At 62.5% G+C, this 112,548-nt stretch carries 102 protein-coding genes and 1 pseudogene (2 of these 103 only partly in view); 52 read left to right on the top strand and 51 right to left on the bottom strand.

The window, feature by feature from the left end:
• Positions 1 to 435: the start of a TIGR02285 family protein gene (locus C8K61_RS08360; protein WP_108095765.1), read on the bottom strand. Its footprint begins 435 nt before the window's first position; 435 of the gene's 870 nt are visible here — the first part of the coding sequence; the start codon lies at positions 433 to 435; its stop codon lies beyond the left edge, outside the window.
• Between the two features lie 147 nt (positions 436 to 582).
• Positions 583 to 1,804: pseudogene (locus tag C8K61_RS08355) on the bottom strand (CaiB/BaiF CoA transferase family protein).
• Between the two features lie 73 nt (positions 1,805 to 1,877).
• Between C8K61_RS08355 and C8K61_RS08350 the strand changes: the two are divergent.
• Both C8K61_RS08350 and recJ read left to right on the top strand, forming a co-directional pair.
• Positions 1,878 to 2,423: a YaeQ family protein gene (locus C8K61_RS08350; protein ID WP_108095763.1), complete on the top strand. Its 546-nt coding sequence runs from the start codon at positions 1,878 to 1,880 to the stop codon at positions 2,421 to 2,423.
• A gap of 170 nt (positions 2,424 to 2,593) precedes the next feature.
• A complete protein-coding gene (gene recJ / locus C8K61_RS08345; RefSeq protein ID WP_108095762.1) occupies positions 2,594 to 4,309 on the top strand; it encodes a single-stranded-DNA-specific exonuclease RecJ in 1,716 nt (571 codons plus the stop codon).
• An 86-nt stretch (positions 4,310 to 4,395) separates the two neighbouring features.
• Here recJ and C8K61_RS08340 read toward each other — a convergent pair whose 3' ends face one another.
• From C8K61_RS08340 to C8K61_RS08290, 11 genes are all read right to left on the bottom strand, one after another.
• The gene (locus tag C8K61_RS08340) at positions 4,396 to 4,818 is read right to left on the bottom strand and encodes a phosphotransferase system, HPr-related protein (RefSeq protein ID WP_108095761.1); all 423 of its coding nucleotides are present in this window, start codon (positions 4,816 to 4,818) and stop codon (positions 4,396 to 4,398) included.
• 82 nt (positions 4,819 to 4,900) lie between these two features.
• Positions 4,901 to 6,556, bottom strand: a complete 1,656-nt coding sequence (locus C8K61_RS08335) for a GGDEF domain-containing protein (RefSeq protein WP_256589386.1) — start codon at positions 6,554 to 6,556, stop codon at positions 4,901 to 4,903.
• 263 nt (positions 6,557 to 6,819) lie between these two features.
• Positions 6,820 to 8,325, bottom strand: a complete 1,506-nt coding sequence (locus C8K61_RS08330; RefSeq protein WP_108095759.1) for an APC family permease — start codon at positions 8,323 to 8,325, stop codon at positions 6,820 to 6,822.
• 311 nt (positions 8,326 to 8,636) lie between these two features.
• Entirely contained in the window at positions 8,637 to 10,061 is a 1,425-nt protein-coding gene (locus tag C8K61_RS08325) for a gamma-aminobutyraldehyde dehydrogenase (protein ID WP_108095758.1), read from the bottom strand.
• Positions 10,062 to 10,144: 83 nt separating this feature from the next.
• Positions 10,145 to 10,954 carry an ABC transporter permease gene (locus C8K61_RS08320; protein WP_108095757.1) on the bottom strand — a complete coding sequence of 270 codons (810 nt, stop codon included), beginning with the start codon at positions 10,952 to 10,954 and terminating at the stop codon, positions 10,145 to 10,147.
• Entirely contained in the window at positions 10,944 to 11,894 is a 951-nt protein-coding gene (locus tag C8K61_RS08315) for an ABC transporter permease (RefSeq protein ID WP_108095756.1), read from the bottom strand. The genes C8K61_RS08320 and C8K61_RS08315 overlap by 11 nt, the downstream gene beginning before the upstream one ends.
• Before the next feature lies 1 nt (position 11,895).
• Positions 11,896 to 12,936, bottom strand: a complete 1,041-nt coding sequence (locus tag C8K61_RS08310; protein WP_108095755.1) for an ABC transporter ATP-binding protein — start codon at positions 12,934 to 12,936, stop codon at positions 11,896 to 11,898.
• 217 nt (positions 12,937 to 13,153) lie between these two features.
• Complete coding sequence (gene ydcS / locus C8K61_RS08305; RefSeq protein WP_108095754.1) at positions 13,154 to 14,314, bottom strand: putative ABC transporter substrate-binding protein YdcS; 1,161 nt, start codon at positions 14,312 to 14,314, stop codon at positions 13,154 to 13,156.
• A 200-nt stretch (positions 14,315 to 14,514) separates the two neighbouring features.
• On the bottom strand, positions 14,515 to 15,981 hold the full coding sequence (locus C8K61_RS08300; protein WP_108095753.1) for a gamma-aminobutyraldehyde dehydrogenase: 1,467 nt from the start codon (positions 15,979 to 15,981) through the stop codon (positions 14,515 to 14,517).
• A gap of 118 nt (positions 15,982 to 16,099) precedes the next feature.
• Complete coding sequence (locus tag C8K61_RS08295; protein ID WP_108095752.1) at positions 16,100 to 17,011, bottom strand: LysR family transcriptional regulator; 912 nt, start codon at positions 17,009 to 17,011, stop codon at positions 16,100 to 16,102.
• A 394-nt stretch (positions 17,012 to 17,405) separates the two neighbouring features.
• The gene (locus tag C8K61_RS08290; RefSeq protein WP_158272503.1) at positions 17,406 to 19,118 is read right to left on the bottom strand and encodes an autotransporter domain-containing protein; all 1,713 of its coding nucleotides are present in this window, start codon (positions 19,116 to 19,118) and stop codon (positions 17,406 to 17,408) included.
• Positions 19,119 to 19,921: 803 nt separating this feature from the next.
• Here C8K61_RS08290 and C8K61_RS08285 point away from each other — a divergent pair.
• The 16 genes from C8K61_RS08285 (at position 19,922) to C8K61_RS08210 (ending at position 37,219) form a co-directional block, all read left to right on the top strand.
• Positions 19,922 to 21,544, top strand: coding sequence for a methyl-accepting chemotaxis protein (locus tag C8K61_RS08285; RefSeq protein ID WP_108095750.1), 1,623 nt, complete (start codon positions 19,922 to 19,924; stop codon positions 21,542 to 21,544).
• Between the two features lie 8 nt (positions 21,545 to 21,552).
• A complete protein-coding gene (locus C8K61_RS08280) occupies positions 21,553 to 22,056 on the top strand; it encodes a chemotaxis protein CheW (protein WP_108095749.1) in 504 nt (167 codons plus the stop codon).
• The gene (locus tag C8K61_RS08275; RefSeq protein WP_108095748.1) at positions 22,053 to 23,279 is read left to right on the top strand and encodes a protein-glutamate O-methyltransferase CheR; all 1,227 of its coding nucleotides are present in this window, start codon (positions 22,053 to 22,055) and stop codon (positions 23,277 to 23,279) included. The genes C8K61_RS08280 and C8K61_RS08275 overlap by 4 nt, the downstream gene beginning before the upstream one ends.
• A gap of 5 nt (positions 23,280 to 23,284) precedes the next feature.
• Positions 23,285 to 23,971: a chemotaxis protein CheW gene (locus tag C8K61_RS08270; protein WP_108095747.1), complete on the top strand. Its 687-nt coding sequence runs from the start codon at positions 23,285 to 23,287 to the stop codon at positions 23,969 to 23,971.
• The gene (locus C8K61_RS08265) at positions 23,968 to 26,226 is read left to right on the top strand and encodes a hybrid sensor histidine kinase/response regulator (RefSeq protein WP_108095746.1); all 2,259 of its coding nucleotides are present in this window, start codon (positions 23,968 to 23,970) and stop codon (positions 26,224 to 26,226) included. The genes C8K61_RS08270 and C8K61_RS08265 overlap by 4 nt, the downstream gene beginning before the upstream one ends.
• Complete coding sequence (locus tag C8K61_RS08260; RefSeq protein WP_108095745.1) at positions 26,227 to 27,234, top strand: chemotaxis response regulator protein-glutamate methylesterase; 1,008 nt, start codon at positions 26,227 to 26,229, stop codon at positions 27,232 to 27,234. It abuts the gene before it with no gap.
• Between the two features lie 67 nt (positions 27,235 to 27,301).
• The gene (locus C8K61_RS08255; RefSeq protein WP_108095839.1) at positions 27,302 to 28,255 is read left to right on the top strand and encodes a PleD family two-component system response regulator; all 954 of its coding nucleotides are present in this window, start codon (positions 27,302 to 27,304) and stop codon (positions 28,253 to 28,255) included.
• Between the two features lie 117 nt (positions 28,256 to 28,372).
• Positions 28,373 to 29,086 (top strand): tellurite resistance TerB family protein, encoded by a 714-nt coding sequence (locus tag C8K61_RS08250; RefSeq protein ID WP_108095744.1) that lies wholly within the window; start codon positions 28,373 to 28,375, stop codon positions 29,084 to 29,086.
• A gap of 230 nt (positions 29,087 to 29,316) precedes the next feature.
• Positions 29,317 to 30,412 (top strand): peptide chain release factor 2 gene (gene prfB, locus C8K61_RS08245; protein WP_108095743.1). Its coding sequence is split into 2 segments (ribosomal slippage): positions 29,317 to 29,388 and positions 29,390 to 30,412, totalling 1,095 coding nucleotides; the frame shifts between segments, so codons are not numbered across the junction.
• Positions 30,413 to 30,483: 71 nt separating this feature from the next.
• Complete coding sequence (lysS, locus tag C8K61_RS08240) at positions 30,484 to 32,001, top strand: lysine--tRNA ligase (RefSeq protein ID WP_108095742.1); 1,518 nt, start codon at positions 30,484 to 30,486, stop codon at positions 31,999 to 32,001.
• A 198-nt stretch (positions 32,002 to 32,199) separates the two neighbouring features.
• Entirely contained in the window at positions 32,200 to 32,910 is a 711-nt protein-coding gene (locus C8K61_RS08235) for a TetR/AcrR family transcriptional regulator (RefSeq protein ID WP_108095741.1), read from the top strand.
• A 248-nt stretch (positions 32,911 to 33,158) separates the two neighbouring features.
• Positions 33,159 to 33,710, top strand: a complete 552-nt coding sequence (locus C8K61_RS08230) for a hypothetical protein (RefSeq protein WP_108095740.1) — start codon at positions 33,159 to 33,161, stop codon at positions 33,708 to 33,710.
• Positions 33,711 to 33,809: 99 nt separating this feature from the next.
• Positions 33,810 to 35,105, top strand: a complete 1,296-nt coding sequence (locus tag C8K61_RS08225; protein ID WP_108095739.1) for a flavohemoglobin expression-modulating QEGLA motif protein — start codon at positions 33,810 to 33,812, stop codon at positions 35,103 to 35,105.
• Positions 35,106 to 35,253: 148 nt separating this feature from the next.
• Complete coding sequence (locus tag C8K61_RS08220; RefSeq protein ID WP_108095738.1) at positions 35,254 to 36,000, top strand: TIGR00266 family protein; 747 nt, start codon at positions 35,254 to 35,256, stop codon at positions 35,998 to 36,000.
• The gene (locus C8K61_RS08215; RefSeq protein ID WP_256589385.1) at positions 36,000 to 36,896 is read left to right on the top strand and encodes an alpha/beta hydrolase; all 897 of its coding nucleotides are present in this window, start codon (positions 36,000 to 36,002) and stop codon (positions 36,894 to 36,896) included. The genes C8K61_RS08220 and C8K61_RS08215 overlap by 1 nt, the downstream gene beginning before the upstream one ends.
• Positions 36,893 to 37,219 carry a hypothetical protein gene (locus C8K61_RS08210; RefSeq protein ID WP_108095737.1) on the top strand — a complete coding sequence of 109 codons (327 nt, stop codon included), beginning with the start codon at positions 36,893 to 36,895 and terminating at the stop codon, positions 37,217 to 37,219. The genes C8K61_RS08215 and C8K61_RS08210 overlap by 4 nt, the downstream gene beginning before the upstream one ends.
• Positions 37,220 to 37,288: 69 nt before the next feature.
• On the opposite strand, the gene C8K61_RS08205 is transcribed toward C8K61_RS08210, so the two are convergent.
• Positions 37,289 to 39,490, bottom strand: coding sequence for a heavy metal translocating P-type ATPase (locus tag C8K61_RS08205; RefSeq protein ID WP_108095736.1), 2,202 nt, complete (start codon positions 39,488 to 39,490; stop codon positions 37,289 to 37,291).
• 71 nt (positions 39,491 to 39,561) lie between these two features.
• Between C8K61_RS08205 and cadR the strand changes: the two genes are divergently transcribed.
• Positions 39,562 to 40,029 carry a Cd(II)/Pb(II)-responsive transcriptional regulator gene (gene cadR, locus C8K61_RS08200; RefSeq protein ID WP_108095735.1) on the top strand — a complete coding sequence of 156 codons (468 nt, stop codon included), beginning with the start codon at positions 39,562 to 39,564 and terminating at the stop codon, positions 40,027 to 40,029.
• Positions 40,030 to 40,181: 152 nt separating this feature from the next.
• Here the strand turns inward: cadR and C8K61_RS08195 are convergent, their stop codons facing one another.
• The 3 genes from C8K61_RS08195 to C8K61_RS08185 all read right to left on the bottom strand — a co-directional run bounded on the left by C8K61_RS08195 (position 40,182) and on the right by C8K61_RS08185 (position 42,044).
• Positions 40,182 to 40,958: an OmpA family protein gene (locus tag C8K61_RS08195; protein WP_108095734.1), complete on the bottom strand. Its 777-nt coding sequence runs from the start codon at positions 40,956 to 40,958 to the stop codon at positions 40,182 to 40,184.
• Positions 40,959 to 40,994: 36 nt separating this feature from the next.
• Positions 40,995 to 41,405: a DUF4398 domain-containing protein gene (locus tag C8K61_RS08190; protein ID WP_108095733.1), complete on the bottom strand. Its 411-nt coding sequence runs from the start codon at positions 41,403 to 41,405 to the stop codon at positions 40,995 to 40,997.
• Positions 41,406 to 41,699: 294 nt separating this feature from the next.
• Positions 41,700 to 42,044: a pilin assembly protein gene (locus C8K61_RS08185; protein WP_108095732.1), complete on the bottom strand. Its 345-nt coding sequence runs from the start codon at positions 42,042 to 42,044 to the stop codon at positions 41,700 to 41,702.
• A gap of 222 nt (positions 42,045 to 42,266) precedes the next feature.
• Here C8K61_RS08185 and ppc point away from each other — a divergent pair, with 222 nt between their 5' ends.
• From ppc to C8K61_RS08145, 8 genes are all read left to right on the top strand, one after another.
• Complete coding sequence (ppc, locus tag C8K61_RS08180) at positions 42,267 to 44,903, top strand: phosphoenolpyruvate carboxylase (protein ID WP_108095731.1); 2,637 nt, start codon at positions 42,267 to 42,269, stop codon at positions 44,901 to 44,903.
• A 201-nt stretch (positions 44,904 to 45,104) separates the two neighbouring features.
• Entirely contained in the window at positions 45,105 to 45,752 is a 648-nt protein-coding gene (gene adk, locus C8K61_RS08175; protein ID WP_108095730.1) for an adenylate kinase, read from the top strand.
• Positions 45,753 to 45,838: 86 nt separating this feature from the next.
• The gene (gene tsaB / locus C8K61_RS08170; protein ID WP_108095729.1) at positions 45,839 to 46,519 is read left to right on the top strand and encodes a tRNA (adenosine(37)-N6)-threonylcarbamoyltransferase complex dimerization subunit type 1 TsaB; all 681 of its coding nucleotides are present in this window, start codon (positions 45,839 to 45,841) and stop codon (positions 46,517 to 46,519) included.
• A 153-nt stretch (positions 46,520 to 46,672) separates the two neighbouring features.
• The gene (locus C8K61_RS08165; RefSeq protein WP_108095728.1) at positions 46,673 to 47,017 is read left to right on the top strand and encodes a hypothetical protein; all 345 of its coding nucleotides are present in this window, start codon (positions 46,673 to 46,675) and stop codon (positions 47,015 to 47,017) included.
• Positions 47,018 to 47,132: 115 nt separating this feature from the next.
• Positions 47,133 to 47,990 (top strand): DUF72 domain-containing protein, encoded by an 858-nt coding sequence (locus C8K61_RS08160; RefSeq protein ID WP_108095727.1) that lies wholly within the window; start codon positions 47,133 to 47,135, stop codon positions 47,988 to 47,990.
• Between the two features lie 30 nt (positions 47,991 to 48,020).
• A complete protein-coding gene (locus C8K61_RS08155; RefSeq protein WP_108095726.1) occupies positions 48,021 to 48,851 on the top strand; it encodes an oxaloacetate decarboxylase in 831 nt (276 codons plus the stop codon).
• Complete coding sequence (locus C8K61_RS08150) at positions 48,848 to 49,546, top strand: extensin family protein (RefSeq protein ID WP_108095725.1); 699 nt, start codon at positions 48,848 to 48,850, stop codon at positions 49,544 to 49,546. Before C8K61_RS08155 ends, C8K61_RS08150 begins: the two co-directional genes overlap by 4 nt.
• 36 nt (positions 49,547 to 49,582) lie before the next feature.
• Entirely contained in the window at positions 49,583 to 50,362 is a 780-nt protein-coding gene (locus C8K61_RS08145; RefSeq protein WP_108095724.1) for a class I SAM-dependent methyltransferase, read from the top strand.
• Between the two features lie 123 nt (positions 50,363 to 50,485).
• Here the strand turns inward: C8K61_RS08145 and C8K61_RS08140 are convergent, their stop codons facing one another.
• The gene (locus C8K61_RS08140; RefSeq protein ID WP_108095723.1) at positions 50,486 to 51,124 is read right to left on the bottom strand and encodes a TetR/AcrR family transcriptional regulator; all 639 of its coding nucleotides are present in this window, start codon (positions 51,122 to 51,124) and stop codon (positions 50,486 to 50,488) included.
• A gap of 94 nt (positions 51,125 to 51,218) precedes the next feature.
• Here C8K61_RS08140 and C8K61_RS08135 point away from each other — a divergent pair, with 94 nt between their 5' ends.
• Together C8K61_RS08135 and C8K61_RS08130 are read left to right on the top strand one after the other, a co-directional pair.
• Positions 51,219 to 52,322, top strand: coding sequence for an efflux RND transporter periplasmic adaptor subunit (locus C8K61_RS08135; protein WP_108095722.1), 1,104 nt, complete (start codon positions 51,219 to 51,221; stop codon positions 52,320 to 52,322).
• Positions 52,323 to 52,328: 6 nt separating this feature from the next.
• Positions 52,329 to 55,409 carry an efflux RND transporter permease subunit gene (locus C8K61_RS08130; RefSeq protein WP_108095721.1) on the top strand — a complete coding sequence of 1,027 codons (3,081 nt, stop codon included), beginning with the start codon at positions 52,329 to 52,331 and terminating at the stop codon, positions 55,407 to 55,409.
• Positions 55,410 to 55,530: 121 nt separating this feature from the next.
• Here C8K61_RS08130 and C8K61_RS08125 read toward each other — a convergent pair whose 3' ends face one another.
• From C8K61_RS08125 to C8K61_RS08115, 3 genes are all read right to left on the bottom strand, one after another.
• On the bottom strand, positions 55,531 to 56,220 hold the full coding sequence (locus C8K61_RS08125) for a DUF4197 domain-containing protein (protein ID WP_108095720.1): 690 nt from the start codon (positions 56,218 to 56,220) through the stop codon (positions 55,531 to 55,533).
• An 88-nt stretch (positions 56,221 to 56,308) separates the two neighbouring features.
• Positions 56,309 to 56,923 carry a Yip1 family protein gene (locus C8K61_RS08120; protein ID WP_108095719.1) on the bottom strand — a complete coding sequence of 205 codons (615 nt, stop codon included), beginning with the start codon at positions 56,921 to 56,923 and terminating at the stop codon, positions 56,309 to 56,311.
• Between the two features lie 107 nt (positions 56,924 to 57,030).
• Entirely contained in the window at positions 57,031 to 57,348 is a 318-nt protein-coding gene (locus C8K61_RS08115; RefSeq protein ID WP_108095718.1) for a putative quinol monooxygenase, read from the bottom strand.
• A gap of 160 nt (positions 57,349 to 57,508) precedes the next feature.
• On the opposite strand from C8K61_RS08115, the gene C8K61_RS08110 reads away from it, so the two are divergent.
• Complete coding sequence (locus tag C8K61_RS08110) at positions 57,509 to 58,099, top strand: NAD(P)H-dependent oxidoreductase (RefSeq protein ID WP_108095717.1); 591 nt, start codon at positions 57,509 to 57,511, stop codon at positions 58,097 to 58,099.
• Between the two features lie 142 nt (positions 58,100 to 58,241).
• Positions 58,242 to 58,637, top strand: coding sequence for a hypothetical protein (locus tag C8K61_RS08105; RefSeq protein ID WP_108095716.1), 396 nt, complete (start codon positions 58,242 to 58,244; stop codon positions 58,635 to 58,637).
• A gap of 127 nt (positions 58,638 to 58,764) precedes the next feature.
• Here C8K61_RS08105 and C8K61_RS08100 read toward each other — a convergent pair whose 3' ends face one another.
• Together C8K61_RS08100 and plsB are read right to left on the bottom strand one after the other, a co-directional pair.
• Positions 58,765 to 58,959, bottom strand: coding sequence for a hypothetical protein (locus C8K61_RS08100; protein ID WP_108095715.1), 195 nt, complete (start codon positions 58,957 to 58,959; stop codon positions 58,765 to 58,767).
• 3 nt (positions 58,960 to 58,962) lie between these two features.
• Positions 58,963 to 61,446 (bottom strand): glycerol-3-phosphate 1-O-acyltransferase PlsB, encoded by a 2,484-nt coding sequence (plsB, locus tag C8K61_RS08095; protein ID WP_108095714.1) that lies wholly within the window; start codon positions 61,444 to 61,446, stop codon positions 58,963 to 58,965.
• 476 nt (positions 61,447 to 61,922) lie between these two features.
• Between plsB and C8K61_RS08090 the strand changes: the two genes are divergently transcribed.
• A complete protein-coding gene (locus C8K61_RS08090) occupies positions 61,923 to 62,132 on the top strand; it encodes a cold shock domain-containing protein (protein WP_108095713.1) in 210 nt (69 codons plus the stop codon).
• A gap of 179 nt (positions 62,133 to 62,311) precedes the next feature.
• On the opposite strand, the gene C8K61_RS08085 is transcribed toward C8K61_RS08090, so the two are convergent.
• From C8K61_RS08085 to C8K61_RS08060, 6 genes are all read right to left on the bottom strand, one after another.
• Positions 62,312 to 62,695, bottom strand: a complete 384-nt coding sequence (locus tag C8K61_RS08085) for a hypothetical protein (protein WP_108095712.1) — start codon at positions 62,693 to 62,695, stop codon at positions 62,312 to 62,314.
• A 30-nt stretch (positions 62,696 to 62,725) separates the two neighbouring features.
• Entirely contained in the window at positions 62,726 to 63,538 is an 813-nt protein-coding gene (locus tag C8K61_RS08080) for a putative RNA methyltransferase (protein WP_108095711.1), read from the bottom strand.
• The gene (gene dapE, locus C8K61_RS08075; protein ID WP_108095710.1) at positions 63,538 to 64,689 is read right to left on the bottom strand and encodes a succinyl-diaminopimelate desuccinylase; all 1,152 of its coding nucleotides are present in this window, start codon (positions 64,687 to 64,689) and stop codon (positions 63,538 to 63,540) included. Before dapE ends, C8K61_RS08080 begins: the two co-directional genes overlap by 1 nt.
• 231 nt (positions 64,690 to 64,920) lie before the next feature.
• The gene (locus C8K61_RS08070; RefSeq protein ID WP_108095709.1) at positions 64,921 to 65,970 is read right to left on the bottom strand and encodes an alkene reductase; all 1,050 of its coding nucleotides are present in this window, start codon (positions 65,968 to 65,970) and stop codon (positions 64,921 to 64,923) included.
• Between the two features lie 75 nt (positions 65,971 to 66,045).
• Positions 66,046 to 67,221 carry an MFS transporter gene (locus C8K61_RS08065; protein ID WP_108095708.1) on the bottom strand — a complete coding sequence of 392 codons (1,176 nt, stop codon included), beginning with the start codon at positions 67,219 to 67,221 and terminating at the stop codon, positions 66,046 to 66,048.
• Between the two features lie 35 nt (positions 67,222 to 67,256).
• Complete coding sequence (locus C8K61_RS08060) at positions 67,257 to 67,559, bottom strand: helix-turn-helix transcriptional regulator (protein WP_108095707.1); 303 nt, start codon at positions 67,557 to 67,559, stop codon at positions 67,257 to 67,259.
• A 166-nt stretch (positions 67,560 to 67,725) separates the two neighbouring features.
• On the opposite strand from C8K61_RS08060, the gene C8K61_RS08055 reads away from it, so the two are divergent.
• The gene (locus C8K61_RS08055) at positions 67,726 to 68,301 is read left to right on the top strand and encodes an ACP phosphodiesterase (protein ID WP_108095706.1); all 576 of its coding nucleotides are present in this window, start codon (positions 67,726 to 67,728) and stop codon (positions 68,299 to 68,301) included.
• A 125-nt stretch (positions 68,302 to 68,426) separates the two neighbouring features.
• On the opposite strand, the gene C8K61_RS08050 is transcribed toward C8K61_RS08055, so the two are convergent.
• The gene (locus tag C8K61_RS08050; protein WP_108095705.1) at positions 68,427 to 69,221 is read right to left on the bottom strand and encodes a 1-acyl-sn-glycerol-3-phosphate acyltransferase; all 795 of its coding nucleotides are present in this window, start codon (positions 69,219 to 69,221) and stop codon (positions 68,427 to 68,429) included.
• Complete coding sequence (olsB, locus tag C8K61_RS08045; RefSeq protein WP_108095704.1) at positions 69,221 to 69,976, bottom strand: L-ornithine N(alpha)-acyltransferase; 756 nt, start codon at positions 69,974 to 69,976, stop codon at positions 69,221 to 69,223. The genes C8K61_RS08050 and olsB overlap by 1 nt, the downstream gene beginning before the upstream one ends.
• 135 nt (positions 69,977 to 70,111) lie before the next feature.
• Here olsB and C8K61_RS08040 point away from each other — a divergent pair, with 135 nt between their 5' ends.
• The 8 genes from C8K61_RS08040 to C8K61_RS08005 all read left to right on the top strand — a co-directional run bounded on the left by C8K61_RS08040 (position 70,112) and on the right by C8K61_RS08005 (position 76,301).
• Positions 70,112 to 70,996 (top strand): acyl-CoA dehydrogenase, encoded by an 885-nt coding sequence (locus C8K61_RS08040; protein WP_108095703.1) that lies wholly within the window; start codon positions 70,112 to 70,114, stop codon positions 70,994 to 70,996.
• A gap of 219 nt (positions 70,997 to 71,215) precedes the next feature.
• Positions 71,216 to 72,346, top strand: coding sequence for a serine hydrolase (locus C8K61_RS08035; protein ID WP_108095702.1), 1,131 nt, complete (start codon positions 71,216 to 71,218; stop codon positions 72,344 to 72,346).
• A complete protein-coding gene (locus tag C8K61_RS08030) occupies positions 72,343 to 72,696 on the top strand; it encodes an amidase (RefSeq protein WP_108095701.1) in 354 nt (117 codons plus the stop codon). The genes C8K61_RS08035 and C8K61_RS08030 overlap by 4 nt, the downstream gene beginning before the upstream one ends.
• Before the next feature lie 65 nt (positions 72,697 to 72,761).
• Complete coding sequence (locus C8K61_RS08025; RefSeq protein WP_108095700.1) at positions 72,762 to 73,334, top strand: YceI family protein; 573 nt, start codon at positions 72,762 to 72,764, stop codon at positions 73,332 to 73,334.
• A gap of 53 nt (positions 73,335 to 73,387) precedes the next feature.
• On the top strand, positions 73,388 to 74,545 hold the full coding sequence (locus C8K61_RS08020; RefSeq protein WP_108095699.1) for a phosphatidylserine/phosphatidylglycerophosphate/cardiolipin synthase family protein: 1,158 nt from the start codon (positions 73,388 to 73,390) through the stop codon (positions 74,543 to 74,545).
• A gap of 120 nt (positions 74,546 to 74,665) precedes the next feature.
• Positions 74,666 to 75,253: a DUF2846 domain-containing protein gene (locus C8K61_RS08015; protein WP_108095698.1), complete on the top strand. Its 588-nt coding sequence runs from the start codon at positions 74,666 to 74,668 to the stop codon at positions 75,251 to 75,253.
• A gap of 97 nt (positions 75,254 to 75,350) precedes the next feature.
• A complete protein-coding gene (locus C8K61_RS08010) occupies positions 75,351 to 75,932 on the top strand; it encodes a DJ-1/PfpI family protein (RefSeq protein ID WP_108095697.1) in 582 nt (193 codons plus the stop codon).
• 66 nt (positions 75,933 to 75,998) lie between these two features.
• Complete coding sequence (locus tag C8K61_RS08005) at positions 75,999 to 76,301, top strand: ribbon-helix-helix domain-containing protein (protein WP_108095696.1); 303 nt, start codon at positions 75,999 to 76,001, stop codon at positions 76,299 to 76,301.
• A gap of 207 nt (positions 76,302 to 76,508) precedes the next feature.
• Here the strand turns inward: C8K61_RS08005 and C8K61_RS08000 are convergent, their stop codons facing one another.
• The gene (locus C8K61_RS08000) at positions 76,509 to 76,820 is read right to left on the bottom strand and encodes a hypothetical protein (protein ID WP_108095695.1); all 312 of its coding nucleotides are present in this window, start codon (positions 76,818 to 76,820) and stop codon (positions 76,509 to 76,511) included.
• A gap of 283 nt (positions 76,821 to 77,103) precedes the next feature.
• Positions 77,104 to 78,624 carry a fumarate hydratase gene (locus C8K61_RS07995; RefSeq protein ID WP_108095694.1) on the bottom strand — a complete coding sequence of 507 codons (1,521 nt, stop codon included), beginning with the start codon at positions 78,622 to 78,624 and terminating at the stop codon, positions 77,104 to 77,106.
• A 220-nt stretch (positions 78,625 to 78,844) separates the two neighbouring features.
• Here C8K61_RS07995 and C8K61_RS07990 point away from each other — a divergent pair, with 220 nt between their 5' ends.
• Genes C8K61_RS07990 through C8K61_RS07980 form a run of 3 tightly spaced genes read left to right on the top strand, consistent with a single transcriptional unit; the run spans position 78,845 to position 81,698 of the window.
• On the top strand, positions 78,845 to 79,972 hold the full coding sequence (locus C8K61_RS07990) for a GGDEF domain-containing protein (RefSeq protein ID WP_108095693.1): 1,128 nt from the start codon (positions 78,845 to 78,847) through the stop codon (positions 79,970 to 79,972).
• Complete coding sequence (locus tag C8K61_RS07985; protein ID WP_108095692.1) at positions 79,965 to 80,903, top strand: iron-sulfur-binding ferredoxin reductase; 939 nt, start codon at positions 79,965 to 79,967, stop codon at positions 80,901 to 80,903. Before C8K61_RS07990 ends, C8K61_RS07985 begins: the two co-directional genes overlap by 8 nt.
• A 21-nt stretch (positions 80,904 to 80,924) precedes the next feature.
• Positions 80,925 to 81,698, top strand: a complete 774-nt coding sequence (locus C8K61_RS07980) for an enoyl-CoA hydratase-related protein (RefSeq protein ID WP_108095691.1) — start codon at positions 80,925 to 80,927, stop codon at positions 81,696 to 81,698.
• A 13-nt stretch (positions 81,699 to 81,711) separates the two neighbouring features.
• On the opposite strand, the gene C8K61_RS07975 is transcribed toward C8K61_RS07980, so the two are convergent.
• From C8K61_RS07975 to C8K61_RS07945, 7 genes are all read right to left on the bottom strand, one after another.
• Positions 81,712 to 82,866, bottom strand: a complete 1,155-nt coding sequence (locus C8K61_RS07975; RefSeq protein WP_108095690.1) for a MalM family protein — start codon at positions 82,864 to 82,866, stop codon at positions 81,712 to 81,714.
• Between the two features lie 9 nt (positions 82,867 to 82,875).
• On the bottom strand, positions 82,876 to 84,486 hold the full coding sequence (locus C8K61_RS07970) for an outer membrane protein transport protein (protein WP_178086434.1): 1,611 nt from the start codon (positions 84,484 to 84,486) through the stop codon (positions 82,876 to 82,878).
• 19 nt (positions 84,487 to 84,505) lie between these two features.
• Positions 84,506 to 85,507 carry a transporter gene (locus C8K61_RS07965; protein ID WP_108095689.1) on the bottom strand — a complete coding sequence of 334 codons (1,002 nt, stop codon included), beginning with the start codon at positions 85,505 to 85,507 and terminating at the stop codon, positions 84,506 to 84,508.
• A 75-nt stretch (positions 85,508 to 85,582) separates the two neighbouring features.
• Positions 85,583 to 86,344: a C39 family peptidase gene (locus C8K61_RS07960; RefSeq protein WP_108095688.1), complete on the bottom strand. Its 762-nt coding sequence runs from the start codon at positions 86,342 to 86,344 to the stop codon at positions 85,583 to 85,585.
• 104 nt (positions 86,345 to 86,448) lie between these two features.
• Positions 86,449 to 86,913, bottom strand: a complete 465-nt coding sequence (locus C8K61_RS07955; RefSeq protein ID WP_108095687.1) for a DUF6160 family protein — start codon at positions 86,911 to 86,913, stop codon at positions 86,449 to 86,451.
• 258 nt (positions 86,914 to 87,171) lie between these two features.
• On the bottom strand, positions 87,172 to 89,904 hold the full coding sequence (locus C8K61_RS07950) for a LuxR C-terminal-related transcriptional regulator (RefSeq protein WP_108095686.1): 2,733 nt from the start codon (positions 89,902 to 89,904) through the stop codon (positions 87,172 to 87,174).
• On the bottom strand, positions 89,901 to 92,612 hold the full coding sequence (locus tag C8K61_RS07945) for a LuxR C-terminal-related transcriptional regulator (protein WP_108095685.1): 2,712 nt from the start codon (positions 92,610 to 92,612) through the stop codon (positions 89,901 to 89,903). The genes C8K61_RS07950 and C8K61_RS07945 overlap by 4 nt, the downstream gene beginning before the upstream one ends.
• A gap of 163 nt (positions 92,613 to 92,775) precedes the next feature.
• Here C8K61_RS07945 and pabB point away from each other — a divergent pair, with 163 nt between their 5' ends.
• Positions 92,776 to 94,122 (top strand): aminodeoxychorismate synthase component I, encoded by a 1,347-nt coding sequence (gene pabB / locus C8K61_RS07940; protein WP_108095684.1) that lies wholly within the window; start codon positions 92,776 to 92,778, stop codon positions 94,120 to 94,122.
• Between the two features lie 46 nt (positions 94,123 to 94,168).
• Here the strand turns inward: pabB and pyk are convergent, their stop codons facing one another.
• Together pyk and C8K61_RS07930 are read right to left on the bottom strand one after the other, a co-directional pair.
• Positions 94,169 to 95,620: a pyruvate kinase gene (gene pyk / locus C8K61_RS07935; RefSeq protein ID WP_108095683.1), complete on the bottom strand. Its 1,452-nt coding sequence runs from the start codon at positions 95,618 to 95,620 to the stop codon at positions 94,169 to 94,171.
• A 104-nt stretch (positions 95,621 to 95,724) separates the two neighbouring features.
• Complete coding sequence (locus C8K61_RS07930) at positions 95,725 to 96,528, bottom strand: tetratricopeptide repeat protein (RefSeq protein ID WP_108095682.1); 804 nt, start codon at positions 96,526 to 96,528, stop codon at positions 95,725 to 95,727.
• Between the two features lie 168 nt (positions 96,529 to 96,696).
• Here C8K61_RS07930 and C8K61_RS07925 point away from each other — a divergent pair, with 168 nt between their 5' ends.
• The 3 genes from C8K61_RS07925 to C8K61_RS07915 all read left to right on the top strand — a co-directional run bounded on the left by C8K61_RS07925 (position 96,697) and on the right by C8K61_RS07915 (position 98,016).
• Positions 96,697 to 97,068: a tol-pal system YbgF family protein gene (locus C8K61_RS07925; RefSeq protein WP_108095681.1), complete on the top strand. Its 372-nt coding sequence runs from the start codon at positions 96,697 to 96,699 to the stop codon at positions 97,066 to 97,068.
• A 105-nt stretch (positions 97,069 to 97,173) separates the two neighbouring features.
• Entirely contained in the window at positions 97,174 to 97,599 is a 426-nt protein-coding gene (locus tag C8K61_RS07920) for a DUF4124 domain-containing protein (RefSeq protein WP_108095680.1), read from the top strand.
• A gap of 60 nt (positions 97,600 to 97,659) precedes the next feature.
• Entirely contained in the window at positions 97,660 to 98,016 is a 357-nt protein-coding gene (locus C8K61_RS07915) for a PilZ domain-containing protein (RefSeq protein ID WP_108095679.1), read from the top strand.
• A gap of 100 nt (positions 98,017 to 98,116) precedes the next feature.
• Here C8K61_RS07915 and C8K61_RS07910 read toward each other — a convergent pair whose 3' ends face one another.
• Genes C8K61_RS07910 through C8K61_RS07885 form a run of 6 tightly spaced genes read right to left on the bottom strand, consistent with a single transcriptional unit; the run spans position 98,117 to position 105,090 of the window.
• The gene (locus C8K61_RS07910) at positions 98,117 to 99,448 is read right to left on the bottom strand and encodes a DUF58 domain-containing protein (protein ID WP_108095677.1); all 1,332 of its coding nucleotides are present in this window, start codon (positions 99,446 to 99,448) and stop codon (positions 98,117 to 98,119) included.
• Between the two features lie 10 nt (positions 99,449 to 99,458).
• Positions 99,459 to 100,583, bottom strand: coding sequence for a MoxR family ATPase (locus tag C8K61_RS07905; RefSeq protein ID WP_108095675.1), 1,125 nt, complete (start codon positions 100,581 to 100,583; stop codon positions 99,459 to 99,461).
• On the bottom strand, positions 100,580 to 101,812 hold the full coding sequence (locus C8K61_RS07900; RefSeq protein WP_108095674.1) for a DUF4350 domain-containing protein: 1,233 nt from the start codon (positions 101,810 to 101,812) through the stop codon (positions 100,580 to 100,582). Before C8K61_RS07900 ends, C8K61_RS07905 begins: the two co-directional genes overlap by 4 nt.
• A complete protein-coding gene (locus tag C8K61_RS07895) occupies positions 101,809 to 103,398 on the bottom strand; it encodes a DUF4129 domain-containing protein (RefSeq protein WP_108095673.1) in 1,590 nt (529 codons plus the stop codon). The genes C8K61_RS07900 and C8K61_RS07895 overlap by 4 nt, the downstream gene beginning before the upstream one ends.
• Positions 103,385 to 104,362, bottom strand: coding sequence for a stage II sporulation protein M (locus C8K61_RS07890; protein WP_108095836.1), 978 nt, complete (start codon positions 104,360 to 104,362; stop codon positions 103,385 to 103,387). The genes C8K61_RS07895 and C8K61_RS07890 overlap by 14 nt, the downstream gene beginning before the upstream one ends.
• A complete protein-coding gene (locus C8K61_RS07885) occupies positions 104,359 to 105,090 on the bottom strand; it encodes an RDD family protein (RefSeq protein WP_108095672.1) in 732 nt (243 codons plus the stop codon). Before C8K61_RS07885 ends, C8K61_RS07890 begins: the two co-directional genes overlap by 4 nt.
• A 342-nt stretch (positions 105,091 to 105,432) precedes the next feature.
• Here C8K61_RS07885 and sbcB point away from each other — a divergent pair, with 342 nt between their 5' ends.
• Positions 105,433 to 106,866, top strand: coding sequence for an exodeoxyribonuclease I (gene sbcB, locus C8K61_RS07880; protein ID WP_256589383.1), 1,434 nt, complete (start codon positions 105,433 to 105,435; stop codon positions 106,864 to 106,866).
• 104 nt (positions 106,867 to 106,970) lie between these two features.
• Here sbcB and mvaT read toward each other — a convergent pair whose 3' ends face one another.
• Positions 106,971 to 107,345, bottom strand: coding sequence for a histone-like nucleoid-structuring protein MvaT (gene mvaT / locus C8K61_RS07875; protein WP_108095670.1), 375 nt, complete (start codon positions 107,343 to 107,345; stop codon positions 106,971 to 106,973).
• Positions 107,346 to 107,656: 311 nt separating this feature from the next.
• Between mvaT and purU the strand changes: the two genes are divergently transcribed.
• Together purU and C8K61_RS26815 are read left to right on the top strand one after the other, a co-directional pair.
• A complete protein-coding gene (purU, locus tag C8K61_RS07870) occupies positions 107,657 to 108,508 on the top strand; it encodes a formyltetrahydrofolate deformylase (RefSeq protein ID WP_108095669.1) in 852 nt (283 codons plus the stop codon).
• Positions 108,509 to 108,579: 71 nt separating this feature from the next.
• Positions 108,580 to 108,753 carry a hypothetical protein gene (locus C8K61_RS26815; RefSeq protein ID WP_178086433.1) on the top strand — a complete coding sequence of 58 codons (174 nt, stop codon included), beginning with the start codon at positions 108,580 to 108,582 and terminating at the stop codon, positions 108,751 to 108,753.
• Positions 108,754 to 108,757: 4 nt separating this feature from the next.
• Here C8K61_RS26815 and C8K61_RS07865 read toward each other — a convergent pair whose 3' ends face one another.
• Together C8K61_RS07865 and C8K61_RS07860 are read right to left on the bottom strand one after the other, a co-directional pair.
• Entirely contained in the window at positions 108,758 to 109,678 is a 921-nt protein-coding gene (locus C8K61_RS07865) for a LysR family transcriptional regulator (protein WP_108095668.1), read from the bottom strand.
• Positions 109,679 to 109,885: 207 nt separating this feature from the next.
• Positions 109,886 to 111,763, bottom strand: coding sequence for a methyl-accepting chemotaxis protein (locus C8K61_RS07860; protein ID WP_108095666.1), 1,878 nt, complete (start codon positions 111,761 to 111,763; stop codon positions 109,886 to 109,888).
• 129 nt (positions 111,764 to 111,892) lie between these two features.
• Here C8K61_RS07860 and C8K61_RS07855 point away from each other — a divergent pair, with 129 nt between their 5' ends.
• Positions 111,893 to 112,548, top strand: partial view of a helicase HerA-like domain-containing protein gene (locus C8K61_RS07855; protein WP_108095664.1) — the 5' end (the start) only. Its footprint extends 832 nt past the window's final position; 656 of the gene's 1,488 nt are visible here — the first part of the coding sequence; its start codon is at positions 111,893 to 111,895; its stop codon lies off the right edge, out of view.

Genomic DNA, 112,548 nt, shown 5'->3' with positions numbered 1-112,548 from the left:
CTGGATAAAGCTGGCCAGATCGAACTCGCCACCTTTGATAAACGGCGCCAGTTCGGCCTCGTCCGCTTTGCGCACCACCACGCCGTTGGTGAGGATGCCCAGGGTTGGAATAGAGAAATACAGCTGCTTGGCCCGTTCCTCGCTCCACAACATGCCGGGGTCGCAGGTCAGCACGCCGTTGTTGACCATCTGATTGGCGCGGGCGCGGTTGGCGACGCTGAGAATGTGTTCGTACTGCGGCATGTCGGTGCGCAGCAGGGCGAGCATCTTGTCGACCACCCCCTGGCCTTTGCGCGGCCCCTCCAGAATGCTGAAGGGCGGCATATCGCGTACGGTCCAGACAATCCGCGGCTTGCCCTCGGCATGTACCGATAGGGCGGTGAGGAAAGACAAGGTAGCCAGTAGCAGGCGCGGGACGAACGGCAAAGCAGGCATGGAAAAAAACTCCAAGGACGCCGGGAGTGCAGCGTGAAAAGTATAGGCGTCTGGCGCGCCTTTACTCAGTCGGCGAACGATAATGGCCGCGGGCTGGCGTAATCCAGAACGGGCGCACAGTTGTGATAAGCGTGTACAAAAAGGGCGCTAGATAGCCCCACTGCTTTTCAACGCCGTTATCTGTTCAGCGCTATACCCCAGCCCCGCCAGCACCGCCTGGTTATGCTCGCCCAGCTGTGGCCCCACCCATTCGGCGCTGCCGGGGGTTTCCGACAGCTTGGGCACGATGCCCGGCATCTTGAACGGCTTGCCGTCGGGCAGTTTGGCGCTGAGGAACATCTCGCGGGCCAGGTACTGCGGGTCGCTGAACATGTCCTCGGCCGAGTAGATGCGGCTGGCCGGTACCTCGGCGCTGTTCAAGGTCGCCAGCACCGCCTCCAGCGGCAACGAACCGACCCAGCGGTCGATCACCCCATACAGCTCGTCCCGACGCAGATCACGTCCGTCGTTGCTGGCCAGGCTGGCGTCCTCGGCAAGGTCCTGGCGGCCGATGGCGAGCATGAAGCGCTTGAAGATCGCATCGCCATTGGCGCCAATCTGCACATGCTTGCCGTCGCTGCTGGTGTGGATCGAAGAGGGGGTGATGCCGGGCATGATGTTGCCGCTGCGCTCGCGGATAAAACCGAACACATCGAACTCCGGCACCATGCTTTCCATCATGGCGAAAATGGCCTCGTACAGCGCCACGTCCACCACCTGGCCCTGGCCGCCATTCACCTCGCGGTGCCGCAGCGCCATTAGCGCGCCGATCACCCCCCACAGGGCGGCAATCGAGTCGCCAATGGAAATGCCCGTGCGCACCGGCGGACGGTCCTCGAAGCCGGTGATGTAACGCAGGCCGCCCATCGACTCACCCACCGCACCAAACCCCGGCTGGTCCTTCATCGGCCCGCTCTGGCCAAAACCGGACAAGCGCACCATCACCAGTTTCGGGTTGAGGGCATGCAGCTCGTCCCAGCCGAAGCCGAGTTTTTCCAGCACGCCGGGGCGGAAGTTCTCGATCAGGATGTCCGCCTCGCTGAGCAACTTGCGCAGCACCTCGCGGCCATCCGGGTGTTTCAGGTTGAGGGTCAGCGACTGCTTGTTGCGCGCCTGCACGAACCACCACAGCGAGGTTCCCTCGTACAGCTTGCGCCACTTGCGCAGCGGGTCGCCGCCATCGGGAGATTCGACCTTGATCACCTCGGCGCCGAACTCGGCGCAGATGCGCGAGGCGAACGGGCCGGCGATCAGGGTTCCGAGTTCGATCACTTTGACCCCGGCGAGGGGTTTGCTGGCAAGGTGCATGGCGGTATCCGTCGGCAGACAATGGCCGCGACTCTAACCCGCAGCGGTCGCTTGCGGTAGACTTGCCGCCTTTGCCCCTACCTAGAAGCCGAACCATGGCCCAGCCTTCCACGACCTACAAAGTCGACCTCAACCTCACCGACCTCGACCGTGGTGTCTACGCCACCTCGCGGCTGACCATCGCCCGCCACCCCTCCGAAACCGAAGAACGCATGACCGTGCGTTTGCTCGCCTATGCCTTGTGGTACAGCGAAGAGCTGGCCTTCGGCCGTGGCCTATCGGACGTCGATGAGCCGGCGCTGTGGGAAAAGAGCCTGGATGGCCGTGTGCTGCACTGGATCGAAGTCGGCCTGCCGGATGCCGAGCGCCTGACCTGGTGCTCGCGCCGCACCGAACGCACCAGCCTGCTGGCCTACGGCAGCCTGCGGGTGTGGCAGAGCAAGGTGGTGGACGCGGCCAAGATGCTGAAAAACGTCAACATCGCCGCCGTGCCGCAAGAGGCCCTGGAAAACCTGGCCAAAGACATGCCGCGCAGCATCAACTGGGCGGTGATGATCAGCGAAGGCACCATTTATGTGACCGACGAGCGCGGTCAGCATGAGGTACAGCTGGAGTGGTTGATGGGGGATCGGGGGGAATAAACCTCCTCTGCGTCCCACCACCGATCAGTCCCCTCTGCCCGCGTGCGGGAGAGGGTTAGGGAGAGGGTTTTAGCTGCTGTTCGTCTGACGCAGCCCTCTCCCCCAGCCCCTCTCCCGCACGCGGGAGAGGGGAGCTAAATAGCCTTTCATTTGTAGAACCTGCCGACCCCATGCGCATCGAATCCCGCCCACTGCCCGCCACCTTGCCCAACCTCGGCGACCTGCCGCCGTTGCTCACTCGTCTGTACGCCGCCCGTGGCGTGCAGTCGGCGGCTGAGCTGGATAAAGGCCTGGCGCGCTTGATCCCCTATCAGCAACTGATGGGCATCGACTCCGCCGTGACCTTGCTGGTGCAGGCCCTGGAGCAGCGGCAGCGGATTCTGATCGTCGGCGACTTCGATGCCGACGGCGCCACCGCCAGCACCGTCGGTGTGCTCGGCCTGCGCCTGTTGGGCGCGGCGCACGTCGATTACCTGGTACCCAACCGTTTTGAATATGGCTATGGCCTGACCCCGGAAATCGTCGCCGTGGCGCTCGAGCGCCAGCCTCAACTGCTGATGACCGTGGACAACGGTATCTCCAGCGTCGAAGGCGTGGCGGCGGCCAAGGCGGCGGGGCTTAGTGTGCTGGTCACTGACCACCACTTGCCCGGCCCCGAACTGCCGGCGGCGGACGCCATCGTCAATCCAAACCAGCATGGCTGCACCTTCCCGAGCAAATCGCTGGCCGGGGTTGGGGTGATTTTTTATGTGTTGCTGGCCTTGCGTGCGCGTCTGCGTGAACTGGACTGGTTTGCCCGTGCGGGCGTGCAGGAGCCCAACCTCGCCGAGCTGCTCGACCTGGTGGCCCTGGGCAGTGTCGCCGACGTGGTACCGCTGGACGCCAACAACCGCATTCTGGTGCACCAGGGTCTCGCGCGGATTCGTGCTGGCCGGGCGCGCCCAGGTTTGCGGGCGATTCTTGAAGTGGCCGGGCGCCAGGCCGAGCGCATAACCTCCACTGATCTTGGTTTTATCCTCGGCCCGCGCCTGAACGCCGCCGGCCGCCTGGACGACATGAGCCTGGGCATCGAATGCCTGCTGTGTGAAGACGAGGCCCTGGCCCGCGACATGGCGGTGCAGCTCGACCAGCTCAACCAGGACCGCAAAGCCATTGAGCAGGGCATGCAGCGCGAGGCCCTGGCCCAGCTCAAAGACCTGCCGCTGGAGTCGATGCCATTCGGCCTGTGCCTGTTCGAACCGGACTGGCACCAGGGCGTGATCGGCATCCTCGCCTCACGGATGAAAGAGCGTTACCACCGCCCGACCATCGCTTTTGCCGATGCGGGCGACGGCGTGATGAAAGGCTCGGCGCGCTCGGTGCCAGGCTTCCACATTCGTGATGCGCTGGATGCTGTGGCGGCCAAGCACCCGGGCCTGATCAGCAAATTCGGTGGTCACGCGATGGCGGCCGGGTTGTCCCTGCCGCAAGAAAATTTCGGTGCCTTTGCCGCCGCCTTCGACGCGGAAGTGCGCCGCCAGCTGGAAGAAGACGACCTCACCGGCCGTCTGCTGTCCGATGGCGCCCTGGCGGTGGAAGAATTCCACCTGGAACTGGCCCGCGCTCTGCGCAATGCCGGCCCATGGGGCCAGCACTTTCCCGAGCCGTTGTTCCACGGCGTATTCCAGCTTGTACAGCAACGGGTGGTGGGCGAAAGGCACCTGAAAGTGGTGCTGAAAAGCGAGTGCGGTTCGGTGCAGCTCGATGGCATCGCCTTTGGCATCGACCGCGACGTCTGGCCCAACCCCAACGTGCGCTGGGTGGAGCTGGCCTACAAGCTCGACGTCAACGAATACCGTGGGCAGGAAACGGTGCAACTGATGATTGCCCATATGGCGGCGCGGTAACGGCTGCTCTGCGTAGGAGCGGCTTCAGCCGCGATGTTCTTGATCTTTAAAAGCATCGCGGCTGAAGCCGCTCCTACAAGACGAGATCACTTGTCGTACGGCTTACCATCCAACGGCTTCACATGGGCCAGCTCTTCCTCATCCAGCCCATAGCCTTCGCCGATATCCGCTTCATCGACAATGCTCAAATCCCAGTCTGCCGCCGTCTTGCCGCCGGGCTCGTTGGCCGAGCGCGCGCCGCTTTCGTCGATCAGGGTTTCCGGGCTCAGGTCATCCAGGCTCACGCCGTCTTCATTGTCGCCTTCACCCAGGGTTTCGCCGCCGCTCTGGCCGGCTTCGCGCACCCGTTTGGCCGGCTGCTCGCGGGCAATTTCAGCGGGCGACTTGAGGTCGCCAACGCGCCCACTGCGTTCATCGCGGCGGGCATCGAAATCCAGCTGTTCAATCGAGCCCATGCGGTCTTCGATATCGTCGATTTCTTGCGGGCGATAGCGTTTTTGCGTGCTCATGGCGCCTCCTTCAGATTGAGGTAACTGAAGGGTGGACTCAGGGGCAGGGCAGATGGTTCAGCCTGATCGACCGGGGGTGGCCCTAGCGCAGCGCCAGCATTGCGGCCTTTTTGTAGAACATCGCCGAGTCGGCCTTGGACATCAGCTCGTCGAGGTGCTCGCCGGCCTGTGGATAAATCGCCACGCCGAGGCTGGCCGACACGCATAGCTCACGGCCCTGCCAGTGCAGCGGTTTAGCGATGGCCTGGCAGATCTGCTCGGTGAGGCGGTAGATGTCATCGGCGTCATGCACGCCATCGAGCAGCACCACAAACTCGTCGCCGCCCATCCGCGCGGCCATGTCGGCCTCGCGGATATTGGCGCTGATGGCGTGGGCCGCGTGCACCAGAATCGCATCGCCGGCCTGGTGGCCGTAGGAGTCATTGATCTCTTTGAATTTGTTCAGGTCCAGGTAACACAGGGCCAGGCGCTCGCCATTGCGCTTGGCGGTGAGCAGCTTCTGGGTGGCGTAGGGAATAAAACTGTTGCGGTTGGGCAGGCCGGTGAGGCTGTCGTGAAAGGCCAGGGCCCGTACTTCCTCCTCGGCCACAATGCGCCGCTGAATTTCCCGCTGCAGGCGCCGCTGGCTGTTGAGCAGCACCAGCACCACCACCAGAATGGCCGCGCAGCCCAGGCTGATCAGCATGATGATGGTGCGCAAACGCTCCACCAGTTGCGGCGGGTTGGGGTCGTACACAAAGCCGTCGAGGCGGCCCATGCTTGGCACCATGCCCTGTTCCTTGAATGCCTCGGCCATACGCAACCAGCGCCCGGCATTCATATGGCCAATCTCCACCAGGTCGGGGAGGATCAGCCCGCGCATGGCCTGGGCTTCGAACTGCAGATGCTCACGGGTTTTCTGCACGTGGTACTTGCTGATCAACAGCTCAATGATTTCGTCCGGGTGCTCCATGGCGTAGCGCCAACCTTTGAGCGTGGCGCGGCGGAAGGCGGCCACGCGCATCGGGTTTTCCTCGGTTTCGGCCTCGGTGGTGAACAGGATATCGCTATAAAAATCGATGCCGTAGGTGCTCGGCGACAGCACGCTGTAGGGCACGCCTTTCTGCTTGAGGTAGAACGGCTCGTTGGTCAGGTAGGAGTTGAACGCCTGCACCTTGCCGCTCACCAGGTCGTCGACGTCATAGCTGCTGGGTTGCAGATCAAGGGTGGCGGGGTCGATGCCTTCGCGGCTGAACATGGTCAGAAAGTCGGCATCGGTCTGCGCATTCATCAGCATCACGCGCTTGCCCACCAGGTCGTGCACGGTGCGGATGCCGGCGTCGGTGCGGGCCAGCAGCACCGAGGGCGAATGCTGAAAAATTGCCGCCAGGGCCACCAGGGGTTGGCCGTTCAGGCGTTCGAACAGCAACTCGCTGTTGCTCTCGCCGTACTGCGCGCGGCCTGCCAGCACTTCTTCCACCGGCGTTTTGCCCGGAGCGCCTTCGTGCAGGCGCACCTCGAACCCTTCTTCGCGGTAGTAACCCTGGGCGATGGCGGCGTAATAGCCGGCGAACTGGAACTGGTGTTTCCAGCGCAGTTGGAAGTCGATGGTCTGCAGATGGCCGGGCGGTGGCAATACGGCGGCGGGGCTGGGTGCACTGGCAAACAGCGGCAATAGCCAAGCGAACAGCCACAGGTGCCGCCGCGTCGCACGTCGAGAGGTGATGGGCCGATCCTGGCACAACAGCGAATGAGGCATGGCATCTTCCATGAGCAGCGGTCACAGCCGGCTGCTCCGAGCTAACTGTGGGTGCCTTGCGCGCATCATGCCTCTAGTTCCACAGGCCGCGCAATCGCTGGCATGTAGCGAATTTGATGCAGTCGGATTGTCCGACGTTTCCGTTCACCGCCAAGGAGATTTGCCCAGTTACGTGGCTGAACCTTGGCAGTTCGCAAGCCGCTCCTACAGGAATCCAGAACCAGAAACAAAAACGCCCGGGGTTAGCCGGGCGTTGGTACGGGTTAAACCGCGTCGCCTATAGCGCCCTTGGGCGCATGTTTGCTTCCTGCCAACTTCCACGCATCACCGGCGGGCGCCGTGCCGGTTTCGTAAGGTTTGCGCAGGACCATGTAGAGCAGGCCCAAGCCGATGACGATGGCAGTCGACAACGGCATGCCGTAGTTGACGTACCAGGCGGCATCCGGCGAGCGTGGCCAGGCCATGTTGATGATTGCCAGCACGCCGTACACCAGTGCGCCGATGTTCACTGCCATGCCCCAGCCGCCGAGGGTGAAGGCACCGCTCGGTTTCCAGCCACGCAGGCGGGCGAACAGCGCGCCGCTGACGATCATCTGGAAAGCCAGGTAGATGCCGATGGCGGCAAAGCTGACGATGGTGGCGATGGCGTCTTGCAGCACGAAGCCCAGGCAGATCACGATCGCCGGCAGCACGCCGCACACCAGCAGGGCGGTGGTCGGTACGTGGGTGGTCGGCGAGAGTTTTTTCAGCAGGCTGCTGCCGATGATCATCTCGTCACGGGCATAGGAGTACAGCAGGCGGCTGGCGGCCGCTTGCAGGCTCAGCACGCAGGAGATGAACGAGACCATGACGATGCCCATCACCACTTTCGAACCGGTTACACCGAAGGCGTTGTTGAGGATGGTGGTGACCGGGTCCTTGTCGGTGCCATTGATCACCGCGCTCATGTCCGGCACGGCCAGAATCAGCGCCAGGCAGGCGAACATCGCGGCCACCCCGCCGACGTAGATGGTCATGCGCATGGCCTTGGGAATGCTCTTGCTGGCGTTCGGGGTTTCTTCGGCCACATCGCCGCAGGCCTCGAAGCCGTAGTAGAGGAACATGCCCGCCAGGGAGGCGGTGAGGAAGGCCGGCAGGTACGAGCCGTCAATGGCGATATCGAAGGTGTTGAACAGCACGCTGAACGGCTGATGACGTTCGAAAATCAGCAGGTAAATACCCACCACCAACGCGCCCAACAGTTCGCAGATAAAGCCGAACATGGCGATGCGCGCCAGCACCTTGGTGCCGCTCAGGTTGACCACGGTGGCGATCACGGTCAGCGCCAAGGCGATGCCGATATTGGTGCTGTTGCTTGGCTCAAAGCCGAGCATTGCAGCCATGTACGGGCCAGCACCTACGGCAACGGCGGCGATGGTCACCACCAGCGCCCAGGCATACACCCAGCCCACCATCCACGCCCAGCGCTTGCCCACCAGGCGACGGGCCCAGGGGTAAACACCACCGGAAATCGGGAACTGCGAAACCACTTCACCGAAGATCAGGCACACCAGCAACTGACCCAGACCCACCAGCAGGTAAGCCCAGAACATCGGTGGGCCGCCCGCTGCCAGGCACAGGCCGAACAGGGTGTACACGCCCACTACCGGCGACAGGTAGGTAAAGCCCAGGGCGAAGTTTTCGGTGACGCTCATGCTGCGTTTGAAGTTGGACGTATAGCCCAGCGCGCGTAATTGCTCCGCGTCGCTGTCGGCGATGTGATCGCTCATTTTTGTAGCTCCTCTAAGAGTGATGGCAGCTGTTTTGATCTGCCCCGTTGGGGCTGTTTTTATTAAGTTGGCCAGGGCAAAAAACGGCCCAGGCGAACTTGCCGCATCCCGGAAAAAGCCCGCAGTTCACCCCGCTGTCGTGCACAAAAACAGCGCCGGGGGAGGGTGAAATGGGTACCTACAACCTCACAGCCACCACCGTCATTCCGGCGTAGGCCGGAATCCAGAATCGAGAGTCGGACCACCCGAATCGTAGGGTCCTACATTCTGGATCCCAGCCTGCGCTGGGATGACGGTGGTGGTGGCTTGAATCAGTGCTTGAACATCACATGGCGAACCGTGGTGTAGTCCTCCAGCCCGTACATCGACATGTCTTTGCCGTAGCCCGAGAGCTTCTGCCCGCCGTGGGGCATTTCGCTGACCAGCATGAAGTGGGTGTTTACCCAGGTGCAGCCGTACTGCAAACGGGCGGCGAAGCGGTGGGCGCGGCCGACGTCGTGGGTCCACACCGAAGAGGCCAGGCCGTAGTCGGAGTCGTTGGCCCAGGCCAGGGCTTGGGCTTCGTCGTTGAACTCGGTCACCGACACCACCGGGCCAAAGATTTCCCGGCGGACCACTTCGTCATCCTGCAGCGCGCCGGCCAATACCGTCGGCTCGAAGAAGAAGCCCGGGCCGTCGACTTTTTTGCCGCCGGTGAGCACCTTGATATGCGGGATGGCGCGGGCACGTTCGACGAAACCGGCCACGCGGTCCAGGTGCTGCTGAGTAATCAGCGGGCCCAGCTCGGTGCCTTCGTCGTCCTGCACGCCGTACTTGATGGTGCTTACGGCTTCGGCCAGCTTGGTGACGAATTTTTCGTAGATGCCTTTCTGCGCGTAGATGCGGCAGGCGGCGGTGCAGTCCTGGCCGGCGTTGTAAAAACCGAAGGTACGGATGCCTTCCACGGCGGCGTCGATATCGGCGTCGTCGAAGATCACCACCGGCGCTTTGCCGCCCAGCTCCATGTGCATGCGCTTCACGGTGTCGGCGGTGCTGGCAATGATGTTGCTGCCGGTAGCCACGGAGCCGGTGAGCGAGACCATGCGCACTTTCGGGTGGCCGGTCAGCGGCGCGCCCACGGTTGGGCCACGGCCGAACACCACGTTGATAACGCCAGCCGGGAAGATGTCGGCGGCCAGCTCAGCCAGGCGCAACGCGGTCAGCGGGGTTTGCTCGGATGGCTTGAGCACCACGGTGTTGCCGGCAGCCAGGGCCGGGCCGAGTTTCCACGCGGCCATCATCAGCGGGTAGTTCCACGGCGCGATGGAGGCGACTACGCCCACCGGGTCGCGGCGAATCATCGAGGTGTGGCCCGGCAGGTATTCACCGGCGGCCGAGCCACCCATTACGCGGCTGGCGCCTGCGAAAAAACGGAACACGTCGGCAATCGCTGGCAGCTCATCATTCAGCGCGGCGCTGTAGGGCTTGCCGCAGTTCTGCGATTCCAGCCGGGCCAGTTCCTCGGCGTTGGCGTCGATCACATCGGCGAGCTTCAACAGCAGCAGCGAGCGGTCTTTCGGCGCGGTCTGCGACCAGCTGTCGAAGGCCGCATCGGCAGCGCGCACGGCGGCATCTACCTGGGCTTCGCTGGCCTCGTTGATAGAAACCAATTCGGTGCCCAGCGATGGATTGAGCACGGCTTGGGCGGCGCCTTCACCGGCGACCAGTTGGCCATTGATCAGCAGTTTGGTTTGCATGGCTTAATCCCCTCTTTCAGGTTGTTCGATACCGCTGTAGGAGCGGCCGGGCGGCTGAAGCCGCTCCTACAGGGTTTTGTGGGTTATTTACCGCCACTACCGGCCACGCTTTCCCCGCCCTTGGTCAGGTAATACGCGCCCAGGATCGGCAGCATGGTCACCAGCATCACCAGCATGGCGACCACGTTGGTCACCGGCACATCACGCGGCCGGCTCAATTGGTTGAGCAGCCACAACGGCAAGGTGCGCTCGTGGCCAGCGGTAAAGGTGGTGACGATGATTTCGTCGAACGACAGGGCGAACGCCAGCATGCCGCCCGCCAACAAGGCCGAGCCGAGGTTGGGCAGGATGATGTAGCGGAAGGTCTGCCAGCCGTCGGCGCCGAGGTCCATCGAAGCCTCGATCAAACTGTGCGAGGTGCGGCGGAAACGGGCGATCACGTTGTTGTAAACGATCACCACACAGAAGGTGGCGTGGCCGACCACGATGGTGAAAATCCCAGGCTCTATTCCCAGCGCCTTGAACGCCGTGAGCAGCGCCAGGCCGGTGACGATACCGGGCAGGGCGATGGGCAGAATCAGCATCAGCGACACGCCTTCCTTGCCGAAGAAATCGCGGCGGTACAAGGCAGCGGCGGCCAGGGTGCCGAGCACCATGGCAATCAAGGTGGCCAGGCAGGCGATCTGCAGGCTGAGCTTGATCGACTCGAGCACATCGACGCGGCCGAAGGCGACGCTGAACCAGTGCAAGGTGAAACCCTGCGGCGGAAAGCTGAACGCCGACTGCTCGGTGTTGAAGGCGTAAATGAAGATGATCAGGATCGGGAAGTGCAAGAACACCAACCCGCCCCAGGCCGCCAGTTTCAGGCCCCAGGAAGCGCGCTCAGAGTGCATCGAAGGCCCCCAGACGTTTGACGATGGACAGGTAGATGGCGATCAGCACGATCGGCACCAGGGTGAAGGCGGCGGCCATGGGCATATTGCCGATGGAGCCTTGCTGGGTATAAACCATGTTGCCGATGAACAGCCCGGGCGGGCCCACCAGCTGCGGCACGATAAAGTCGCCCAGGGTCAGGCTGAAGGTGAAGATCGAACCGGCAGCGATGCCCGGCACCGACAACGGCAGAATCACCTGCATAAAGGTTTGTGCAGGCCGGGCGCCAAGGTCGGCGGAGGCTTGCAGCAAGGACGGCGGCAAGCGTTCCAGCGACGCCTGAATCGGCAGGATCATGAACGGCAGCCAGATGTACACGAACACAAAAAACCGGCCGAGCTGCGAGGTCGACAGCGTGCTGCCACCCACACCCGGAATGCCGAGGATGAACTGCAGCAGTGGGGTCAGGTGCAGTTGCTCGACGAACCACTGCACCACGCCGCCTTTAGCCAACAGCAGGGTCCAGGCATAGGCCTTGACGATGTAACTGGCCCACATCGGCATCATCACCGCGATATAGAAAAACGCCTTGGTCTTGCCCGTGGTGTAACGCGCCATGTAATAGGCGATGGGGAAGGCCAGCGCCGCGCTGGCCAGCGACACGGCGATGGCCATGCCCAGGGTGCGCAGAATGATGTCGTAGTTGGCCGGTTCGAACAGCGCCAGCAGGTTGGCCCAGGTCAGGTCCGGGGTGGCGGCCATGGCCATTTCGTCGTAGGTGTACACGCCCTGCCAGAGGAAGGTCAGCAGCGGGGCGAAATAGATCACCCCGAACCACAGCAAGGGCGGCACCAGCAGCATCGCCAGGTACAGGTTGGGCTTGCGGTACAGCAGGTTCGACAGGCGATGCAACGGCCCGCCTGATGGGGTGGCTGTAACGGGAGTGGACAAGGCGGTCATCTCACCGGCCCTCGACATCGGTCAACGCCACCATGGCCTCGCGTGCCCAGCGCACGCTGACCTGCTGGCCCGCCTGGAACGCCGGCGCATTCTGCTGCCACTGGGTGTTGGCCTGGCTGACGCTGAGGTTCTGGCCGTTCTCCAGCTGCACTTCAAAACGGGTGGCCGCGCCCTGGTACTGCACGTCGTGCAGCAGGCCGGTGACTAGCACGTCGCTGCCCACGCCTTCGCTGTTGGTCGCATCGAGCAGACGGATATGTTCCGGGCGAATCGAGAAAGGCGAAGCGCTGCCAGTGAGCAATTGCGCCAGCTCGCCACGCAGCACGTTGGAGGTGCCCACGAACTCGGCCACGAACGGCGTCGCCGGTTTCATGTAGAGGTTGCGCGGGGTGTCGACCTGCTCGATACGGCCCTTGTTGAACACCGCCACGCGGTCAGACATCGACAGCGCTTCGGTCTGGTCGTGGGTGACAAAAATAAAGGTGATGCCCAGTTGGCGCTGGAGCTTTTTCAGCTCGCTTTGCATCTGCTCGCGCAGCTTCAAATCCAGCGCGCCGAGGGGTTCGTCAAGCAGCAGTACGCGTGGGCGATTGACCAAGGCACGAGCCAGGGCCACACGCTGACGTTGGCCACCGGACAGCTGCACCGGCTTACGGTCGCCGTAGCCGCCCAGGGCCACCATGCCCAGTGCTTCTTCGGCACGTGTCAGGCGCTCGCTTTTGCCTACGCCTTTTACTTTCAGGCCATAGGCCACGTTGTCGCGCACGTTCATGTGCGGGAACAGGGCGTAGTCCTGAAACACCGTGTTGACGTCACGCTGGTACGGCGCCAGGCCCACGGCCTCTGCACCATGAATACGGATCGAGCCTGCGCTGGGTTGTTCGAAGCCGGCGATCAGGCGCAAACAGGTGGTTTTGCCCGAGCCCGAAGGGCCGAGCATGGAAAAGAATTCGCCATCCTGGATGTCGATGGACACCCGGTCTACGGCCTTGACGTCGCCGAACACACGGGACACATCGGTGAATTGCACTGCAAGGGTCATAACAAACTCCAGGAATCAAAAACCACCCACCACCGCCCGAACCGATCAGGGTTTGCCGACACAAAATGCGGTCGGGTGGGGTGGGTGTGAAACACAAACAAAAAACGAACGCCGGTAGGGATTTTTGTGGGAGGGGCTTTAGCCGCGATGCGCTTGATCTTGAAAAAAAGCTCGCGGCTGAAGCCCCTCCCACACAGGGCGGTGGAGGAGCGAAGAACTACCTACCACCCATGATCGCGATGAAATCTTGCGTCCATTTGCTGTAGGGCACACACGCATCCTGGGTCTTGCACTTGGCCTGCGGGGTCTTCCAGAACGCGATCTTGTCGAACTGGTCGTAGCCATTGGTGGCGCAGCCTTCAGCACCCAGCAGCTCGCTGGCTTTGCACGCTACCGGCACGGCTGGCACCGAACCGAACCAGGCGGCGAGGTCGCCTTGCACCTTGGGTTCCAGCGACCAGTTGATCCACTTGTAGGCGCAGTTCGGGTGCTTGGCTTCGGCGTGCAGCATGGTGGTATCCGCCCAGCCGGTGACGCCTTCTTTGGGGAAGGTGGTGGCAATCGGTTGGCCTTCGGTTTTCAGGGCATTGGCCTGATAGGGCCAGGCGCTGGAAGCAACCACGCCTTCGTTTTTGAAGTCGCTCATTTGCACGGTGGTGTCGTGCCAGTAGCGGTGGATCAAGTCGTGCTGTTTACGCAGCAGATCGAGCACGGCGGCGTACTGGGTTTCGTTGAGCTCGTACGGGTCGTTGATCTTCAGCTCGGGCTTGGTGTTTTTCAGGTACAGCGCGGCATCGGCGATGTAGATCGGGCCGTCATAGGCTTGCACGCGGCCTTTGTTCGGCTTGCCGTCCGGCAGGTTCTGGGCGTCGAACAACACGCTCCAGCTGTCCGGGGCTTTCTTGAAGACGTTGGTGTTGTACATCAGCACGTTCGGGCCCCACTGGTAGGGCGCGCCGTAGGTTTTGCCGTCGACCACATACCACGGCGCGTCTTTCAGACGGCCGTCGATGGTCTTCCAGTTAGGCACCAGCTCAGGGTTGATCGGCTGCACGCGCTTGCCATAGATCAGGCGCAGCGAGGCATCGCCAGACGCGGTGACCAGGTCGTAGCCGCCCTTGGTCATCAGGCTGACCATCTCGTCGGAGGTGGCAGCGGTTTTCACGTTGACCTTGCAGCCGCTGTCCTTCTCGAACTGGGTCACCCAGTCGTAGTTCTTGTCGGTCTCGCCGCGTTCGATATAACCAGGCCAGGCAATGATATCCAGAGCGCCTTCACCAGCACCCACAGCTTTCAGCGGCTCGGCGGCCTGGAGGCTGGCGCTGGCCAGCAGGGCGGTGGCCAACGCACTTAATAGAGCGGTTTTGTTCACGAACATTTAGGTATCCCTCTTCTCTGTTTTGTCGGGGCAGTTGAACGTCGTGTTGCGTTCGAGCTACTGCGCTCGGCCATGCTGCGTTGGTGGGGTTGGAAAAAATGCTCATTGGCAGTAGCCAACTGCGTTTTTTTCCAACCCCGCCGCCTTGCCTGACCTTCGCTCGCTACGCTCGATTTTTCTTATAAAAAACTAAAAACCGCTCAATCCGTGAGCTGACCATGGCGGGCCATGATGTGGCGCACCACGCTGTAGTCCTCCAGCGAGTCGCTGGACAGATCCTTGCCGTAACCGGAGCGCTTGAGACCGCCGTGGGGCATCTCGCTCACCAGCAAGAAATGGCTGTTTATCCAGGTGCAGCCGTATTGCAAACGGGCCGCCACCTGCATGGCTTTGTCGAGGTTTTGCGTCCAGATGGAAGAGGCCAGGCCGTATTCGGAGTCGTTGGCCCAGTCCACGGCCTGGCTGAGTTCGTCAAAGCGGGTCACGGTGACCACGGGGCCAAACACTTCGCGCTGAACGATTTCGTCGGTCTGCTTGCAGCCGGCCAGCAGGGTGGGCTGGTAGTAGAAACCGGGGCCGGAATGCACGGCGGCGCCGGTGATGCGTTCGATATGCGGTTGGCCGAGTGCGCGTTCGACAAAGCTGGCGACCCGGTCGCGCTGGCGGGCGCTGATCAGCGGGCCAATCTCGTTGTCGGTGTCGCGCTTGCGGGCAAAACGCAGGCTGCTGACGGCTTCACCGAGTTCGGCGACGAGGCGATCGTGGATGCCAGCCTGGGCGTAGATGCGGCAGGCGGCGGTGCAGTCCTGGCCGGCGTTGTAGTAGCCGTAGGTGCGCACACCGTCGACTACGGCCTTGAGGTCGGCGTCGTTGCAGACGATTACCGGCGCTTTGCCGCCCAATTCCAAGTGGGTGCGTTTCAGGGTTTTGGCGGCGGCCTGGAGGATTTTCTGGCCAGTGACGATATCGCCGGTCAGCGACACCATACGCACTTTGGGGTGGCTGACTAGATGGCTGCCGACGCTTTCGCCACCGCCGCCAATCAGGTTGATTACCCCTGGCGGCAGCAGCTCGGCCAGCACCGGCGCCAGGGCCAGAATCGACAGCGGCGTGTGTTCGGAAGGTTTGAACACCAACGTGTTGCCAGCGGCGAGGGCGGGGGCGATTTTCCACGCGGCCATCATCAGCGGGTAATTCCACGGTGCAATTGATGCCACGACGCCAATGGGATCGCGCCGCACCATGCTGGTATAGCCGGGCAGGTATTCGCCAGCGAGCTGGCCGGTCTGGCAGCGCACGGCACCGGCGAAGAAACGGAATACATCCACCGCCGCGTTCAGATCGTCCTGCCGGGCCAGGTGTTCCGGCTTGCCGCAGTTCAGGGCTTCCAGGCGCGCCAACTGATCGGCGCGTTGCTCAATGGCGTCGGCAATGCTTAGCAGCACACGGGAGCGTTGTTGCGGGGTGGTGCGCGACCAGTCGGCAAAGGCGCGGTGGGCGGCAGAGATAGCGGCTTCCACCTGATCGGTAGAGGCTTCGGCAATGCGGATAAGCGTTTCGCCCGTGGCGGGGTTGAGAATCGGCTCTACAAAGCCTTCGCCGGCGACGAGTTGACCATCAATCAACAGTTCGCTGAAAAAGGGCGTTGTGGTTGCAGCTCCGGCCATCGGGTTCGCTCACTGTTGTTTTTCTACCGGCATATGAAATGCCTTGATACGAATGGCAACAGAGACTAGTGGCGGGTCTTGCAGGCGACAAATTCTTAATACTGAAGGCTGCGTTCGATTAAATAGATGGCCGGCGGGTGTTGAGCTGTTCGCGGGCCACCGTCAGGAACGGGTCGACCAGCGCAGGCCGCGCCGTGCCTCGCCGCCAGGCCAGGCCGACGTCCAGGGTTTGGGTTAAATCCACCACTGCGCGGGCTTCGATGATGTCGCCCTCCAGGGACCATGGGCGATACGTCATATCCGGCTGAATAGACAGCCCCAAGCCCGCCGCCACCAGGCTTCGCACCGCTTCGGTCGAGCCGGTGCGCAACGTGACGTTGGGCTGCAAGCCGGCGCGCGACCAGATGCGTTGAGCGTTCAGGCCCATCTCATCCACATTCAGCTGAATCATTGGCTCGTTGACGATATCCGCCAGGCTGATGCTGTCGTGCTCCAGCAACGGGTGCTGCGGCGGCAGCCACAGGCGCAACGGCGAATGGGTGAGTACCTCGGTTTGCAGGGCGTGGCGGTCTTCCAGGTTGGACAGGATGAGCACGCCCACATCGATCTCGCCGCTCACCAGCAAATGCTCGATATACGGGCGCTCGTCCTCCATCACGCGGATTTCCACGTTGGGGTAGGCCCGTTGGAAGCGGGTGATCAGATCCGCCAGGTAATAACCGGCCACCAACCCGGTTACCCCGATGGTGAGCTGGCCGGCAACCTGGTCGGTGCTCTGTTGCAGGCTGCGTTTGGCGTTATCCACCGTCGCTAAAATCAAATGCGCCTGGCGTAGGAACTGGTGGCCCTGGTGGGTTAGCGACATACCCTTGGCGTGCCGGTTGAACAGGTTGACGCCGATTTCCTGCTCCAGCTGCTGGATAGCCAGGGTGAGCGTGGACTGGGAAATAAACACCGCCTGGGCGGCGGCAGAGATCGAACCGGTTTCAGCCACCGCAATGAAATGGCGGATTTGGCGGAGGGTCATCATGGCGGTTGGCGGCTCTGTGCGGGCGTGGTGCAGAGAAAATGCCATGAGAATTATGGATTGGATAGGGTTGGTATCGTTTATGTCGAATGGACTGCAGGAAAAACATCGCGGCTGAAGTCGCTCCTACGGACCCGTGAACCCCGTAGGAGCGGCTTCAGCCGCGATCCCTGCAAACGAATTTCCAATGGCTGGAATCGGCGTTTGCCTCAACCCTCTCCCCTAGCCCCTCTCCCGCGAGCGGGAGAGGGGAACCGATCACCGATCGCCACACCAACGCGGTCCGCCCCCTCTCCCGCCTGCGGGAGAGGGCTGGGGAGAGGGGCCCCTTACCTTTTTGCCCAACCCAAAAAAAAGCCCGTCACACGGACGGGCTTACTTACTCAATCTTCAACCATCAAAACGCATAGCTATATTTCACCCCCACCCCAATCACCGACCTGTCGCCTTTAAAACTACCCCCCGACAACTGCAACCCAACCCCCAGCGTGGAGTTCTCATCCAGCGCATGGCTATACCCCAGCGCCCCCATCGGGACCACGCGGCGTTTATCCGCGCGGCCATCGAGCTTGAACCGGCTCAGGCCTGGCACGTTCGAGTGCCCTTCAATCGCCGGAGTCTGGTCGTGTAGCAACGTATCCACCGCCAGGCTCAAATGCAGGGTGCCTTTGGCGTTAATCGGTGTAGCGCTGCGCACGCCAACAGTGGCGTAGGTTTGGCTGCTTTTTGAGCTGTCGACGGTCAGCGGGAACGCCACATTGCGCTCAGTGAAACCGTCTTGCCCGGTGCGGGCATGGCTCAGGGACACTTCTGGCGTCACCAGCGAGGTGCCGACCTGCACACCGTAGTGGGCGGCAACGCGCACGGCGGTGCTGCTCATTTTCAGGTTGGCGCGGGCGCGCTGCACATCGGTCAGGCCAACGCCACGTTCAAATGTGTTATCGCTTTTGCCCAGCGCAACACTGGCGCTGCCACCCCAACCGGTGTTGTCCGAATTTTGCTGGTAGGCGCTCCACAAACCCAGACCAAACGCTTTGTTCTGCTCAGCGTCCTGGTCCTTCAACGTGCTAGCGCCAATGCTCAGTGTGGCGCCGGCGGTGAATTGCTCATTGAAACGCAGGCCGCCGCTGAGTTGCAGGTCATTCTGGTAATCGCTGTTATCAGCGCCGCCAGCGTAACTCTGTCTGCCGCCGCCCAGGCAATAGGTTTGGTTGATGCCGGGTTGGCATTGCTGCTGAGTGAGATCGCGCAGACGGCGGGTTTGGTTGCTGACCAATTGGTTGACCGTGTCGGCGCTTTGGATCAGGGAGGTTTGCAGGTGGTCGAGGTCTTGTATTACGCCGGCAGGGGTGCCGAAGGCGGCGTTCCAGATAAAGGCGCGACCACCGCTGTCGCCGACTACGGTGTTGCCGTCGTCGGAGACGTTGGTAGCGATGCTGTAGCTTTGGCCGGAGAGCACACCCAAGCTGGTCATGCCGGTAGGTTCGGTCCAGCGGAAGGCAGTGTCGCCGCTCTGGCCCACCACCACAGATCCGTCGGCGTTGACGTCGTTCGCAACGCTGGAGTTGCCCGGCGTTTTATCGAGGTCTTGCATTCCGCCCGCTTCCGTCCATCGAAAGGCATGTGTTTGCCCGTCGATTAGCTGGCTGGAGCCCACAATCACCGAGCCATCCCGATTGGCGGCGTAGGCTTGGCTTATCGTTCCACCCAGCGAACCAAGGTCAGTGATGGTGCCCGAAGCAACGTCCCAGCGAACGGCTTTATAGTCAGCTGCGTAGCTGGGCCCTACTTTGTAGGTGGCCCCCACTACAACTTGGCCGTCGCCGCTTATTCCGTTAGCCCAGGCACCGGCATCCCCTGGCAGAGTGCCGAGGTCTTGCATGTTGCCGGCTTTTGTCCAGAGAAAAGCGCGAACTTCGTTGGCGGAGTTGTACGCGTAACCAACAACCGCGTTGCCGTTGTCGCTGACCCCGCTGGCTCCGCTTACAGCTCCACCCAACGTACCCACGTCGGTGAAGCCGTCATCCACTGACCAGATATAGGCGTGACGGTTATCACTTTGACCGACAATAGTTTTCCCGTCATAGCTCACCGCGTTGACTGTTGCCATTGATCCAACTTGGCGGTAGCCCCCGTCTTTACTCCAGGTAAAAAGTTGATAGCCAGACGAACCTGGTACTACTCCCGCCACTACTTTGCCGTCGCCACTAATAGCACGTGAGCGCGGAGCATCCACCCCCGAAAAGATCTCAAAATCCAACATCACCGCCGCTGCCGGCTGAGCGGCTAGCAGGGCCAATGTTGAAAGGACCGTGGTGAAAAGCAAGCGCCAAGGCGCGAGCGCCTGGCTCAAGGGGGAACGGGGAAAGGAAAGGCTTTTCATCACGATGGCCTGTAGGAAATATTGAAGCGGCCAGCATCGGCAATGCAGGGTGGAGGTTGCTGTCATCTGATTCTTGGTAGTGCGTAGGGATGCAGTGCGGCGTTGTGTAGGGGAAGCCTTACAGGTGCGGGCTGTGCGGGCGGGAGCGCCCGGGCGGCAAGGCGGGGAGGAATGGCCCTTCGGGCTTTTGCCTATGGGATTGTCGGCTTGAGGCTTGTCAGGTTGTTTGTCGGGTGGGCAGAGGGCAGCCTCGATAAACTTCAGTCAAAACGCATAACGGTACTGGCGGCGGTGGTAAAAACGGCGAAGGCGGCTTAGCCCAATCGCCCCAACCGAGCACCGTCGTTGGCTCAATCCAGCCTACTCCCAGCCCGAAATAACGCTGTTAAGTCGTTGATTCACTTACCTCCTGCTACGCTTGAAAACTTGCGCCTGTGTAGGGCGCGTCTTACAGTCGCTGGCATTGGCGCGCCACCTGGTGCCGCCAGCTCGAGCCGTGCGCTAGCACCGTTCTCAGTGGGGAGTGAAGTGTGAAGAACTGGACCCTGCGCCAGCGCATTCTGGCGAGTTTTGCGGTGATCATTGCCATCGTCATTCTGATGGTGGCAGTGGCGTATTCACGCTTGGTGGCCATTGATGCCGGCGCCCGGCAGGTGGCTAACGACGCCATGCCCGGGGTGTATTTCAGCTCCTATATCCGTAGCTCCTGGGTCGACAGTTTTATCCTCGCCCAGCAGGTGGTGGGGCTCTCCGATGAGCAGGTGATTGCTCCGGCCGTGCTGGCCGAGTTCAACAGCAATGATGAAAAGCTGATGGCGCGGGTGGCGGAGTACCAGAAGTCGATTTTCGACGCGGAAGACAAAGCCCACCTCGACGCCTTTCTGGTGCAGCGCGAGGCCTTCAACAAATTGCTCGCCGAAGTGCTCGGCCAGTTCCAGCAAGGCCAGCCGCTGGTAGCGCGCAAAATTCTCAACGAGCAATTGCGCCCGGTCTGGAACAAAGGCCGCGAGCAGTTGTTGGCCATGGTGCAGTTCAATAAAGACCGTGCCGACGTGGCCACCACCAACATCACCAGCCAGGCCGCCGGGGCCAAGGTGAGCATGGTGCTGTCGCTGTTGTTGGTGATTGCAGTGGCGATGATCAGCGGTTTTATTCTGATGCGCGCGATCATGGGCCCGCTGAACAACCTGGCGCAGATTCTTACGGTGATGCGCACCGGCAACCTCACCACCCGTTTTAATGACGTGCGCCGCGACGAGTTCGGCGCGGTGCAGAGTGGCTTCAATGCCATGGTTGATGACCTCACCGCGCTGGTGTCGCAGTCGCAACGCTCGGCGGTGCAGGTGACCACCTCGGTAACGGAAATCGCCGCCACCTCCAAACAGCAGCAAGCCACGGCCACCGAAACCGCCGCCACCACCACGCAGATCGGCGCCACCTCGCGGGAAATTGCCGCCACCTCGCGCGACCTGGTGCGCACCATGGGCGAGGTCAGTTACTCCGCCGAACAAGCGTCGGCCCTGGCCGGTGCCGGGCAGGTGGGTTTGCTGCGCATGGAAGACACCATGCGCCAGGTGATGGGCGCCGCCGAGCTGGTGAACGCCAAGCTGGGCATTCTCAACGAGAAGGCCAGCAACATTAATCAGGTGGTGACCACCATCGTCAAAGTGGCCGACCAGACCAACCTGCTGTCGCTGAACGCCGCCATCGAAGCGGAAAAAGCCGGCGAGTACGGCCGTGGTTTCTCGGTGGTCGCCACCGAGGTACGGCGCCTGGCCGACCAGACCGCCGTGGCCACCTACGACATCGAGCAGATGGTGCGCGAAATCCAGTCGGCGGTGTCGGCCGGGGTAATGGGCATGGACAAGTTTTCCGAGCAGGTGCGTCGCGGCATGAGCGAGGTGCAGGAGGTCGGCGAGCAGCTCTCGCAAACCATCGACCAGGTGCAGGCGCTGGCGCCGCGCGTGGTGGTGCTCAACGAGGGCATGCAGGCGCAGGCCACTGGTGCCGAGCAGATCACCCAGGCGCTGACCCAGTTGGGCGAGGCCACCGGGCAGACCGTGGAGTCGCTGCGTCAGGCCAGCTTCGCCATTGAAGAGTTGAATCAGGTGGCCGGCAGCCTGCGTAGCGGCGTGTCGAGCTTCAAGGTCTGAGGCCGACCATGGCCAGCCCTTTGCAGCCGGCGCATGGGCACAAGGCGCCGCTGTACCTGTTGTTTTCCCTCGGCGTGGAACGCTACGCCCTGGCCGCACGCGACGTGGTGGCGGTGCTGCCCCGGGTGCCGGTGAAAACCATTGCCGGTGCGCCCGTTTGGGTGGCCGGGGTGTTTGCCTTTCGCGGCCACCTGGTGCCGGTGCTCGACCTCAGCCAGCTCAGTCTTGGCACCCCGGCGCTGGCCCGTACCAGCACGCGCACGGTGCTGGTCCATTACCAGACCGCCGATGGCCGCACGCTGCCGTTGGGGCTGGTGCTGGAACAGGCCAGCGACACCCTGCGTTGCAACCCCGATGACTTTCGTGATCTCGGCCTGAGCAACCCGGACTCGCCCTACCTCGGCCCGGTGCTGGAAACCGCCCATGGCCTGGTGCAGCGCATTCAGATCGAGCAATTGCTGCCTGCGGCGGTGCAAGCGCTGCTGTTTCCCGCTGAAGGGTTGGCGCCATGAGCATCGACCCGCGCTTCGAGCAGCTGCTTAAAGACAGGATCGGCCTGGACGCCATCACCGTTGGCGCCTCGGTAATCGATCGGGCGGTGCGCCGTTGCATGGCGGCGGTGCCGGGGCGTGATGTCGAGGTCTACTGGCAGGATCTGCAGAATTCCGAGGCCGAGCTGCAAGCGCTGATTGAAGCGGTGATCGTGCCCGAGACCTGGTTTTTCCGTTACCCGGAGTCCTTCGCCACCCTGGCGCGCCTGGCCTCGCGGCGCATCGCCGAGTTGGCCGGCAGCCGCCCGCTGCGAGTGCTCAGCCTGCCGTGCTCGACCGGTGAAGAACCCTATTCGATTGCCATGTGCTTGCTGGATGCCAACCTGGCGGCAGAGGCTTTCAAGGTTGATGCGCTGGATATCAGCCCGCTGTCCATCGAGCGCGCCAGCGCAGGCCGCTACGGGCGCAATTCGTTTCGTGGCGAAACCTTGAGTTTTCGTAACCGCTATTTCACCGCCGAGGGCAATGGCTACCTGATCAATGAGCGGGTGCGCCAGCAGGTGCGCTTCCAGGCCGGCAACCTGCTCGAACCCGGGTTGTTGGCGGGGGAACAGGCCTATGACGTTGTGTTCTGCCGCAACCTGCTGATCTATTTCGACGTGGCCACTCAAGAGCAAACCTTGCAGGTGCTCAAGCGCCTGACCCGCGATGACGGCGTGCTGTTTATCGGCCCGGCTGAGGCCAGCCTGTTTACCCGGGTGGGCATGCAGTCGCTGGCTATCCCGTTGTCGTTTGCCTTCCGCCGTCAGGCCCTCGCCGAGGCGACGCCGGTGGTGACTCCGCCGGTTGTGCGTCGGCCGTTGCCGCCGGTGCCGGTTCCTCGCCCGGTGGCCAAGCCCGTGGTGAAAAAAGCCCCGGTGGTGGCGGATGACAGCGCCGAGCAACTGGCGCTTATCGCCAGCCTGGCCAACCAGGGCCACAGCGCCGAAGCGCGGCAACGCAGCGAGGCGTTTCTCGTCAGCCATGGCCCGAGTGCCGAAGTATTTTATTGGTTGGGGCTGCTCTGCGAAGTGGAACACGACGCCAGTGGCGCCCAAGGTTTTTACCGCAAGGCCCTGTACCTGCAACCCCAGCACCCGGCCGCGCTGGCGCAGCTGGCGGCGCTGTTGGCAGCCCAGGGCGACCAGGCTGGCGCCCAGCGTTTGCAAGCGCGAGCGCAGCGTGGAGTCGGGCGTTATGAGTAACCGCGATGAATGAAGTGAGCCTGAGCCTGCACGGCGGCGACCGTGATGTGGACGACTGCTGGAACCGTATCGGCATTCGCGGCGACAAGAGCTGCGCGAAGCTGATCGAGCATGTGCATTGCCGTAACTGCGAGGTGTATGCCGCCGCTGCCACACGCCTGCTCGACCGCTACAGCCTGAGCCAGGAACACGTGGCGCTGTACGACCAGACCAAGGACACCCAGCAGCAGGCCACCCAGTCGCTGATCGTGTTTCGCCTCGGTGATGAATGGCTGGCCCTGGCCACCCGCACGCTGGTGGAAGTGTCGCCCCTGGCGCCGATTCATTCGCTGCCGCACCAACGCTCGCGGGCCTTGCTCGGTGTGGCCAATGTGCGTGGCGCGCTGGTGCCCTGTGTGTCGCTGAGCGAACTGTTGGGCCTGGATGCCGGCACCGCCACACGCAGCGGGCGAGTGGTGCCGCGCCTGCTGATTCTCGCCGCCCAGGGCGGCAATGTGCTGGCGCCGGTGGACGAGGTGCTGGGCATTCATGCCTTTGATGAACAACAGGTACTGGAGGCCAGCGCCAGCCAGTCCGGGCAAAGCGCGGCGGGCGGCAAGTTCACCCGCGGCGTGTTGTTGTGGCAGCAGCGCAGCGTGCGTCTGCTCGATGAAGACCTGCTGTTGCACGCTGTGATGCGGAGCCTGACATGACCCCGGATCAGATGCGCGATGCCTCGATGCTGGAGCTGTTCCAGCTGGAAGCCGAAGCCCAGGCCCAGGTGTTGAATGCCGGCCTGCTGGCGCTGGAACGCAACCCCACGCAAGCCGATCAACTGGAAGCCTGCATGCGTGCGGCGCATTCGCTCAAGGGTGCGGCGCGCATTGTCGGCATCGACGCCGGAGTGGGCATCGCCCATGTCATGGAAGATTGTCTGGTCAGTGCGCAGAACGGCCAATTGCGTCTGACCCCGGAACATATCGACGCGTTGCTCAAAGGTACCGACCTGCTGTTGCGGGTGGCCAAGCCGGATTCCGGCGTGACCCCTGGCGACGTCGCTGCCTTTGTCGAGGCCATGGACATCATGAGCCGTGGTGGCCTGATGGCCATGCAGGAAAGTCGCCTGGCAGCGCCGGAGCCGGAGCTGACCACACAGCCGTTGCCGGTTACGCCTGAGCCGACGCCGCCGGCCGTGGTCGCCGAAGAGGCACCGGTGGCGGATGCCGGTGGCGAGCGAGTGCTGCGGGTGACCGCCGAGCGCTTGAACCGCCTGCTCGACCTGTCGAGTAAATCGCTGGTGGAGTCGCAACGGCTAAAACCCTTCCTCACCTCCATGCAACGGATGAAACGCCTGCAGACGGGCGCCAGTCGCACCCTCAACGGCGTGCACGATGCCCTCAACGAGGCCAACACCGACCCGCAAACCCTGGAACTGCTGGCCGATGCCAGGCGCCTGGTGGATGAATGCCAGCAACTGCTGACCCAGCAGGCCAGTGACCTCGATGAATTCAGCTGGCAGTCGGAACAGCGTGCGCAATTGCTTTACGACACCGCCCTGGCCTGCCGCCTGCGGCCGTTCAACGATGTGCTGCGTGGCCAGGAGCGGATGATCCGCGACCTGGCCCGCGACCTCGGCAAGCAGGTGCGTCTGGACGTGGAGGGGAAGAAAACCCAGGTCGACCGCGAGGTGTTGGAAAAACTCGAAGCGCCGTTGGTGCACCTGCTGCGCAACGCTGTCGACCACGGTATCGAAAGCGCCGAGGCGCGGACGCGGGCGGGTAAACCGGCGGAAGGGGTCATTAGCATCAAGGCCCGCCATCAGGCCGGTTTGCTGGTGCTGGAATTGAGTGACGACGGCGCCGGTATCGATTTGCAGCGTCTCAGTGCGGCGATTGCCCAGCGCCAGTTGTCGACCCCGGAAACCATTGCGCAGATGAGCGAGGAAGAGCTGCTGAGCTTCCTCTTTCTGCCGGGCTTCAGCATGCGCGACACGGTCACCGAAGTATCTGGCCGCGGCGTTGGGCTGGACGTGGTGCAGCACATGGTCCGCCAGTTGCGCGGCGCCATCGAGTTGCGCCAGGTGCCGGGACAGGGCGCCACCTTCCACCTGGAAGTGCCGCTGACCCTGTCGGTGGTGCGCAGCCTGGTGGTGACGATCGGCGGCGAAGCCTACGCGTTTCCGTTGGCGCAGATCGAACGCATGCTCGAACTGGCGCCCGAGGACATCGTGCAACTCGAAGGTCGCCAGCACTTCTGGCACGAGGGCCGGCACGTTGGCCTGGTGGCCGCGCACCAGTTGTTGCAACGGCCGGAGGGTGAGGCCTCGGCCGGGGATATTCGCGTGGTGGTGATTCGCGAGCGCGACGCGGTGTATGGCGTGGCGGTGGAACGGTTTATTGGCGAGCGCACCCTGGTGGTTCTGCCCATCGATGCGCGCTTGGGCAAGGTGCAGGACATCTCCGCCGGCGCGCTGCTGGATGACGGCACCCCGGTGCTGATCCTGGATGTGGAAGACATGCTGCGCTCGGTGGAAAAACTGCTCAGCACCGGTCGCCTGGAGCGCATCGACCGTGGTCGCCAGGCCGGCGCGGTGGCGCGCAAACGGATTCTGGTGGTCGACGACTCGCTGACCGTGCGCGAGCTGGAACGCAAGTTGCTGCTGCAACGCGGCTACGACGTGGCCGTGGCGGTGGATGGCATGGACGGCTGGAACGCGTTGCGCTCCGAGCATTTCGATTTACTGGTGAGCGATATCGACATGCCGCGCATGGACGGCATCGAGCTGGTCACCCTGATTCGCCGCGACAACCGCTTGCAGTCGTTGCCGGTGATGGTGGTGTCGTACAAAGACCGTGAAGAAGATCGCCGCCGGGGCCTGGATGCCGGCGCCGACTATTATCTGGCCAAGGCCAGTTTCCATGACGAAGCGCTGCTGGATGCGGTCGTCGATCTGATTGGAGAGCCGTAGGTGAAGATCGGGATCGTCAACGACATGCCCCTGGCGGTCGAGGCGTTACGCCGGGCGCTGGCGCTGGAGCCGGCGCATGAAGTGATCTGGGTGGCGGTGAACGGCGCCGAGGCGGTGGCCAAGTGCGCCGAGCACAAACCGGATGTGGTGCTGATGGATTTGATCATGCCGGTGATGGATGGCGTCGAAGCCACCCGGCAGATCATGGCCAAGACCCCGTGCGCGATTGTGGTGGTAACGGTCAACTCGCAGCAGAGCGTCAACCGCGTGTTCGAGGCCATGGGCCATGGCGCTATGGATGTGGTCGACACCCCGACGCTTGGCGTCGGCGACCCGCGTGAAGCCGCCGCACCGCTGTTGCGCAAGATTCAGAATATTGGCTGGTTGCTCGGTCAGCGCGAGAAAAAACCGGCTGCCAGTGCCCAGGACGCGGCGCCAGGGCGGCAACGCCAGGCGTTGCTGGCGATTGGCGCCTCGGCCGGTGGGCCGGCGGCGCTGGAAATTCTGCTACGCGGTCTGCCGGCCGATTTTCCCGCCGCCGTGGTGCTGGTGCAGCATGTCGATCAGGTGTTTGCCGCCGGCATGGCCGAATGGTTGTGCAGCGCCTCGAACATGCCGGTGCGCCTGGCCGTGGAGGGGGAACAACCGCAGGTGGGCACGGTGCTGCTGGCGGGCACCAACCACCACTTGCGCCTGGTCGAGGATGGCAGCCTGCGCTACACGGTGGAGCCCAGCGAGCATATTTACCGACCTTCGATAGATGTGTTTTTCCAAAGCGTCGCGCAGTATTGGCAAGGTGAGGCCATGGGCGTACTGCTCACCGGCATGGGCCGCGACGGCGCCAATGGCCTGAAATTGCTGCGCGAGCGGGGGTTTCACACCATCGCCCAGGATCAGCAGAGCTCGGCGGTGTACGGTATGCCCAAAGCGGCCGCCGCCATCGACGCCGCGGTGGAGATTTGTGCGCTGGAGGCGATTGCGCCAACGTTGTGCCGGCGATGGTCGTAGGTTTGGCAATGGAACAACCATTTGTGATCGGGGTAGTGGCGCAGTGATTAACGACGAAAACGCCGTGATGGTGTTGTTGGTGGATGACCAGGCGATGATTGGCGAAGCCATTCGCCGCGCCCTGGTGAACGAGCCGAACATTGGCTTCCACTTCTGCTCGGACCCCCACCAGGCGGTGGCGCAGGCCATTCAGATAAAACCGACGGTGATCATTCAGGATCTGGTGATGCCGGGGGTGGACGGCCTGTCGCTGGTGCGTGCCTACCGCGCCAATCCGGTGACGGCGGATATCCCGATCATCGTGCTGTCGACCAAGGACGACGGCATGGTCAAAAGCTCCTCGTTCGGTGCCGGCGCCAACGACTATCTGGTCAAGCTGCCCGAACCCATTGAGCTGATCGCGCGCATTCGTTACCACTCGCGCTCGTTCCAGATGCAGCTGCAACGCGACGAAGCCCACCGCGCGCTGCGTGAAAGCCAGCAGCAGTTGATGGAAACCAACCTGGTGCTGCAACGGCTGATGAATTCCGACGGCCTGACCGGGCTGTCCAACCGCCGCCACTTCGATGAATACCTGGAAATGGAATGGCGCCGCGCCATGCGCGAGCAGAGCCAGCTGTCGTTGCTGATGATCGACGTCGACTACTTCAAGGCCTACAACGATGGCTTCGGCCACCTCAAGGGTGACGAGGCGCTGCACTATGTAGCCGAGGCCATCCGCGCCGGCTGCAGCCGCCCCTCGGACCTGCCGGCGCGTTACGGTGGTGAGGAATTCGCGATGGTGCTGCCGAGCACGTCGTCCGGCGGTGCACGCTTGGTGGCCGAGAAGATCCGCCGCGCCGTGGAGAGCCTGAATATTCCCCATACCTCGCCGCAAGAGGGCTCGGTGCTGACCGTCAGTATTGGTTTGGCGACCATGTTGCCGCAGCAGGGGGAAGAACATCGGTTACTGATCCAGAGCGCGGACCGGGCGTTGTACCAGGCCAAGAATGCCGGGCGTAATCAGGTGGGGATGCTGTAGCCGGTTCGCCTCGATCCCGCAGGTTTCCAGAGCAACATCCGCAAACACTCTTGTGCAGGGCTTTTGCCCGGTTTGGTTCTAGTCTGCCGGTCGGTTTATTTGACGATTGGAGGCTGTATGAACACCCGTGGCTTACTCGATCAGTTGCTGAAGTCCGGCCAGGATCTGCTGCAGAACAAGGCCGGCGGCGTTGCCAAGCCGGGCCAGAGCGGCAAGTCTGGCGGCCTGCTGGATAGCGCCAACCTCGGCAGCCTGCTCAGCGGTGCCGGTGGTGGCGCCCTGGCCGCCGGGGCCATGGGCCTGCTGCTGGGCAACAAGAGTGCACGCAAGCTGGGCGGTAAAGCCCTGACCTATGGCGGCCTTGCCGCGTTGGGCGTGATCGCTTACAAGGCCTACGGCAACTGGCAGGCCAACCAGGCCGCCGGTGCGGCCAATACCCCGGAACCGCAAACCCTCGACCGCTTGCCGCCGGCCCAGGCCGAGCTGCACAGCCAGGCCATCCTCAAGGCTCTGGTGGCTGCCGCCAAGGCCGACGGCCATGTCGATGCCCGCGAGCGACAGTTGATCGAAGGCGAGTTCGTCAAACTGAGCAATGACGCCGAACTGAACCGCTGGCTCGACCTGGAGCTGAACAAACCGCTCGACCCCGCCGACGTCGCCCGCGCCGCCAGCACCCCGGAAATGGCCGCCGAAATGTACGTGGCCAGCGTGCTGATGGTGGATGAAGAACACTTTATGGAGCGCGCCTACCTGGATGAGTTGGCCAAGCAGCTCAAACTGGAGCCGGCGCTGAAGGTGGAATTGGAGAGCCAGGTGCGCCAGGCGCTGTAAAGCAACGGCCCCTCACCCCTAACCCATCTCCCGCAAGCGGGAGAGGGGAATTTATTCTCCGCCATACCTCTGGACCTCACTCGGTCGGCTCCCTCTCCCGCTTGCGGGAGAGGGCTGGGGAGAGGGCCGCAGCAAACACCATTCCCCCCGATTACCGGCTGCAACCCTTGCAGCGACTGGGGTATACTCGCCGGCTTTTCGAAAGTTCAAGCCTGCGAGTGCTGCCCACCATGGAAATCAACCCGATCCTTAACAGCATCAAGGACCTCTCCGAACGTTCCGAGACCATTCGGGGGTATCTTTGACTACGATCACAAGAGTGATCGTCTGACTGAAGTCAACCGCGAGCTGGAAGACCCGGCCGTGTGGAACAACCCCGAATACGCCCAGAACCTGGGCCGCGAGCGCGCCGCCCTGGCGCTTATCGTCGAAACCCTCGACGAAATGAGCTCGGGCCTGAGCGATGCCCGCGATCTGCTGCAAATGGCTGCCGAAGAAGAAGACCAAGGCGCGGTTGACGATGTCTCCGCCGAAGTCGAGCGCCTGCGCGAAGCCCTGGAAAAACTCGAATTCCGCCGCATGTTCAGTGGCGAGATGGACCCCAACAACGCCTACCTGGATATCCAGGCCGGTTCCGGCGGCACCGAAGCCCAGGACTGGGCCAACATCCTGCTGCGCATGTACCTGCGCTGGGCTGACAAGCGCGGCTTCGACGCCACCATCATGGAGCTGTCGGCCGGTGAAGTGGCGGGCATCAAAGGCGCCACCGTGCACATCAAGGGCGAGTACGCCTTTGGCTGGCTGCGTACCGAGATCGGCGTGCACCGCCTGGTGCGTAAAAGCCCGTTCGACTCCGGCAACCGTCGTCACACCTCGTTCTCGGCGGTATTCGTGTCGCCGGAAATCGATGACAACATCGAAATCGAGATCAACCCGGCGGACCTGCGTATCGACACCTACCGCTCCTCCGGTGCCGGTGGTCAGCACGTAAACACCACCGACTCGGCCGTACGTATCACCCACGTACCGACCAACACCGTGGTCAGTTGCCAGAACGAACGCTCGCAACACGCCAACAAAGACACCGCGATGAAAATGCTCCGCGCCCGCCTGTATGAGCAGGAAGTGCAGAAGCGCAACGCGGCGTCGCAAGCGCTGGAAGAGACCAAGTCGGACATCGGCTGGGGTCACCAGATTCGCTCGTACGTACTCGATGCCTCGCGCATCAAGGACCTGCGCACCAGCATCGAACGCAGTGACTGCGACAAGGTGCTGGATGGCGATATCGACGAGTACCTGATCGCCAGCCTCAAGCAAGGCCTGTAATTTTTCAGCCTAGAAAGAAGTCCCCCGCCCCGGGGCGTGGGCAACGAACCTGCAATGGAAACCGTAAAGACATGAGCGACCACAACACCACCGACCAGCAGCCCGACCTGCAAGCGCTGCAACAGGAAGAGAATTCCCTGATCGCCCTGCGCAAGGAAAAGCTTGCCGCAGCGCGTGCCAAGGGTCAGGCCTTCCCCAACGACTTCCGCCGCGACAACTACTGCGCTGATCTGCAGAAGCAGTACGTGGACAAGACCAAGGAAGAGCTGGAAGCCGCTGCCATTCCGGTCAAGGTTGCCGGTCGCATCATGCTCAACCGTGGCGCGTTCATGGTGATTCAGGACATGAGCGGGCGCATTCAGGTGTACGTGAACCGCAAAACCTTGTCGGAAGAAAAACTCGCCGAGGTGAAAACCTGGGACCTGGGCGACATCATCGCCGCTGAAGGCACCCTGGCCCGTTCCGGCAAGGGCGACCTGTACGTGGAAATGACCGACGTGCGCCTGCTGACCAAGTCGCTGCGCCCGCTGCCGGACAAGCACCACGGCCTGACCGACACCGAAACCCGCTACCGTCAGCGCTACGTCGACCTGATCGTCAACGAAGAAACTCGCCAGACCTTCCGCGTGCGCTCGCAAGTGATCGCGCACATCCGCAGCTTCCTGATGAAACGCGATTTCCTCGAAGTGGAAACGCCGATGCTGCAGACCATTCCAGGCGGCGCCGCGGCCAAGCCGTTCGAGACGCACCACAATGCGTTGGACATGGGCATGTTCCTGCGCATCGCGCCGGAGCTGTACCTCAAGCGTTTGGTGGTGGGCGGCTTCGAGCGCGTGTTCGAGATCAACCGCAACTTCCGTAACGAAGGCGTTTCGACCCGGCACAACCCCGAGTTCACCATGCTCGAGTTCTACCAGGCCTACGCCGACTACGAAGACAACATGGACCTCACCGAGGAACTGTTCCGCGAGCTGGCCCAACTGGTGCTCGGCACCACCGACGTGCCATACCAGGGCAAGGTGTTCCACTTCGGCGAGCCGTTCGCGCGCCTGTCGGTGTTCGACTCGATTCTGAAGTACAACCCCGAGCTGACCGCTGCCGACCTTACCGATATCGATAAGGCTCGCGACATCGCCAAAAAAGCCGGCGCCAAGGTGCTGGGCTTCGAAGGCCTGGGCAAGCTGCAGGTGATGATTTTCGAAGAGCTGGTCGAGCACAAACTGGAGCAACCGCACTTCATTACCCAGTACCCGTTCGAAGTCTCGCCGCTGGCCCGTCGTAACGACCAGGACCCAAGCGTGACCGACCGCTTCGAGCTGTTTATCGGTGGCCGTGAAATCGCCAACGCCTATTCCGAGTTGAACGACGCGGAAGACCAGGCTGAACGCTTCCAGGCCCAGGTGGCCGAGAAGGACGCCGGTGACGACGAAGCCATGCACTACGACGCCGATTTCGTCCGCGCGCTGGAATACGGCATGCCGCCCACCGCTGGTGAAGGCATTGGTATCGACCGTTTAGTGATGTTGTTGACGGATGCGCCGTCTATTCGCGACGTGATCCTATTCCCGCACATGCGCCCTCAGGCGTAAGACGGTGCCAGGCCGCGTGCAAGCTACTGCGCTCGGCCTGGCCTTCGCTCGCTACGCTTGCACACGAGCTGGAGCGGCGCCTGCTAGCAAGCTTTCTGTGGGAGAGGGATCTATTCTGCCTAACCAGGCTCCAAGGCCACCGGCTCCAAAAGAGTGATGGTCTGCTTTTAATAGATAGCGCGTGAGGTAAGCCCAGTCGTGACCCAACCTTCCCGAGACAGCACCGCCGACGTCGCCAGCGCCGTTGCCGAAAGCGTTCAGTACCAAGGCCGCAAGGCCAGCCGCCATGGCAGCGAACAGCGCCGCCAGGCCATTCTTGATGCCGCCATGCGCATCATCGTTCGTGAAGGCGTGCGTGCCGTGCGCCACCGCGCTGTAGCTGCCGAGGCGGACGTGCCCTTGTCGGCCACCACCTACTATTTCAAAGACATAAACGACCTGATCACCGACACGTTCGCCCTGTTCGTGGAGCGCAGTGCCGCCGATATGGCGGCGTTCTGGGAGGGCACTGAAGGGCTCTTGCGCGCGCGCGTGGACAAGCTCAACGGCAGCGCCGAATCGCGCCGTGAGTTGGCCGACTACATCGCCGCGATGGCCGTGGAATATGTGCGCCAGCAAGTGCAGGAACGCCCGGCGCATCTGCTCGCTGAGCGTGCCTTCCAGCAGGAAGCGTTACTCAACCCGCGCCTGCACGACTTGGTGCGCGCGCACCGTCAGATTCTGCAACAGGGCGCAACGCACTTCTTCGAAGTGCTCGGTTCGCAGCAACCGGAGCAGGACGCCAAGGTGCTGACCGGTATTGTGGAGCGCATGGAATACCAAGGTTTGATCGATGGTGCGGCGAACCTGGATGGCGCCGATATGTTGGCCATTCTCAAGCGCTATATGTATATGGTCCTCGGTCTGTAGTTGAGCGCTCTTCTGGTCGTCGGCCATGCGGCGTTGCGTCCTCGCTTTTAATGCTCACGTACTCAAGTACGCTGCGCTTAAAAGCTGCGGGGCGCCTTGCCTGGCCTTAGCCCCGAAGATCTTGAGTAACGGCTGCGAAGATCAAAGGCCGGGCTGGAATCCTCGTTCGCATCACTTGTCACATTTCTAGCGTAGGTTGCGCCGTTTTGTTCTCAGCAAAGAGGAGTGGGCAGCGAATGGAAACATCGATGAAGGCTTGGCGGGTGCTGATCGCAGCGTCGTTTCTGTTGCTCAGCGGCTGCCTGGTGACCTTCAAGGACCCCATCCCGGCCAACGAGGCGGCGCCGATTCCGCTGTTGGGCGAGTGGACGCGCAAGAACGAGTTTGGCGACACCCTGTACCTGGATATCAGCCGTTCCGGCTCCAACGTCTATAAAGCCCGCACCTATATCAACAGCCCGGACAACGACAAAAGCATCGAGGAATACAGCTTCACCGTGGCCCACCACGGCAGTCGCTGGTACCTGTCGGCCGGCCTGCCGAAACGCCTGGGCGCCAACTTCGCCATTGGCGGTTTCGAGCTGACCAAGAACAACGAATTGCTGCTCTACAATCTGGACATTGACCGGGTCAGCCAGGAGCTACAAGTCGGCGGGTTGCAGGGCGAGGTGGTGGAAACCCCGGAAGGCGATGGCGTGCTGATCAGCAGCCCGTTGGAGAAAGTCTTCGCCTATCTGGACGATCAGGCCAACTCCGATGTATTTATCGAGGTGGCCAGGTATCAACGCACTGGCGACTGACGCTAAAAGGTATCGCGGCTGAAGCCGCTCCTACGGACTGCACAATCTTGTAGGAGCGGCTTCAGCCGCGATGCTGTTGATCTTAATGGCGAGGGACCGATGAACAGCCAGACCCAACTTGACGACTACCAACTGGTGATCCGTGCCTTGTCCGACCGCCTGGTGGAGGCGCAAACGCCGATCCGCGTGCTGGACGCCGTCAAGTGGGACGAAAACGTGCGCAAGGCCTTCCTCAAGGCCAAGGGCAAGGAACTGCCGCAGGTGGGCCGCGATTACTACGCCGGCCGGCCGCTGGGCTTCGACTCCGGGGCCAAGAAGCTGGAGTTCCAGAACATCGAACGGGACATCACCCGCCAGCTCGGCCAATTCAACCCGGTCGGGCAGATCATGCGGCGCATGTGCAAGGAATACCGCATGGTCATTCGCATGCTCGAAGCACGCGGTACCCCGGACTTCGGCCTGATCTCGCAAGAACTCTACGGCTCGGCCTCGGATGCCTTCCACGCCGGCGACCCGACCCTGGCCGACCTCGGCCTGATGTTTTCCGATTACCTGAACAAGATCGACGACCGTGGCGACCTCAAGGACGAACCGAAAACCCTGACCGCCAAGGACGCCGTGCAGATGCTGCAAGGCCGCCTCAACACGGTGTTCGGTGAAGAGCAGAGCACCATCCGCGTGTTCGAGTCCGACGGTATTCTGGCCGACGCCGCGGCAGGCGCCGACTACATCAAGATCCGCGCCGATGCGATGTTCAACGAACGCGACGTGCGCGCCCTGGAAGTGCACGAGGGCCTGGTGCATGTCGGCACTACCCTCAACGGCCTGAACCAGCCGATCTGCACCTTCCTGGCCAAGGGCCCACCTTCGTCGACCGTGACCCAGGAAGGCCTGGCCATCCTGATGGAAGTGATCGCCTTCGCCTCCTACCCCAGCCGCTTGCGCAAGCTGACCAACCGCACCCGTGCCATCCACATGGCTGAAGAGGGCGCCGACTTTTTGCAGGTGTTCAACTTCTTTCGCGAGCAGGGCTTCGATATGGAGCAAAGCTACGCCAACGCCAGCCGCAGCTTCCGTGGCTCGACCCCGGACGGCCTGCCGTTCACCAAGGATCTGTCCTACCTCAAGGGCTTTATCCTGATCTACAACTACATCCAGCTGGCGGTGCGCAAAGGCAAGCTCGAAGCTATTCCGTTGCTGTTCTGCGGCAAGGCCACCCTGGAAGACATGCGCACCTTGCGCCAACTGGTGGACGAAGGCCTGGTGGTGCCGCCCAAGTACCTGCCACCGCAGTTCCGTGACCTCAACGCGTTGTCGGCCTGGATGTGTTTCTCCAACTTCCTCAACCACCTGAGCCTGGACCGCATCGAAGCTGATTACGCGAACATTCTGTAGGCGCGGTGGCGCCCCTGAATGACCGTTTGCTTCGATATTCTGGGTCCCAGCCTGCGCTGGGACGACGGTGTAGATTGGAAAAACTCCGTCGTCCCGGCGCAGGCCGGGACCCATAGTCGTCAGCTGAACACCACACCATGGAGCCCGTATGCCCAGCCAGAAACTCGCTTATGAAATTCTCGGTACCTCGGCGCAGACGGTGGAAATCATCCTCGACCCCGAGCAATCGGTGATCGCCGAAGCCGGGCTGATGAACTACATGACCGAGGGCATCCACTTCGATGCGCACCTGGGCGACGGCTCGGCCAACGGCGTGATGGGCAAGTTGTGGAGTGCGGGAAAACGCATGATCGGCGGCGAGTCGCTGTTTATGACCCACTTTTCCAACCACGGTAAAACCCAGGCCCGAGTCGCCTTCGCTGCGCCCTATCCCGGCAGCGTGGTGCCCATCGAGCTGGAGCTGGTGGGTGGCACGTTGATCTGCCAGAAAGACGCCTTTCTCTGCGCCGCCCTCGGCACCCGCATCGGCGTGTGCTTCAACAAGCGCCTGGGCTCCGGCTTCTTTGGCGGCGAAGGTTTTATCCTGCAAAAGCTCGAAGGCGATGGCCTGGTGTTTGTGCATGCCGGCGGCACCGTGGTGCGCAAGGAGTTGCAGAACCAGACGCTGCGGGTGGACACCGGTTGCCTGGTGGCTTTCAGTGAGGGCATCGACTACGACATCCAGCTGTCCGGCAGCCTGAAAAGCATGTTGTTCGGCGGCGAGGGCATCGTTCTCGCCACGCTCAAGGGCACCGGTACCGTGTGGTTGCAGAGCCTGCCATTTTCGCGCCTGGCCGAGCGGGTGTATGAGGCGACGTACAAGGCCCGCGAGGAAACCCGCGCCGGGGGCGATTGATGCGTCGTCTGCTGGCGCTGGGCCTGATGCTGGTGAGCCTGAGCGGCTGCAGCAACCTGTTGTTCTTCCCCCTCAAGGACGTGCCCTTCACTCCGGCCGTGGCCAAGCTGGAGTTTCGCGACATCACCCTCAGCGCCGCCGACGGCACACGCTTGCATGCCTGGTGGTTGCCGGTAAAACCCGGGGTGGCGCTCAAGGGCACGGTGTTGCACCTGCATGGCAATGGCGGCAACGTCGCCACGCATCTGGGCGGCAGTTACTGGCTGCCAGAGCAGGGCTATCAGGTGCTGCTGCTGGATTACCGCGGCTACGGCAAATCCGAAGGCTCGCCGGATTTGCCTGGCGTGTATCAGGACATCGACGCCGCCTTTGCCTGGTTACGGGCCGCGCCGCAAACCCAGGGCCAGCCGTTGTACCTGCTGGGGCAGAGCATCGGCGGCGCGCTGGCCGTGCATTACCTCAGCGAGCACCCCGACCAGGCCCAGCGCCTGACCGCCATGGTGCTCGACGGCGTACCGGCGAGTTACCGCGAGGTCGCCCAACTGACCCTGAGCAACTCGTGGCTGACCTGGCCATTGCAGGTACCGCTGTCGTGGCTGGTGCCGGACGGCGACAGCGCGATCACCAGCATTGGCAATTTGCCGCAGCTGCCACTGTTGATCTACCAGAGCATTGACGATACGGTCGTGCCCCTTTCCAACGGCGTGAGCTTGTATCAAGCTGCGCGCCCGCCGAGGGTGCTGCAGCCGACCCGGGGTGGCCATGTGCAAACCTTCGCCGACCCGGTGTGGCGGCAGGTGATGCTGATGTTCCTGAGCGACCCCACGGGTTTTACCGGCCTAAGACGCCTGGCTGAAGCGCCCAATACCCCGACTTCCGACGAGACCCCGCAATGAGCCAACCACGCGACGCAAGACCCCTGATCATCACCGGCGTGCTGTCCATCATGGGCACCGTGGCCGCGCTGTGGTTCTACGGCTACCTGCACATCGCCAAACCTGAAGACGCCTTGCTGCTGTCCGACTTCACCATGCTCAAGACCGTACCGGGTGAAGACTACAAGGTCTCCCTGGAACCGGCGGCGCAAGTGGCGCAGTGCGTAGATGGCATCGTGGTGCTGTTTGATACCGAGCAGAAAGGCTTGACCGGCGTGCTGGTCGACAACCGCAAGAAAGCGGTGCGCTGCATGGGGCAGGAGACGCCGCAGAAGGTTGAGTAATTTTCACTGTCCCGTAGGAGCGGCTTCAGCCGCGATTGCCTTTTCCAGGGATCGCGGCTGAAGCCGCTCCTACACAAAGCGGACTCGCAACAACCGCAACCCGTTGAACACCACCAGCAAACTCGCGCCCATATCGGCAAACACGGCCATCCACAGGCTGCCCATGCCCGCCAGGGTCAGGCCGAGAAACACCACCTTGATTCCCAGCGCCAGCACGATGTTCTGCACCAGCACGGCATGGGTGCGACGGGACAGGCGAATAAACACCGGCAGCTTGCGCAAGTCATCGTCCATCAACGCTACGCCTGCGGTTTCAATCGCGGTGTCGGTGCCTGCCGCGCCCATGGCAAAACCAATGTCGGCGCGGGCCAGGGCCGGGGCGTCGTTGATGCCGTCGCCGACCATGCCGACGCGCTGGCCACCGGCCTGGCGGCGCTGAATTTCGGCCAGTTTGTCTTCCGGCAACAGGTTGCCTTGCGCCTCATCAATGCCCACCTGACTGGCGATAGCCGCCGCTGTGTGCGGGTTGTCGCCGGTCAGCATCAGGGTTTTCACCCCCAGCTGGTGCAGCTCGGCCACCGCCTCGCGGCTGGTCTCGCGTACCGCATCGGCCACCGCGAACAGCGCCAGCGGGCCGCTGCCGTCGAGCAGGACAATGGCGGTCTTGCCTTGGCGCTCCAGCGTGTCGAGCTTGGCTTCCAGCTCGGCGGAGCACAGCCCCAATTCTTCCACCAGGCGGTGGTTGCCCAGGTGATAAGGCGTGCCGTCGATCACCCCTTTGACCCCGCGACCGGGTAGGGCGATCAGCTCTTGCACGGCCAGCAGTTCGATCTGCTCTTCAGCGGCAGCACGGGCCAGGGCCTGCGACACAGGGTGGTCGGAGCGCGCTGCCAGGCTGGCGGCCAGGGCGCGGGCGAGCGGTTGTTCGCCGAGCAGCAACACGTCGGTTTGTTGCGGGCGACCGTGGGTGAGGGTGCCGGTTTTATCCAGGGCGACCCAGGCCAGTTGCCGGCCCATCTCCAGAAACACCCCACCTTTGACCAGAATGCCCAGGCGCGCAGCGGCAGCCAGGCCGCTAACCAGGGTGACCGGGGTAGAAATTACCAAGGCGCACGGGCAGGCGATCACCAGCAGCACCAGGGCTTTGTAAATCCAGTCCAGCCAGGCGCCGCCCATCAACAAGGGCGGCAGCACGGCGGTGAGTACGGCGATGGCAAATACCGTCGGGGTATAGATGCGCGAGAACCGATCGACGAAGCGCTGGGTTGGCGCTTTCGAGCTTTGCGCTTCTTCCACGGCATGGATGATGCGCGCCAGGGTGCTGTCATCGGCGGCGCGGGTGGTGCTGTATTCAAGCTCCCCCTCGCCATTGATGCTGCCGGCGAACAGCACGTCGTCCGGGGCTTTTTCCACGGGCAGGCTTTCGCCGGTGATTGGCGCCTGGTTGACGCTGGAGCGGCCGTTGAGCACTTGGCCATCCAGGGCGATGCGTTCACCCGGGCGCACGCGCACGCGGCTGCCCAGCGCGACCTCGGCGACATTCACCTCGCGCCACTGCCCATCTACTTGCACCGTGGCTTGCGCCGGGGTCAGGTCGAGCAGTCCGCGGATCGCGCGGCGGGCGCGTTCGAGGGATTTCGCTTCAATCAGTTCGGCAATCGCAAACAGCACGCTGACCATCGCCGCTTCCGGAAACTGGCCGATCAGCACGGCGCCCGTCACGGCAATACTCATCAGCGCATTGATATTCAGGTTGCGGTTTTTCAGGGCGATCAGGCCCTTGCGGTAGGTGGGCAGGCCGGCGCCGACTATCGCGGCCAAGGCAAACAGGGCGATCAGCCAGGTGGGGCCTATGCGCGTCCACTCGAGTATTTCCGCAACCAACGCCGCGACACCCGCCAACGCCAGCGGCCACCAGGGCTTTTGCTGCGCAGCTGGCGCTGGCGTGGTTTTATCCACAGGCTCGGCTTGCATGCCCAGGGTGGCGATCAATTGCTGCAACGGCTGCAGTTCGGCAAAGCGGTGCTGCACCCGCAGCACGCGCTGGATCAGGTTGAATTCCAGCGCTTCGACTTCTTTGACTTTGCCCAGGGCGTCGCGCAGCAGGCGCTCTTCGGTGGGGCAGTCCATGGCCTCGATGCGCAGGCTGCTCCAACGCAGCTCACCGGTGGCGCCGCTGACCGTCGCGGCAGCCGCCGGGGGCGGGGTGTCGTGATGGTGGTCGCAACAATGGTGGTGATCGTGGCTCATGGTGCCGCTCCTTTTAAACATCACGGGTTGACGCTATGGCGGTGATTGCACACCCTGTAGCTACTACAGAGTCAAGCAGCGAGAGGCACTGGATGAAAATTGGCGAACTGGCGCGACTCACCGACTGCCCGGTGGAGACCATCCGTTACTACGAACGCGAGGGCTTGCTGCCCGAACCGGCGCGCTCGGAAGGCAACTACCGGCAATACACCCAGGTGCATGTCGAACGCCTGGCCTTTATCCGTCACTGCCGCTCGCTGGACATGACCCAACAGGAAATCCGCGAACTCCTGGCGCTACGTGATGCACCGGAAGCCGACTGCGCGGCGGCCAATCGGTTGATCGACGAGCATATTCACCACGTGGAAGTACGCATTACCGAGCTGCGTTCGTTGCAGGAGCAATTGCGGGATTTGCGTGCCCATTGCCAGGTGACCGGCAACAGCGAGGCGTGCGGGATTCTGCGTGAGCTGGAACAGCCGGCACCGCCGGCGGTGGCCAGTGAGGCCTGTATCGATGCCGGGCATTTGCATGTGCCTGGGGTGCACAAACGGCATTAGGATCAACTGCATCGCGGCTTAAGCCCCTCCCACCCCGATCGCATTTCCTGTGGGAGGGGCTTCAGCCGCGACTCCTGGAAACCCCGCTTCGCGAATGGCAACGCTGATAAAAAATCCCGCTCGAAAGCGGGATTTTTTATTGCGCTCGCGGCTTACAACACGCGCGGCGTAACCGGACCGGGACCATTGGCGATGGTCACCTCAACGCGACGATTCAACGTGCGCGAATCCGGCGAGGCATTGCTGGCCACCGGGTAGTCCTTGCCGAAGCCATGGGTGGTGATGCGGGTCGGCGAAACCCCCATGGTCACCAGCGCGCTACGTACCGAGTCGGCACGGGCCTGCGACAGGCGCAAGTTGTGGTCGGTGGTGCCGGTGTTGTCGGTAAAACCTTCTACCACCACCTGGCTGGTAGGGTTCTGCTGCAGGTAGTTACCCAGCTCCTGCACGTTGCGCAGACCATTGGGGGTCAGCTCGGCGCGGTCGATCTGGAACAGCACATCACCCAGGGTCACCACGGTGCCGCGCGGAGTTTGCTTGGCCTGCAGCTGTTGCAGCAGCACGTTCACCTGCTGGTTACGCGCGTCCAGTTGCGCCTGGGTACGCTGCGCCGGTGCATTGGCCAGGCTTTGCTCGGCCTGCTTTTGCAGCACGGTCTGGCGTGCCACTTCCACGCGCTGATTGCTGATATACGCCAGTTGGTCGACCTGGGACTGCGGCTTGCCGTCGGCATAGGCGAGGTCGGCGCGGGCGAGCATATCGGCCGCTTCCTTGGTTTCCAGAGAGGCCAGGGTTTGCGCCTGCGGCTGAGCCGTCAGCGCGGAGTAGTTGCTATGGGCCTGGTCCAGGTTGGGGTTGGGCTTGGAGGCGCAGGCCACCAGGGCGAGGCTGAGTACTGACAGGGCAGAAACTGAAATCAACTTGTTCATAGGGATTGTCCTTATCTGGGCTGAACGCGGGGCGTGTTACTGCACGATGATCGGCGTGCGAGCGCCTTCTTCGCGGATTTGTTGAACGCCCTGTTGCGAGTCCTGCAGGGTTTTCTGCGCTTTGCTGGCCAGCGCGGTGCGCTCGGCTACGCGGGCATCCCACTCAGCTTGTTCGGCGAGCATGCGCGCCTGTTCGTACTGGTCATCACGCAGCAGGGTCTCGGCGGCGGCCAGTTTGTCCTGCGCGGCTTTCATCGGCACCGGCGCGTACTCCGGGCCGCCAGCGGCTACGGCGCTCTTGACCACGGTGTTGGTCACGGCGAATTGCTCGGTTGGCGGGTGGCCGGCACAACCGGTCAGCAGCAAGGTGCCGCCAAGGGCCAGCGCTGCCAGTATGGCTTTGGGATGGGTGACAGCAGGGCTTGTCTTCATGATATTCCGCTCCATTGGGGTCTCTCCACAGATGTCTTCACTCAAGACAACTTGCCTGCCAGATGCATGCTAATCACCGATTGATAGCCGACGATGGCTATACATTGCCGGCTAATGGCAAATGCGCTGGCTTATGGTTGTGACTGGGGCGGTGTAAAGAATGTTCAACAAAATTGACGACGGGTGGTAAAGCGGGGGTTTTGGCGGGGCACACATTCCCTGTAGGAGCGGCTTCAGCCGCGATGCTCTTCAGGTCAACAGCATCGCGGCTGAAGCCGCTCCTACAGGGGAAATGTAAGTCGGTAGAAATCAGTGATTGGTGCTGTCGACTTGCTCGCTCAGCAGGTGCAAATGTTTTTTCGACAGGGCAAGGAAACGCGGGGTCGGACCGACGTCTTCATACAACGGGTCGCCCAATTCATCGGTGGCCACCACCTGCGTGCCTTTTACATAGGGCAAGCCAGCTTCCAGTTCTTCCAGGGCAGCGCCAATCAGTTCACCGAGCAACTCTTCGGGCTGACGCTTGGGGTACATCTCGGCCAGCGCCGCCAGGCGTGCGGCCGCTTCAACGTCGAGGTGGATCTGGTAGGGGCTGCGGGTCAGGCGGCCAGTGGCGAAGTTTTCCCAGTGGCGAACAAGTTCGCGGATCTTCATAAATTCCTCGTGAGTCTCTATGGCTTTGGGTATTTACGTTCGGCCCGGTTGTCGAGGGTAATCGGCGGGGGCTACCTGACTGAGACTAGACGGCCGCGCAATCGAGCGGGCCCGTTCGTCGCAACCTTGAAAGTTGATGGCGCTTTCCGCGACAGTGCTCGCGAACGTGACGTGGCGGGTTAAGCTCAAGCCACGGTATGGATCGGCAATGGAGAAGTGCTAATGGCAGAAATCGACGCGCGTTTGCGTGAGGACGTCCACCTGCTCGGCGAGTTGCTGGGTGAAACCATCGGCGCCCAGCGTGGCGACGGTTTTGTCGACAAGATCGAGCGCATTCGCAAAGGCGCCAAGGCCGCACGCCAGGGCTCTGCCAAAGGCGCGGCACAACTCACCAGTACCCTCGACAGCCTTAAAGAAGACGAGCTGCTGCCGGTAGCGCGAGCTTTTAACCAGTTTCTCAACCTGGCCAATATTGCCGAGCAGTATCACCAGGTGCGACGCCTCAAGCCCGAGGAGCCACCGCGCTTCGAAACCGAGGTGCTACCGCAGCTGCTGGAGCGTCTGAAAAACGACGGCAACAGTGCCGAAGTGCTGGCCCGTCACCTGAGCCGGCTGGAAATCGAACTGGTACTGACCGCCCACCCCACCGAAGTGTCACGCCGCACCCTGATCCAGAAATACGACGCCATCGCCGCGCAACTGGCTGCCCAGGATCACAGCGACCTGTCGCCCGCTGAACGCAGCCAGGTCAAGCAGCGCCTGCACCGCCTGATCGCCGAAGCCTGGCACACCGAAGAAATTCGCCGCACCCGCCCGACCCCGGTGGACGAAGCCAAATGGGGTTTCGCGGTGATCGAACATTCGCTGTGGAAGGCCGTGCCCAAATACCTGCGCGGCGCCGACGACGCGCTGTACGCCGCCACCGGGTTGCGCCTGCCACTGACTGCCGCGCCGATTCGCTTCGCCTCGTGGATGGGCGGCGACCGTGACGGCAACCCCAACGTCACCGCCCCGGTGACCCGCGAAGTGTTATTGCTGGCGCGCTGGATGGCGGCTGATTTGTACCTTCGCGATGTGGATAACCTGGCCGGCGAACTGTCGATGCAGCAGGCCAATGCCGCGGTGCGCGAACTGGTGGGTGACAGCGTGGAACCCTATCGCGCGTTGCTCAAGCAGCTGCGCGAACGCCTCAAAGCCACCCGCGCCTGGGCCGAGGCCGCGCTGCATGGCGATCAACTGCCTGGCCCTGCGGTGCTGCACAGCAACAACGACCTGCTGGAGCCGCTGGAGCGCTGCTACCACTCGCTGCACGAGTGCGGCATGGGCGTGATTGCCAACGGCCCGCTGCTCGACTGCCTGCGCAATGCCGCCACCTTCGGCCTGTTTCTGGTACGCCTCGACGTGCGCCAGGACTCCACCCGCCATGCCTCGGCAATGAGCGAGATCACTGACTTCCTCGGCCTGGGCAAGTACCAGGAATGGGATGAAGAAACCCGCGTGGCTTTCCTGCTGCGCGAGCTGAACAACCGTCGCCCGTTGCTGCCGTCCCATTACCAGGCCTCGGCCGACACCGCCGAAGTGCTGGCCACCTGCAAAGTGGTGGCACAGGCGCCGCAGGCCTCGCTGGGTTCCTACGTGATTTCCATGGCCGGTGCGCCTTCGGACGTTTTGGCGGTGCAACTGCTGTTGAAAGAAGCCGGGTTGCAACGGCCGATTCGCGTGGTGCCGCTGTTCGAAACCCTCGCTGACCTGGAAAACGCCGGCCCGGCCATCGACCGTCTGCTCGGGCTGCCCGGTTACCGCTCGCGGCTGCATGGGCCGCAGGAAGTGATGATCGGCTATTCCGACTCGGCCAAGGACGCCGGCACCACAGCTGCCGCCTGGGCCCAGTACCGGGCACAGGAAGCGCTGGTGAATGTGTGCCGCGAGCACCAGGTCGAACTGCTGTTGTTCCATGGCCGCGGCGGCACCGTCGGCCGCGGCGGCGGCCCGGCCCATGCGGCTATTCTGTCGCAGCCGCCGGGCTCGGTGGCGGGGCGTTTCCGCACCACCGAGCAGGGCGAAATGATCCGCTTCAAATTCGGCTTGCCGGACATTGCCGAGCAGAACCTCAACCTGTACCTGGCCGCCGTACTGGAGGCCACGGTGCAACCGCCACCGGTACCGGAACCAGCCTGGCGCGAGCTGATGGGCAGGCTGGCTGTCGATGGCGTGGCCGGTTACCGCGCGGTGGTGCGTGAGCACCCGCAGTTCGTCGAGTACTTCCGCCAGGCCACCCCGGAACAGGAACTCGGGCGCCTGCCGTTGGGCAGCCGGCCGGCCAAACGTCGGGAAGGTGGGGTGGAAAGCCTGCGCGCCATTCCGTGGATTTTCGCCTGGACCCAGACCCGCCTGATGCTGCCGGCCTGGCTGGGTTGGGAAAAGGCGCTGGGCAACGCCCTGGAGCGTGGCGAAGGTGAGCTGCTGGCGCAGATGCGCGAGCACTGGCCGTTCTTCCGCACCCGCATCGACATGCTCGAGATGGTCTTGGCCAAAGCCGACGGCGATATCGCCCGTTTGTATGACGAACGCCTGGTCACGGAGCAACTGCGACCGCTGGGTGCGCATTTACGCGACCTATTGTCGCAGGCGGGTTCCTGTGTGCTGGCATTGACCGGCCAGTCACAGCTGTTGGCCCACAGCCCGCAGACCTTGTCGGCCTTCACCGTGCGCAACACCTACCTCGACCCGCTGCACCTCTTGCAGGCCGAGCTGCTGGCCCGTTCTAGACAGTCCGAGCGCCAGGCGGACAGCCCTCTGGAGCAGGCCTTGCTGGTCAGCGTGGCAGGCATCGCGGCGGGGTTGCGCAACACCGGTTGAGGAGTGGGCGAGGGGCCTGAGGACGGCGTTCCAGGTGCGTCCAATGGCCCCATTCCCTCCTACTTTCGGTGGCTTGTGCGGTGCCGGTGCGCTGTGTATCTTGAGCAACCTTTTGGCCGCTCCGTGCTGCCGGGACCTATACCGAGATTGGCCCCACGAGGCGAATCCGACGAGTTCTATTCAATCTTGAGGAGCACAGAGATGCGCGTGATTCTGTTGGGAGCGCCCGGTGCCGGCAAAGGTACCCAGGCTCGCTTCATCACCGAAAAGTTCGACATTCCACAAATCTCCACCGGCGACATGCTGCGTGCTGCGGTTAAAGCCGGCACCGAGCTGGGTCTGCAGGTGAAAGGTGTGATGGACAGCGGCGGTCTGGTTTCCGATGACCTGATCATCGGCCTGATCAAAGAGCGCATCGCTCAAGCAGACTGTGCCAACGGCTTTCTGTTCGACGGCTTCCCACGCACCATTCCTCAGGCCGAAGCCCTGAAGGACGCTGGCGTGAAGATTGACCACGTGGTGGAAATTTCGGTAGACGACGAAGAGATCGTGCAGCGCATCTCCGGCCGTCGTGTTCACGCCGACTCCGGCCGCGTCTACCACCTGATCTACAGCCCGCCCAAAGTGGAAGGCAAAGACGACGTCACCGGCGAAGAGCTGGTGCAGCGCGTTGACGACACCGAAGCCACCGTGCGCAACCGTCTGAAGGTCTACCACGACCAGACCAAACCATTGGTGAACTTCTACCAGCAGCTGTCGGCCGCTGAAGGCACCCCGAAGTACAGCTTCATTGAAGGTGTCGGTTCGGTGGAAGGCATCACTGCCAAGGTTCTCGCAGCACTGAGCTGAGTGAGCTAGCTTTATCAACCAACGGCCCGCTTGCGGGCCGTTGGCGTTTATACTGCGCCCCGTTTTTCTTTGCCCTGGATCGACCAATGAGCACTCTGCTGGCCCTGGATACCGCAACCGAAGCTTGCTCCGTTGCCTTGCTGCACGACGGCAAGGTGCTGAGCCACTACGAGGTGATTCCGCGCCTGCACGCCCAACGCCTGCTACCGATGATCAAGACCCTGCTGGCTGAAGGCGGTATCGCCCTGTCGGCGGTGGATGGCATCGCCTTCGGCCGTGGCCCTGGCGCCTTCACCGGCGTGCGCATCGCCATCGGTGTGGTGCAGGGCTTGGCCTTTGCCCTGGATCGCCCGGTGCTGCCCGTGTCCAACCTGGCCGTGCTGGCCCAGCGCGCGCTGCGCGAGCATGGCGCCCAACAGGTCGCCAGCGCTATCGATGCGCGGATGGACGAAGTGTATTGGGGTTGTTACCGAGCCGAGCAGGGCGAAATGCGCCTGGCCGGGCTGGAGGCGGTGTTGCCACCTGAGCAGGCCAGCCTGCCGCGCGACGCCAGCGGCGAATGGTTTGGCGCCGGCACCGGCTGGGGCACGTTTGCGCCACGCATTCCGGTGACAGTGATTGGCCAGGAGCCAGCGATGCTGCCCCATGCCCTCGATCTGCTGAGCCTGGCGCAGTTCGCCTGGGCCCGTGGCGAGGCGCTGCCGGCGGACCAGGCACAGCCGGTGTATCTGCGAGACAAAGTGGCCACCCCGAAAGCCGCGCCGTAACCGTTCAGCACCCAAGCGGTCCGCCGACTGACGGCCAATTGCGCTTCTGTATCCAGTCTGGTTACATACGCGACACATACATTGGCGATAGTTGCGAATGGCCACTGTATGTCAGCAAATTCCGATACGTCTGAACGAGAAGTTTGAGCAGTAATGCGGATCGACGGTTTTACCTCCTCTTACACGCCAGAACGCACCCCGTTGCCGGGGAGCGCGGTCACGCCTTTCCGTGAGGTTCAGCGCGCGCAAGAGGCCCGTCAGGACGTTCCTGCCACCCCGTCGACCACTCAAGGTATCGAAAGCACCCCGCAGCAACGCCGTGTGCAAGCCAGCAATGCCAGCAGCGACAGCCTGCCGGCGCGTTCGCAAGATGTCCTGGTGCAGCGCAGCGGCGTCAGTAACCGCGCCCAACAGGCGTTGGCCAGCTATGCCAGCACCGCCAGCTACTCGAACGAAGCCGACGCCAATCAGGTGCTAGGTCTCGACACCTACGCCTAGAAGCAAAATCTCGCGGCTAAAGCCCCTCCCACAAACAACTCGTTTCCTGTGGGAGGGGCTTTAGCCGCGAGCTTTTCTGGACCACTATGGCCCGCTGATTTTTTCGGAATAGCCAATGCTTCCCTATTTCCTCGGCTGCCCCTCCTGGAGTGAAACCGCCTGGCGCGGCGATCTGTATCCCGATGCCGCCCGTAGCGCCGACTTTCTAGGTCTGTACTCCGAGGTCTTCAACGCCGTCGAAGGCAACACCACCTTCTACGCCCAGCCTTCGCCAGCCACCGTGCAGCGCTGGGCCGAGCAGATGCCGGCGCATTTTCGTTTTTGCGCCAAGCTGCCCCGCGATATCAGTCATACCGCCGATCTGTACGCGCAACTCGACGCGGCCCGGAACTTTGTCACCTTGCTCAAGCCGCTGGGTGAGCGCGTTGCACCCTTCTGGTTGCAGCTGCCTGCCAGTTTCGGGCCGTCGCGTTTGCCGGAGTTGGCCGGGTTTCTCGCCGAGCTGAAAGTCCCCTTGGCCGTGGAAGTCCGCCACCCGGCATTTTTTGCCAAGGGCGAAGAGGAGCGGGCGCTTAACCGCTTGCTGCTGGGCCATGAAGTGGAGCGCTTGTGTCTGGATTCGCGGGCACTGTTCAGCTGCATTTCCAGCGATCCCGCCGTGCTGCATGCACAAGCCAAGAAACCCCGTCTGCCCACGCGGCCGGCGGCCTTCACCCAGTTTCCGCAACTGCGCTTTATTGGCCACCCCGAACTGGCGTCCAACGATCCGTTTATGCAGCCGTGGCTGAAGAAGGTCGCCGACTGGATTGAAGAGGGCCGCACGCCATACGTGTTTTTGCATACGCCCGACAACATCCTGGCCGCACAACTGGCGCGTCGTTTCCACCAGCAGTTGACGGTGCTGCTGCCTGGCTTGCCGGCATTGGCCGAATTAGCGGTCGAACCGGCTGCCGAACAGCTCGGTCTGTTGTAGGGTTCGCCTTCATTCAGCAGGGAGCTCTCCATGTCAGCGCAGCTTGTTCGTGCTCACGCTTTTCAGCAATTGCATGCCGCCGACGGCGCCTTTGTCATTCCTAACCCTTGGGATGCGGGCTCGGCAAAAATGCTTGCCAGCCTCGGCTATCAGGCACTTGCCACCACCAGTGCGGGGCTGGCGTTTTCCCTCGGCAGGCCAGATGCCGAAGGCGCAATTTCCGTTGAAGAAAACCTGAGCAATGCCCAAACCATCGTTGCCGCCACCAACCTGCCAGTGGCCGGTGACCTTGAAAACGGCTTTGCCGATGACCCCGAAGGCTGCGCTGCCTGCATCCACCGCGCTGCTGCCGTGGGACTGGTCGGCGGCTCCATTGAAGACGCCAGCGGCCGCGCCGATGCGCCGATCTATGACTTACAGCTGGCGGTCGAGCGCATCGAGGCGGCCGTCGCCGCCGCCCGCAGCCTGGCATTCCCCTTCACCCTCACTGCCCGCGCAGAAAACCTGCTGCATGGCCGCAACGACCTGGCCGACACCATCCGCCGCCTGCAGGCGTTTGCCGAGGCTGGCGCCGATGTGTTGTTTGCCCCGGGCCTGCGTTCGGTGGCAGAGATTGAGGCCGTAGTGCGCGCCGTCGCACCCAAGCCGGTGAATGTGCTGATGGGTGGGGCGGGTGTGACCCTGACCGTGGCGCAGTTGCAGGATCTTGGCGTCAAACGCATCAGTGTCGGTTCGTCCCTGGCCCGTGCTGCCTACGGCGAGTTCTTCCGCGCCGCGCAGGACATTCAGCAAAACGGCCGCTTTACCTACGCCGAGCGGGCGCTGCCGTTCCAGCAAATGAACGACTTGTTCAAGGGCTGACCGTGCGGCGATTGTTCAAACTCCTGCTGGTGGTTGTGGTGCTTGGCGCCGCGCCGTTCGCGGTATGGCGCGGCTGGTGGCAGGTGCCGCCGCAATGGAACCCCTGGGCGCCGCTGGACGTACGCCTGGCGCCGAACTGGCTGACGCCCTGGAAAATGATGCGCCTGGGGCAGAACCGCGAGTTGTGCGCCCAGGCGCTGGACACCTCGCCAGTGCGTTACCTGCCATTGGCCGACAACGCGCCCACTGCCGACTGTCCGCTGAGCAGTGTGCTGCGCGTGCAGGGCTCGGCCGTGGCATTCAGCAGCAGCTTTATCGCCACCTGCCCATTGGCGGTGGCCTTCGCCCTGTACGAGCGGCATGGCCTGCAACCGGCGGCCGAACAGGTGTTCGGCCAGAAGGTCACGCGCATCGACCACCTTGGCAGCTTCGCTTGCCGCAATATCGGCAGCAGCGCGCGGCGCAGTCAGCATGCCAGCGCCAATGCCCTGGACATCGCCGGCTTTCGCCTGGCCGATGGCCGCCGGATCACCGTGGCCCGGGACTGGAACGGCCAGGGTGACGACGCGCGTTTTCTGCGTCTGGCGCGGGACGCCGCCTGCCAGGCGTTTCACGTCACCCTGAGCCCGGACTACAACGCCGCCCACCACGATCATTTCCACCTGGACATGGGTTTGTTTCGCCTCTGCCGCTAGAATGCCGTGCCCCTGTTTTGTTCGAGTCGTTTGCCCATGAGTGACCACCTCCCCAGCGTTGTTGTGCGTGCCGAAGCACTGGCCCCGGCTTATACCGAGGCGCTGGCGCAATGGGCGGCGCGCTTGGGTTTGCCGCTGGAAGGCGAGGCGGACTTCGCCCTGCAACTGGGCGACGACGGTCTGCAACTGAGCGACCTCGGCCCACAGGCACCAGGGCCGGTGCGGGTGGATTTTGTCGAAGGCGCAGTGGCCCATCGGCGTTTGTTTGGCGGCGGTACCGGGCAGATGATCGCCAAGGCCGTTGGCGTGCAGCCGGGGGTGCGGCCGTTTGTGCTGGATGCCACCGCAGGGCTGGGGCGCGATGCGTTTGTGTTGGCCAGCCTGGGCTGCCAGACGGCGATGATCGAGCGCCAACCGCTGATTGCGGCCTTGCTGGAGGACGGCTTGAGTCGTGCCAAAGGCGATGAGGAAGTGGGCCCGATCGTCAGCCAGATGCGTTTGCTGGTGGGCAATGCCATTGCGCTGATGCAGGCCTGGGAAGGGGAGGCGCCACAGGTGATCTACCTCGACCCGATGTTCCCGCACCGCGACAAGAGCGCGCTGGTGAAAAAGGAAATGCGCCTGTTTCGCCCGCTGGTGGGCGATGACCTCGACGCCCCGGCGCTGCTGGAGGCCGCCCTGGCCCTGGCTACCCACCGGGTGGTGGTCAAGCGCCCACGCAAGGCACCGATCATCAGCGGGCCCAAGCCCAGCTATGCGCTGGATGGCAAGTCCAGCCGGTATGACATCTACCCGAAAAAAGCGCTGAAAGCCTAAAGCCGCCACCAATGTTTGTGGAACGGGCTTTTGTGGGAGGGGCTTTAGCCGCGATGTTTTTGATCTTCCTCAACAACCAAAAAGCTCGCGGCTGAAGCCGCTCCTACAGGGATGAAGGGCGACTTACCTCGGCAAATACGCCCGCACAAACATCTGCACCGCATCGGCAATCTGTTCTTCGCTCGAGCAAATGTCGTCTTCGGCATTGCAGCCGATCAGCAGGCGGAAGTTGATGCCGCCCTTGAGCAGGCAGAGAAAATGCTCGGCAGCCAGTTCCGGGTTTTCAATCTGCAACTTGCCCAACTGATCGGCGCGCTGCAGCAGGCCGGTCATTTCCTCGTGCACCACTTGCGGCCCTGATTCATAAAACAGCTTGGCCAGCTTCGGGTCCGAAGCGCCCAAGGCAATCATCACGCGGTGCAATTCAATCGATTCGCGGCTGCTCACCAGGCAATGAAAGGCCTTGGCAATGTTGAGTAGCACCGTGTCGATGGGCGCGGTTTCCAGCAGCTCGAAAATCACCAGCGGCAATTGCTCTTCGCACTTGGCGCGTACGGCCATGGAGAACAGCGTCTCCTTGTCGGTGAAGTGGCTATAGACGGTGAGCTTGGAAACTCCGGCCTCGGCGGCAATCGCATCCATGCTGCAACCGTCGTAACCGAGGCGCAGAAACAGGTTTTTAGCGGCATCCAGAATGGCTGCGCGCTTCGTAAGGTCTTTTGGGCGACCCGGTCCGCTAGGCGGTAATAGTTTGTCAGACATTTCGCGTTTTATTACTGGACTGGCGAGTTTGCTATTTTTACTATACCCGCCAGTACAATTATTCAAAGCCTTAATTCGCGAAAGGTCATACATCATGTTCCGCCATGTCCTGCCACTCGCCTTACCTGCGTCCCTTGTTCTCCTGCTTGCCGCCTGTGGCACCCCTGAAGAAGTGAAGGTGCCGCCACGTCCAGCCCTGGTCGTGCAGCCGCAACCGGCGGGGGAAACGGCCGACACTTATCCCGGTGAGGTGCGCGCCCGTCTTGAGCAGGACCTGGCGTTCCGCATTGGCGGCAAGGTCAGCAAACGTTTGGTGGATGTGGGCGAGCGGGTGAAAAAAGACCAGCCCCTGGCTGAACTTGATCCGCAAGACGTGCAGCTGCAGCTCGAGGCCCAGCGCGCGCAAGTGGCTGCGGCCAGCGCCAACCTGCAGTTGGTGCGCAGCGAGCGTGACCGTTACAAAACCCTGTTCGATCGGCAGATGGCCAGCCGCTCGCAATACGACAACGCCGAAAACCTCTACCGCGCCGGCGAAGCCCGGGTTAAGCAGGCCAAGGCCGAATTCGATGTGTCCAGCAACCAGGCCGGTTATTCGGTGCTGCGTGCCACTCAGGCGGGCGTGGTTTCGCGCCGCGTGGTCGAAGTGGGCAACGTGGTTGCTGCCGGCCAGACCGTCTTCAGCGTGGCCGTCGATGGCGAGCGCGAAGTGGTGATCAGCCTGCCGGAACACAGCATCGAGCGCTTCCGCATTGGCCAGGAGGTGTTCGTCGAACTGTGGTCGCGGCCGGATAAACGTTTCGCCGGCCGTATCCGTGAGCTGTCGCCAGCGGCCGATTCGCAATCGCGGACCTACGCCGCGCGCGTGTCCTTCACTGCCGACAACGTGCCGGCCGACCTCGGCCAGAGCGCCCGTGTGTTTGTGCCCGTGGCCGGTGACGTACCGTTGGCCGTGCCGCTGTCGGCACTGAGCGCCGAAGGTGGCCAGCCCTATGTCTGGGTAGTGGATCCGAAAAGCTCCAAGCTCGAACGCCGCAAGGTGAAAGTCGGCCCCTATGGTGAAGACCAGGTGCCGGTGCTCGAAGGCCTGAAGGCCAAGGACTGGGTGGTCGCCGCGGGCGTCCAGGTACTGCGTGAGGGCCAGGAAGTGCGGCCCGTCGACCACGCCAATCGCTCGGTCAAACTGGCAGCGCAGGAGTAAGCACGGATGAGCTTCAACCTATCCGAATGGGCGCTGCGCAATCGGCAGATCGTGCTGTTCCTGATGTTACTGCTGGCGATTGTCGGCGCCCTTTCCTACACCAAGTTGGGCCAGAGTGAAGACCCTCCTTTCACCTTCAAGGCCATGGTGGTCCGCACCAACTGGCCGGGCGCCAGCGCTGAAGAAGTGTCGCGGCAGATCACCGAGCGCATCGAGAAAAAGCTGATGGAGACCGGCGAGTTCGAGAAGATTATTTCGTTCTCGCGACCCGGTGAATCGCAGGTGACCTTTCTCGCCCGCGACTCGATGAATTCCCGGGAAATTCCCGAGCTCTGGTACCAGATCCGCAAGAAGGTCAGCGACATCCGTTACACCCTGCCGCAGGGCATTCAGGGGCCGTTTTTCAACGACGAATTCGGCACCACCTACGGCAACATCTACGCCCTGACCGGCGAAGGTTTCGACTACGCCACCCTCAAGGACTATGCCGACCGCATCCAGCTGCAGCTGCAGCGGGTCAAGGATGTGGGCAAGGTCGACCTGCTGGGGTTGCAGGACGAAAAAATCTGGATCGAGCTCTCCAACGTCAAAGCGGCGACCCTCGGCCTACCGTTGGCAGCCGTGCAAAAAGCCCTGGAAGACCAGAACACCGTGGCCGCCTCGGGCTTTTTCGAGACGCCGAGCGACCGTATTCAACTGCGGGTGACCGGCCGCTTCGAGTCGGTGGATGAGATCAAGGCGTTCCCGATTCGGGTCGGCGACCGTACCTTCCGTATTTCCGATGTCGCCGAAGTGCACCGTGGCTTCAGCGACCCACCCGCACCGCGCATGCGCTTTATGGGCCAGGACGCGATTGGCCTGACGGTGTCGATGAAGCCGGGCGGCGACATTCTGGTGCTGGGCACGGCGCTGGAAAAAGAGTTCGCCCGCATGCAGCAAACGCTGCCGGCCGGCATGCAACTGAGCAAGGTGAGCGACCAACCGGCGGCGGTGAAAACCGGGGTTGGCGAGTTTGTTCAGGTGCTGGTGGAAGCCTTGGCCATCGTCATGCTGGTGTGCTTCTTCTCCCTCGGCCTGCGCATCGGCCTAGTGGTGGCGCTGGTGATTCCGCTGGTGCTGGCGATGACGTTTACCGCCATGTACTACTTCGGCATCGGCCTGCACAAAATCTCCCTTGGCGCGCTGGTGCTGGCGTTGGGGCTGTTGGTGGACGATGCGATCATCGCCATCGAGATGATGGCGATCAAGATGGAGCAGGGCTACTCACGGTTCAAAGCCGCGAGCTTCGCCTGGAGCAGCACGGCGTTCCCGATGCTCACCGGCACCTTGATCACCGCCGCAGGTTTTCTGCCGATTGCCACCGCGCAATCGGGCACCGGCGAATACACCCGCTCGATCTTCCAGGTGGTGGCCATTGCCCTGTTGGTGTCGTGGATTGCGGCGGTGATCTTCGTGCCTTATATCGGCGAAAAACTGCTGCCGGATCTGGCCAAGTTGCATGCCGCCAAACACGGCGGCAGCGAGAAAGGCCACGACCCCTACTCGACGCCGTTCTATCAGCGCGTGCGTGGCGCCATCGAGTGGTGCGTGGGCCATCGCAAAACCGTGATCGTGCTGACCATCGCCTTGTTCGCCGGCTCCATCTTCATGTTCAAGTTCGTGCCGCAGCAGTTCTTCCCGTCCTCCGGGCGGCTGGAGCTGATGGTCGATCTGAAGTTGAGCGAAGGTGCTTCGCTCAAGGCCACCGAAGAGCAGGTTCGTCACCTCGAAGCGCTGCTCAAGGATCACCCCGGCATCGACAACTATGTGGCCTATGTGGGCACCGGTTCGCCGCGTTTCTACCTGCCGCTGGACCAGCAATTGCCCGCCGCCAGCTTCGCCCAGTTTGTGGTGCTGAATAAGACCATCGAAGACCGCGAAGCCGTGCGCAAATGGCTGATCGAAACCCTGGCCAGCGAATTCCCGACCCTGCGTACACGTATCACCCGCCTGGAAAACGGTCCGCCTGTGGGTTACCCGGTGCAGTTCCGCGTTTCCGGCGAACATATCGACGAAGTCCGCACGCTGGCCCGCGAAGTAGCCGACCGCGTGCGCGAAAACCCCCATGTCACCAACGTGCACCTGGATTGGGAAGAGCCGAGCAAGGTGGTGTACTTGAGCATCGACCAGGAGCGCGCCCGTGCGCTGGGCGTGACCAGTGCCAGTCTGTCGACCTTCCTGCAAAGCGCACTGTCGGGTAACAGCGTCAGCCAATACCGCGAAGACAACGAGTTGATCGAAATTCTGTTGCGCGGCACCGTGCGTGAGCGCCAGCAACTGGCGTTGCTGCCAAGCCTGTCGGTGCCCACCGACAATGGCAAAAGTGTCGCGTTGTCGCAGATCGCCACGCTCAAGTACGGCTTCGAAGAAGGCATTATCTGGCACCGCGATCGCCTGCCGACCGTCACCGTACGCGCCGACATTTATGGCAAAGAGCAGCCGGCCAGTATCGTCAAACAGATCCTGCCAACCCTCGACGGCGTGCGCGCCAAGTTGCCCGATGGCTACCTGCTGGGGGTAGGCGGCACGGTGGAAGACTCGGCCAAGGGGCAGAACTCGGTGAACGCCGGTATTCCGCTGTTCATAGTGGTCGTGCTGGGTCTGCTGATGCTGCAGCTGAAGAGCTTCTCGCGCTCGGCCATGGTGTTTCTCACCGCGCCGCTGGGGCTGATCGGTGTGACCCTGTTCCTGCTGGTGTTCAACCAGCCGTTCGGCTTTGTTGCCATGCTCGGCACCATCGCCTTGTCCGGCATGATCATGCGCAACTCGGTGATTCTGGTGGACCAGATCGAGCAGGACATCAGTGCCGGTCACGACCGCTGGCATGCCATCATCGACGCCACCGTGCGCCGCTTCCGGCCCATCGTGCTGACCGCCCTGGCGGCGGTGCTGGCGATGATTCCGTTGTCGCGCTCCACCTTCTTCGGGCCGATGGCCGTGGCGATCATGGGTGGGTTGATTGTGGCCACCGCACTGACCCTGTTGTTCCTGCCGGCGTTGTATGCGGCGTGGTTCAAGGTGAAGAAGGACGAGAAGGTCGCGGAGTAAGCTGAAAAGCATCGAGGCTGACCGGGACGCCGGACCGGCCTCTCCCACAAGGGAACTCGGTGCTCTTGAATAAAAAACGCCAGCTGAATGCTGGCGTTTTTTATTGCGAGAAGAGCAGCGCTTACAACGCCCCAAACACCTTCTTGGCCAGGCTGGTAGCTGCTGCTGCCGGGTCTTTACGAATGCTGGCTTCCTGTTTGGCGATCATTTCGAACAGGCCATCCAGCGCCTTCTCGGTTACGTAGTTTTCGATATTGGCGCTTTTCGCATCCACTACACCGAGGCTCGCGGCCTGGCCGGCGAAGGCGTTGTATTGTTTGGCCAGGCCGACCTGATCGGTGGCTTGTTTGACGATGGGCAGGAACTTGGCGCGGATCTGTTCGCGGCTGGTTTTGTTCAAGTATTGGGTGGCGGCGTCGTCTTTGCCGGCGAGGATGCCTTTGGCGTCGGTCACGGTCATCTTTTTCACAGCATCCACCAGCAGCGCCTGAGCTTGCGGAACGGCGGCCTCGGCGGCTTTGTTCATGCTGGTTTCCAATTGGTCAACCTGGTCACCCATGCCCATCATTTTCATGGTCTTGGCGGCCTTGCCGAGTTTGCCCGGCAGCTCGATACGCACGTCTTCGTTATTGCTGAAACCACCGGGGGTACCCAGTTGTTTGACGGCAATTTGCGCGCCTTGGGTGAGGGCGTCTTTGAGGCCGGTGCTGGCGTCGGTTTGCGATAGGTCGCTGATCGACAGGGCAAATACCTGGGCAGATAAGGTCAGGCCGGCGAGCAGGGTAGCGAGGGAGGCAGTGCAGCGAAGCATGGGCGTTTTCCTGTGGGGGACAATGGCCCGAGCTTAACGGACTGCACCGCGCAGTCAAACTCCGCGCGGTGCAGCAATCACTCTGCGCTTACTGGCCGAGTGGGCCGCGCAGGTACTCCGGTGGCAGGTAGAAGTACCAGTAGAGAATGGCTGACACCATCACCGTAGTCAGGGTCAGCACGGACACGCCCCAAACACTGGAGGCAAACAGGAAACCCTGTTCGCTCTTGGTGCGCATAAACGTCGGAAGCCCGACATACAGCAAGAAGGTCGAATAGGCACAGGCCGCAAGCAGCACGGCGATAGCCAGCCAGCGGCTCGGATACAGCCCTGCCAGGCCGGCGACAAACAACGGCGAGGCGGTATAGGCGGCAAATCCAATGCATTGATTGAGCGTTGGGCGAGCGTCGAAGGTGCGCGACATCCAGCGAATGAATACGCCCATCAGTGCGGTGCCAATCAGGATCGCGGCGTAGATCATCGCGCTCAAGGCCAGGGCACTGTCGGCGCTTAGCCGCACGACTTCGTTTTCCGCCAGGCTCCAGCCCACCCGAGTGGTGCCCACGAACAGGGCAAAGGGTGGGATCAGGCCGAGGAATACCAGGTGCGGCCAGTAGTTGCGGGGTTTGTGCTCTTCTTCCTTGCGGATTTCAGTCCAGACGTGGTCCGGCTGGGTGAAGAGTTTGATCAGGTGGGTACTCATCATTCGGTCCTCGCGCAGGTCGTTACGACTAATCGATCGAGGTCGACCGGTTACAGGTTTAGACGCGACCTGCTGCGAGGGTTTCAAGTGTTTTTGCCGCGGTCGGCTCAGCGGTTGGCCGAGGAGGCGCTGAGCATGTCGATGCGGCGGATGTCGAAATCGCGGCTCAGGTAGTCCATGCGCTGCTCGAAAAAGCGCTGCATATGCGGCAGGGCGGAGTGCACGTCGAGGTGCGCCTGGCTTTGCCAGATCTCATAGAAGATGAACAGCGACGGGTCCTGCTGATCGCGCAGCATGTGGTATTCGATGCAGCCGGGTTCAGCGCGGCTGGGCTCGACATAGGCGCGAAACAGTGCTTCGAACTCGGCCGATTTTTCCGGCTTGGTATGGGCGTGAAGGATAAAACCGTAGGGTTGATCGCTCATAAAGAAGGCTCCTGGCTGAGATGGATTGCCGCAGTTTACTCAGGGAGTGGTGTGGCTATTCATGCTTTTAACGCAAATATCATTTGCGCCACTGGCGGTTTTTCTCCTCACGCGAGGCCGGTAGTCTGCCGGCCATTCGTTCGCTTACCGAGGCTTTCCCTTGAAAAACATTCTTCTGCTCAACGGCGGCAAACAGTTCGCCCACTCCGCTGGCCGCTATAACCAGACCCTGCACGACGCCGCCCTCAGCTACCTCGACCGCGCGGGCTTCGATGTGCGCCAGACCTTTATCGACGGCGGTTATGACGTTGCTGAAGAGGTGCAGAAATTCCTCTGGGCCGACGTGATCATCTGGCAAATGCCGGGCTGGTGGATGGGGGCGCCCTGGACGGTGAAAAAGTACGTCGATGAAGTGTTCACCGAAGGCCATGGCAGCCTGTACGCCAACGACGGCCGCACCCGCTCCGACGCCTCGCAGAAGTACGGCAGCGGCGGTTTGCTGCACGGCAAGCAGTACATGATTTCGGCGACCTGGAACGCGCCGCAGCAAGCCTTTGAAGACCCCACTGACTTCTTCGAAGGCAAAGGCGTGGATGCGGTGTATTTCCCCTTCCACAAGGCCAACCAGTTTCTCGGCATGACCGGCCTGCCCACCTTCCTCAGCGTCGACGTGATGAAACGCCCGGATATCGACGGCGATATCGCCCGCTACGAGCAGCACCTGGCCCGCGTGTTCGCGGCGAAGGCTTGAGCCAGAGCGCTGCGACCTGGCTCTCAGTGTGGGGAATGAACCGACCAACGTGGCTGGCATAACGCCAGCTCAGCAGGCACTATGCGCGCCCGCTGCCACTTCGGGCGGCGTTCAGACGTGCGTATAAGGACATTCCCCCGCAATGAAGTTTTCCCGTATTGCCGGCGCGCTGGCGCTGGCCGCTCTGGTGAGTGGTTGCTCCACCGCCGCCTATTTCAAGCTGCCTGAACACAGCAAAGTCGAAATCTACAAACGCGAGACGCAGTACAGCGAGGGCTTTGTGAAAACCCGCCCATTCGCCTGGAGCTCGGCTGGCGGCATCCCCTACAAACTGACCGATGACAGCGGCGCCGTGCTGCAAGAAGGCAAACTGCGCGCACGTTTTCGCGTCGGCTCGATCTTCTGGCCACCGTTCGCGATCATCTACTGGCCGATGCAGTTCGGGCAGCGCTGCTATGACCTGACCGGCGCCACGCCATTGACCTGCACCGAGCAGGACTTGATTGATCTGCGCAGGAAGCAGCGTTTGCCGCGGTAAAGCGTTAAAAGCATCGCGGCTAAAGCCCCTCCCACAGGGAGCCTCGATACCCTGTGGGAGGGGCTTTAGCCGCGAGCCTTTGATCTGATCGAGCGAATAAAAAAGGGAGCACTCAGTGCTCCCTTTTTTATTCGTCGCTGGCCGCCTGTTCCAGCTCGCGCCGGACCATGTTGGCGTACGCAGGCGGCGCCAGTTGGTACAGCTCAGCCGCCACCCAGTTCAGCCATGCCCCACCCAACCGCGGCCGCTCGGCGAGCAACCGCTGCGCCTCGGCGCGGGCGCGCTCGAGGTGCTGTTGGTGGAACTCGGCGCGGCCGGCCATGGCTCAGAGGCCGTCCGCCACGTCTTCGCTGCGGTCCATCGCCACTTGGCGAATAGACAGGCGAATCTCCGCTGGCAGCACGCGCTTGGCAGCACCTTCGGCCAGTTCGCTGAGCATCGGGTGGTGGCTGAGCTTGCCGGCCGAATCCTGGCGCAGCACGCCCTGGTCCAACAGGGTCTGGATAAAGTGGCGGAACAGGCTCTTGTCGAAGAACTCCGGGGCGTTGAGGCCATGCAGAATCGACAGGCGCTGGGCCATTACCGTACACAGGTCTTCCAACTCTTCGGCGCTGATCGCGTTCTGGCCAGCGTTCAGCAACAGGGCGGTGGCCATGTAGAAACGTTGCAGGGTCTGAGCAATCGCGCGCGACAGCAGGGTGAGCAGCACGAAGTTGCGCGAGCTCGGTGCCGGGCGCACGTACACGTCGGTTTCGAACTTCAGCAGGCCTTGCTCGACGAACGCCGCCAGCCATTGGTCGACCACCGCGTCCAGTTCTTCCAGGCTCCAGCGGATAAACAGCTCCGACTGCAGGTACGGATACAGCGCTCGGGTGTAGCGCAGAATCTGTTCGCGGCTCATCCGTGCGCTGCTCTGGAAGAAGCTCGCCAGCAGCGCCGGCAGGGCGAAGATGTGCAGCACGTTGTTGCGGTAGTAGGTCATCAGGATGGCGTTCTGCTCATCCAGATAAAGGATCTTGCCCAGCGCGTCTTTCTGCTCGGCCAACAGCTTCATGCCTTGCACGTACTGGATCAGCGCCTGGCCATCGCCCTCGGGCAGGGTGGTGTGCGGCGAGTAGGGCACGCTGCGCAGCAGGGTCAGGTAGAGGTCGAGCACGCGGGTCAGGGCGCGTTCGTCCAGGGCCAGCTTGCTGGTCGACAGCAAGGCCAGCGCTACCAGGTTCACCGGGTTGACCGCGGCGGCTTCGTTGAGGTGCTGGGCCACGCGCTCGGACAGACGATGGGTGGTGTCGCTCAACCAGCTTGGGCGGTACTGCGGGCCGAGGTCCTGTTCACGCCAGCCGGGCTGGTCGTTGTCGAGGAATTCGGCCAGCTTGATCGGCTCACCGAAGTTCACCCAGACGCTGCCAAAGCGCTGCTTGAGGGCGCCGATGACTTTGAAAATATCGAAGATCGATTCTTTCTTTTTGCTCGCGCCGCGCAACTCACCGAGGTAGGTGCGGCCTTCCAGCACGCGCTCGTAGCCGATGTACACCGGCACGAACACCACCGGCAGGCGGTTGGAACGCAGGAAGCTGCGCAGGGTGATTGCCAGCATGCCGGTCTTCGGCTGCAGCATGCGCCCGGTGCGCGAGCGGCCGCCTTCGACGAAGTACTCGACCGGAAAACCTTTGCTGAACAGGGTGTGCAGGTACTCGTTGAACACTGCGGTGTACAGCGGGTTGCCCTTGAACGTGCGGCGCATGAAAAACGCGCCGCCGCGGCGCAGCAGGCTGCCGATCACCGGCATGTTCAGGTTGATGCCGGCAGCGATGTGCGGCGGCGTCAGGCCGTTGCGAAACAGCAGGTAGGAGAGCAACAGGTAGTCGATGTGGCTGCGGTGGCAGGGCACATAAATCACCTCGTGGCCTTGGGCGACGTCCTGCACGCCTTCGATGTGATTGACCTTGATGCCGTCGTAGATCTTGTTCCAGAACCAACTCAGCACCAGCTCAAGGAAACGGATAGCGGTGTAGGTGTAGTCCGAGGCGATTTCGTTGCCGTAGCGCAGGGCCAGGGCTTCGGCTTTCTCCGGGGAGATTTTCTCCCGTTCGACTTCCTCGGCAATCGCCTGACGCACCAGCGGCCCATGCACCAGACCCTTCACCAGATTGCGACGGTGCGATACGTCGGGGCCGATCACTGCCGCGCGCTGGTTGCGAAAGTGCACCCGCAGAATGCGCTGAACCATGCGCAAGGTGCGCTCGTGGCCTTTGTCCTGCGCCACCAGCTCACGCAGGTGGATTGGCGCGGAGAATTGCACGCGGGTCTTGCGCCCCAAGATCAGGATGCTCACCAGCCGGCGCAGGCGCCCGGTCACCGCCCAACTGTCGGCAAACAACAGTTTCCACGGGCTGGTTTCACGGTCCGGCGACTGGCCCCAGAACACGCTGACCGGCACGATCTGCGCGTCTTCCACGGCATGTTGATTGAGCGCACTGACCAGGCGTACCAGGGTGGGGGAGGTGCCGGGTTTGTTCGGCGTGCCCAACCAGCCCGGCTCGGGGTTGAGGTAGAAAAACGCCGCCGGCTCGATCAGATCGCCGACTGCCACCGGCACCACCGGGCGCGGCAGGCCGGCCTTGGTGCACTCTTTGTCGAGCACCGCCAGATCGCTCAGCGACGGCTGCTGCAGCACATAGAGCACTGGCTTGCTGCGATCGAGCTTGAGGGTGAAGGCGGATTGGTTGATGGTTTCCGAGCGTACCCACAAGTAGAGGAGGCGGCGCAGGGTACCGAAGACAAGGCGGCGAAACGGGGAACGGGTCATACAGAGTCTGTCGAAATCGAGCCGCAGCTCGGGGACGCTAGTTTGCCGTATCAACCGCGTGCCGGCAAAAGACATATGGTCGGCAAACCACCGTCATTCCAGCGCAGGCTGGAATCCAGAGTGTTGCAGGAGACAGAGCTGGTCTAAAAATTCTGGGTCCCAGCGTGCGCTGGGATGACGGTGAACGAGGTGGGAAGCGTGTTGCTGCCTCACGGGGCCTTCGCGAGAGGCCTGCACCGAAATGTTACCGATGCTCACAATCATGGCCCGGCAAACTCGCCATTTCGTACGTACGTACTTATCCACAAAAGCCGCGCCAGCCGCTCTGCGGCGGGCGGTGTAGCGCTGCTGTAAAAAATCGTTGGCAGGCTTTGTGCTTGCGCAACGTCCGGCGCTGCCCGGAGTTGGGCGTGGCCACTGATCCGTCGATACCTCCTTGAGAGGACATAAAAAAATGCGAGTTGGAGAAAGTAGTAATGGCTGAACGCGAGACTGGAACCGTTAAGTGGTTCAATGATTCCAAAGGCTATGGCTTCATTCAGCGTGAAAGTGGCGCCGATGTGTTCGTTCACTATCGCGCCATCCGCGGCGAAGGCCACCGGTCCCTGAATGAAGGTGATCGCGTTGAGTTCGCGGTAATCGACGGGCAGAAGGGTCCGCAAGCCGAAGACGTCGTTCGCGGGTAACCGATCGGCTGCGCGTCGGCGCTACTGCGTTAAAAACGGCTTTTCAATGCTCATGGGCACCAGCCCACTGCGCTTGAAAAGCCGTTTTTGCCCGGGCCGTCTTGGCCTTGTATCACTCTAGCTCGCTCGATCTCGAGCGGCGGGGCTGCTGAAATACAGAAATCAAAAGCCAGGCGCTGTCAGTTGGTATGCCAGGTGATCTCTTCTTCCCCATCGGTGGAAATTCGAATCCAGCGATCAGCCTGTTCTTCGGCTTCCTCTTCACTCCAGCCCCCCGGTGCACAGCGCACTTCCACGTTCAGCGCGGTGAAGGCGGCGCGGGCGCAGGCGAGGTCGTCGTCCCAAGGGGTGATGTCGCTTTCCAGAAACAGGCTGTTCCACTTGCCCACCGCTTTTGGCAGCCAGGTGACCGGGATCGCTCCTTCGCTGCTGGCAATTGTGCATTTGTACGTTTGCCCCTGCTGACGCCAGGCCGAGCATGGGCCCAGGGCCGCGCTCAACCAGTCGGTGATGGCGTTGTGGTCGGCGTCTTTTACGTAGATTTCGATATCGGGTTGGCGCATGGGGTTCTCTCGTGATCCGGGTATAGCCGCTTAGGCCTGGCTATCTAACTGAAACCAATCGTAGCGCATGGAAACTGTGACCTCTAAGGGCGCACCAATCACCGCCTCGCGGCGCTCGGCACTGGCGCGCCAGCCGTGGGGCGTCATCGCCAGCAGGTCGGCGCGGGCCTGTTCGCTGTCGACGCTCAGGGTAAAGCGCAGTTCTTCGCTGTGGGCGTGGCGCATGCCGTCGGGCACCAGGGCCAGGTGTTTGTCGTCACTGTAGTCGCGCACCTGATCGTAGAGTTTTTCGCGCAGCTCCATCAGGTGTTCGCGGGTCGGGCCGATGCGCAGCAAACCGCCGCCGGGGCTCAGCACGCGTTTGGCTTCCTGCCAGTCCAGCGGGCTGAACACGCTGACCAGCGCCTGGCAACTGGCATCCAGCAACGGAATGCGTGCCATGCTCGCCACCAGCCAGGTCAGCTCGGGCTTGCGTTTGCACGCGCGCTTCACCGCCTCGCGGGAAATATCCAGGGCATAGCCATCGGCCTGCGGCAACGCGTCAGCCACCTGGGCGGTGTAATAGCCTTCGCCGCAACCGATATCCAGCCAGTGCGCCGGCGCACGTTCGGCCAACAGCTCGGCCAGACGTTTGGCCACCGGGGCGTAATGGCCGCCTTCGAGGAAGCGCCGGCGGGCTTCAACCATCGCCTGGTTGTCGCCAGGGTCGCGGCTGTTCTTGTGCTGCACCGGCAACAGGTTCAGGTAACCCTGGCGCGCGCGGTCGAAGCGGTGGTTCGCCGGGCAGGCGACACCGTTGTCCAGTGCGTGCAGCGGGGCGCTGCAGATCGGGCAGGCGAGCATCAGGCGAGCAGGTTCACGAGGGTCTGGTAGTAGATCTCGGTGAGGGTATCGAGATCGCTGGCCAGCACCCGCTCGTTGATCTGGTGGATGGTGGCATTCACCGGGCCCAGCTCGACCACTTGGGTACCGAGGGTGGCGATAAAACGCCCATCCGAGGTGCCGCCGCTGGTGGAGGGGGTGGTGTCGCGGCCGGTCACCGACTTGATCCCGGCGGCGACCGCATCGAGCAGCGCGCCCGGTTCGGTGAGGAACGGCAAACCCGACAACGCCCACTCCACATGCCAGTCCAGGCCATGTTTATCGAGGATGGTGGCGACCCGTTGCTGCAGGCCTTCGACGGTGGACTCAGTGGAGAAACGGAAGTTGAACACCGCCTCCAGATCGCCCGGAATCACGTTGGTGGCGCCGGTGCCGGAGTTGAGGTTGGAGATCTGGAAGCTGGTCGGCGGGAAGAAGGCATTGCCGTCATCCCAGTGCTCGGCAGCCAGTTCGCTGAGGGCCGGTGCGGCCAGGTGAATCGGGTTCTTCGCCAGGTGTGGGTACGCCACGTGGCCCTGCACACCGCGCACGGTGAGCTTGGCGCCGAGCGAGCCGCGACGGCCGTTTTTCACCACGTCACCGACCAGGGTGGTGCTCGACGGCTCGCCGACGATGCACCAGTCCAGGCGCTCGTTACGTGCTGCCAGGCGTTCGACCACCGCTTTGGTGCCGTGGTGCGCCGGGCCTTCTTCGTCGCTGGTGATCAGAAAGGCGATGCGGCCTTTGTGGTTCGGGTGGTCGGCGACAAAGCGCTCCACGGCGATGATCATCGACGCCAGGCTACCTTTCATGTCTGCCGCGCCACGGCCGCAGAGCATGCCGTCTTCATCGACCTTGGCGTCGAACGGTGCGTGCTGCCAGGCCTGCAACGGGCCGGTCGGCACCACGTCGGTGTGGCCGGCGAAGCACAACACCGGACCTTCGCCGCCATGGGTGGCCCAGAAGTTATCCACATCCTCGATGCGCATCGGCTCGATGGCAAAGCCCAGGGCGCGCAGGCGTTCGATCATCACCGCCTGGCAGTCGGCATCCAGCGGGGTCACCGAAGGGCGGCGGATCAGGTCGCAAGCCAATTGCAACGTGGGCGAAAGCGTGGACGAAACGGCGGTCATGAAGCGGCTCCAGCGGCGGCATACAGATTGAGGGTGGGCATTCTAGCAATATCCAGGCGGGGTGCCTGCTGGAATGCTGATAGGGGATGGACGGAGCGGCGCGGGCGGGATTTAAGCGAGGGCGAAGGCGGGGCTTAAAAGCATCGCGGCTGAAGCCCCTCCCACAGGGATACTCGATTCCTGTGGGAGGGGCTTCAGCCGCGATTTTTTGCTTTTATCTAACAGGCAGGGTTACAGGCGTGGGTAGTCGATATAGCCGACCGGGCCGCTGCCGTAGAAGGTTTCCGGGTGCGGTTCGTTCAGCGGTGCGTCTTGCTCCAGGCGCGCTGGCAGGTCCGGGTTGGCGATAAACGGAATACCGAAGGCAATCGCGTCGGCACCGCCGCTGGCCAGCAGGGCGTTGGCGCTGTCTTTGGTGAAACGTTCGTTGGCGATGAAGGCACCGCCGAAGGCTGCTTTCAGTTCAGCGCTGATGCTGTCGTCAGCCAGTTTTTCCCGGGTGAAGATAAAGGCGATGCCGCGTTTGCCCAGTTCGCGTGCCACATAGCCGAAGGTGGCCAAGCGGTCGGAGTCGCCCATGTCATGGCTGTCGGCACGCGGTGCCAGGTGCACACCCACACGGCCGGGTTCCCACACCGACAACACGGCGTCGGTCACTTCCAGCATCAGTCGGGCGCGGTTTTCGATGGCGCCGCCATATTGGTCGGTGCGCTGGTTGGTGCTGTCTTGCAGGAACTGGTCGAGCAGGTAGCCGTTGGCGCCATGCACTTCCACACCGTCAAAGCCGGCTGCTTTAGCGTTCTCGGCACCGTTACGGTAGGCCTCGACGATGTCGGCGATTTCTTCGGTGGCCAGGGCGCGCGGGGTGACGAAGTCTTTCAGCGGACGCACCAGGCTGACGTGGCCTTTTGGCGCGATGGCGCTTGGCGCTACCGGCAGTTCACCGTCCAGGTAGCTCGGGTCGGACACCCGGCCCACGTGCCACAGCTGCAGGAAAATCTTGCCGCCGTTGGCGTGCACGGCCTTGGTGATGTTGCTCCAGCCACGCACCTGAGCGTCGGACCAGATACCAGGGGTGTTGGGGTAGCCGACGCCCATCGGGGTCACCGAGGTGGCTTCGCTGAGGATCAGGCCAGCGGACGAACGCTGGGCGTAGTACTCGGCCATCATCGCGTTGGGTACGCGGCCTTCATCGGCGCGGCAGCGTGTCAGCGGGGCCATGATGATGCGGTTTTTCAGCTGCAGGTCGCCAATCGTAATAGGGTCGAAAAGAGTCGCCATGGGTAAATCTCCGGGATCGTTAGTTGATTAATTAGTCAGTCAATGCGGGGTACGGCTTGGTTCGAACAACCGGGCTCAATCGAGCGCCGGCTGCAATTGGTTACGGGCAGAAACGGTCAGTTGCGTGGCAATCAGCGCCACCACAGCCAGCGCAGCGGCGGCCAGGGGCACGTCGGTGAGGGCTAGGTGGGTGAGGCCGGGGCCACGGCTGATCACCACCCCACCGACCCAGGCGCCCAGGGCATTGCCGAGGTTGAAGGCGCCGATGTTGAGGGTGGAAACCAGGTTCGGCGCGTCTTTGCCGAAGGCCATCACGTTGATCTGCAAGGCCGGCACGGCAGCGAAGGCGGCCACCGCCCAGAGGAACAGGGTGATTTCGGCCGGGATCAGCGAGGCACTGGTGAAACTGAACAGGCTCGACAGCACGGACAGGCTGATAAACACGCCGGTCATGGTGGTGCCCAGGCGCCAGTCGGCGAGCTTGCCGCCGAGGATGTTGCCGACGGTCAGGCCGAGGCCGATCAGCAGCAAGGTCCAGGTCACGCCAGTGGGCGACACCCCGGTCACTTCACCGAGCAGCGGCGCGATGTAGGTGAACAGGGCAAACATCGAGGCCGAGAAGAACACCGTGGTGCTCAGCGCCAGCCATACCCCGGCGCCACGCATGGCACGCAGTTCGCTGCGCAGATCGGCTTTTTCCTGGTCTTTCTGGTTCGGCAGGGCCAGCCACAGACCGATCAGGGCCAACACGCCAATCAGGGTCACAGCCCAGAACGGTGAGCGCCAGCCGGCGGCTTGGCCGAGGGCGGTACCCAAAGGCACGCCGAGCACGTTAGCCAGGGTCAGACCGGTGAACATCAGGGCGACGGCAGAGGCGCGGCGGTTGGCGGGCACCAGGCTGGCAGCAACCACCGAACCGATACCGAAGAAGGCGCCGTGGCAGAGGGCAGTGATTACCCGGGCCAGCATCAGCATGTTGTAGTCAGTGGCCAGGGCACAGAACAGGTTGCCGGCAATAAAGATGCTCATCAGCGCCAGCAGCGCGGCTTTACGCGGCCAACTGGCGGTCACCAGGGCCATGAACGGCGCGCCGATGGCCACGCCCAGGGCGTAACCGGTGACCAGCCAACCGGCGCCGGGAATCGACACGCCAAGGTCGGCGGCGACATCGGGTAGCAGGCCCATGATGACGAATTCGGTGGTGCCAATGGCGAAGGCGGACAACGCCAGGACTATCAGTGCGAGGGGCATGGAAGCGCTCCGGAAATAGGGTGGGCGGCTGTGGCTTACAGCGCGTCGTGCAAATGGGTGATAAAGGCCTGGATGACTTCTTCGTTACGCTTGAAGAAGTTCCACTGACCGACCTTGCGGCTGGTCACCAGCGAGGCGCGTTGCAGGCTGGCCAAGTGGCCGGAAACGGTGGACTGCGACAGCCCGGTCTTGTGGTCGAACTTGCCGGCGCACACGCCAATCTCGAACGGGTGGTCCTGTTCCACGAAGTGCGTGTGTGGGTCTTTCATCCACACCAGCATGTCGCGGCGCACCGGGTGGGCGAGGGCTTTGAAGATTTCGTCGAGGTCGATTGGCATGGTGGTGAACCTGGGTTCGCTGTAAAGGTGCCGGGGTGTCTATCGGCTTGGGGCGAACTTTATATCGGTAACTTCCGATATACAGATTGATCGTGGCGATAGTAGTCATCAGCACGAGTGATCCGCAGGCTGGGATTTATCCCTGCTGAGGCCCTACACTCGGCCGATGAATTACCTCGCACACCTTCACCTCGGCGGCGACCAGCCGGCACAACTGCTTGGCAGCCTGTATGGCGACTTCGTCAAAGGGCCGCTGGCTGGGCGCTTTCCTGCCGCGATAGAACACGCCATCGCCGTGCACCGGCGCATTGATGTGTACACCGACAGCCACCCGCTGGTGCTGCAAGCCAAGGCGCGTTTTCCCCAGGAGCGGCGGCGTACGGCGGGCATCCTTATCGATCTGTTTTTCGACCACTGCCTGGCGCGCCATTGGCAGCGTTTTGCCGATGAGCCGTTGGCGCAGTTCACGGCGCGGGTGTACCAGGTGCTGGATAACGAACCGGCGTTACCCGAGCGCCTCGCCTACATCGCCCCGCGCATGGCGGCGCAGGATTGGCTCGGCAGTTATGAGGAATTTGCGGTGTTGCAGCAGGTGCTGCTGGGCATGAGCCGGCGCTTGTCGCGGCCGCAGATGTTGGATGGGGCGATGGGGGAATTGCGTGAGTTGTATGAGCCGCTCACTGAAGACTTTCATGCGTTTTATCCCGAGCTGCAGGGGTTTGCGCGGTCGCAGATTGGGTAGGGTTCGATTGGCGCGTACGGCTCGATATTCTGGGTCCCAGCCTGCGCTGGGACGACGGTGATGGTTGAACCTACTCCGTCATCCCAGCGCAGGCTGGGATCCAGAACTCGCCGTCGTACGCAGGACTATGCAGCCAATTCGGTATCCGACTCTTCCACTTCTACCACCTCGGTCTCGCCAAACAACGCCAATCCAATCGCCCGGTGCGCCTGTTTGGCCAGCACGTTGCGCGATGCGCCGACGGTCTCGATTGGTTCGAGCAAATGAATGCGCACGCTGGCGACATCGCTGGAGAGCAAGCGAACCAGGTGCGAGATCAAATCATCCTCACCAATAAACGGCGCAATCTCGGCGTCCACTTGGTTGTCGCGCACATAACGAATGGCCACTGGTTGCAACGGCGTGCCGGCTTCGATAGCGCTGCTCAGCAGACGGCCATGGAAGTTGCGCAATTGGCGGCCATCGGTGGTGGTGCCTTCGGGGAAAATCAGCAGCGCGCGGTCAGCCTGCAGATGCTCCAGCAACTGCTGGCCGAGCAGGGCGCTGTCGCCTGAGCCGCGACGAATGAACAGGGTGCCGGCTTTCTTCGCCAGCCAACCGGCTACCGGCCAGGTGCGCACTTCGGCTTTGGACAGAAACGACAGCGGCGCCAACATGCCCAGCAGCGGGATGTCGGTCCACGACACATGGTTGCTCAGCCACAACATCGGCCGCTTGGGCAGGCTGCCGAGCACTTCGATGGTGAACGGCAGTGCGGCGCTCAAGCGCGCCAGGTACCAGCGGGTGAAACGCTGGCGGATGGCGTTTTCGTTGTGCAGGTGCAGGCGCTCCACCAGGGTCATGCTGCCGGCTACCAGCAGGCCTAGGCCGACGGTGGCCAGCAGCCTGGCGATGCGCCCGTACAGGCGCACCTTGTGCATCACACGGCCGCCTTGAAGTGGCGGGCGTAACGCGGGCACAGCTCGTCGCGCTTGAGCAGGATGAACACGTCGGCGACCTGGAAGTCCTGGTCCCAGCACGGCTCGCCACAGACCTTGGCACCCAGGCGCATATAGGCCTTGAGCAGCGGCGGCATTTCGGCGATGACATTGCTTGGCAGCTCCAGGCTTGGCAGCGGGGTTTTCGGTTCGGCGCGCAGGTGTTCGGTGCACAGGTAACGTTCGCGCAGGCGCTGCATGATCGCCTGTGCCTGGATGCCGCCGTCCTGCATGGGGATGCTGGCGCAGCCCATCAGGTAGCTGTAGCCACCTTCGTTGAGCACTTCGGCCAGTTCGCTCCAGAGCACGGCGATGGTGCCGCCGTTGCGGTACGCCGGGTCGACGCAGGTGCGGCCGATTTCCAGCACCGGGCCCTGCAAGTGGGCGAGGCCGTGCAGGCTGAATTCTTCTTCACTGTAGAAACGCCCCAGGCTGCGGGCGGCGTGGTGGTCGAGCAGGCGGGTGGTGGCTACCAGCGCGCCGGTGTTGAGGTCACGCACGCCGATGTGGGCGCAGTGGCTGTCGTAATCGTCCATGTCCAGGCCGAATTCTGCACCTTTGAGCTTGGCGTCGAACTCTTTGCTGAATACGCTGAAGCGCAAAGCCTGGGCTTCGCGCAGGGCACGGGGGCCGACCAGGCGCTCGGCTTGCAAGCGGCGTTCGGCAGTGGTGTCGCGAGTGCGGGCGATTGTAGACATCGAGTAGCCTCCATAAGCCGGCTTGATTGGGTTGCAGCCGGTCGACCTTGTTGGGCAAGCTCAGGCTAGGAATACCCGGTGTCATCACCATGAACATTTGGTGATGCTTGCATGACAGTGAACGAGGACAGCTTTATGCACTGGCAACGAATGCTCGCTTGCGCCGAGCGCCTGCCGGCTCTGGCATTGGAAGACTGGTACGCCGCGCTGTTGGCGCGGGTGGGGGAGGGCGTTACGCCGTTCGAGCTGGCGTTGCTGGGTGGGCGTCTGGCCGCCACGCCTGGCCTGGCCTTTCTCGCCGGCTACCAGGGCGCCTTGCGTGCGTTGTGGCCATCGGCCCCGTGGACGCTGGGGGCGTTCTGCGTCACCGAGAACCGCAGCGTGCGTCCGGCCGACCTGCAGATGCGGCTGGACGGCCTGAGCCTGTCCGGGCGCAAGGATTTTGTCACCACTGCCGAGGCCGCCGACTGGCTGCTGGTAGCCGCGCGCAGCGAACTGCCCGGCGCCACGCCGCAGATCGCCATGTGCGTGACCTACAACGGCACGCCGGGCGTGCGGGTGGAAGTGCTGCCGCCGTTGTCGCTGATGCCGGATGTCAGCCATGGCCGGCTGCACCTTGAAGCGGCGTCCTGCGAACGTTTGCCCGGCGACGGCTGGGACGCCTACGCCAAGCCGTTCCGCTCCCTCGAAGACTTGCACGTGCTGGTGGCGCTGTGCGCCTGGCTGTATGGCGTGGGCGACGACAATGGCTGGCCGCAGGGCCTGAAACTGCGCCTGCTGGCGTTGCTCGGCAGTTGCGCGGAAATCTCCCGCCTGGGCATGAACGAGCCGTCCACCCACCTGCTGTTGGCCGGGGTGTTCGACCAGTTCAACCACCTGCGCGGCGAAATCGACGGCGCCATGCACAGCGGCGAACCGCACTGGCAAGACCTGTGGAAGCGCGACAGCAGCCTGCTGGAAATCGCCCGCGCGGCGAGGGAGAAGCGGCTGCAGAATGCGTTGGCGTCGGTCTCGGCGTAGGTTGGGTTGAGCGACGCGAAGCCCAACAGGCCAGCCGAAGGCTGGCGCGTGTCGGTAGTCAATGTTGGGCTTCGCTGTGCTCAACCCAACCTACGGAGTTGCAAACCTCATTCATTGACCTTTCGCGCCGAACCGTCGCCCCACACGGCACGTTCGGCGCTATTGCCGTTCATCGGCCGCATGCTAGGGTTGGCGCCTTCTCCAACAAGAGGCTGCCCAATGCCCGCGCCCGTCCTTCGCCGCCTGAGCCTTGCGCTCGGTTTGCTCTGCTCGCTGCCCCACGCCTTCGCCGAAACCTGGCCCGCCGCTGACTGGGCCGTGGCCCCGGCCGCCGCCAGCCCGGCCATCGCCGCGCTCGAGGCGTACGCCTTTCCGCAACGCGATGACGACAGCCGCAAAGGCATCCGTACCGACGCGCTACTGGTGATCCGCAACGGCCAGATCGTTTACGAACGCTACGCCGGCCCGACCAAGGTCGGTACCCCGCACCTCGCCTGGTCGGTGAGTAAAAGCCTGATGGCCGCCACCCTTGGCGTCGCCTATGGCCAGGGCCTGTTCAAACTGGATGACCCGGCCGCCAAGTTCTACCCACCGATGGCCGCGCATCCGGACGTGAAGATCGGTCACTTGCTGAACTGGGCGTCGGGCCTCGATTGGCAAGAAGGCTATGAATATGCGCCGGTGAAATCCAGCGTGGTGGCGATGCTCTACACCCGTGGCCGCAGCGACATGGCCGCGTTCACTGCCAGCTTTCCGCAAGCCGTCACGCCCGGCACACGCTTCCTCTATTCCAGCGGTGACGCCAACCTGCTGTCGGCAGCGCTGCGCGGCATGGTCGGCGCCGAGGCGTACAAAAACTACCCGTGGAGCGCTTTGTTCGAACCGCTGGGCATCACCAGCGCGGTGTGGGAAAGCGATGCCAGCGGCACCTTCGTCGGTTCCTCCTACGCCTACCTGACCGCCCGTGATCTGGCCCGTGTCGGTCTGCTGATGGAGCGCGATGGGCGTTGGGGCGAGCGGCAATTGCTGCCCAAGGCCTGGGTCGATTTCAACCGCACGCCGTTCGCCAACTTTCAGCCTTCTAAAGAAACCGAAGGCGAAGCCATTCCTGGTGGCCAATGGTGGCTGAACGTGGCGATCGCTGGTGCGGCCAAGCCGTGGCCGGATGCGCCGGACGATCTGGTTGCCGCCCTCGGCCACTGGGGGCAGGCGCTGTACGTGCTGCCCAAGGACGACCTGGTGATCGTGCGTTACGCCGATGACCGCGACCACAGCTATTCGCATAACGAGCTGTTGAAACTCGCCGAGGCCGCCTTTGCGCCGGCTGTTCAGCAGGAGGCCAAACAATGAGCGCCTTTATCAAACGCCGTCCGTTCAGCAGCCTGTTGCTGCTGATCATTGTCGCGCTGGCCGCCCTGGTCTGGGTCAACCGCGTTCACCTGGCCGCCTTCCCCGGCATCATCGGTGCGCTGTCGGCTAAGGAATATTGCTCCTGCCGTTATGTGATGGATAACGAGGCCAGCTACTGCAAGAGCTACGTGAAGCAGATCATTCCCATCAGCGGTTTCTTCGACGATGTTGCTAATAAACGGGTGACCGCCCGTGGCCTGGGCAGCACCCAGACGGCGGCCTGGCTGAGCGCGCGCGAGGGCTGCCAGTTGTTACCGCAAGCGGCGGAGTTGCCTGCGTCGTCGAACTAAACCGGGGTTTGCATGCCAGACTCAGGCGGTTAAGGTGCCGCCTGAGTCAGTTTCCCGGAGCCCGAATGTTCAAGCTGTTGACCTTTCTTCTCGCCTTGGCCGTGCCGACGGCACACGCCAGCTGGTACCTGGACAACGAGTCCTCGCGCCTGTCGTTCATTTCCACCAAGGGCGGCAAGCTGTCCGAGGTGCACCGTTTTCTCACACTGCATGGCCAGATCGACGACGACGGCACGGCCAACCTGCGGGTAGAACTGGACTCCGCCAGCACCGGTATTCCACTGCGCGATGAACGTTTACGCACGTTGCTGTTCAATACCGAGCAGTTCCCCGAAGCGTTGGTCAACGCCCAGCTCGACCTTGGCCCGATCACCACCTTGGCCCCCGGCGCGCAGTTGGAATTGCGCCTGCCGTTGACGGTCGAACTGCATGGCCGGCAGCAGAGCTATAGCGCCGAGCTGCTGGTGACGCGTCTGGATGAACAACGTTTTCAAGTGGTGACCCTGGCGCCGCTGGTGCTGCAGGTGGAGGACTTCGACCTCAGCGACGGCCTCGAAGCGCTGCGCAAGTTGGCCAGTGTTTCCACCATCAGTTGGTCGGTGCCGGTGGGCGCCGTGCTGATTTTTACCTCACGTTAGCCGTGCCGCAGTAAGGAGTTGATCGTGGGCCACATGCACAGGAAGCAGGGTTGATGCCGGGGCGAATTTATCCGTGGCGTAGCGGCAATGGCTTTGAATTGCTGGTGGACGGCCCGCAGTTTTTTCCGCGCATGTTCGAGTGCATCACCGGCGCCCAGCGCCAGGTGGAACTGGAGCTGTACCTGGTGGAGTCCGGCGCCTGCGTCGACCTGCTGGTGCAAGTGCTGTGCGCTGCCGCTGAACGTGGGGTGCAGGTGCGCTGCCTGTTCGACGGCTTTGGCAGCTCGGCGTTTTCCCTGGTCGACCGCGAGAAACTGGTGCAGGCCGGTATCGAGTTGCGCTTCTACAACCCGATCAAGATCTGGCGCTGGCAGCGCAATCTGTACCGCGACCACCGCAAGCTGCTGCTGGTGGATGGGCAGGTGGCCTTTGTCGGCGGTACCGGGGTGACCGATGCCTTTTGGACCCCGGGAGACGACCACAGCGCCTGGCACGAAGTGATGGTGGAAATCACCGGGCCGCTGGTACAGGACTGGCAGCACCTGTTCGAGCAGCAGTGGCTGGCCAACCCGCAGAACCGTGCCTGGTTGCCGTTCAGGCCCGGCCTTCGGCAACGCCTGCCGGTGCTGCCAGGACAAGGCGACGGGCTGGGGCGAGTGGCTTATGCCAATGCCATGCAGCACCGCGATATCGTCCAGTCGTTGGTGCGCGCCTTGAACAGCGCGCAGCGACGTATCTGGTTGGCGACCCCGTATTTTCTGCCGAGCTGGAAAGTCCGCCGCTCGCTGCGCAAGGCCGCGCAGCGCGGCGTCGACGTGCAACTGCTGCTCACCGGCCGGCAAACCGACAACCCGCCCGTGCGTTTCGCCGGCCAGCGTTACTACCCGCGGCTGTTGCGCTCAGGGGTAAAGATCTTCGAGTACCAACCGTGTTTTCTGCACCTGAAAATGGTCCTGGTGGACGACTGGACCAGCATCGGCTCGTGCAACTTCGACCACTGGAATTTGCGCTTCAACCTGGAAGCCAACCTCGAAGCCGTGGAGCCGCCGTTGACTGAGGCGGTGGTGCAGAGCTTCAGAAATGACTTTGCCCAAAGCAAGGAAATTACCCTGGAATTGTGGAAGTCGCGGCCGTTGTGGAAACGCGTGCAGCAGCGCTTGTGGGGGTGGCTGGATCGGTTAGTGGTGAACCTGCTGGATCGGCGTAAATGACCAGGACCTATCGAGGCTGAAGCCTCTATTCCTGCAAGCGGTGATCCCAGCCTTTTGTCGGGTGTTCTCCATCGCGGTCGCCGCTATCCTCAGCCGCATAACCATAAGAGGAATGCGCGCTTGAGCCGACATCACCCACTCGTTGTTTTCCTGTTGCTGTGCCTGGCCGGCTGTTCCTCCCCCGGCGCATTTCTCGATACCAATGACGGCCCGCTGTTCACCCCGCATCCGCTGAACGATGAAGACCACGCGCTGGTTTATTTGTATCGCCCGCAAAGCGACTGGGCCGATCAGGAGATCGAAGCCCCCGGCCTGTTCCTCAATAAAAACCTGATCGCCAGCCTGCCCAGTAATAGCTACCTGGTGTTGGAGCTGGACGTGGCCAGCTACCCGCTGGAAATGCGTCGGCCGCTGTTCGGTTCGTTCTGGACCGCGCTGGCCGATGGCATGTTCGACTTCAACCGGATCGCCGGTTTCAACCTGGATGTCGGCGCCGGCGGCACCTATTACCTGCGCTACGACGAACTCAATCCGCCGCCACTGGCCGAAGGCACGCCCACCCTGGGCGACGGTCCGCTGCAATTGGTGCCGGCCAGCCTGGCGGAGAAAGAAATCGGCGCCACCCATGAGTTCCAGCCGCCGCAACGCTTCGCGGCCGATGGCGAAAGGGAGGAGGAACCGGGGTTCTGGGGTGCGTTGGGGTTGTAAGGGCGCTTTGAGCAGGTAGTACTAGCCTATTACCTGCCCTGTAGGCTGCGCGGCAATACTGACTCGCGCCCCTATTCATCTGCCTGGAGAGACCCCAATGGCCGCGAAAAAGATCCTCATGCTGGTTGGCGATTACGTTGAAGACTACGAAGTGATGGTGCCGTTTCAGGCGCTGCAGATGGTCGGCCACACCGTCCACGCCGTGTGCCCGGACAAGACCGCCGGGCAAAGCGTGCGTACCGCCATTCATGACTTCGAAGGCGACCAGACCTATAGCGAAAAGCCGGGCCACAACTTCGGCCTGAACTTCGACTTCGCCAAGGTCAAGGCCAAGGATTACGACGGTCTGGTGGTGCCAGGCGGTCGCTCCCCCGAATACCTGCGCCTGAACAAGAAGGTGCTGGACCTGGTGAAAGCTTTCGACAAAGCCGGCAAACCGATTGCCGCCGTCTGCCATGGTGCGCAATTGCTGGCTGCCGCTGGCATTCTCAAAGGCCGTGAGTGCAGCGCTTACCCGGCCTGCGCCCCGGAAGTGAAACTGGCCGGCGGTACCTTTGTGGAAATTGCCGTGGACCACGCCCATATCGAAGGCAACCTGGTTACCGCGCCGGCTTGGCCTGCCCACCCGAACTGGCTGGCGGGTTTCCTCCTGCTGTTGGGCACCCAGATCACCCTGTAAGCTGCCAGCCTGACCAACGCCGTGGCCAAAGCGCGGCGTTGCGCCCTCGATCAAGGAGCTGCGCCCATGTGCGAGCTGTACGTCAAAGCCGACCCGATTCTCTACGAGTCACGCTCGCGCTCCCTGCGCATCTGTGGGGTGGTGACCACCCTGCGCCTGGAAAACCAGTTCTGGGACATTCTTTCCGAAATCGCTGCGGTGGATGGCATGACCACCAACCAGTTGATCAGCAAGCTGTACGAGGAAGTGATGGATTACCGCGGCGAAGTGGTGAACTTTGCCTCGTTTCTGCGCGTGAGCTGCTGCCGCTATCTGGCCCAGCCACAGGACAAGCGGGCACCGCTGACCTTGGTGGCCAATCGGTCGTAGTGGGAGAGACGAAGTTTGCAGGAATCGCGGCTGAAGCCGCTTCTACAGAGTGCGACGGCCAGGTAGGAGGGGCTTTAGCCGCGATGTTTTTGACCGCTACTGCTTGGAATAAAGAATGTACTACCCGGTTAGTCTGTAAGCCTATCGCTCACGCATTGTAGGACAAGACTTACACGGAGGCGTGTTTAACCTACTTTTGTAGGACAATCACCAGTACAGGGTTACCACGGTAGGGGTGGCTTCGGAGCCTTTCACGTCGCTGCTGGCGTTGGTCTGCAGAGGGGCTTCGGTGCGCACGCCATTGCTTTCACGGTCAACACGGAAGCTGTTGATGCCATCGCAATTGTGGTTTTCGACGTGGAACGATTGGCCGCTCGCTCCGCTGCTGAGCGCGCAGCTGGAGGTGATGGTGATACCGATGGCCAGATTGCCGGAGGCTTGCCCTGCCTGGGCTTGAGCGCCAATGAGGGTCAGTGCTACGGCTGCAACGAGGGACGCAAAACGACTATTGCTGGTCATACAAATCGCTCTTTGATGGTTCGGGTTGTCTGCACTCAGGCAGCAAAGCGTTTACAACCATCCGTAGCGATCCGGGTTCCTGCCCCGGGGGTTTGTACGCATATTCCGTCATTTCCGTGGAGGCGATCTTACTGGGGGGGATGTCAGCCTGCCACTACCGTTTGTAAGCCATTCGCCATGGTGTCGTGTATGACATTGTCCTTGTCGCTTTTCTCACATATTTCTGGCGTCAAAAAAATACCCGGCTCATGGCCGGGTATTTTTTACCGCGATTTCGTGGCGTTTAGATTTCAACCGCCAGGCTGTCGCTGATCTTCTTCTGCCAGATGGCCGGGCCAGTGATGTGCACCGACTCGCCCTTGGTGTCGACCGCTACCGTGACCGGCATGTCCTTCACTTCGAACTCGTAGATGGCTTCCATCCCCAGTTCGGCGAAGGCCAGCACCTTGGACTTCTTGATCGCCTGCGCCACCAGGTAAGCGGCGCCGCCGACAGCCATCAGGTACACGGCTTTGTTGTCCTTGATCGCTTCGATGGCAATCGGGCCACGTTCGGACTTGCCGATCATGCCCAGCAAGCCGGTCTGCTCGAGGATCTGGCGGGTGAACTTGTCCATCCGCGTGGCGGTGGTCGGGCCGGCCGGGCCGACCACTTCGTCACCGACCGGGTCAACCGGGCCGACGTAATAGATGAAGCGACCTTTGAGGTCGACCGGCAGGCTTTCGCCTTTATTGAGCATTTCCACCATGCGCTTGTGCGCAGCGTCGCGGCCGGTGAGCATTTTGCCGTTGAGCAACACGGTTTCGCCCGGCTGCCAGCTCTGCACGTCTTCCGGGGTCAGGGTGTCGAGGTTGACTCGACGGGCCGACGGGCCGGCTTCCCAGACGATTTCCGGGTAGGCGTCCAAGGGTGGCGCTTCCAGCGAGGCCGGGCCGGAACCGTCGAGCACGAAGTGGGCGTGACGGGTGGCGGCGCAGTTGGGGATCATGCACACCGGCAAGGATGCGGCGTGGGTCGGGTAGTCCATGATCTTCACGTCGAGCACGGTGGTCAGGCCACCCAGGCCCTGGGCGCCGATGCCCAGTTGGTTGACCTTCTCGAACAGCTCCAGGCGCATTTCTTCCAGCTTGTTCTGCGGGCCGCGGGCTTTGAGTTCGTGGATGTCGATGGACTCCATCAACACTTCCTTGGCCATTACCGCAGCTTTCTCGGCGGTGCCGCCGATGCCAATGCCGAGCATGCCCGGTGGGCACCAGCCAGCGCCCATGGTCGGTACGGTTTTCAGCACCCAGTCGACGATAGAGTCGGACGGGTTGAGCATGGCCATCTTCGATTTGTTCTCGGAGCCGCCGCCTTTGGCCGCCACGTCCACTTCCACGGTGTTACCCGGGACGATGGAGTAGTGGATGACCGCCGGGGTGTTGTCCTTGGTGTTTTTGCGCGCGCCTGCCGGGTCGGCGAGGATCGATGCGCGCAGGACGTTTTCCGGCAGGTTGTAGGCGCGACGGACGCCTTCGTTGATCATGTCGTCCAGGCCCATGGTGGCGCCGTCCCAGCGCACGTCCATGCCCACGCGCACGAACACGGTAACGATACCGGTGTCCTGGCAGATCGGGCGGTGGCCGGTGGCACACATGCGCGAGTTGATCAGAATCTGCGCCATGGAGTCACGGGCGGCTGGCGATTCTTCGCGCAGGTAGGCCTCGTGCATGGCTTGGATGAAGTCCACGGGGTGGTAATAAGATATGAACTGTAAGGCGTCGGCGACGCTCTGAATCAGGTCGTCTTGCTTGATCACGGTCATGCAGCGCGCTCCTCTATAAACACGGGAACATCTAAGCGCGCGGGGCGTAGGCCCGGCAGGCTCGGTAAGGCAAAAAAGGCGCGGCAGTATAACGCGCGGCGCGCGCTTGGCGCACCCGCTGACGATAGACCTTGGTCGATTAACGCACGAACGAGCGTACTAGGTTTTTTGCTAGCACCTAGGTACAGTGACGGCACGATGCCAGTACGGGACGGAGCCCATGAGCAGCGCAAAAAAGAAGGGGACACAGAAAGCCCTACAAAGCCTGCTGCTGAAGCGTTTCGGCATGGCTGCGGGCACCTATGGCCTGGCGTTGCTACTGTTTGTGGTGCTGGTGATGTCCGGTTTGTACCAGGCTGAACTGACTACCGCACTGCTGTGCGGCGGTTTGGTGATCTTCAGCCAACTGGCGTTCTTCGGCATCTTCATCAGCGGCATCAACCTGCGTTTTAACGACCCCAGCCTTACCGAGCCTCAGGTGATTGTCGCCCTGAGCCTGCTCACCTACCTGATGTACCACTTGGAAAGCGCCCGCGGCACCATGCTGGTGCTCTATCTATTGATTCTGCTGTTCGGCGTATTCCAACTGGCCCCACGGGTGTTTGCCCGCTGCGCGGCCCTGGCGTTCTTCGGCTTTGCCTGCGTCAACTTGTGGGACGCCTACCAGATGCGCCTGCCCAACCCAACGCTCGCCGCTCTGCAAGTCGGGGTTCTGGCGGTGATGCTGGTCTGGCTCAGCCTGTTCGCCGGTTACGTACAGGCCCTGCGCCAGCGCATGCGCCAACGGCGTTTTGCCTTGCAAGCGCACCAGGACACCCTGCGCGGCATGATGCGTCAGCTTGAAGACCTGGTGGCCACCGACGAACTCACCGGCCTGTTCAACCGCCGTCACTTTCTGCGCCTGGCCGCCCGTGAGCTGGCCAGCCTGCGCCCGGACATGCAGCACGGCCTGGCGCTGATCGACCTCGATCATTTCAAACGGATCAACGACCAACACGGCCACGCCAGCGGTGACCGCGTGCTGCAAACCTTCGCCACCGTGGCCCAGGCCTGCCTGCGCGACGGTGATGTGCTGGCCCGTTACGGCGGCGAAGAGTTCGTGTTGATGCTGCCCAACACCGATGCCGATCAGCTCACCGCCTGCTGCGAGCGCCTGCGCGAAGCCTTTGCCTGCGCCGAGCCGGTGGGGGTGAAGGTGGAGAACATCAGCCTGTCCGCCGGCATGACCCTGCTGACCACCGGTGACGACCTTGACGAAGCCCTGCACCGCGCCGACCAGGCGCTGTACCGGGCCAAGCACAGTGGGCGCAATTGCTGCCACGCGGCCTGGGAGGGCAGTGGTGCCTGAGCTGAGTGTCGCCGGCCAGGTGGTTGCGCTGAACCCTGGAAGTAATCTGCTGGATGCCTTGCTCGCGGCCGGCGTTGCCGTGCCCTATAGCTGCCGCGCGGGCAGTTGCCATGCGTGCATGGTGCGCTGCGTGCGCGGCGAGCCGCTGGACGACAAACCCGACGCTCTGGCCGCCGCGCAACGTGAGCAGGGTTGGCGCCTGGCCTGCCAGTGCAGGGTGGTCGACGACCTCACAGTGGAAGTCTTCGACCCGCTTCGCGACGGCCTGCCGGCGACCGTCGCCAGCGTCGATTGGCCGAGCCCCAACGTATTGCGTTTGCGCCTGCTGCCCGAACGCCCGCTGCGTTATCGCGCTGGCCAGCACCTGCTGTTATGGACGGCTTCCGGCATCGCCCGCCCGTATTCACTGGCCAGCCTGGCGGGCGAAGACCCGTGGCTGGAATTTCATATCGACTGCCGCCACAGCGGTGCCTTTTGCGACGCCGCGCGCCAGTTCAAAGCTGGAGACAGCCTGCGCCTTGGCGAGCTGCGCGGCGGCGCCTTGCACTACGACCCCGACTGGCAGCAACGGCCGTTATTGCTGATGGGCTCCGGTACCGGCCTGGCGCCGTTGTATGGCCTGGTGCGCGAAGCGTTGCGCCAGGATCACCACGGCAATATCCGCCTCTGGCACGTGGCCGCGCACAGCAGCGAACACTACCTGGCGACGGAGTTGCAGGCTTTGGCGGCCGGCCATCCGCAGCTGCAAATCGAGCTGGTGGAAGCGGCCGAGTTGCCTGCCGCTTTGGCCGAACTACGCCTTGTTTCGCGGCAAACCCAAGCCTTACTCTGCGGCCAGCCCGCGAGTATCGAAACCTTCTCGCGCCGGCTCTACCTGGCAGGTCTGCCGCGCAATCAAATGTTCGCCGACCTGTTTCTGCCCCACGCATAACCCGCCTGGTTGAGGATGGTCATGAGCGAATACGTAGTGGTCGAGCGCGAAGAGGGTCTGCTGACCCTGCGCCTGAACCGTCTGGATAAAAAGAACGCGCTCACCCGCGCCATGTACAGCCGCATGGCCGAGGTTCTGCTGCAAGCCGACGCCGACCCGAGCGTGCGTGCCGTGCTGATTTGCGGTGGCGACAGCTGCTTCACCAGTGGCAACGATATCGCCGACTTTCTCCAGGAACCCCCGACTGGCATGGACAGCCCGGTGTTCTCGTTCATGCAGGCGCTGTTCGAATTGAAGAAGCCAGTGGTCGCCGCTGTGGCGGGTCCGGCCGTGGGCATCGGCACCACCCTGCTGCTGCACTGCGACCTGGTCTACGTCAGCCAGGACGCCACCCTGAAGATGCCATTCGTGGCCCTGGGGCTGTGTCCGGAATATGGCTCCAGTCTGATCCTGCCGCAGATGCTCGGCCACGCCAAAGCCGCCGAGCTGTTGCTGCTCGGCGAGGCGTTCACGGGCGAGCAAGCCGCCGCCTGGGGCATTGCCAATCAGGCCTTGGAAAATGGTGCAGCCACCCTGGCCAAAGCCAAGGAAATGGCCAAGCGTTTCCTGCACCTGCCGCCCAAGGCGGTGGAGGTCAGCAAAGGGTTGATGCAGGGCCCTGGCCGCGAACAGCTGCGCCAGGTGATTGCCGATGAGGGCGCGTTGTTCAACCAGCGCCTGCGTTCACCGGAAGCCATCGAAGCGCTATCGGCCTTTATGCAGCGGCGCAAGCCAGACTTCAGCAAGTTCGCCTGAAGCCGCCACACGCCTACCGGACAATCGCCAATTCAAACCCACCCTCATCGGTATGGGCGTGGGCCTGCATGCCGGCCTCGTCCAACGCGAGGTCTTGCAGGGGGCGTTTGAACGGTTTGTTGTCCAGGGTTTGCAGGTGTTTGTCTTCGTCGGTGGTCAGCAGCAACACGTAGCGCTCACCCTCGGCGGCTTTCACCGGTACGGTGCCTTCGATAAAGGCGTAGCGGTACCAGGTTTCGCCGTGCAACTGATACACCGCGTCGCTCACCAGGCGGGTCGGGCGCTTGGCCTCGTCGAGGAACAGCAGTGAGGGATACACCACCTTCTTGTTGGCAAAACTGCGCACCCGCAGGCCATAGGTGCGGCCGGCGGCTGGCAGTTTCATCGCCACGTAGTAGCTGCGGCCCATGGGGAAATTGAAGCTCGGCGAAAAACGGTTGAGCTCTTCGTAACGCGGCTCCTCGCTGGACAGCTCGGTGAAGTCGCTGTCGGCCAGTTGCCCGCAACACTGCTGCGCCAGGTTCTGGTACAGGCCTTCGCTGTCATTGCCCTGGCTGCCGGCGAGCAGCGCCTGCATGGCGGCCGTGGGTTGGCCGTCGAGTGCGGGCAGCATCGCGCCCTTATTGCCGAACTCGATCTGCCGGCCCTCGCTGTAACGCACGTTCGACGGCGCTGCGGGTGCCTCGGCACGGCCCTGGCCGGGCAGGTTGGAGTTGTGCATGCGGCCTTGTTCGTCGACCCAGGTGTAATACGGACTGCCGTTTTCCGGGCGGGCGAAATTGCGCCCCTCCAGCACGTCGGAGTCGATGTAGTCGCGCGAGTGCTCGCCGTTGGCGAGCAGGTTGTCGGCCTTGCTGCCGGCCACTTGGGCACCGGCATAAAAACTGTTCTGCAGGTTGCCGCTGGCGTCCACCCAGGTGAAGTAACGGCGCTTGCTCTCGCCGTTGTTTTTCTCGCTCGGCCAGGTCGGGTTGGCGCCCTGGTTCATGCGTTCCTGATCGCTCTGGGTGATGCGCTTGGCGGCCTGGCGTTGTTGTTCGCTGTAGTGGTTGTCGACGAAGGTGTTGTGCACCCGGCCCTGGTCGTCGACCCAGGTCAGGTAGCGGCCAGGCGCCGCGTGCGTGGCGGCGCTGAACAGGAGCAGTGACAGTAAAAAGGTGCGCTGCATGGCCGGGCCTCAGAAGGTCGAGGTGTAGGTGAGGGCCATGATGTAGGCCTTCACCGTGGTTTTGATGTCGAGGTCGGCGTACGGGTTGTACACCAGGTTGTCGATGCCGGTGCAGTTGACGTTGCAGCTGGTGCCCGCCGGAATGGTCTGCTTGGACACGAAGTAGTTGAAGCCGAAATCGATGGTGGTGTCCTTGTCCCAGCGGTAGCCGAAACCCAGGCCATAGAGGTTGGCGTCGCCAATCGGCGCGAGTACGTCGGCCTTGTCCTTGGGGATGGCCGAGGGGCGGTATTCGTAGCCGGCGCGCAGGGCCAGGCGGTCGGTGACGTCGTACTGGGTGCCGACGGCGAAACTCCAGGTGTCCTGATAACCGCGATCAAGAATGATCGAGTGGTCGGTGGCATTGCCAGCGCCGAAGATCTTGGCGATGCGCAGCAGGTCGAGCTCGCGGTCGAACTCGATTTCGAATTTGTTCCAGTCGCTGTAATCGCTCCACTTGGCGTCGAAGTTGAACGTCCATTTATCGAAGGGGCGCAACTTGATGCCGGTGTTGAAGTTGTCCGGGAACACCATGTTCAGCGAGGCATTGCCGCGCTCTTCATCGACGTTGCCATAGGGGAACAATGGGCTCAGCACCTGGCCGAACACCGAGCTCTGCAACCCGGACCAGAAGCCCTGCCACTGCTGCGAATAGTCGATGCGGTATTTGCCCTGCAGGTGCATGCGCGCCTCGCTCTGGTAGGTGGCGCCCCAGGCGAACCAGTCGGTGGGTTCCCACAGCACGCCGAGGTTGTAGGTCGGCGACAGGCTTTGTTGCAGGTCCAGGTCCATGTTGGCCAGCGAGTCGAACGGGCCGATCTTGCCGCCGCAGACGTTGATCAGCGGCCCGATCATGTCGCCCAGCCCCGGTTGGCAGATCGCCTCGTTGAGCAGGCGCACCACCCCGGTGAGCATGCCGGGGTTACGAAAATCCTGGTTCAGCGCCATGGCCTGGTGCGAGAAGCCGACAGACAGGCCCAGGGCCAGGGTGTCGTTGGCCTGGTAGCCGACCGAGGGGGAGAAATAGGTGATCCGTTGCAGCGCAATCTTGCGCCCCTGGTAGCGGCCCGGATCATCATCGGAGTCGCGCGAATAGCCCAGCGCCATCGGGGCGTAGATGTTGGTGGCGAAGGTGAACTTGGAGCCCGGCGGGTTCACCGACACCCCGGCCAGCGGCGCCATCAGCACCGGCAGTTCGGTCATGCCGCCCATGCCGGGCAGGTACATCACCGGGGTCAGGGTGCGGCTGCTGGAATCCTTCACCGGGTCGTCCTTGAAACCCAGGGTGCTGCTGCCGTAGTTGGGCGGTGCTTTGAACTTGGCGCGGATATCCATCACGCCACTGATCAGCTTGATGGTGCTCTGCCGTCCCTTGAGTTTGGTCAGTGCTGCGGGGTTGTAATGCACGGCATCAATGCCAGTGGAATCGGCGGTCACGGCGTTGCCCATGGCCATGGCTTTGGGGTTGCCGATGGTCAGATCGTTGGCCAGTTGCGCCTGCGCCGAACCGGCCCACAGGCAGGCAGCAAGCCAGCAGATCCCTGAAATCGCCCACACCTGCGGCGACATACGTATCGTCATGACGGTACTCGCTCGTAGGTTATTGGGCCTTCAGGCCTTGAATATCCAATGGCATCGACACCCCCAGCAAAACGTCGGGGGAGTCTTCCGTCATGCCGAACCCGGCATTGATGTTGACGATGTAATTGGGCGAGGTGCGCAGCCCCAGGGAGAAGTTCATCAGCGCACTGGTTTGCTCGTTACCCTCCAGGGTGGTGTCGGAGAAGGTGTAGGTCGGTTTGAAGGTTTGCGACATCTGGTACGAGGTGGACAGCGACACGTCGTAGGACAGCGCGTAGGCAAAGCCCATGCTCATCGACATGCTCGAACCCGGGTCAACTTTCTCCAGGTGGCGGCCGCCACGTTCCTGGTCGACATTCACCGGCACGTTGTAGGTGTACCCAACCGAGCCGAACAGCACCACGGGGTCGATCACATACGACACGTTGGCCCCGCCACCGATGCTGTAGAAACCGTTGCCGGTGGACAGGTCGTTCTGCGGGTTGATCTCGTAAGGGCTGGTGCCGGTGGGCAGGCTGAGGGTGCCGTAGAGGGTGGTCACAGGCTTGCCACGGTGCGAACTCCACGGCTGCCAGCGCAGGCTGGCCGACAGGTCGCCGAGGCTGTACACATTGAGGTCGCGCTCGGTGTCGTACTTGGCCACCAACGGGATGCGCATGCTGAAGGTGAGGTTGTCCCACACGCCGTAGTCGAAGGTGAAGGAGTTAGTGAAGGTGTGTTGCGCTTCACTCTCGCCAATCACGCTGTAGACGTTGTTGCCGGTGCGGTAGGTGGTGATCTGGGTGTCGCGCAGCAGCGAATAGTCGAAGCCATAGGTCAGCGTGCGTTCACCTTGCTTGAGCAGGGTGTAGCTCTTTTCGGCAGCCTGAAACACTTCGGCCAAAGCCTTGGAGCTGTCGGCATCGTCGTCTTTTTTGCTCAAGGCCTCGCGGGCGTCGTCCACCGAAGGCTCGTCGCTCCAGGCAGGTGCGCTCACCGCGAGCGTCAGCATGGCCACGCAGGCCAATCCCTTAATCCCCATGACGCCAATCCCCAGTTATTTTCTTGTTATGCCGGGCAGGTCTTGCCGTACGTGTTGGTGTGAGTCGTGGTGCATTTATTTGCGGCGGATGTATTTGATATCGCCGCCCGAACCCAGCTCGTCGGCCTGGTTCGTGGTGAACTTGGTGATCTGCGGAAACTCGCGAAACGCCAACAGGCTGACAGTGCGGTCGTCCACCAGACGCAGGTCTTTCTCGGTCAGGGCCATCGCGTTATGGGGTTCCTGGCCGCTGGGATAGATCACGAACAACACGTTCTGGTCCCAGATCTCTTCGAAGCGTGCACGGGTAAAACTGATGTTGCCCAGTGCCGGGTCGGCGACGAACACGTGCTCGTTGTAGACGTCGCGCACCACCACAAAATGTTTGAAGCCGGCGTACTCGATGGGCACCAATGCCGGGTGCTCCAGTTCATCGAGGTCGGAAAACGCCGCACGAAAACCGCCGCTTTTGTAACCCAGGGCGGCGACGAACCGCTTCATATCCAGCAGGGAAAAGCCCCGCCGCTCGACAATCTTGTCGGCCTCGCCATAGCGCAACAGCCCTTCCATCACCTGACGTTCCTGCAGGTTGCGACCCAGGAAGTAGTCGAGCATGGAAGTCAGCGCCGCCGAACCACAGCTGTAGTCGTAGGCCTGACGGATGACGTTGCGAAACTGCAATTGGCTCATCGGCTCCAACGTCACCGACTCGCGCATGGGCATGCCCGGGGTCAGTTGTTGGGTCAGGTTGACGGTGCCCTGGGGCGGCGGTTTGGTATCCACCGCTTCGGTAAAACCGAACACGCCTAATAGGCTGCCGATAAGAATTTCGATCATGCTCGGTCCTTGTCTAGCGACTCTTATTCGAATGTTTCTGGCTGAGAAAAAGCCTTACCGGCACGAACCGATAAGGCTTCGGGTTAGCAAGGGGTGTTGCTAACTCAGTGTCCCCATACCTTGACGGTGGTGCCCGCCATGTTGATATCGGAGATCGCCAGCGAGCCGATGCTGGCCGCGCCAGTGGTGGCGCCGTTGGCGTAAGTGCCGCCGACGTAAATGCCGCCAACCGACACGGTACCGGTCATGTTTGGCAGGCTGATGGCCAGTTGCTGAGTATCGGTACCACCGATGGAGGTGGTTACCACGTCGATTTTCAGCGGGTTGGCATCGGAAATGGTGAAGCCGGTGAAGCCTACGTTGGTGATGTTCAAGCTACCGCCGCCGGTGTCGTTGTCGGTGTACTTGACGTTACCGACGCTGCCGCCGAAGTTGCCGGAGATGCTGATCCCGTCCTGACCGGTGACGCTCGACAGCGCGGAATCATCCATTGCGCGCAGGTCGGCCTGAGCCATGAACGGGGCAGCCAGTACAGCTGCAGCAAGAGCGAGTTGTTTGAAGCTTTTCATTGTTTTTATCTCCAAGATCACAGGTGGGTATCCCCGGGTGTTGCCAGCCACTCCTGTTACTGGCAACTGGATCGACTTGCGCCGATCCCCATGCCTGTCGCGCCCATCCTGGTGACGACAGACCTGGATTCGTGAAGCGTGAATGCTTCCCGCCCTGTGATAAAGCTACTGAGCAACGAAGCGGCTGCCAGCCCATCCAAGGGATGGAGGATGGCCAGGCGCCAAACGGCGGTAGCACATTGCCCCACACGCTCTGGCTCAGGCCTCGCTGAGCAGCCCCATGCTCTTACCTTTGAGCACGGCCTGAGTACGGCTGCGCACGCCCAACTTGTTGAACAGGTTATGCAGGTGCCACTTGATGGTGGCTTCGGACAAATGCACCGCCTGGGCGATATCGCGGTTGGACAAACCGGCCGCGACGAAGCGCAGGATCTCTCGCTCGCGGTGGCTAACATCCTGATTCTCATTGAAACTTTCCGGGTCCACGGACAAGCGCCGGCACTGTTCGCGCAGCACTTCGGCCAACCCTTGCCACGGCGCCGCGCGTTTCGGCTCGGCGGCGCGCCAGGCGTCGTAGAGCGGCAGCAACCACAACGCGTCATCGAGGAACATGCGCCGGTAACCGCTATTCCACGCGTCTTCGAGGGTGGGCTGCAGCAGGGCGAAGGCTTTTTCGCTGTTACCTTTGCGCCAGTACGCCACAGAAAGTAACAGCGACAGACGCAGCCGCCGGTCACGCTGGTGCTCCGCGGTCTGTTTTGCCAGGCAGGCTTCCAGGCTCGCTTGCGCCTTGTCGGCACGCCGCTCGCACAGCGCCAGGCGCCCTTCGGAAAGTGCCAGGGCGGTTTCCGCATCCAGGTAGCGGCCGGCCGGCAACACCGCCAGGTGCTGTTGCATTTGCAGGCAAATGCGCTCGGCTTCATTGGGCCGCTGCAACCACAGCAGAAACTGCACCTTGCAGCTCATGCCCAGGGCAAACACCCGCTCGTAACCGGCGCCATGCAACTCGCCCAGCCATTCATCCAGCTGGGCCAGGCCTTGTTCCGGTTCACCGGCAAAGAAGCGTGCGCGGGCCATCACCAGCTTGCCGCGGCTGATCAATTCGGTCGGTGTGGCGACGTCGCGCCAGGTGGTGGCCAACGGCAGTTCGGCGAGGATCGCCGCGTGGCGGTCCTGCTCATACAGCAGGTCGGCATAGGCCAGCGCCAGCGGCCCGCCGACCCGGCTGCGGCGGCCAAACACTCGCTCCACCCGGCTGCGCGCCGCCTCTGCCAATGCCCGGCCGCGTTCCAGTTCGCCGCTTTCCTTGCAGATCAGCGACTCGATCAGGCTGGTCATCGCGTGCAGGTATTCGCTTTCGGTCTGGCGCAGGTTGTCGCGCGCCAGGGCGATGGATTTCGCCGCCTCACCATACTCGCCAAGCAGGGCATAGGCCGCCGCTTGTACACAGGACAGGCTGACGCGAAACACCGGTTGGTTATCCGGGGCCATGCCGAGCCAGTGCTTGGCGACTTTCAGGCAGGCTTCGAGTTTGTCCTGATAGAGCAGCACCAGCGCCTTGAGCACTTGAGCCGCCGCCAACAGTTCCACCAGGGCGAAGTGCAGGGTTTGCCCGCGCCCTTGCAGCAGGCGGGTGCTGACTTCTTCGATCAGCGCTTCGGCGTCGGCGAACTTTTGCTCGAAGGCCAGCTGCCAGGCATAGAAAATCTGGAACACCGGGTGCTCGCGGATCACGTCGGTGGGCACGCTTTTGAGAATCGCCAGAATGCCGTACACGCGGTTGCTGGCGATCAGCTTGGCGCCTTGGCGCTCCAGCAATTCGGCGGCAAATGTGTAGTCGCGGGCGCGCAGGGCGTACTTGATCGAGCGGTCCGGCAGCTCATGGCTTTCACACCAGCGGGCGGCGGAATGCAGCAGGGTAGTGGGGTCGCCATGTTTGGCCAGGCGGCCCTGGAGGAATTCGGCGAACAGGTGGTGGTAGCGGAACCATTCGCCCTGTTCGTCCAGGGGAATGATGAACAGCTGCTCAGTCTGCAAGCGCGCGAGCATGTCCAGGCCGTCACGGCGGCCGGTCAGGGCGTTGCACAGCTCGGCGTTGAACTCGTCGAGTACCGAGGTCTGGTCGAGGAACAGTTGCAGGCTGTCCGGCAGGCTGGCGACCACGTCTTCGGCTAAATAGTCGGCGATGTTGCGCTCGGTGCCCGACAGCCCGGCGAGAAACGCTGCGCGGTCCGGGTGGCGGGCGAGTGCCAGGGCGGCCAGGTGCAGGGCGGTGATCCAGCCTTCGCTGCGGTTGTGCAGCACGCTCAGCTCGTCGCGGCTGAGCACCAGCTGTTTGACCTCACGGAAATAGGCCGCGGTTTCATCGAAACTCAGCCGCAGGTCTTCGGCTTTCAGCCACAGGGTCCAGGGTTTCAGTGACGGTTCTTCGACCAGAATCTGCGACTGGTAGCGGGTGCTGGCCAGCAGGTGCACGGTGGTCGGCAGGTGTTCGATCAGGTAACGCACCGCCGGGCCCATGGCCGCGTGGCGAATGCGGTGGAAGTCGTCGAGCACGATGTAAACCTCGCCTTCCAGGCGCTTGAGATCGGCCAGAAAGGCATCGATCAGCGCCTCCTGCGGCCAGCTGACATCGCCCTGCAACAGGCCGGCGGTGTTGCTGCCAAAGCCTGGGGCCACCGCATTGATGGCCGCCACCAGGTACTGCAACAGGCGTTGCGGCTCGCTGTCGGCTTCATCGCAAGACAGCCAGGCCACCCGCGCGTTGCTGCTCAACAGGCGCTGGCGGTATTGCGCCAGCACCGTGCTTTTACCGAAGCCTGCTGGTGCGCTGAGAATCACCAGGCGCTGCGAGCGCGAGGCGTACAGGCGTTCGAGCAAGGCCTGGCGCAGCAGTTGCGGGCGGCCGCCTGCATCGGCGGGAAACAGTTTGGTGCGCAGCAAGGGCAAGGTCGGCAGGTGCGCCAACGAACTGGTGATAGGCGTCGTCATTGCAGCAACCCCAGCTCGCGGGCGCGGCGGATCGCTTGGGTCCGGTTGCGCACTTTGAGCTTCTCGTAAATGTTATGCAGGTGCCATTTCACCGTGCCCAACGCCAGGGCCAGCTGCTGGCCGATCTCTTCGTTGGACATGCCCTTGGCGGCCAACAGCACCACGTCGCGCTCGCGCTCGGTGAGGCCTTCTTCCAGCACTTCCAACGACTTGCGCGCATCCTGCCCCGGCCACACCGCGAGCAAACCGCGGATAAAGCCCTGCAGCGCCGGTTGGCGTTCCGCCGCTTCGAGGTTCTGCAGCAGCAGGCGAATGCCTTCGCCTTCTTCAATAAACAGGCTGCGCACGCCTTCGCGTTCGGCGCTGATCAGGCACTGCACCAGCAGCGACTGCGCGCGCTCCTGGTAGCCCAGGCGCTGGTAACTGAGCGCCGACAGCAGGTCCAGACGCAGGCGCTGCAGGCCATGCCAGCCGGTTTGCAACTGGCCGCGCAGTTGGGTGATTTCATGTAGCGCTTCGCTGTAATGGGCGCGCGCCTGCTGCAGGCGGATGCGGGTCAGGCCTTGCACCCACAGCACGGGGTTGAAGCTCATGGCTTTGTAGTTGGCCGCGAGCTTGGCCCAATCGACGCTCTGGAAGCGTGCCTCGGCGCGCTTGATCCGGTCGGTGGCCGGCTCTTGCAGAATCAGCGCGATCTCATCGCCGGCGGCCTGGGCATAAAAACGCCAGGACTGGTTGCGCGCCGCCAGGTTCTGCATCAACACCAAGGTGGCCAGGGCCTCCTTGGGTTTTTCCTGAATGCGCTGGGTGCGCGCCAGGCTGAGCATGCCCTGGGCGTAGAGGTCGATGGGGTTGATCACATCGACGGTGGCCAGGGCCCAGCCGAGATTTTCTTCCAGGGCCGGAAAGCGCCCTTGCTGGTAGGCGATCAGCGATTCGGTGATGGTCGGCAGCGCCAGCGCGCGCGACTTCTCACCGAACCAGGGAATCAGCCGCGCGCGCAGTTGATCGAACAACAGCTGCGCCTGCTTCACCTGGCCTTGTTCCAGGCACAGCAGAATCTCGACGTTGGCCAGTTGCATGTCCAGGTAGCGGCCTTCGAGGAAGTGTTTGCGTTGCTGCGCCAGGGCCAGCAGACGCCGCGCCTGGTCGGGCTGGGCGAGCATCACCAGGGCCAGGGCGCCGATGATCAGCATGGCCACTTCGAGAAATGCAGTGTGTTGGCCAAGCTGGGCTTCGACCTTGCGCGCCAGGGCCACGCAACTGTCGAGGTCATCCTTCTGCAAGGCCAGCACGGCCTTGATCGCCAGAATCGCCAGGACTTTATCGCTGAGCGGGCCCTCGGACTTGTTCTTGCCCCAACGTGCCAGCAGCTCGTCGAGCATGCCGTTGGCTTCGGGCAGCGACAACTCGGCGGCGCGGCTCCAGACATCGGCCAGCACCAGCACCGGAAAACGCTCGGCAATGTCGTTGGGCACGCGCTGGCGCCAACGGTAGATCAGGTTGAGCTGGCCACGGTTGATCAGCTCCAGGCCACAGCCGTCCACCAGCGCGGCGAGCATTTGCGGGTCGTCGGCCAGGCACGCGTGTTCGATCGCCAGGTTCTGCATGTGGTGGTTGGTGAACCACAGGCTGGCGTTGAAATGCAGTTGGCTGAGGCGCTCGGGGTCGCGCTCTTTAAGGCGCGAGCGGAGGAAATCAGCGAACAGGTTATGGAAGCGGTACCACTGCCGTTCACGGTCCAGGGGCAGCAAGAACAGCTGCATGGCTTCGAGTTTTTCCAGCAACTGCTGGCCGTCCTGGCGCCCGGTAAGGGCGTTGGCCAGGTCGCCACTGAGTTGGGTGGCTACGCCCAGGGCCAGCAGTACGTCCTGCATCTCGGCAGAGAGTTGCTCAAATACGCTGCGCAGCAGGTAGTCGCCGACCGCCACCTGGTCGCCGCCCATTTCCGCCATTTGTTCGGACGCTTGCGGTTGGTGGCGCAGCCACAGGCTGGCCAGGTGCACGCCAACTACCCAGCCTTCGGTGTGGCCGTGCAGGGCGTTGAGCGCCACGTCGTCCAGGTGCAGGCCGCCGCGGTCGAGGTATTCGCGGGTTTCCGCCTTGCTCATGCGCAGTTCCGGCGCGCCGATTTCCAGCAGCACTTCCTTGGCCCGCCAGGTGGCCAGGTTCAGTGCCGGCGTCGAGCGGCTGCCGATGGCCAGAACAAACCCGGCCGGGGCCAGTTTGATCAGGCGGTTGAGGCTGGCGAGCAGCTCGGCGTCCTGCACCAGGTGCAGATCATCGAGCACCAACAGTAGCGGCTGCTCGCGCTGGGTGAGATCGGCCAGCAGGCTTTCCATCAACGCCGCTGCCGGCACCCGCATGGTGTTCTGCAGGTAGCCGAGGGCGTCGTCGCCAAGGCCGGGAAGGGCGGCGCGCAGGGCTTCGATCAGTTGTTGGAAGAACCGTGAGGGGTCGTCGTCTTCGGGGCTCAGGGAAAACCACGCCACGGCATTACCAGCGGCGGCATGCGCCTGAGCCATGGCGGCCAGGGCGGTGGTCTTGCCAAAGCCGGCCGGTGCCGACAGCAGTATCAGTCGCGCATGGGGGTTGGCAGCCAGAGCGGCTTGCACGTGGGGGCGCGGCAAATAGTCGGCAGGTACTTGCGGTGGCCGTAGCTTCGAGCGAAGGAGGCTACCCGCGGCTGGATCTCGCACTTCATCCATGACCTGGATCCCTTGAAAATTATTATTCTGATAAGAAATTTCGTACCCTTGGGATCTATCCATACTAATCAGCTCGCTATCTCCGAGTAAACCCACTCACGCGCTCTAGGATGAATGCTGGCAGCGCTCTACAATCGGCGCCCGCGCCCGCTCGACCCTGCCCATGCCTACTTGTTCGCTGCATCCGCTGCCCTATTGCTCAGATCCGTCCGAGTACTTTTCCTACATCCGCACTGCGCCAGGTGCGGTGTTGCTCGATGGCGGTCGGCCTTTGTCCCAGCGTGCACGCTATGACCTTATGAGCGCTTGGCCATTGGCAGCGCTGGCGCCGGCTGCTGACGAATCGGCCAACGACTTTATCCAGCGCCTGCGCGCGGCCCTGGCCCAGTTGGGTTCGGCGGAGTTGCCGGACGGCTGCGAGTTGCCGTTTGCCGGCGGGCTGATGGGGTATCTCAGTTACGATTTCGGCCGCCGTCTGGAGGCCATGCCGATTCAGGCGGTGAATGACCTGCAACTGCCGGATGCGCAGTTGGGCCTTTACGGTTGGGCGCTGATCAGCGACCACCAGTTGGGCACTTCGCAGTTGCTGTTTCACCCGGCGTTGGCTGAGACGGAACGCCAGCGCTTGATCGCCCTGTTCGAGCAGGGCACGGCCACCGAGGTACAACCGTTCAGGCTGCAGCAAGACTTTGCCGCGGACCTCAGCGAGGCCCAGTACCGCGCGGCGTTCGAGCGGATTCAGGGCTATATCCAGGCCGGTGATTGTTACCAGGTGAACTTCGCCCAACGTTTTCGCGCGCCGTGTCAGGGTGAGCCCTGGGCGGCCTACCAGGCCTTGCGGGTGGCCTGCCCGACGCCGTTTGCCGGCTACCAGGTGCTGGGCGCTGGCGAGGCGGTGGTGAGTTTGTCGCCCGAACGTTTTGTGCGTGTGCACCGGGGCCAGGTGGAAACCCGGCCGATCAAGGGCACCCGGCCGCGCGGCTCGACTCCGGCCGAAGACCAGGCGCTGGCCGCCGACCTGCTGGCCAGCAGCAAGGACCGCGCGGAAAACCTGATGATCGTCGACCTGCTGCGCAACGACCTGGGCCGCAGTTGCGCCACCGGTTCGGTGCGGGTGCCGGAACTGTTTGTGCTGGAAAGCTACCCCAACGTGCACCACCTGGTGAGTAGCGTCACCGGCACCCTGGCTCCCGGCAAGGATGCCCTGGACGTGCTGGCGGCGAGTTTTCCCGGCGGTTCGATTACCGGCGCGCCGAAGATTCGCGCGATGCAGATCATCGACGAACTGGAGCCGACCCAACGGGCGATCTACTGCGGTTCACTGCTGTATGTGGATGTGCGCGGGGAGATGGACAGCTCGATCGCTATCCGCAGCCTGTTGATCAAGGACGCTCAGGTCAGCTGCTGGGGCGGGGGCGGCATCGTCGCCGACTCGGACTGGCAGTCCGAGTACAACGAGTCGATCACCAAGGTGCGGGTGCTGCTGCAAACCCTCGAAGGGCTCGCCTGATACCTGCCCGCCGTGAAGGCACGGCGGGCAGGGCATCACAGGGTTATCAGACCTGTGGTTCGCCGACGTGAAGGATCTTCATCGAGTTGGTGCCACCGGTGGTGTGGTAGCTGTCGCCCTTGGTCAGGATCACCCAGTCGCCGGGTTGCACCACGCCGCGTTTCACCAGCTCATCAATCGCCGCTTCACTGATTTTGTTCGCCGGCAGCGCTGCCGGGTCGAACGGTACGGTGTAGACGCCACGGAACATGGCCACCCGGGCCTGGGTTTCGCGGTGCGGGGTGAAGGCGAAGATCGGCACCTGCGAGCGGATGCGCGACATGATCAGCGGGCTGTAACCACTTTCGGTCAAAGCGATGATCGCTTTCACACCGGGGAAGTGGTTGGCGGTGTACATGGCCGCCAGGGCCACGCTTTCATCGCAACGGGTAAAGGTGTGGCCCAGACGGTGGCTGGAGCGCTTGTTGGTCGGGTGCTTTTCCGCACCGACGCACACGCGGGCCATGGCCTTCACGGCTTCCACCGGGTACAGGCCGGCGGCGCTTTCGGCCGAGAGCATCACCGCATCGGTGAAGTCCAGTGCGGCGTTGGCCACGTCCGAGACTTCGGCGCGGGTCGGCATCGGGCTGCTGATCATCGACTCCATCATCTGCGTGGCGGTGATCACCGCTTTGTTCAGACGGCGGGCGTGCAGGATGATTTTCTTCTGGATGCCCACCAGCTCGGCGTCGCCGATTTCCACGCCGAGGTCGCCACGGGCAACCATCACCGCGTCACTGGCGCGGATCAGGCCATCGAGGGTTTCGTCGTCGGCCACCGCTTCGGCGCGTTCGATTTTGGCCACCAGCCAGGCGGTACCGCCAGCTTCGTCGCGCAGACGGCGGGCCAGTTCCATGTCCGCCGCATCACGCGGGAAGGACACGGCCAGGTAGTCGAGCTCCATTTCCGCCGCCAGCTTGATGTCGGCTTTGTCTTTGGCGGTCAGGGCCGGTGCGGTCAGGCCGCCACCACGGCGGTTGATGCCCTTGTGGTCGGACAGCGGGCCGCCGATCAGGACGCGGCAGTGCAGTTCGTCAGCGGTGGTGGACTCCACCAGCATCACCACACGGCCGTCGTCGAGCAGCAGCTCGTCACCGGTTTTGCAGTCTTTGATCAGGTCCGGGTAGTCGATGCCGACCACTTCCTGGGTGCCGGCATCGCGCGGATGGGTCACGGAGAAACGGAAGCTGTCGCCTTCTTTGAGCTCGATGCGCTTGTCAGCGAATTTGGCGATGCGGATCTTCGGCCCTTGCAGGTCGCCGAGCAGCGCTACGAAGCGGCCGTGCTTGGCGGCGATTTCACGAACCAGGTTGGCGCGCGCTTTGTGTTCGTCGGGGGTGCCGTGGGAGAAGTTCAGGCGGCAGACATCGACGCCGGCAAGAATCAGTTGTTCCAGAACCTCAGGCGAGTTGCTGGCTGGACCGAGGGTGGCGACGATTTTGGTGCGGCGAAAGGTCATGCGAAAAGACTCCAAAGGGCGAGCAGAAGCCGAGGCTACTATGCCCGTGCGCTGTAGTCATTGTTCCGCTGCACTACCTTCTGCCCACCTTTATAGCGCTGTGCTCAAGGCGTGGTGATGTTCAGCGCGGTATCCAGATGGCGGGCGGCTTTTTCCTGCAACTCGGCGCTCGGGTGCTGGGCCAGTAACTGGCGCAGGTATTCAATGGCCTTGTCGCGGCTGGGGTGCGGGTTGTCGGCGGCCAGGTACATCAGCGCCACCTGGTACATGGCTTCGTGCTTGATCGCCGGTTCCACCCCGGCATCCATCAGCGCCACCCGGTACAACTCTTCGGCGTCGCTGACCCGGTCCTTGAGTACCGCGCGGCGCGACAGCAGGGTCATGTCCGGGTCCAGGCTGGGTTTGTTGAGGTCGAGGCTCTGGCTCGGCTGCCAGTTGGCCAGCAACTCGCGGGCGGTTTGCTGCAGCGGTTCGTTGGCGCGCTGGGTGATCAGCCCGATGCGCTGTTCACTGCGGCGTGCGGCGCGGGTCTGGGCGAACTCGTTGCGCACTTTGTAGAAGGTGTTGAGGGCCTTGGTGTCGTCGCGCTGGTCGTTGAAGCGGCTCATATAGATGAGGCCGATCTGGTACAGGGAAATGGCCCGCACCTCGTCGCTCAACTGCGAATCCTCGTAGCCTTTCATATAGGTGGCTTCGGCCTTGGCGCTGGTGCCGTCGCGAATGGCCATGGCGCTGTAGGTCAGCAGGTCGCCTTCGTCTTCGATGGCGGCGAGCATGCGGTTGTTCTTCAGCTCTTTGGACTCGGCGGCTTCCTGGGTGCCGACCTGGGCCAGAAACAGCGGTGTGGTGGGCGCGCAAGCGCTGAGCAATACGCAGTAGAGCAGGGGCAGCAAAGGGCGAATGGGCATCCGAGTTCCTTGTTCTTATTGTGCTGTGCCGTTACGCCGCCTCAGTCTAGCCACGCCCTGGCGCTGGACCAAGGGTGCTGCCACAGTTCCAATCGGAGGATATGCTGCTGCGTACCTCTGCAGTTTTTCCGGCGCCTGTCGATACACTCCTCATTGGAGGATATGCCTATGCGAATTTTGCTTATTTTGGTCATGGCGCTGAGTGCAGTGGGCTGCAACAGTATGTCGATGGATTACCACCTGGACGAAGCCTACAAGCAGTACAACGCCGGCGACTGTGACAAGGCCATGCTCGAGCTGTCCCAGGCGGAGCGCAAAAGCCGCTCGCGCAGCTACGTGCAACCGGAGATCTCGCTGTTGCGCGGCCAGTGCCTGGAACGCGAGAACCTGTTTGTCGACGCCGCCCAGACCTACCAGTTCATCATTGCCCGTTACCCCGCCAGTGAATACGCCTACCGGGCTCGCGCCCGTCTGGACACCCTGCAGCAGCTTGGCCACAAACCGAATCAGGCGGCCAAGGTGTCGGCGGCGCCGTTGTAAGCTAGCGGCCGCGCCAACATGCTATTGGCAAGTTCTCGGCAGTTCGCCAAGATAGCGTCGCCCGGCAAGGTGCCGGGCGTTGGCGTTTATTCAGGGAGGAAGGCCATGCGCTATGTGTTGCCAGCGGCACTGCTGGTGCTGTCCATGCAGGCCAGTGCAGAAATCTATAAATGGACCGATGCCCAGGGCCAGGTGCATTTCGATCAGCGCCCGGTTTCCGGCGCGAGCCAGGTGCAGGTCAAACCGCAAGTGATCGAAAACGACGAGGCCACCCGCCAGCGTCAGGAACGTACCGACACCTTCTACAAAGCCCGCCGCGACGAGCAAGCGCAAGCCGAGCAACGCGCCGGCAAGCGCCAGGCCGAGATCGACGACTACTGCGGCCGGCTGCGCTACAAACTGGCGAAAATTCGCCCCGGTAGCACCTACTATGCGGTTAACGAGCAAGGCGAGCGCGAGTACCTGAGCGACCAGCAAATGGACGCCGCTCGTCGCCAACTGGGTCAGCAAATCGCGCAAGATTGCGACTGAGACTGGCTCAACCCCGTTCCAGAGGCCATACTCAGGGGCCACCCGTAGCGATTTGCCATCATGCGAAGTGAACGCCGAATCGACAGACATCAGTTGCCGTACTACCTGAATGTCTTCAACCGCATCACCGACAAGCCCATGGGCCATATTGGCAACGTGTCGCTGGACGGCCTGATGCTGATCAGCGAACTGCCCATGCTGGTGGGCGCGCGCTTCGAAATGTGCCTGAAAATCCCCGGCCCCAGCGGCCAGCGCATCATCAACTTCTCCGCCACCTGCCAATGGTGCCGCGAAGACGTTACCCCCGGTGGTTGGGACTCCGGCTTCGCGCTAGTGGCCCCCCCGGCCGAATACGTCGACATGGTCGACGCCCTGCGCCAGTACTTCACCTTCCAGACTGTTGCCGCTCCGGTTTAAGCCAAACACCGTCCCGCTTTTGTAGGGTGTGCTCCGCGCACCGAGCGATCTATCGTCGTGAGCCTGGGTGCGCACAGCACACCCTACGAAGCGGTGGGCTTCAGAACACGCCCGCTTTTTTCCAAGCCAGATACCGCTCAACAAGTTCTGGTCCCAACTGGCTTGGCCTTGCATCCAGCACCGGCACCCCATGGGCGCTCAATCGGTCATGCAGGCTGGTGCGCGCGTTGAGGTAGTCGACGGTGCCGCAGTAGGCCAGGGCTTCTTCGTAGTTATGCACAGGCGCCTGGCGCAGGCTGTCGAGCACTTCTTCGCGCAGGCTGGTGAGCAGCACGCGGTGCTGGCGGCCCAGGCGTTTGACTGCGGCGAGCAATTCTTCGTCGTCTTCGTCACGCAGGTTGCTGACGATCACCACCAGCGCGCGACGGCGCTGGCGGGCCAGCAAGCCATCAATGGCGGCGGCGTAGTCGGCGGGGCGCTGGCTGCTTTGCAGGTCGTACACGGCATTCAGCAGTACGTTCAGGTGCGCCTGGCCTTTGACCGGGGCGAGGAAACGTGGCTGGTCGCCGGCAAAGGTTGCCAGGCCCACCGCATCGCCTTGGCGCAGGGCCACGTAGCTGAGCAGCAGGCAGGCGTTGAGGGCATGGTCGAAGTGCGACAGGTCGCCATCCTGGCTGCGCATGCGGCGGCCGCAGTCGAGCAGGAAGATGATCTGTTGGTCGCGCTCGTCCTGGTACTCGCGAGCGATTGGGGTGCGTTTGCGTGCGGTGGCTTTCCAGTCGATCTGGCGCAGGGTGTCGCCGTCGCGGAATTCGCGCAGTTGCTGGAATTCCTGGCCCAGCCCGCGGCGCTGTTGCTGGCGCACACCGAGTTGGCCGAGCCAGTCGTCGACGCCCTTCAGGCTGGCGTCGTACAGGCGGGCGAAGTCCGGGTACACGCGGGTGAAACCGGGCAGTTGCAGGTAGCGCCGGCCCTGCCACAAACCCAGCGGGCTGGGGATGCCCAGCTCGCAGCGTTCGAAACTGAAATGACCACGCACCAGGGGCCGCACCCGGTAGCTGAACTGAGTGTGTTCGCCCGGGCGCAGTTCGATGCGTTGCGGCAGAAAATCGACGTCCATTCCTGCCGGCACATGGTCGAACACTTCCAATTGCTGGCGCTGTTTGAAGCGGTGTTGCGCCACCAACTGCACTTCACCCCAACGCCCCAGTGACAGGTTGCCCGGCAAGCTGCGGCTGAGCTGCGGTGAGGGCAATTGCCGCAGCCACAGCACGTCTACGCCGCTGACCACGGCCAGCGCCAGCAACCCGGCCCACCACAAGGTGTGCAGAGTGGGCGGCAGGTTGATGTCCAGGGCCTGCACAATGCCCAGCACCAAGGCCAGGCCCAGCAGGGCGCCGAGTAGCAGCAACAACAGGCGCGTGGGTTTCATTGGGCTGCCTTCATAGACGCGGTGCTGCCACCTGATCAAGCAGTTGTTGCAGCACCTGGTCCACCGACAAGCCTTCGATATCCAGCTCTGGCGACAAGCGCACGCGGTGGCGCAACACGGCCAGGGCGCAGCCTTTGATGTCGTCCGGGGTGACGAAGTCGCCGCCACGCAGCAACGCACGAGCACGGCCGCCGCGTACCAGGGCGATGGAGGCCCGTGGCCCGGCGCCGATGGCCAGGCCCGGCCAGCTGCGGGTGGTACGCGCCAGGCGCACGGCGTAGTCGAGCACCTGGTCATCGAGGGCCAGTTCGCTGGCGATTTTCTGCAGCGCCAGCACGTCTTTGGCTTGCAGCAATGGGCGCAGTGCGACCACATCGAGCATGTCGGCGCGCGACGAGCGACTGACCTGGCGAACCATGCTCAGCTCTTCGTCGAGCTGTGGATAGTCCATGCGCAGCTTGAGCATAAAACGGTCGAGCTCGGCTTCCGGCAGCGGGTAGGTGCCTTCCTGCTCGATCGGGTTCTGCGTGGCCAGAACCATGAACGGTTGCGCCACCGGCAGGGCCCGGCCCTCCAGGGTGACCTGGCGTTCCTGCATCACTTCCAGCAGCGCCGCCTGGGTTTTTGCCGGGGCGCGGTTGATCTCGTCCGCCAGCAGCAGGTTGGTGAACACCGGGCCTTTACGCAGCTTGAACTGCTCCGACTGTAAGTCGTACACGGCGTGGCCGGTAACGTCGCTGGGCATCAGGTCGGGGGTGAACTGAATCCGCGCGAAGTCGCCGCCGAAGCAACGTGCCAGGGCGCGCACCAGCAGGGTCTTACCCAGCCCCGGCACGCCTTCGAGCAGCACGTGGCCGCCGGCGAGCAAGGCAGTAAGCACGTCGTCGACCACCGCCGTCTGGCCAATCAGCGCCTTCTGCAATTCCTGGCGCAAGGCCTGGGCCAGTTGGCTGGCACGCTGACGTTGGCTGTTCGCAGCGGGCGCGGCCGGTGCCGGGGCTGGCGGCGGGGTCAGTGCTTCGACGATGGCGGCGGGCGCTGCAGCGGTGGGCTCCAGGGCTTGTGGGTCGAGTTTCAGTTCGCTGGCTGGGGTGGCCGATGGGTTCTCGGGCTGATCGGGCGTCTGTTCGCTCATAGGGCATTCCTGAGGGTTTGCAGGTGGGCGACCTGGCGGGTGAATTCGGTGGCGGAGATCCGTTGCTTGGGTAACGGACGCATGGCTTGGCTAATGGCACTGCTGGGTAAGCGGCTGAGGCGACCGAGAATCTGCCATTGGCTGGCGATGTCCAGGCGTTCGAAACCGGGGTGACGACGGCGGGCCTGTCGCTGGATATCCCGTTGCAGCGCCTGCAGCAGGCTGTGCCCGCCGCTGTGGCGCAGAAGGAAGTCGGCGCTGCCACGCAGGTGCTCTTGCAACTGCCGGCGGGCCAGGCTGGCCGGTGCCAACAGCGGCCCCTGGCGACGGCCATTGGCCCACAGCAGCAGGGCGATCAGCAGGGCCAGCGCCACCAGCGCTTCGGGGAAGTTGCGTACCAGCAGGGTCAGCAGGTCGTCGCGGTCGGCGCGGTAGAGCAGGGTGACCTTGCTGTCCTGGGTCAGGTACCAGAGCAGCCAGGCGTTGTCGTATTCGGCGATGCCTTTGTTCTGCCACAGCCAACTGTCGGTCACCACGGTCACCAGGCCATCGCCGTAATTCAGCTGCAGCATATGGGTGGAGTCGGCGCTATTGGCCCAGGCCTGGGCCTGATTCTTGGCGTCGAACAGGTGGTAGTCGGTGTCGAAGTTGACGTAGGCCGGGGCCTCTTCGTTTTCCAGATAGAGCTTGGTCAGTTCGGGGTGATGGTCGATTTCTTCAGCGCTGGCCTCATCCTCGTCGGCGGCCTGTTCGGCAGGTGCCGACTCGCTGGTGGCCGGTTCGTCTTCGGCCTGGGTGCCTTCATTGAGGTCTTCAGTGAGCAACTGGTGGATGCCCAAGCGGTCGAGCAGCAGGTCATCGCTTTTTCCAGCGTCTTCATCCCACAAGGATTCCGCCACCACCAACAGGTGCCCACCTTTAGCGGCCCAGGCCAGTACCCGTTCAGTCTGGCGCGGGGTCATCTGTTCGCGGCTACCCAGTAGCAACAGGGTGTGGCCCTGGCTGGGCAGGTTGCCGAGCACTTGCAGTCCATCGGCGCGCTGCACGTCGAGGCCGCGGGCCTTGAGGAAGTTTTCTGCGGCCAGGTACGGCGTCGCCGCCACTTCCGGGGCCGCGCCCAGTTTGATTTCTTTCTGGTACGGGGTGAGCTGGCTCAGCACCCAGATGGCGATCAGCCCGAGCAGCAGAACCACCACCCCGCCCAGGGCAAATTTCAGGTTGCGGTTCATGCCTGCACCCCTGGCTGGAACAGCCGCCGCCAGCCTTCACAGAGGCCGCGTTTGAGGCTTTCCGGTGGTAACTGATGACCGTAGGCGAGGTTCTGCCAATGGCGGGTCAGCACCTGGGTGAAGCGGCTCAGGTCCTGGTGGGCGAGGTTGTTCACCAGCTGTTGCACTTCGCCTTCGGTGTGCGCGCTTTTCAGCGGCAACTGGAAGTCATGCAGCAGCCGGCTGAGCAGGGCGCGATACAGCAGGCCGAGGGCTTCGCGCGGTTGTTCACTCCACAGCCGCTCGACGGCACTGGCGACATCGTCGGGCAGGCTTTGCGGAGTGACTTCGAGGCCGAACAGCATGCTCGGCACTTCACGCGCTTGCCGTTTGGGCAACGACAGGCGCGAACCGAAAGTGCTCAGCCACTCGCGGTAGCGCCAGAGCAGCAGCGCTACCAAGGCAATCACGCCGCCCCAGAGCAGCACCTTGACGCCCATGGCCAGCCATTTCAAACCTTGCCAGGCATCCAGCAGGTTCTTCAGCCCGTCCGTCAACCACGACCCATCGCCGGACTTCTGCGGCTTTTTCACCGGGTCTTTCTGCCCGTCGCCGAAGTGCCAGAGGGTGACGGTCTCGCGGTTTTCGAACGGCGGTTGGTCGAGGATGCTGGCGATGCTGCTTTGCGCCGCTTTACTGGTCAGCGGCTGGTTGTGCAGGCGGTCTTTGTCCGGGCCGAGGGGATCGTCAAAGGGCACCGGACAACTGCTCGCGGCAACCTCGTCAGCGGCCCAGGCAGAGCTCGGTGTCTGCAACAGCAGCACGGTAAAACCGAGCATCAACACGTAGGCGATACCGGTCAGGCGCTGGCGCAGGCGGCGGAAGGTCAGTTCGATATCCCAGCCTTCGAGGGTGGTGCGCCGGTTCAGGTACAGGGTGAAACCACAGGCCACGTACACCGGTTCCCACACAGCCAGAATCAGCAGGTATAGCGCGTTATTCAGGTGTTCCAGCCACAGCCATTCGCCGGCGACGGGGCTGATCAGCTTCTGCCAGTCCCAGTCGACTTTCATTTGTTGTGGCAGCAGCAGATAGAACAGTGCGGTCAGGCCCAGCCACAGCGCACATTCCAAATGCGCGCCGAGCACGGTCAGCCAAGTCGCACCGCCGCTGCTCTTCTGTCCCAACACGCCCAGGCGTTTGCTGCGCGCGGCGCCAGCCAGGCCTTCGAGCTGCAGCACTGGCAAGTCGAAGCTGCGGGTCAGGCTCAGGCGACGCCAGGTCAGGCTTTGCAGCAGTTGCGGTTTGAGCAGGCGCGGCCAGGCTTTGACGGCCTGTTTCACCGTTGGCGTATTGCCAAACAGGGCCAGCGACAGAATGTGCAGCGGCAGGCGATCAAAGGCTGGCTTGAGCAGCCAGAACAGCAGAATCGAGACGCTCGGGTATTTCCACAACACGGCGGTGAGGACGATAAAAACCGGCACGGTGATCAGCAGCCAGCTGCTGAACAGCAGGCGCAGGTGTTGGCGCGCCAGCAGCACGCCGAGGTCAATGGCTTCCCAGTTGCTGCGCGGGCGGATCGCCACGCTGGCGTCAGTCAGGCGCATGGGCAGAGCGTCCGGCAAAGGTGAAGTAGCTCAGCACCAGGGTCCACAGGCTCGCGCCCACCAGGTATTTGACCAGGGGCGTGGTGAAGGTCATCGACGACCAATAGGCTTCGATAAACGCGGCGATCAGCAAGAACAGAATCACCCCGGCGACCAACTGCACCGCCCGCCCGGCCGCCAGGCGCAGGGCCTCGGCGCGGGTAAAACGCCCCGGTGCCAGCAACGCCCAACCGAGCTTCAAACCCGCCGCGCCGGAGAAGACGATGCCGGTCAGTTCGAAGGCGCCATGGCCGATCACGAACGACCAGAACGTTTCGCTGTAGCCGACCTGGGTCAGGTGGCCCGCGACGGCGCCAATGGTCAGGCCGTTGAACAGCAGGAAAAACAGGCTGCCCAGGCCAAACAGCAAACCGCTGGCAAAGGTCTGAAAGGAGATGCCGATGTTGTTCATGATGTAGTAGCCGAACATCATCCAGTCATCGCCGGCATCGCGCTGATTACGACCGATGCGCCGCGCATCGGGGTCGTACATGCGCTCCATCTCGGCGACCTGTTCGGGAGCCATGACGCTGTAGATCAGGTCGGGGAAGCCATACACCAGCAGGCCCATGAGAATCAGGCTGCCGAAAAACATCAGGGTGGCGAGCAGCACGCTGCGCCACTCCTCGCGTACCAGACGGGCAAAACCGCCGAGTACGAACTGGATGATTTGCGCGCCGAGGTGGCTGCGATGGCGGTAAAACTGCTGGTGGCCGCGCATGGCCAACAGCTGCAATTGGTCGATCAGGTGGCTGCTGTAACCGCGCTCCTGCGCCAGCGCCAACTGATGACACAGGCGGCGGTAGTCGGCAGCGAATGCCTGGCAGGCATCGCTACTGGCTTTGCCACGTTCCAGGGCTTCGAGCAGGCTGGTGAAGTGTTGCCACTCGGCGTGGTGGCGGCTTTCGAACAGGGTCTGTTTCATAGCGGCCCCAGCAAGCCGCTGGCGATGCGGTTGAGCTGCTGTTCAGCCTGTGCGGCCGGCACCTGCAAGGGACCTGCGAGAATTGCTGCCAGCTCCTGACGCCGGGCCGCCGACAACTCGCCCTGGCGTTCGCTGAAACTCATCACCGCGCGTTGTTCATGAAGGCTCAAGGTGAAAGGCGCACGTAGCGGTTCGGCACTGACCAGCGGTGGGCGTTGCAACGGCACATCGCGGTACACCACCAAGCTGCCGGCGGCGATGTCGCCCAGGCGTTTGAACGTGCGTGTGTACAGGCAGCTGAGAATGCCGAAGGTGTAGGCGAAGGGCAGTACATCGACGAAGCGCAGCAGGTTTCGGGTTAGCGACGCGGCCCAGCCGATGGGCGTGCCGTCGTCATGCACCACGCGCAGGCCCATGTACTGCTTGCCCGGTGAGCGGCCCTGGTTGAGCACCTCAAACAACACCATGTACCACCAGTTGACCAGGAACAACACGATGGCGCCCAAGCCCATACCGAGTTGGCCGAGCAGGCTGAGGACGAGGAACATTGCGCCGAGAATCACGCCGCGAATCGCCAGGTCGATGGCAAAGGCCAGGGCGCGCACCAGCAAGCCGGCCGGGCGCATCACCAGGTCGATACCTTCCGGGGTTTCCACATGGAAACGGGTGTCCAGCACGGTGCCAGGAGCGGGCGCGGGCTGAGCGGCGAGGGCAGGGGTGTGAGGCATCGGTGCACTGCGTCGAGGAAAGCCCGATGCTAGCGAGCAGCAGGCAGGGAAGCAACCAGGCCAAGAGACGGGCGCGGCGCGCGATTCGAACTAGTGGGGCGTGACGCCGATGGGAAAAGGCGGGGCGATGCGAGTGTTCATGCTGACGTCCTTGTGGGTCATGCTCCGAATGGCTGCATGCTAGTCGCCAGGCCTTCGGGCGACAAGCCTTGCTGTTGCAGCCTGTGCCACGGATCAACCTGCTGGCGAGCGGCAAGCAAGGTTTTTTCCAATGCTAGACTGCCGCAGTTTTCAATTCGCCCGCCTGCCCGCAACCCGCCCGTGATCAATAAAGGAACCGCCGTGAGCGCCAGCATCTTTTGGTACGACTACGAAACTACCGGCATCGACCCCCGCAGCGACCGGCCGCTGCAAGTGGCGGGCATTCGCACCGATGAGGCGCTGAACGAAATCGGCGCGCCGGTGAACCTCTATTGCCGCCCCAGCGACGACATCCTGCCGCACCCGATGGCCTGCCTGATCACCGGCATCACGCCTGAACGTCTGGCGAGTGACGGTCTGGATGAAGCCGACTTCATGACCCGCGTGCACGCCGAGATGGCCACCCCGTCTACCTGCAGTGCCGGCTACAACAGCCTGCGTTTTGACGATGAAGTCACTCGCTACAGCCTGTACCGCAATTTTTTTGATCCCTATGCCCGCGAGTGGCAGGGCGGCAACAGCCGCTGGGACCTGATTGATGTGGTGCGCACTGCCTATGCCTTGCGCCCCGAGGGCATCAACTGGCCGACTGAAGAAGGCCGTGTCAGCCTCAAGCTCGAACGCCTGACTGCTGCCAATGGCATTGATCATGGTCAGGCTCACGATGCCTTGTCCGATGTGCGCGCCACTATCGGTTTGGCCAAGTTGCTGCGCAGCCAACAACCGAAACTCTATGACTACCTCTACCAACTGCGCAGCAAACAGAAGGTGCTCGACCAAGTTCGTTTGCTGCAACCGCTGGTGCATATATCTGGACGCTTTTCCGCAGCACGTAATTATCTCGCCGTGGTATTGCCGCTGGCCTGGCACCCGCGCAACCGCAATGCATTGATTGTGTGCGACTTGCAGAACGACCCCGCACCCTTGTTCGATCTGGACGCAGAAAACTTGCGCCGTCTGCTTTACACCCGTCGCGAGCAATTGGCCGAAGGACAATTGCCGGTGCCTCTGAAACTTCTGCATATCAACCGTTGCCCGGTAGTGGCGCCGATGGCAGTACTGCGCGAAGAAGATAAACAGCGGTTGCAACTGGATATGAGCGAAATTGCCAGCCGTGCCGCGCGACTGCGTGACAACCAGGCAACTTGGCAGGAAAAACTGCAAACGCTGTATGGCGCTGAAGAATTCACCCCCAGCGAAGATCCTGAACAACAGTTATATGACGGATTTATTGGTGATCGTGATCGCCGCTTGTGCGAGCAAGTACGGATTGCCGAACCGCAGGCGTTAGCACAGCAACAATGGCCATTCGATGACGCACGTTTGCCGGAGTTGTTATTCCGCTACCGCGCGCGCAACTTTCCCGCCACCCTCAGCGTTGACGAGCAACAGCAATGGCGCACCTTCTGCCAGCAGCGTTTGACCGCGCCAGAGTGGGGCGCACCCAATACCCTGGCGGATTTCGACAGCGCCTTGCAGCAAGCCTTGGCCACAGCCGATAGCGCGCAGCAGACGCTGTTGCAGCAGTGGCGCGATTACGCCCTGGGCTTGCGTGCGCGTTATCAACTGAACTAAGCCTGGGATAAACACCAGGCAATAAAAAACGCCGGCATAACCGGCGTTTTTTTTATTTATCGCGAAAACGGGTGGCACCCGCCTTGGCGACAGTCGAGCTGGAATTAGTCGAGCAGAGTAGCCCAGCCTTCAACGGCAGCAGCGCCCCACTTGGCTTTCCACTCTTTCAGAGTCTTGTGGTTGCCACCTTTGGTTTCGATGACTTCACCGGTGTTCGGGTTTTTGTATTGCTTAACTTTGCGAGCACGCTTGCTGCCAGTGGCTTTAGCGGCGCGCGGTGCTTTGCTGGATTTGGCTTCCGGGTCGAGCATGGCAATGATGTCACGCAGCGACTTCTGGTATTCGCCCATCAGGGTGCGCAGTTTGCCTTCGAATTCCAGTTCTTTTTTCAGCTTGTCATCTTGCGAGAGGTTTTTCAGACGCTCTTGCAGTTCTTTGATGGCTTCTTCTGTAGCGCGGTATTCATTGATCAGGGACATGGGCGATACCTTGAATCTGTGGTCTGGGGTTAGTGGCAGTAATAATAGTCACGCACTTTATGCAAGTAAACATGTTTGAAAAGTTTTGCCTGAATTAGTTTCACCACTATTTTTCGGTCGGCAGTAACTGCATTTCACGGGCGACGAATAATTAAATGTTTGCACCGCTAACCACGCTTATCACCATAACCAAAGCCCTGCACTAAGCAGGGGCATGTCGGGCGTTGCTGCCGGGCGAGCCACGCGCAGGGCTGAAGTTTTCTCGCGCTGTCGCTAGAATGGCGGCCTTTGTGAGTTTCTGGAGTTCCCGCATGCGCACTTTTCGCTTGGTAATCGCCTGCCCCGACGGCGTCGGTATCGTTGCCAAGGTCAGTAACTTTCTGGCGACTTATAACGGTTGGATCACCGAAGCGAGCCACCATTCGGATAACCAGAATGGCTGGTTCTTCATGCGCCACGAAATTCGCGCCGACTCCCTGCCATTCGATATCGACGGTTTCCGCCAGGCGTTCGCGCCGATTGCCAAGCAATTCTCGATGGAATGGCGGATCACCGACTCCGAGCAGAAAAAACGCGTGGTGCTGATGGCCAGCCGCGAGTCCCACTGCCTGGCGGACTTGCTGCACCGCTGGCACAGCGACGAACTGGATTGCGAGATTCCGTGCGTGATCTCCAACCACAACGACCTGCGCAGCATGGTCGAGTGGCATGGCATTCCGTTCCACCATGTACCGGTGAACCCGCAGGACAAAGAACCGGCCTTCGCCGAAGTCACCCGCCTGGTGCGTGAAGTGGGTGCGGACGTGGTGGTGCTGGCGCGCTACATGCAGATTCTGCCCCCCGATCTGTGCCAGGAGTTCGCCCAGCGGGTGATCAACATCCACCACAGCTTCCTGCCGTCCTTTATTGGCGCCAAGCCCTACCATCAGGCTTCGTTGCGCGGTGTGAAACTGATCGGCGCGACCTCGCACTACGTCACCGAAGAACTGGATGCCGGCCCGATCATCGAGCAGGACGTGGTGCGCATCAGTCACCGCGACAGCATCGAAGAGCTGGTGCGCCTGGGTAAGGACGTGGAAAAAATGGTGCTGGCGCGCGGCTTGCGCTATCACTTGGAAGACCGTGTGCTGGTGCACAACAACAAGACCGTGGTGTTCGACTGATCACCGCACCGTAGGGCGAATATCCCCGCAGGGGATATCCGCCATAACGTCCGTCAGGCGAGGTAAGCGTTATGAGTGACGACCCACTGGACCGCGCTACATCGACCCCGCCACCGACCCTGGGCGAAGGCTGCTTAAGCCGCTACGACCCCGAGGCGATGGACGAAGAAACCGGCACCGAATTCGAAGAGGCCGCCAAGCTCTGGGATGAACTCCATCCCGAAGCCGAAAAGCCGGCCCCTTAATTTCTCAATACGCCATACCCTGGCGATCACTCATGCACGCCTCCAGTCGCGAGCGCAGCCAGCGCTCGGCCGGGTCGGTGTCCATGATGCTCAGCCAGACCATGGCCAGGTCCAGGGTTGGGGTTGGGAAGGGCATCGGTTCGACAAACAGCTGTCCCGACGCGGCCATGGCATTGGCCGCATAGTCCGGCAGGCTGGCGAGCAGATCAGTGCCGGCCAGCAGCGCCGGCAAGGCGCTGAACTGTGGCACCGACAACACCACCTGGCGCTTGCGGCCGATATCGTTCAGCCACTCATCCACCACCCCACTGACATTGGCCGTGTGCGACACCAGCACGTGCGGGCGGCCGCAGTATTCATCCAGGGTCAACGGTCGGTCGCAGGCATCGGCGCGTAACAGCCTCGGGTGGATATGGCGCAGCAGCTTGCGTTTGGCATTGGCCGGCAGACCGCGGGTCTGGCTGATGCCGACGGTGATGTCGCCACTGGCCAGCAGGTCTGGGATTCTCCAGTAATCTACGTGCTGAACAACGAACACCACATTGGGCGCCTCCTTGCGCAGGGTATGCAGCAAGGGCGGTAGCAGGCCGAACTCGACGTCATCGGAGAGGCCGATGCGAAAGGTCATGCTGCTGGTGGCGGGGTCGAAGTCGTGGGTCAGGCTGAGGGCCACCGACATCGCATCGAGAGCCGGTGACAGGTGCTGAATCAGCTCCTCGGCACGCGCGGTCGGCTCCATGCGTCGGCCCACGCGAATGAATAGCGGGTCATTGAACATCGCCCGCAAACGATTGAGCGCCGCGCTGATGGTGGGTTGGCCGAGGAACAGTTTTTCTGCCGCGCGGGTGACATTGCGCTCGAGCATCAAGGTCTCGAACACCACCATCAGGTTGATATCGGCCTTGCGCAGTTCATTGCGGTTCATCGAAGTCGGTCCCAACCAGAAAAAACGTGCGGCGTAGGTTGGGTTGAGCCAAAGGCGAAGCCCAACGATACGGAGATACGCGTATCACCACCGGTGCCAAACAGGACTCCTTGGTGCGTCTAGGTCGTTCTGTTTGGATGCGGTGGCGGGGCGTATGGCAGGGTATCGTTGGGCTTCGCTGCGCTCAACCCAATCTACGCCAATCATTCAGATTCTGAAGCTGTCGACCAACTGCTTCAAGCGCGTGGCCTGTTGCTCCAGATCACCACACGCCCGCAACGTCGCCTGCAGGTTCTCCACTCCTTCCTGGTTGAGCATGTTGATTTCGTTGATGTCCATGTTCAGCGATTCGACCACCGAGGTCTGTTCTTCAGTGGCGGTGGCGACCGATTGGTTCATGCCGTCGATTTCGCCAATCCGTTCGGTCACGCTGCCCAGGCGTTCGCCGGCGCGGTTGGCGATTTCCACGCTTTCCTCGCTGTAGCGCTGGCTCTCGGTCATGGTGGTCACCGACTCACGGGAGCCCACTTGCAGCTCCTCGATCATCTTCTGAATTTCCTGCGCCGATTCCTGGGTGCGGTGGGCAAGGTTGCGCACCTCATCCGCCACCACGGCGAAACCACGCCCGGCTTCACCGGCGCGCGCAGCCTCGATGGCGGCGTTGAGGGCCAACAGGTTGGTCTGCTGGGAAATGCTTTTGATCACTTCGAGAATCTGGCCGATGTCCACGGTCTTGCCGTTGAGGGTCTCGATGTTGCCGCACGAGGTGCGGATCTTGTCGGAGAGCTCGTTCATCGCGTGGATGGTTTTTTCCACCACCTGACGGCCATCTTCGGCCAGCACTTTGGCGTCGGAAGCCTGGGTCGACGCATCGGCGGCGTTGCGGGCGATTTCCTGCGCGGCGGCGCCCAGCTCGTTGATCGCCGCCGCCACGCTGTTGGTGCGGTTGGCCTGCTCATCGGAGTTGACCATCGACGAGTTGGAGGCATTCACCACCAGCTTGGCCACTTCGTTGACCTGAGTGGTGGCCGACGACACTTCGCGAATCGTGCCGTGAATCCGTTCGACGAACTGGTTGAAGGAAGAAGCCAGGTCACCGAACTCATCGTTGGACTGCACCGCCAGGCGTTTGGTCAGGTCACCTTCACCCTGGGCGATATCGCGCATGGCCTTGGCCATTACGTGCAAGGGCTGCATCAGCACGCGAATCAGCATGCCCAGCAGGAACAGAATGCCGATCACCGCGACCACCGTGACAACAATCGCCGAGGTGCGGAACTTGGTGAGCATGGCGTAGGCCTTGCCCTTGTCCACCGACAGGCCGACGTACCACTTCACCGAAGGCAGGCCATTGACCGGAGCGAAGGTGAGGATGCGGTCTTCGCCATTCAACTCGTTTTCACTGATGGCGCTGCTGATGCTCGGCGTGTTGTTGGGGTACAGGTCCTTGAGATTTTTCATCACCAGGTCTTTGTTCGGGTGCACCAGGATCTTGCCATCGGCACTCACCAGGAAGGCGTAACCCATGCCGCCGAAGTCCAGGGAATTGATGATCTTCACCAGCGCGTTGAGGCTCAGGTCGCCGCCGACCACGCCTGCTGTTTGCGCCGGGGTGGCGATGGTGATGATCAGCGCGCCGGTGGCGGCGTCCACATAGGGTTCTGTGAGGGTGGTGGTGCCGGCGGTCATGGCGTCTTTGTACCAAGGCCGGGTGCGCGGGTCGTAGCCGGCTGGCATCTCGCTGGTGGGGCGCATGATAAAGCTGCCATCGGCGCTGCCCAGATAGGTGAAATCGAAGGTCGAGGTTTGTGCTTTCTGTTCCAGCAGCTTGGCCACCGCATCGGCCTGGCTATTGCCGGCAATCGATTGTGCGGTGCTTTCCACCAGCACGATGCGCCCGGACAACCAGTTCTGAATGTTGCTTGCAGTGACCTCTCCCATCTCCTGCAAGTAGCTATTCAAGTCGTCTTTGATGGCATTGCGTTGCAAGTAATCGTTGTACAAGGTGAACAGCGCGAAGGCGGCGATCACCACCAGTGAAGCCGCAAGCAAAATCTTGTGGCTGAACTTCAGGTTATTGGTCATGGCTTCTTGCGTCCGGTTGGCACTGGCGCCAGTCTTGGCTGGCTAGCAGGCGGTGTGTCGATCGACTCGGCTCCGTGTCTTTCGTTGTGTCGGCCACACTGCATTAAAGCTTTAAAACAGGAGAGTGAAATGCCAGGGCATAACGAATTTTTTCTCGGCGCCGATCCGGCCGGGCAACCGGTGGCCCAGGCGCTGCGTCTGGCCAACCGCCACGGCTTGATCGCCGGCGCCACCGGCACGGGTAAAACCGTGACCCTGCAGCACCTGATGGAAGCCTTCAGCGACGCTGGCGTGGCGGTGTTCGCCGCCGACATCAAGGGTGACCTCTGCGGCATCGGCGCTGCCGGCGCACCGCAAGGTAAGGTCGCCGAACGCATCGCCAGCATGCCCTGGCTCAACCATAAACCGCAGGCCTACCCGGTGACCCTGTGGGATGTACAAGGTGTCAGCGGCCATCCGCTGCGCACCACCTTGAGCGAGATGGGCCCGCTACTACTGAGCAACCTGCTGGAGCTGACCGACAGCCAACAGGCCGCGCTGTACGCCACGTTTCAGGTGGCTGACCGCGAGGGCCTGTTGCTGCTCGACCTGAAAGACCTCAAGGCCATGCTCAACCACCTCAAAGAGCGCCCGGAGTTGCTCGGCGCCGACAGCGCACTGTTCACCAGCAGCTCCAGCCAGGCCCTGTTGCGGCGTTTGGCGACGCTGGAACAACAGGGTGCCGACGCCTTGTTCGGCGAACCGGCCCTGCAACTGGAAGACATCCTTCACCCCGACGCCGATGG

The organism is Pseudomonas sp. GV071, from assembly GCF_003050835.1.
In the GTDB taxonomy this organism is placed as follows: domain Bacteria; phylum Pseudomonadota; class Gammaproteobacteria; order Pseudomonadales; family Pseudomonadaceae; genus Aquipseudomonas.
Note: the sequence above shows the minus strand (reverse complement) of the source record. Positions and strands in the feature narration are given on the sequence as shown.

What these genes read in the sequence shown, in the direction of transcription:
- purU (WP_108095669.1), top strand. Translation starts at nt 107,657, where the DNA reads ATGCGCACTTTTCGCTTGGTAATCGCCTGCCCCGACGGCGTCGGTATC.
- plsB (WP_108095714.1), bottom strand. Translation starts at nt 61,446, where the DNA reads ATGACCCGTTCCCCGTTTCGCCGCCTTGTCTTCGGTACCCTGCGCCGC.
- C8K61_RS08205 (WP_108095736.1), bottom strand. Translation starts at nt 39,490, where the DNA reads ATGTTTAAAAGGAGCGGCACCATGAGCCACGATCACCACCATTGTTGC.
- C8K61_RS07920 (WP_108095680.1), top strand. Translation starts at nt 97,174, where the DNA reads ATGCGCTATGTGTTGCCAGCGGCACTGCTGGTGCTGTCCATGCAGGCC.
- C8K61_RS08035 (WP_108095702.1), top strand. Translation starts at nt 71,216, where the DNA reads ATGCCCGCGCCCGTCCTTCGCCGCCTGAGCCTTGCGCTCGGTTTGCTC.
- C8K61_RS07945 (WP_108095685.1), bottom strand. Translation starts at nt 92,612, where the DNA reads ATGGATGAAGTGCGAGATCCAGCCGCGGGTAGCCTCCTTCGCTCGAAG.
- C8K61_RS07905 (WP_108095675.1), bottom strand. Translation starts at nt 100,583, where the DNA reads ATGAGCGAACAGACGCCCGATCAGCCCGAGAACCCATCGGCCACCCCA.
- C8K61_RS08160 (WP_108095727.1), top strand. Translation starts at nt 47,133, where the DNA reads ATGCTTCCCTATTTCCTCGGCTGCCCCTCCTGGAGTGAAACCGCCTGG.
- C8K61_RS07995 (WP_108095694.1), bottom strand. Translation starts at nt 78,624, where the DNA reads ATGACCGTGATCAAGCAAGACGACCTGATTCAGAGCGTCGCCGACGCC.
- C8K61_RS07865 (WP_108095668.1), bottom strand. Translation starts at nt 109,678, where the DNA reads ATGAACCGCAATGAACTGCGCAAGGCCGATATCAACCTGATGGTGGTG.
- C8K61_RS08105 (WP_108095716.1), top strand. Translation starts at nt 58,242, where the DNA reads ATGAAGTTTTCCCGTATTGCCGGCGCGCTGGCGCTGGCCGCTCTGGTG.
- C8K61_RS08055 (WP_108095706.1), top strand. Translation starts at nt 67,726, where the DNA reads ATGAATTACCTCGCACACCTTCACCTCGGCGGCGACCAGCCGGCACAA.
- C8K61_RS08325 (WP_108095758.1), bottom strand. Translation starts at nt 10,061, where the DNA reads ATGCAAACCAAACTGCTGATCAATGGCCAACTGGTCGCCGGTGAAGGC.
- C8K61_RS08270 (WP_108095747.1), top strand. Translation starts at nt 23,285, where the DNA reads ATGAATGAAGTGAGCCTGAGCCTGCACGGCGGCGACCGTGATGTGGAC.
- tsaB (WP_108095729.1), top strand. Translation starts at nt 45,839, where the DNA reads ATGAGCACTCTGCTGGCCCTGGATACCGCAACCGAAGCTTGCTCCGTT.
- C8K61_RS07960 (WP_108095688.1), bottom strand. Translation starts at nt 86,344, where the DNA reads ATGATCGAAATTCTTATCGGCAGCCTATTAGGCGTGTTCGGTTTTACC.
- C8K61_RS08020 (WP_108095699.1), top strand. Translation starts at nt 73,388, where the DNA reads ATGCCGGGGCGAATTTATCCGTGGCGTAGCGGCAATGGCTTTGAATTG.
- C8K61_RS08135 (WP_108095722.1), top strand. Translation starts at nt 51,219, where the DNA reads ATGTTCCGCCATGTCCTGCCACTCGCCTTACCTGCGTCCCTTGTTCTC.
- C8K61_RS08300 (WP_108095753.1), bottom strand. Translation starts at nt 15,981, where the DNA reads ATGGCCGGAGCTGCAACCACAACGCCCTTTTTCAGCGAACTGTTGATT.
- C8K61_RS26815 (WP_178086433.1), top strand. Translation starts at nt 108,580, where the DNA reads ATGAGTGACGACCCACTGGACCGCGCTACATCGACCCCGCCACCGACC.
- lysS (WP_108095742.1), top strand. Translation starts at nt 30,484, where the DNA reads ATGAGCGACCACAACACCACCGACCAGCAGCCCGACCTGCAAGCGCTG.
- adk (WP_108095730.1), top strand. Translation starts at nt 45,105, where the DNA reads ATGCGCGTGATTCTGTTGGGAGCGCCCGGTGCCGGCAAAGGTACCCAG.
- C8K61_RS07950 (WP_108095686.1), bottom strand. Translation starts at nt 89,904, where the DNA reads ATGACGACGCCTATCACCAGTTCGTTGGCGCACCTGCCGACCTTGCCC.
- C8K61_RS08145 (WP_108095724.1), top strand. Translation starts at nt 49,583, where the DNA reads ATGAGTGACCACCTCCCCAGCGTTGTTGTGCGTGCCGAAGCACTGGCC.
- C8K61_RS07910 (WP_108095677.1), bottom strand. Translation starts at nt 99,448, where the DNA reads ATGAAACCCACGCGCCTGTTGTTGCTGCTACTCGGCGCCCTGCTGGGC.
- C8K61_RS08250 (WP_108095744.1), top strand. Translation starts at nt 28,373, where the DNA reads ATGAACACCCGTGGCTTACTCGATCAGTTGCTGAAGTCCGGCCAGGAT.
- C8K61_RS08010 (WP_108095697.1), top strand. Translation starts at nt 75,351, where the DNA reads ATGGCCGCGAAAAAGATCCTCATGCTGGTTGGCGATTACGTTGAAGAC.
- C8K61_RS08210 (WP_108095737.1), top strand. Translation starts at nt 36,893, where the DNA reads ATGAGCCAACCACGCGACGCAAGACCCCTGATCATCACCGGCGTGCTG.
- C8K61_RS07860 (WP_108095666.1), bottom strand. Translation starts at nt 111,763, where the DNA reads ATGACCAATAACCTGAAGTTCAGCCACAAGATTTTGCTTGCGGCTTCA.
- C8K61_RS07890 (WP_108095836.1), bottom strand. Translation starts at nt 104,362, where the DNA reads ATGAAACAGACCCTGTTCGAAAGCCGCCACCACGCCGAGTGGCAACAC.
- C8K61_RS07895 (WP_108095673.1), bottom strand. Translation starts at nt 103,398, where the DNA reads ATGCGCCTGACTGACGCCAGCGTGGCGATCCGCCCGCGCAGCAACTGG.
- C8K61_RS08085 (WP_108095712.1), bottom strand. Translation starts at nt 62,695, where the DNA reads ATGCGCCAACCCGATATCGAAATCTACGTAAAAGACGCCGACCACAAC.
- C8K61_RS08315 (WP_108095756.1), bottom strand. Translation starts at nt 11,894, where the DNA reads ATGACCGCCTTGTCCACTCCCGTTACAGCCACCCCATCAGGCGGGCCG.
- C8K61_RS08060 (WP_108095707.1), bottom strand. Translation starts at nt 67,559, where the DNA reads ATGCCAATCGACCTCGACGAAATCTTCAAAGCCCTCGCCCACCCGGTG.
- C8K61_RS08065 (WP_108095708.1), bottom strand. Translation starts at nt 67,221, where the DNA reads ATGCCCCTCGCACTGATAGTCCTGGCGTTGTCCGCCTTCGCCATTGGC.
- C8K61_RS08130 (WP_108095721.1), top strand. Translation starts at nt 52,329, where the DNA reads ATGAGCTTCAACCTATCCGAATGGGCGCTGCGCAATCGGCAGATCGTG.
- C8K61_RS07990 (WP_108095693.1), top strand. Translation starts at nt 78,845, where the DNA reads ATGAGCAGCGCAAAAAAGAAGGGGACACAGAAAGCCCTACAAAGCCTG.
- C8K61_RS08295 (WP_108095752.1), bottom strand. Translation starts at nt 17,011, where the DNA reads ATGATGACCCTCCGCCAAATCCGCCATTTCATTGCGGTGGCTGAAACC.
- C8K61_RS08120 (WP_108095719.1), bottom strand. Translation starts at nt 56,923, where the DNA reads ATGAGTACCCACCTGATCAAACTCTTCACCCAGCCGGACCACGTCTGG.
- C8K61_RS08040 (WP_108095703.1), top strand. Translation starts at nt 70,112, where the DNA reads ATGCACTGGCAACGAATGCTCGCTTGCGCCGAGCGCCTGCCGGCTCTG.
- C8K61_RS07900 (WP_108095674.1), bottom strand. Translation starts at nt 101,812, where the DNA reads ATGAACCGCAACCTGAAATTTGCCCTGGGCGGGGTGGTGGTTCTGCTG.
- C8K61_RS08230 (WP_108095740.1), top strand. Translation starts at nt 33,159, where the DNA reads ATGAAGGCTTGGCGGGTGCTGATCGCAGCGTCGTTTCTGTTGCTCAGC.
- C8K61_RS08025 (WP_108095700.1), top strand. Translation starts at nt 72,762, where the DNA reads ATGTTCAAGCTGTTGACCTTTCTTCTCGCCTTGGCCGTGCCGACGGCA.
- C8K61_RS08275 (WP_108095748.1), top strand. Translation starts at nt 22,053, where the DNA reads ATGAGCATCGACCCGCGCTTCGAGCAGCTGCTTAAAGACAGGATCGGC.
- C8K61_RS08335 (WP_256589386.1), bottom strand. Translation starts at nt 6,556, where the DNA reads ATGCCTCATTCGCTGTTGTGCCAGGATCGGCCCATCACCTCTCGACGT.
- C8K61_RS08320 (WP_108095757.1), bottom strand. Translation starts at nt 10,954, where the DNA reads ATGCACTCTGAGCGCGCTTCCTGGGGCCTGAAACTGGCGGCCTGGGGC.
- ppc (WP_108095731.1), top strand. Translation starts at nt 42,267, where the DNA reads ATGGCAGAAATCGACGCGCGTTTGCGTGAGGACGTCCACCTGCTCGGC.
- C8K61_RS07980 (WP_108095691.1), top strand. Translation starts at nt 80,925, where the DNA reads ATGAGCGAATACGTAGTGGTCGAGCGCGAAGAGGGTCTGCTGACCCTG.
- C8K61_RS08030 (WP_108095701.1), top strand. Translation starts at nt 72,343, where the DNA reads ATGAGCGCCTTTATCAAACGCCGTCCGTTCAGCAGCCTGTTGCTGCTG.
- C8K61_RS08155 (WP_108095726.1), top strand. Translation starts at nt 48,021, where the DNA reads ATGTCAGCGCAGCTTGTTCGTGCTCACGCTTTTCAGCAATTGCATGCC.
- cadR (WP_108095735.1), top strand. Translation starts at nt 39,562, where the DNA reads ATGAAAATTGGCGAACTGGCGCGACTCACCGACTGCCCGGTGGAGACC.
- pabB (WP_108095684.1), top strand. Translation starts at nt 92,776, where the DNA reads ATGCCTACTTGTTCGCTGCATCCGCTGCCCTATTGCTCAGATCCGTCC.
- C8K61_RS08195 (WP_108095734.1), bottom strand. Translation starts at nt 40,958, where the DNA reads ATGAACAAGTTGATTTCAGTTTCTGCCCTGTCAGTACTCAGCCTCGCC.
- C8K61_RS08265 (WP_108095746.1), top strand. Translation starts at nt 23,968, where the DNA reads ATGACCCCGGATCAGATGCGCGATGCCTCGATGCTGGAGCTGTTCCAG.
- C8K61_RS08350 (WP_108095763.1), top strand. Translation starts at nt 1,878, where the DNA reads ATGGCCCAGCCTTCCACGACCTACAAAGTCGACCTCAACCTCACCGAC.
- C8K61_RS08125 (WP_108095720.1), bottom strand. Translation starts at nt 56,220, where the DNA reads ATGCTTCGCTGCACTGCCTCCCTCGCTACCCTGCTCGCCGGCCTGACC.
- olsB (WP_108095704.1), bottom strand. Translation starts at nt 69,976, where the DNA reads ATGTCTACAATCGCCCGCACTCGCGACACCACTGCCGAACGCCGCTTG.
- C8K61_RS08090 (WP_108095713.1), top strand. Translation starts at nt 61,923, where the DNA reads ATGGCTGAACGCGAGACTGGAACCGTTAAGTGGTTCAATGATTCCAAA.
- C8K61_RS08140 (WP_108095723.1), bottom strand. Translation starts at nt 51,124, where the DNA reads ATGTCTGACAAACTATTACCGCCTAGCGGACCGGGTCGCCCAAAAGAC.
- C8K61_RS08340 (WP_108095761.1), bottom strand. Translation starts at nt 4,818, where the DNA reads ATGAGCACGCAAAAACGCTATCGCCCGCAAGAAATCGACGATATCGAA.
- C8K61_RS08310 (WP_108095755.1), bottom strand. Translation starts at nt 12,936, where the DNA reads ATGACCCTTGCAGTGCAATTCACCGATGTGTCCCGTGTGTTCGGCGAC.
- C8K61_RS08115 (WP_108095718.1), bottom strand. Translation starts at nt 57,348, where the DNA reads ATGAGCGATCAACCCTACGGTTTTATCCTTCACGCCCATACCAAGCCG.
- C8K61_RS07965 (WP_108095689.1), bottom strand. Translation starts at nt 85,507, where the DNA reads ATGGGGATTAAGGGATTGGCCTGCGTGGCCATGCTGACGCTCGCGGTG.
- C8K61_RS07975 (WP_108095690.1), bottom strand. Translation starts at nt 82,866, where the DNA reads ATGCAGCGCACCTTTTTACTGTCACTGCTCCTGTTCAGCGCCGCCACG.
- ydcS (WP_108095754.1), bottom strand. Translation starts at nt 14,314, where the DNA reads ATGTTCGTGAACAAAACCGCTCTATTAAGTGCGTTGGCCACCGCCCTG.
- C8K61_RS07885 (WP_108095672.1), bottom strand. Translation starts at nt 105,090, where the DNA reads ATGCCTCACACCCCTGCCCTCGCCGCTCAGCCCGCGCCCGCTCCTGGC.
- C8K61_RS08000 (WP_108095695.1), bottom strand. Translation starts at nt 76,820, where the DNA reads ATGACCAGCAATAGTCGTTTTGCGTCCCTCGTTGCAGCCGTAGCACTG.
- C8K61_RS07925 (WP_108095681.1), top strand. Translation starts at nt 96,697, where the DNA reads ATGCGAATTTTGCTTATTTTGGTCATGGCGCTGAGTGCAGTGGGCTGC.
- C8K61_RS08005 (WP_108095696.1), top strand. Translation starts at nt 75,999, where the DNA reads ATGTGCGAGCTGTACGTCAAAGCCGACCCGATTCTCTACGAGTCACGC.
- C8K61_RS08070 (WP_108095709.1), bottom strand. Translation starts at nt 65,970, where the DNA reads ATGGCGACTCTTTTCGACCCTATTACGATTGGCGACCTGCAGCTGAAA.
- C8K61_RS08050 (WP_108095705.1), bottom strand. Translation starts at nt 69,221, where the DNA reads ATGCACAAGGTGCGCCTGTACGGGCGCATCGCCAGGCTGCTGGCCACC.
- dapE (WP_108095710.1), bottom strand. Translation starts at nt 64,689, where the DNA reads ATGACCGCCGTTTCGTCCACGCTTTCGCCCACGTTGCAATTGGCTTGC.
- C8K61_RS07915 (WP_108095679.1), top strand. Translation starts at nt 97,660, where the DNA reads ATGCGAAGTGAACGCCGAATCGACAGACATCAGTTGCCGTACTACCTG.
- C8K61_RS08330 (WP_108095759.1), bottom strand. Translation starts at nt 8,325, where the DNA reads ATGAGCGATCACATCGCCGACAGCGACGCGGAGCAATTACGCGCGCTG.
- C8K61_RS08290 (WP_158272503.1), bottom strand. Translation starts at nt 19,118, where the DNA reads ATGGCAACAGTCAACGCGGTGAGCTATGACGGGAAAACTATTGTCGGT.
- C8K61_RS07930 (WP_108095682.1), bottom strand. Translation starts at nt 96,528, where the DNA reads ATGCCCATTCGCCCTTTGCTGCCCCTGCTCTACTGCGTATTGCTCAGC.
- C8K61_RS08215 (WP_256589385.1), top strand. Translation starts at nt 36,000, where the DNA reads ATGCGTCGTCTGCTGGCGCTGGGCCTGATGCTGGTGAGCCTGAGCGGC.
- C8K61_RS08165 (WP_108095728.1), top strand. Translation starts at nt 46,673, where the DNA reads ATGCGGATCGACGGTTTTACCTCCTCTTACACGCCAGAACGCACCCCG.
- C8K61_RS08225 (WP_108095739.1), top strand. Translation starts at nt 33,810, where the DNA reads ATGAACAGCCAGACCCAACTTGACGACTACCAACTGGTGATCCGTGCC.
- C8K61_RS08280 (WP_108095749.1), top strand. Translation starts at nt 21,553, where the DNA reads ATGGCCAGCCCTTTGCAGCCGGCGCATGGGCACAAGGCGCCGCTGTAC.
- C8K61_RS08220 (WP_108095738.1), top strand. Translation starts at nt 35,254, where the DNA reads ATGCCCAGCCAGAAACTCGCTTATGAAATTCTCGGTACCTCGGCGCAG.
- recJ (WP_108095762.1), top strand. Translation starts at nt 2,594, where the DNA reads ATGCGCATCGAATCCCGCCCACTGCCCGCCACCTTGCCCAACCTCGGC.
- C8K61_RS07955 (WP_108095687.1), bottom strand. Translation starts at nt 86,913, where the DNA reads ATGAAAAGCTTCAAACAACTCGCTCTTGCTGCAGCTGTACTGGCTGCC.
- C8K61_RS08080 (WP_108095711.1), bottom strand. Translation starts at nt 63,538, where the DNA reads ATGCTCGCCTGCCCGATCTGCAGCGCCCCGCTGCACGCACTGGACAAC.
- C8K61_RS08190 (WP_108095733.1), bottom strand. Translation starts at nt 41,405, where the DNA reads ATGGAGCGGAATATCATGAAGACAAGCCCTGCTGTCACCCATCCCAAA.
- pyk (WP_108095683.1), bottom strand. Translation starts at nt 95,620, where the DNA reads ATGACCTTTCGCCGCACCAAAATCGTCGCCACCCTCGGTCCAGCCAGC.
- C8K61_RS08255 (WP_108095839.1), top strand. Translation starts at nt 27,302, where the DNA reads ATGGTGTTGTTGGTGGATGACCAGGCGATGATTGGCGAAGCCATTCGC.
- C8K61_RS08185 (WP_108095732.1), bottom strand. Translation starts at nt 42,044, where the DNA reads ATGAAGATCCGCGAACTTGTTCGCCACTGGGAAAACTTCGCCACTGGC.
- mvaT (WP_108095670.1), bottom strand. Translation starts at nt 107,345, where the DNA reads ATGTCCCTGATCAATGAATACCGCGCTACAGAAGAAGCCATCAAAGAA.
- C8K61_RS08100 (WP_108095715.1), bottom strand. Translation starts at nt 58,959, where the DNA reads ATGGCCGGCCGCGCCGAGTTCCACCAACAGCACCTCGAGCGCGCCCGC.
- C8K61_RS07970 (WP_178086434.1), bottom strand. Translation starts at nt 84,486, where the DNA reads ATGACGATACGTATGTCGCCGCAGGTGTGGGCGATTTCAGGGATCTGC.